Below are 115343 nucleotides of genomic sequence, written 5' to 3' on the forward strand. Positions count from 1 at the left end.
TGGGTCAGCGCTACGGCCAGCCTGATTACTGCCTACCGTGGGCGTCCATCGCCGACCTTACTGCAATGTTGCGGGCGGCGCAGACTGTCCAGATAACGCGACCAGTTCCTCGCGGGCATAATCCTTGCTGCCAAAAGGATTGGCAAGCTTGCGGTCGAGCCGTGAGGCATGCCCGGTTGAATGGGTCAGTTCATGCAGCGCCGTGCGGTAATAATTGATCTGCTCGAAGAAAGCGGGTTGCGGCGGCACCTGCACATAATCGGCGGAAGGGACATAGAAGGCCTTGGCCCCGCCGATGCGAAAGGGAACGCCCGAGGCGGCGATGACTTCCTCGGCAACCGGCACGATTTCGCGCTCGGGCAAGGGCTCGGGATCGGCAAACAGGCCCTCGCGCAGCCCTTCGCATTGCGCGACATTGAAGACCGTGAAGCGCTTGAGAAACGGAACCGAACGCGCATCCTCCCCGCTTTCCTGCGCCCGCGCCTTCTCGGCCTGCGGGGTGAAGCGGTCGGCATAAACCACTGTGACACCCTTCTCGCCCTTGCGGACATTGCCGCCCGCTTCCAGAGCCTGCCGAAAGGTCAACCAGCCCTGCGAAGGATAGGCACATTCGATCACGCTGCCCCAGAGCAACAGCACGTTGACGCCTGAATAATTTCTGCCGGTGAGCGCATTATGCGGGAGGGCGGGACCAAGACCCGCGCCATCGGCAACACCCCAAGGCTGGACCCAGGGAAAGCGCCCTGCCTCAAGCTGGGCCATGATCTTGCCTGTCACTTCATCATAAAGTTGGGCGCGATTCTCGCTCCCACGGGCAATGCCCTCACGGCAACCGGCCGGAGCATCCTGCCCCTTTTCCCGCCCCTCTCCCCGCCTCTGGTCCTGCCTCTGGCCAAGCTGGCCCGATCCACGAGATTTCGACATCTTGCGCATGACTGACCTCCAAGCCCTGCCCAAAAAGCCACATTGGCTTCCCCGCGGAGCGGGGGTGGGCGGCACGAGCGACCTGACAGGCGGGCCCGCAAAGGCGGGCTGCACCGGCACGGCCGGAACGCAGTGGAGGAGCCGGACGGAACGGCCGGCTTGCAGCCTGACTGGGCCCGCCTATAAGGGAGCGCCGCTCACTCGCGCTCCGAGGGGAAGGCCCACAAAAACGCCGCCGCGCGCCAGCGCGGCGTCAACAGCAACCCTTTAGACTTAATGTCCTTCGGCCAAATGATCGTCACCCGCAGGGCCGGAACGCATCTATGCGGTCCGGGGGTGCTGAAAGCCCCCTAGAGCGTGGTCATAGCCGGCGGCTTTGCGCCGGATAGGATGGCCCGCATGTCCTGCAAGGCAGTGCCTGAACTGCGAACAGCCGATCATGATCAAAGTAGAGGAAAGAACGGATATTGATCGCCCTGCATGTTTCGGCGATAGCTTGAGGCAGGGGGTTGAGCGCGATGACACAAGACACTCTTCAGGCTTCCGAAGCTCCGGCACAGGGGTCCTTTCTGTTTTCGACAGCCCCCGCGACGCGCAAAGATCCGGCGGATATTCCAAAATCCGAAAAGGCACCCGCAAGCCCTGAGGCGAAACAGGCACCGGGCGGCTTGAGCACCCAGCTTATCATCGTCATCACGACCGGCATCGTCGGCCTTGTAACCGGACTCGGCACGTTGTGGTTCAATCATTATCATGAGGCCGAGAATGCCCGGGCACAGGCAGGGCAGAGGCTGCGCAAGGAGATTCTCGACAAAAGCACGGATGTGACACTGGCTCTGCGCGCAACGCGCAAGATACTTGTCAATGACGGCTTCGAAGCGGCGGTGTCATCGCGGGTCCCCTATGACAAGGCGGTCAGGCTATGGTACAAATCGCGCGCCGATCTGCTCGACCGCGCTCAGACCGGTTTCGGCCCGTCCTTCGCCTTGCTCATTGATGCCCCGAGCGGCAGGAACATCGTCACTGATCGATGCGGTGTGGTCGTCCGACGTGACGATCCGGCGCGGGGCAAGGATTGCACGGCCCGGCTTGAACGCGAAGTCGCGCTGCTGACCGCCCGGCAGGACGCCGTCAATGCGGAAAGACCCGCGCTCGTCGCTGAAGGCAAGGTGCTCATCCCCGGCGATTTCACCAGCAGCCTGCGCATCGCCAACACGCTGGTCGACCGCGTGTCGGACTGCAAGAAGAGCTACAAGGGTCCCGCGGCAAAGCTGCATGCCCCGGTCGCCACGCGCTGCCCCAACCTGCGGACGCTGCAATTCGCGCTCAATCTGCGGGTCAATCTGTTGGGCATCAGACAGGACGAGATCGCCAAAGCCCTGCATGCCCAATAGATCGGACCTTCCCTAGCGCGGCAGAAAATATCGAATAGTAAGTGATGCTCCCCTGCCCTTGGGGGGCTGAGAAATGATCTGGTCCGAGGCTCTCTGCTCGGCGTACATGGCGTTGCAACAGCTAGGCATAGCGGCCTTCGGGCCGGGGTAACCGCCCAGTGATCGATGCAATTCCCCCGAGTTAATGTCGAGGTGCCCGGCATTGCCTAGTTCAGCTTGCCTCAGCCTTGCGCGAATCGCATCAACAAAATCCTGTGTGCCAGGCATGTCATTGGCTCCTCCTGCATCTGCTGGCGGACGCGCCATTTCATCTGACCTCGGCGCTACGCTGTCAGACAGGAGCAGCCCTTCCATTGACTCGGGATTGAGTTCCCAGACCTCTACATCCGGCGGAATGAGGTGCCCCTGAGTGCGGACGTAGTAGGCACCGAGACTTTCCTGCCGGTTGGAATGTTTGCTTGTCTGCATGACAAGCAACTTGCGGTAGTGGGTAGGGGCCAGCATAAAATACAGCATGGCTTCGTTTAAGGACCGGAGCTTAGCACTGGGTGAGTTCCCGGTCTCCGTCCAGTTGTAGGATTTGCATTCGACCAAGATCGGTGGGGAGGCTCCCCCCAAATCAAACCGATGCCCCTTCTTGTGCACGTGACCAACTGGGACGGAAAAGTTGTGTTCCAGATGCACCCCCTGCCCACTGAGGAACGCCTGGACGGAACACTCAAAATCTCGACCGGCATGGGCATTGCTAATCACGCCGATACGCTGGTGTGGCTTATAGGGCGGATCATCAACGGTATTCATGCGGCAAACCTTCCATAACGCTATCATTTTGCGACGGTGATGATCCTTTTTCGGCGTGTAAAGAGGCTGAAACTCTCCGATGCCCCAGACGCCGCCATTCCGGTCATTTAGGCTCCCTGATAAGAGCGTCGGAACCGGACGTTGGTTCAGCGGCGGGTGTATCTCTTTGAGCACGCGCCTGACGAAGCAGGTCAAGCCACAGATTCGGAGGCAGCGGTAATCTAGCTTGTCTACATGCCATGGCGAGTATCGGCCAGTGGCCGAACCGGATCACTGAAAGATTGTCGAACGCCGTCGACCGCGCGCATTCCGACTCTAGAACGCGCATGGCATCGTCGCCGTCCGCTGTAATCGGCACACTGCCGAGGGAGGCGCCATGCGAATGATCGCCCAAGTATAAAAGGTCCTCACTATCGCTGCCCACCAGCCAGAACTGCATGTTGCAGTGGCCAAGATTTTTCTCGGCGAAATCTGCAAGAAAACGAGCACTTTCGCCTTCTCCGAAAGTCGACGCCCACAGCGAGAGCAAAGGATAGAGTGAGCTTCCCTTTGTCTGCCCCTCCCGGTATTCAGGAGTTCGCTCACGCGGATGCACCAATAGCGCCCGGTAGTCGGCATAGATCGTTGGATATCTGCCTTGGGACCGGAAGGCGTAAGCCGTGCGCTTGATGATGGCGTCTGCATAATTGCCAGCTGCCTCGCACCAAGGCCCCATCATAGTAAGAAACATGAGGGTTACGCCAATATCGACGCATTGCTCGTCGGTGATCGGCGTAAGAAGAATGGGATTATTCTGACCAAGTTGGGCGATTTGCTGCGCGAGCTCCAGCGCCTCAGTGCAGTCCCAGTCTGCGCGTGCCTGCGGCAGCTTGGCGCCCCCATTTGCGAACCACAGGTGCCACAGCCCCCGCATTGCCATGCGCCCCATGAGCGTGAAGAGCTTGAGATTGATGTCAACCGGAGACGATGAGGCGACGGCGGTCGAGATCGCGTGTTCATGGTCAACGAAAGGCAAAATCTTCCTGCCAATCAGTTCATCCCAGATCAAGAAGTGGAGGTTCACGAGCTCTGAGAAGGCAAAGCTGACCTCTTCTGACGCCTTTGTGCTCTTTGGTATGTCAGCTCGGATCAGATTCCACGCGAGCAGAATAGCCAGCTCACTCGCACGATAGGGGCCCTCCACATTTCCGGCATCACGTGCCCAGACAAACTGGACCCAGAGACAGATGTAGATCTGCCGCAGGATGGTGGCCCGCTGCCGGGGATTCGTTCCCTTTACTTTACAGAGGCCACGCAGGAGCCTCTCGAAGTGCTCAAACGCGACCTGCGGCTCATCGACCATCGCGACCGCCTTCTGGAAGCTGGCGCAAAGGGATTTGTCGACTAACTGCTCACGCAGGACACCATCAACGAGGAGCCCCGCCATGTAATCGCCGTTCCACTCGGCGAACGAGATGCCGTTCTTCGTCTGCTGCCTCGTAAACTGCGTGACGTTGTCCCTGACTGCCTCTTGGATCTCCCCGCCGAAGCAGAGACATATGACTATCTCAAGCTTCGAATTAGCCTCAGACACTCGCGTCGGGATGTAGACGTCTAGGATGTCATTAATCGAGCTTCGTAAGGCCTGTGGACTGCCGTCCCAATCGGCGCGGGTCAGATCACCTTGCTTGATCGAGAACAAGAATAGCTTGCGTCGGCCGTCTGCATCTCGGCCCACGGCCGCAACGTCCACCCCATATTGGCGAGTGCCGATTGTCGGCCGAGATATGACCGTGTAACCGAGCTCGCTCAGCAGGTCAGGGAGCACTGCGTCTAGTTCCTTGCGTTCCTTAAGAGACGCAAGATATTGTCTGAAGACGAGTTTCATTCCGGGCGGGCCTCCGCCCTGAAGGAGAAGAGCATGAGTTGTAGCCCGACAGGGTCCACGATGTCGATCCGGGGCACCTCAACCGAGGTACTGATGCTCCCCATCTCCGTCTCTATGCGACGAGGCTCATCACCGGGACTTTTAATCCAGCTGACCACGCGCTTGCCGTAAAGGATAACCGATTCCGTCGCGATCTGGGCAAAGATCGATTTCTTCCTCGCCTTGCGCATGGCATCCGACATGCTGTCAGCGTGACGCTCCCACTCCAACTGACGCTCCCTTTCCGACGGGTGGAGTTCTGGGACAATACCCGGCGCATTCAACCTCTCGAGATACCTATCCTGCGCAGCGATCGCGCGAGCGACGGCAGGTGCCGCCGGATCTGACACGTCCTCGGAAATTGGAACCAGATAGTCGCGCGTCGACCCCGCATAGTTTTGCAATACGGGGGCGACGAGCACTTCCTCGACTTCTGACGATACGGCGTTAGGTGCCGACCGCAGAAGGGATGCTAACAGTGAGGACATAAGTAGCGGCTTTAAAAAGAAATTGCCGACAATTTTTCTAGCGAGATAGGGGTACTCGGCGGCGCTCAGCCCATATCGGGAGAAGTCGATGCGTAGCGGGTGGTTTTCCCGGCCTACGTCGAACATCGTTTGATCCATAGCGGTGCAGAGCTTGTAGTCGCCGTCACGCAACCACGCGACGACCCAGTCCGACAGCGCTTCGTTCGGATCGCCGATCACTGCGCGCACTGTCGAGTCCATCCGGTCGAGCTTGATTGCTCCCTCATCCCGCATGATTAGACTCTCCACGATTTGCCGGACTTCCTGAACCTGCCCCACCTTCACCATATTAGAAAGCGCGATGTCGAGAAGGTCGACGGTCCCATTGTTGCGGACATCAACCGCTCGCAACACCTCCAGCATCGTTGCCTTGAGCTCAAGACTAAGTGACTCAGGATAATAAGCCAACATCCTGGATGCGGAATGAAGCGTATGCTCTCCGCCTTCCAACAAAGCTGTTCTGGCCAACGTCTCAAGCGAGTTTCTCCACTCCTGAGGCGCATCTTTTAGACGTGTCCCGATCGCGGATACGAGATTGGCCCGGAACGCGTCGTCGGGGTTTACGGCCAACGCCGCACCGAATGCTTCGAAAAGACGACGCCAGTCAGACCCGTCCGGCATCCCGATCTGGCCGAGGGCGCTGAGCGAGTTCCAGCGCTGCCCCTCGGTCCCGTTCTCAAGGAAGCCGTATGCCCGATCAACGAACAGCGACCGATCGACAATGACGCCGGTTTTGATGGCAATAATAAGATAGCCGTCCGCCTGCGCGAAACCTTCATCAATCAATGCGAGCAGATCGCTAGGACGCCTGGGATCATCGCTGCACCACTTAGCGAACTTGTCGATATGGAGGCCAGCAGCCATATCGTTGCCGCCGCCGAGCCTTATCGTCTCAACAACGCGCACCATGTCCCGGACAGTGCCAGAAATTTTAGGAATGAGGTGTTCATAGAGGCGTTGCCCGTCAAAGAACTTGTAGCCCTTGTGTCGTTCAACTGACTCCGTGGTGAGAATGGCGAGGAGATCGATTTCGCCAGCATTGTGAAGCCCAGCCAGCAACTCAATCGTAGGGCTATCCTCTTCCAGCCACATGCGTCCGTAATTGTCGAACAGCGCGTCGATCAAGGTGCCATCGGTCCATCTCGCGAGTATTTCTTCCCGATCGGGTGCAGGTGTATCATCCATATTGTAATGATATCATACGGATCAGCACGAATGCCAGCCCGTTCGGTTCCGCCCCAAGGTCTGAAGTTTCGCGCCCATGGCTAGGGCAGCGAAGTCAGTCGCTCATTCACAACTGTCGCGAGTGGAAGGACGGGGTAGCGAACCTCCACATTGTATGGAGCGCCGAGTGCGAGGAGCACATACCTGCAACGGGGCCAGTTCGGCGATCGGTTCGTCTCAAGAGTTGGTCATGCGTGGTTGCCTTTTGATGCGTTCCGGTTCGCAGCGAAAAGATCAAAGTGGAGCATCCCCGGGATTTGGAGGATGCATACGCGACGGTTAGGGTATGTATCGGAGAATAGGTCAATTTGTCGACACACACGGGCAGATTAAAACAGGACAGTTAGAGCTGACTGAAGATGCTGCGGCGGCCGGGGGCGATGACGATTTCAAACTTGTACGGCAACGTGGCAAGTCATTCTTCCACTAGACAAAATGATGTGGATGAATAGTGTCATGGCACGGGGGCATTGTGCCACTTCGACAAGGAAAAGTTGACGCGTGGCACTACCTCCAACGGCAAGTCAGATCACCGTGGCCGAGGTACTCGCCAAGCTCGAAGCCGAGTTTGAAACGGTTGCGAACGCGGTCGCGAATGGCGAATTCGCGCTTTGGGTAGGCTCGGGCATCTCACGCCAGGCCCCCAGTCTCGGTGGGCTGCTTGAACGTGCTTTCGACCACATTCGCGAAGGCGCGACTGATCCTGCGTCATCCGCTCGGTTTCTACCGGCACTTGAAAGGATCCTTGCCTTGGCGGGGGTCGATCCGGCCGCCGTTGACGACCAATATGGCGAGCCTCTCGCTGCATGGCCCGAGCGCGATAAGATCATCGATCGGCTTTGGAACCAATATTCGCGGGTGCTCGATGTACGCATCACGGGCGAGGCCGCTGATTATGTTCTCTGGGACGCAGTCGACATCCGGGGAGCTTTCGAGCACCCGGGCGCTCCCGCGGCGGAGCATCTTTGCATTGCGATCCTCATTCTGGAGGGCGCGGTGCAGACAGTCGCCTCGGCCAATTGGGACGGATTCATAGAGGCGGCGGTGGAACGGTTGGCCAATGGCGTGCCAGGAGTGCTGCAGGTGATCGTCGACCCTGCCCACTTGCGCAGTGCGCCAGGGCGGGCCAGCCTGTTAAAGTTCCATGGTTGCATCGTGCATGCTACGCGGGAGCCGGCGGTGTTCCGGAGGCACCTAGTTGGAAGTCATCCCCAGATCATGCGGTGGCCGGTGGCTGCTGAGTTTGCGGCGATGCGCAATCAGATTGTCGGCCTTGCCACGACTAGCAAGACGCTCGTCATGGGACTTTCAATTCAGGACATGAACCTCCAGACCGTGTTCGCGTCCGCGGCAGAGGTTCATGCATGGCCCTGGCCCTGTGCCCCCAATGCCATGGCCCAGATATTTTGTGAGGACCAGATCCAGCAGGGCCAGAGGGACGTCCTGACGTTGGTCTATGGAGACGCTTACAACAACGACGTGGCGGCCGTCGACAATGCCTCATTGCTGCGTGCGTGGGGCGAAAAGGTTCTGATTGCGCTTGTGCTGAAATTGCTCGCGGACAAGCTGATGCGTTTGATGGATCTGGCTCTCGTCCCACAAGGAAAAGGTGCAATCGCCGCCGCACTTGCGCCCCGTCTGGTTACTTTGCGGAATGATGTTGCTGCATTCGCCGTGCCGGCCCCAGGTAGTTCCAGCACGACACCCTTCGTCAATCAGGCAATTGCTCTGTGGTCGCGCTCGATGTCGATCTTCCGTAGGGGCGCTCTTCCCGGCAACGCCGAGGCCTATGAAGTATTATGCAGTGCGCGACCCAATCTCATGCCTGCCGACCCTAACATTGTAGAGTCAGGGCTGGGCAAATTCGGTATCGCGATGGCCCTGCTGCAGAATGGGCGGGCAGTGGGACTGTGGGAGTTGCGCGGACCGCTGACGAATGAATTGTCGGCCGGTGCCATGACCGCAAGAGCATTACGGCCTGATGGAAAGCATCGCCCGATTTTTCTCGTCAGGTCGGCGACGGAAGCCATTGCGCTCGAAAGTCAGGGAGCATTCGCCAATGACAATGCGATCATCGTCCATGGAGACGATGTCTGGCATCAGTTAGGCGGTGGAACCAGCGCAAGACGAGTGCGAGTAGCTCCTGGGAGAACTGGGCACGTCAGGGCGACACATGTCAGCCTTGGAGCTCTGCTGGATCGTTGTCCCGATGCGGCAACACTGCAGCAGGAGTTCGTGGCGGAGGTGATGCTATGAGCGCGCGCCTCGTCCAGGCAATCAGGGCGCGATTGCAAGCTGCGGACTATGTCGATCTAGCCACGCCATTCAAACTCGCTGGCGTAGACTTCGCGTTCACCGGCGCCATGCGTGGGCGTGACGGTCGGGCGCTGGATCTTGTCCTGCTCGTCGATACGACTACCGGTGAATTCGGCGATCGGGACGGGGAACGAGTACGGCAGCGAGTCGAAGCCCTGAGCCGGGCGCTCGACGTTACCGGGTCACGCTATGTCGTGACGGTGATTTTGGCAGGCGCAATCCTCGCTGAGGGCATCGAAGCGCTTTCGGAGACCTGCCGGGTCTTGCAGGTCGAAGGGATTACGCTCGACCCGGGAGGAACGCCCTTGGACGAAGCGGCGCGCGAACAGCTTAATGACCGCATCAGGGTGCTGCTGCCACTGACCCTGCCGATCGCGGACATTGAAAACTCGGGGAGCGGTCCGGCCATCGACCAGTTGGTGCGATCACTGCCGAAGTATTTGAACAAGGAATTGCTCGACGCCGTCATCGCTGCGTCGATTGATGGAGAACAGGCCGTGACGGAGGCTGTTGCCGGAGTGATCGATCAGGCCCTTCAGTCGGGAACGGCGGAGGAACAATCGTGAACGGTCTGCTGCTCAAAAGCCTGGACATCAGCAATTTTCGGAGCATTCGTGGGCAGATCCATGCACCGCTCGATGCGAAGGTGGTGCTTGTACATGGCGAGAACGGGGCAGGAAAGACCAGCCTGTTGTCCGCGATCGAACTGGCCCTTACCGGACGGGTTCAGTCCCTCGAGCGGGCCGATCATGGCTATGAGAAGCAATTGCTGCACCGCTCGGCGCTTGAGGGGAGCGTCTCGGTGCAGACCCTGCTCGGACCAGCGGAGCTGGGATTTAAGGCATTGGTCAGCAGCAGCGGTGTGCAGTCTGTCTCGGCTCTCGATGCGCCGATGGCGAGCTTCTTCAGGGAGCGTGCTTTCCTGCCGCAATCTCTTTTGGGTCAATTGCTGCAAATCTACCAAGAAGCAGGAAGTGACGCCAATTCGCCTTTGGCGCAGTTCGTCGGCAAATTGCTGGGACTGGACCAGCTCGATGCGTTGGAAGCGGGGCTCAAGCCCTTGGCTGATGTGCGCAATGTTAGAAAGAATGTCGATGGCTGGCAGGCCGCCGAAAATGAAAAATCTCGATTCGACCGGCTGCTATCGGACCAGCACAAGATAAAGGACGGTATACAGGCACAAATCAGGACGGCACTGGCAGAGCTGACGACAACGTGTGCCAGTCTGGGTTTGGCGGTCGAAGTCAGCGAGGAGGAACTAGGCGCGATCGAGGCTGGGCTTCAGGGCAACACAGACAGGCAGGCCTTGGAGGAATTGTCCGACCGGCAGCGCAAGCTCGCCTCTCTAAGGCGCGAGATCGAGTTCGCGCAGAGTACAGCCGAGACAGAAGCGAACGCGGCACCAGTTGCTACTGAGGATACCGGTGATGCCTATGCGGCCTGGCAGGCTGAATATGCTAATCGCATCGCGAGCTTTCGGGCTCGCGTAGAGGGTCTCTTTCCCGAAGCTTCGTTGGAAAGCGCTCCGGAGCAGGCCGCCCAAACAGCGTTGCGCTGGCTTTTGGCTGAGCAGAAACAACTGTCGGAACGCGCAAGGCAGGCACGCGCAGACATCCAACGTCATAAGGTGGCACGGGATGAACGTGATGTCGCCCATCGTCAGAGAGACACGATCGATGAGGAAGTTGACCGATTGCCGAGCACCGCTGGTAGTCTCGGCGCCATTCTGGCCGAGATTAGCTCGTTCGTCACGGATGAGACATGTCCGGTCTGCGATCGGGATTTCACCGAGGTAAGCAAGGTGCCACTCAGCGAGCATCTCCGCCATCAGGTGCGCAATCTTTCAGCATCCGCCGAGCGGCTATTGATGCTTGGTCGAACGCGCAGCGAACTGCAGGTCATGATTGAACGGCTTGACCGGGAGATTGAGACGATCGACGCGCGCAAGCCTGGCGAGCAGGCACTTGCGGACATCGATCGGCGTCGGGCGATTGTCGAAACGTTGATCGCTGAACTGGACGAGCTTGCCGAAGCGCTTGCCCAGGGCAGTCAGCTGCGCGCGGCGGATGTGGCGAAGCGGCGGGCGGTCAGCGAGGCGCAATCGCGGCATGTAGCTCTGACTGCCGCCCGGGAGACTTTGAGTGAATACGCTGTGTCGATTGGCGGGAGTCCTGTTGCGGAAGGCGAGACCTTTGGCGCTGCTGTCACCCGCCTCGATGCCCAACTCGTAGAGCAGGCGAACAGACTGGATGCCCGGCTCGCGATGCGTCGAAGGGGCAGCGATTTCATCGCGACGGTACGTTCGGCAGTTGCACGCCGGAATGAGACCGACGCTCAAATTGCCACCGATTTTGCCTCCTGGCAGCGTGCGGACGCGTCGCTTGAGCGCGCGAAGGCGCTAAGAGATCAGGGCAATGTAATTCGGAACGCGGTCGACACTGTCCGGTCGGCGATCATTCGGCGGGAATTCAATGAGCGGCTCAACCGCGTCTGGCGCGATCTGTTCGTCAGGCTCGCTCCGGCCGAACCTTTTGTGCCGGCCTTCCGCATTCCCGTCGAATCGACGCAAAGGATCCAGCCAAAGCTGATCACCGAGCATCGTGACGGAGGGGAGGCTGGCGGAACCCCCGGGGCGATGCTCAGCGCCGGCAATCTCAATACGGCGGCGCTGACCCTGTTCATCGCGCTTCATTTGTCGGTGCCGAAAGAACTGCCTTGGCTGATCCTTGATGATCCGGTCCAGTCGATGGATGAGGTCCATATCGCGCATTTTGCGGCGCTGCTCAGGACATTGTCAAAGGAGCATGGCAGGCAGATCATGATCGCCGTCCACGACCGCCAGTTGTTCGAATATCTGAAGCTCGAACTCAGTCCGGCTTTTGCCGGAGACAGTCTGCTGACACTGGAACTGTCCCGTGGTCCGCGGAGAGACAGTGTCTGCATCCCGCGCCGATATTCGTTCAAGGAAGAGACCGCGCTATCGGTGGCGGCCTGACTCGATGGCAAAAGCTTGCCGAAAGCGCCATCCAGCTCAGAAACAATGAATGCATTTCAACTAGGGACTGCTTGAGACTTGCCGGAGTGTCGAGCCTCCCCGTCTACATCCGCTGATATGAACGATCGGCGGCTTACCGCGATCCTGTGCCGGATTCCGGACCGTCGCAAGTGTCCGCCAACCAAGACGTTCTTTTGCGCCCCCTCCCTCGCCTCCCACAAGCTTTTCCAATCCCATATCTCGGAAACGCCAGCGAATATGCGCCGCTCATAACCGATATCGAGCAAGCCAAAACGAATTCCATCGAAATAGTGTCCAGTGTCGAACTACAGACTTCATCGCAACACCCCCCATTTTTCACGATGGAATATGCCGCCATCAAATAATACTCAAAATAATCCACCAATACGCCAAAATTCAGCAGAAAATATGGTAAATTTCAAGAAATTCTATCAAATAATAAAAGATTAATTTTCAAATTTCTGCAAGATAATCTGTTACAACATATCACGCCGAATGAAGGAATCATCCATAGTTGAAAGTTTTTGGTGACAATCTTCATGATCTAGGATACTGGCTCGTTCATGCTTAGGCGAGGATTCCTTTTGCTGCACCTGCTGCTCGCGTCGCTGATTGCGACGGCGACCGTGCATGCGCAGGAGTTTTTGCCCTCACCCGCGCTTGAATGCGCGGGCTATATTCACACTGAGGGTGATGCGGATCAGTCGCCAGGCGACTCCGACAAGGCGGTTCCGCACCATCATACCAGTTGCCAGAGCGCACCTGTCAGTTCACCCACCCGTATTATTCACGAACGTCGGCTTCGTCCGCTGGCTGTTGCTACGCCCAATTACGTTTCGGCCTTGACCCATCGCTGGTCGAACGGCCCGGGCCTGCGCCCCCCCATCGCCTGACTGACTCGTAGAAGGTTCGCCCTCGCATGCATGCGAGCGGGCCATCCATGACTCATGTTCAGGATTCTTATTCATGCATCGTATCCTTGCGGCGCTATTGGCCGCAACGTCCTGTGCCGCCGTGGCGCAGGCGCAGGAACGGGCGCCGGCTGTCACCGGCGCACCGGTCCTCACCCTTGATGACGCCGTCGCTGCGGCGGGCGGCTCCGCCCCCGCGGCTGATGCGGCGCAGGCTGGTGTCGAAGCCGCCCGAGCGGCCCGTACCGTAGCCGGCCTTCGCCCCAATCCCACCGTCCAGACCCAGATCGAGAATATCGCCGGCTCCGGGCAATATAATGGTATTCGCAGCGCCGAGAGCACGGTGAACTTTGCCGTGCCGATCGAACTGGGCGGCAAGCGTTCAGCCCGAATCGCGGTGGCTGACGCCCAGACTGATCGGGCCCTATTGACCTCTGCAATTACCCAGGCCGATATTCGGTTGCAGGTAACCCGGCTTTATATCGAAGCGGTTGCGGCGCGTCGACGCATGCTTACCGCGACGGATCAGGCCCGCATCGCGGCCGACGCGCTCAACGCAGCTCGCGTCAGGGTGCAGGCGGGCCGGGCCTCACCGATCGAGGAACAGCGCGCCGATGTCGCAAAAATCAACGCCGATGCCGGGGTCGAGCGGGCGACACGCCTTGCCGAAGCTGCACAGACGAACCTCGCTCGCCGGATCAACCGGAACGCGCCCTCCCCACTCGACACCGTCTGGCTCGAGCGCATGCCCGACAGTTACGGCCCCGCGCTGCCGATCAGCGCCGAAGGCACGTTGACGCTGGCGGCGGCGGATGCTGATCTCGCAATCGCCGATGCCGGTGTGCGTCTGGCTCGCTCGCAGCGGATCCCGACCGTCGACATCGGCCCCGGCATCCGGCGGCTTTCGGCGACCGGCGATACGGCCATGCTCTTCACGATCACGCTGCCGATCCCGGTGTTCAACAGCGGTGCGGCCGCTGTCCGTCAGGCAAGCGCTCAGCGCGATCAGGCAGAAGCCGTCAAGCGGATGACCGCGCTGGACGTGGAGCAGGCCATCACCGACGCGCGGACCGAAGCATCGAATGCTGCGGTGACAGCGCGTACAGCAAACGGGCCGGCACTGGCCGCCGCGCAGGAAGCAGCCCGGATTGCCCGTATCGGCTATCGGGAAGGCAAGTTCAGCCAGCTCGACCTGCTCGATGCCGAGCGCACGCTCGCTGACACGCGCATCGCCGCCATCGACGCCCTTGCCTCCTATCAAAATGCCCGAGCGCAGCTTGAGCGCCTTACCGCCCGCGCGCCCGAACAGGGGAACTGATTCATGACATCGAAAACAATCGCATACTCCGCATTATCCCTTTCCCTGGCCCTGATCCTCGGAGCCTGCGGTGGCGGAGGCGACAAGGCCGGTGGCGATGGCACCGCCAAGACCGAGGCCAAGCCAGTTGCAGCCGGCAAGCACGCCGATACGGGCAAGGTCACACTGAACGCGGACCAGATTGCTTCGGCCGGGGTCCAGACTGCCCGTCCCACGATCGGCGGCTCCGCCACGATCGAACTGCCCGCCATCATCGAAGGCGACCCGCAAGGAACCCAGGTCGTATCAGCCGCCATTGGTGGCCGCGTCGTCTCGCTGACCCGCAATCTGGGTCAATCGGTCGGTCGCGGAGAGACTCTCGCCATCATCGAGAGTCGCGAGGCCGCCTCGCTCAATGCCCAGATCGAGGCCTCGCAGGCACGGCTGGCGCTTGCCAGTTCCAACCTCGTTCGCGAACAAAAGCTGTTCGCGCAACGCGTCTCGGCCGAACAGGACCTGATCGCCGCACGCACAACCGCGACCGAGGCGCAGATCGCCCTCCGCCTTGCCCGACAACAAGTTGCAGCAGCAGGTGTTGGCGGCGGCGGATTGAACCGCATCGACATCGTCGCGCCGGTTTCCGGACAGGTCATCGCGCGCAGCGTTGTGCTGGGACAAACGGTCGCGGCGGATGCGGAGCTTTTCCGCGTCGCCAACCTGTCAAGCGTCTCGATCTCACTCAGCCTCCAGCCCGCCGATGCCGGGCGTGTCCGCCCCGGTGCAAAGGTGACCGTCAAAGCCGCGGGCCGCGAGGCAACCGGCACGATTGATTTCATCTCTCCGGCCTTGAACGCCGGCACCCGGCTGGTGCCCGTCATCGCCCATCTCGACAATCGCGGCGGCCTGTGGCGCGTGGGCGAGCCTGTGACGGTTTCGGTCGCGCTGGGCGGCAACGGCGGCGACAAGGCCATTCACGTGCCCTCGACAGCAGTGCAGACCTATGAAGGCAAGTCCGTCGTATTCGTAAGAACCACAACAGGCTTTCAGGCCGTGCCCGTCATACTTGGCGACAATGCCGGAGACAGCGTGATCATCCGTTCGGGCCTGAAGGGCACCGAAGAAATCGCCACCACCAACAGTTTCACGCTCAAGGCCGAACTCGGCAAGGGCGAAGCAAGCGACGAGGATTGAGCCGATGATCGCCCCTATCGTCAACTGGGCGGTCAGGAAGCGCTGGCTCGTCCTGCTTCTGGTCGCTCTGGCTGCGCTTATCGGCGCCGCCGCCCTCTATCGGCTGCCGATCGACGCCGTGCCGGACATCACCAACAAACAAGTCCAGATCAATGTGCGTGCGCCCGCGCTTTCTCCCGAACTGGTTGAAAAGCAGGTATCCTTTCCCATCGAAACCGCACTGGCCGGGATTCAGGGGCTGGAATACAGCCGCTCGCTCAGCCGCAACGGCTTTGCGCAGATTACGGCGGTCTTCGACGAGTCCACCGATATCTATTTCGCCCGCCAGCAGGTTGGCGAACGCCTGACCGGCATGGCCGAGAACCTGCCCGCCGGCGTGACCCCGGAAATGGGGCCCATCGCCACGGGGCTGGGCGAGGTCTATATGTGGACCGTGCGTCTGGAGCATCGCAAGGATGACCAGCACCTGCCCGGCGAACCGGGTATCCAGCCCGACGGCAGCTATATCACGCCCGAAGGCGACCGCCTGACCAATGACATCGACAAGGCGACCTATCTGCGCACTGCGCAGGACTGGATTGTGGCGCCGCTGCTGAAGAACACCAAAGGACTGGCGGGCGTCGATTCCATCGGGGGCTATGCCAAGCAATATCTCGTCGTGCCGGACGTGCAGCGCCTCGCCTCGATGAAGATCACGCTGACCGAACTGGGCAAGGCGCTGGAAAACAACAATGTCAGCATCGGCGGAGGCTTCGTCAACCGCAACGGCGAAGGTCTTGCCGTCCGGGCGGACGCGCTGGTCCGCAATGCCACCGAATTGTCCCGCGTGGTGGTCGCCACGCGCGCGGGCGTGCCTGTCACCCTTGGCCAGGTCGCATCGGTCCGCCTCGGTCAGGCGATCCGCATGGGGTCCGCCTCGGAAAACGGCACCGAAGTTGTCGTCGGCACCGCGATCATGCGGATCGGCGAGAACAGCCGCAACGTTGCCACGGCGGTCGCGGACCGGCTCAAGGCGATCAACGCCTCGCTGCCGCCCGATGTGATCGTCCAGCCGGTGCTTGACCGCACCGCTCTGGTCAACTCCACCATCAGGACAGTGGCCAAAAACCTCACCGAGGGCGCGCTGCTCGTCATCGTCGTGCTGTTCGCCCTGCTGGGCAATTTTCGCGCGGCCCTGATCGCGGCAATGGTCATCCCGGTCGCCATGCTGCTGACCGGCTTCGGCATGCTGCGGGCTGGCGTCTCGGCCAACCTGATGAGCCTTGGTGCGCTTGACTTCGGCCTGATCGTCGACGGAGCCGTCATCATCGTGGAGAATGCGCTCAGGCGCATGGCGGACCGGCAGCATGAGGCCGGCCGACTGCTGACGCTGCGGGAACGCATGGACACGGTGGCCCATGCCGCCCGCGAAATGATCAAGCCTTCGGTCTATGGCCAGGCCATCATCATCCTTGTCTATGTCCCGCTGCTCACCCTGACCGGTGTCGAGGGCAAGACCTTCGTGCCGATGGCGCTCACGGTCATCATCGCGCTGGTTTTCGCCTTCATCCTCTCGCTGACCTTTGTCCCGGCCGCGATCGCCATCTGGCTGTCCGGGCGGATCGAGGAGAAGGAAGGACGGATCATGACCTGGCTGAAGGCCCGATATGAACCCGGCCTCGACAAGGCGATGAAACGCCCGACCATCACCATTGGCGCCGGTATCGGCGGCTTCCTCGTCGCAATTGCCGCCTTCCTGTCGCTGGGACAGGTGTTCCTGCCGCAACTCGACGAAGGCAATCTTCTCATCCAGTCGCTGCGCATCCCGGCAACCTCGGTGCAACAAAGCCAGGCCATGCAGGTGCCGCTCGAGAAGATGATGTCGAAACAGCCCGAGGTGAAGTTCGTCTTCTCCAAAACGGGTACGGCCGAACTGGCCTCCGACCCGATGCCACCCAATGCCACCGACATGTTCGTTATCCTCAAGGACCGCAAGGACTGGCCCGATCCGAGCCTGTCCAAGGAGGAACTGATCAGTCGGATCGAGGGGCAACTCGCGAAATTCCCCGGCAATGCCTATGAGATCACCCAGCCCATCCAGATGCGCTTCAACGAGCTTATCGCAGGCGTGCGCGGAGATATTGCGGTAAAGGTCTTCGGCGACGATTTCGACGCCATGAACCGCACCGCCGAGCAGATCGCCGGCATCCTGCGCCGGACACGGGGCGCGGCGGATGTGAAGGTCGAGCAGACTACCGGCCTGCCCATGCTCGACATCCGCGTGAACCGCGACGCCATGGCCCGTCTCGGCGTCAGCGCGCAGGACGTGCAGGACATCGTCACCGCGACCATCGGCGGTCGTCAGTCCGGCATGATCTTCGAGGGCGACCGGCGGTTTCCCGTGGTGATCCGCATGTCGGAGGCCCAGCGCGCGGATATCACCATGCTCTCTCAACTCCAGGTACCGACTCCCGACGGGCAGTTCGTCCCGCTCGCCAGCGTGGCCGATATCCGCGTCGTCGATGGTCCGAACCAGATCAGCCGTGAGAACGGCAAGCGACGCGTTGTCGTTCAGGCCAATGTGCGCGGCCGTGACGTGGCGGGCGTCGTCGAGGATGCCCAGGCAGCCATCGCGAAGGAAATCCGCCTTCCGACCGGCAGCTATCTGGTCTGGGGCGGACAATTCGAGAATCTGGCTTCGGCAAGCGCGCGGCTCCAGCTCGTGATCCCGGCATGCTTCGTGCTGATCCTGTTCCTCCTTTACGGCGCTCTGGGTTCAGTACGCGAGGCGGCGATCGTGTTCACGGGTGTGCCGCTTGCCCTTGTCGGCGGCGTGCTCGCACTGTTCCTGCGCGGCATCGATTTCTCGGTGTCAGCGGCCGTCGGCTTCATCGCCCTGTCCGGCATCGCGGTCCTCAACGGTCTGGTCATGGTTTCCTCGATTCAGGATCTGATGCGTTCCGGCATGGAGCGCGTGGAGGCCGCCCGTGTCGGCGCGTTCCAGCGCCTTCGGCCGGTGGTGATGACGGCATTGGTGGCAAGCCTCGGCTTCGTCCCGATGGCCCTGGGTTCCGGCGCCGGCGCCGAGGTCCAGAAGCCTCTGGCCACGGTCGTCATCGGCGGCCTCATCTCGGCGACGCTGCTGACCCTGTTCGTCCTGCCCACGCTCTACGCGCGATACGGCCGGACCGTCATCATCGACGATCCGCAGGACGAACCGCAGGATTCCTCCTCCGAGGCTTCTCGGCCGATGCAGCAGCACTGATGCGCGAAAGGGGGAGATCGTGCCCGCGACCTCCCCTCGCCATCAGCCCAATTTGGGAAGGAAAGAAGGCATGAAGGTAGAGACCGACTTTCACCTGAACATGACCGCGCTGCGTGCCTGGAGCCTGCTTGCCGATCTGACGGGATATGCTGTCTGGCACCCGATCTATCAGTTCATCGACCCTGTACAGGAGGGTGGCAAGACGACCCTGTCATGGCGCATTTTCGACGATCGCCGTATTCGTATCGATGCCGAGGTCGTGCGGTTCGACAAGCCCTCGATCATCACCTGGCGCTGCGGCCTTGGACGATTGATGTCGCTGCAGGAAACCTATGAGTTGCGGGAGATCGACCGGCAGGTCGATATCAGGCATCGGGTCGAATGCAGCGGCGCCGTCGGACATTGGGCCGGCACACTGCTGCGGCTGGATCTGTATCACAGGATGAAGGAGCAAGACGCCGCCTTCATAGCCCATGCCAAGCGCCACAGGCTGGATCCGTCAGGTCACCGGCAACGGCGCCATGCCCCCTTGATATCGAGGTCCGGAGCCATGGTCGATGAGTGATCGAACATGGCTCGCATCGCCAGGCTAGCCCCTACCGCCCCCTTCACAATCGAAATCTTGAAATCCTGATGCAGATGATGGGAGTTCATATGAAATATATAATGACCATGATGGCACTATGCCTCGCTTCGCCCTCTTATGCGCACATGATGTGGTTCGATAAAGAAGCGAAATCAGAGCTGAAAATCTTCTACGGTGAATTCGATCATCACGAGAAGACCGGTGCAGTCCTCGACAAACTCGTTCCCAAAGTAATCGCTGAAAATCGGCGGGAACCCGACATTTCCAGACGACCGGATTTCATCGCCGTGCAGGGCAGCGGCGATATGCGCGCGAGCGACGAACGTTATCCTCTTTTCAAGGAAGGCGGAAAGGTCATGCGCCCGAAGTTCTTCGCGCGCTGGGGCCGCCATACCCCTCATTCCGCGATGGCATTCGAGTTCGTTCCCGTTGGTCAGGACAGTGACACTCTCGTGCTGACCAGGGACGGTAAGCCCGTTCCCGATGCCGATGTGACCTGGGTGCTCCCGGCGAATCTGGCGGGCAAGACGAAAACCGACAGCGCGGGACGCATTTCGATTCCGGCCGGCCTGCGCGGGCGGGTTCTGCTCGAAGCGGCTCGGGTCGATTTCACGCCGGGGTCGTTCGATGGCGCCTCCTACGACTTCGAGGCCATGGTCACCACGATTGCCTTCGACCGGTGAGATGATGGCACAGGCGAGCACCCCGATGAAACATTCCGCGCCCTTGCCGGGTGCGGCATTCGTCGCCCTTCGTGGCCACGTGCTCGCCATGGAGCGGTCCTTCCCTGCTGTCGGGCATGGAAGGACCGCTCCACCACCCTCGGTCAGATTCGGTGTTCGTGGCGGCTTGCCGCTTGCGAGCAGGATAGACAATGGCCGTCGCAGGCTCTCACCGGCATGCTTTCTCGCGGTTCTGCTGCTGCCTCACCTGGCCGGTTGTCGGCAACAGGAGAAGGAAGCAAGCGCGCGCCATGACCGTGAGACCGTGCCAACCCTTGTTGGCGAACAGTTCTACGCATGCGACAACGGAACCCTGCTCGACGCCGACTTCCTCGTCGACGGGCTGACGCTCGAACTGGCCGAGCTTCCGGATGGCAAGCCCTTGCGCCTGACGGCACCGGCGACCGGCCTAGCCTTTGTCGGTGCCAATCTGAAGGTCAGCATTTCAAGCGGTGCCGGTATCAGGCTGATGCGCACCGGAACCAAGCCGATATCCTGCATAAAGCAGGATCCCGCCAAACTGGGCTCGCGCCTCAGAGTCGGAAAGAACCAGGCCGAGCGGCGGAACGCCCCAAGCCCATTCAGACAGGAATTCGAAAGATGATCGAAAAGCTCCGTCTTGATATACCCGTGCTGCTTCCCGAGGTGACGGATGCGGCCGATGCCTGTGTTGCGCGTCTGATCGGATCCTTGCGCGAGCGCGCCGGTGTGATCGATGTCCATGTCACCGCGCCTTTGCAGGACGCACCCGCGAAACTGTGCATTCACTACGATCAGGATATCATTGCGCTCGGCCGCATTCGGGAACTGGCCCATGCGGCAGGTGTCAGGGTCGCCGAGAAATTCGGCCATGCAAACTGGCAGGTCGAAGGCATCGGCCATCAGCGTCGCGCCCGCACGCTGGGCGAATTCCTTCGCGGCCTTCCCGGTGTGCTGGAGGCCGAAGCCGAACTGCCCGGCACGGTCCGGGTCGAGTTCGATCGCAGCGCAACCTCCGAAGCGGTAATCCTTGAAGCCTTGCTCCAGAGCGGTGTGCGCCAAACAGAGACATCGAAGCACGATCACGCCAAAGGCCACGATCATCCACCGGGCGAAAAGCATGATCACGACCACAATCATGGCGGCATATTCGGCGGCAACAGCGAATTGATCTTCGCACTTGCCTGCGGCGCGGCGCTCGCCATCGGCTATGGTATCGAAAGCCTGCTGGCCGTGCCTGCCTCGGTTCCCTTCGGCTTTTTCCTCGCAGCCTATGCCTTTGGCGGTTTCTTCACGGTACGCGAGGCTATCGGGAATCTGCGACAGAAGCGGTTCGAGATCGACACGCTGATGCTCGTCGCTGCCGCCGGAGCCGCGGCTTTGGGTGCCTGGGCCGAGGGCGCCCTGCTCCTCTTCCTGTTCAGCCTGGGTCATGCCCTCGAACATTACGCCATGGGCCGGGCAAAACGGGCGATCGAAGCGCTTGCCGAACTGGCACCTCGGGTGGCCAGCGTTCGCGGTCCCGATGGCGGCGTGACCGAGGTTCCTGTCGAGACTTTGAATCTGGGCGATACCGTCATCGTGAAACCCGACGAGCGGATCGCCGCAGACGGCTTCGTCATCAAAGGCGAAAGTTCGGTCAACCAGGCACCCGTTACAGGCGAGAGCATACCTGTCGACAAGCGCCCGGTTCCCGACCTCGCGGAAGCACGGCGCAATCCCGACCGGGTCGATGGTACAAGCCGCGTGTTCGCAGGCACCATCAACGGGAGCGGCCTGATCGAGGTGGAGGTGACCCGCCTTGCGTCCGAAAGCACTCTTGCCAAGGTCGTGAAGATGGTGAGCGAGGCGGAAACCCAGAAATCGCCGACCCAGCGCTTCACCGACCGTTTCGAGCGTTTCTTTGTGCCGGCGGTCCTCGCGCTGGCCTTTCTGCTTCTTTTCGCCTGGGTCGTCGTCGACGAACCGTTCCGCGCCAGCTTTTACCGTGCGATGGCGGTACTGGTCGCGGCCAGCCCCTGCGCTCTGGCAATCGCGACTCCGAGCGCGGTCCTGTCGGGCGTCGCCCGCGCGGCGCGCGGCGGCGTCCTGGTAAAAGGCGGCGCACCGCTCGAGCTTCTCGGCTCGCTGGATGCGATCGCCTTCGACAAGACAGGCACGTTGACCAAAGGCGAGCCCCGCATTCAACAAATCATCCCGGCTAATGGCATCAGCATAGAAGAGCTCATGGCAGTCGCCGTGGCAGTCGAAAGCCTGAGCGATCATCCCCTCGCCCAGGCCATCGCCCGCGACGGGCGCGACTATGTCGGTCAATTTCCAGTTCCGGAGGCGGACAACCTGAAAAGCCTCACGGGTCGCGGCATCTCGGCCTTGGTTGGTGGGGACGAAGTCCTCATCGGCAAGGCCGAGATGTTCGGCGCCGACGGCATCGCTCCGCTGTCGGAAGAAATGGGTGTGGCTATCGAAGCCTTGCGGCAGGGTGGCCAGACAAGCATGGTGGTTCGCCGGGCTTCCCGTGACATCGGCGCCATCGGGCTGCTCGACACGCCCCGTCCCACGGCACGCGATGCTCTCGATCGTCTGCGCGAAATCGGCATCAAGCGCATGATCATGATCTCGGGCGACCATCAAAGAGTCGCCGAAGCCATCGGCCGCGAGGTCGGGATCGACGAGGCATGGGGCGACCTGATGCCGGAGGACAAGGTCGAGGCGATCAGAAAGCTCCGCACCGAAGCCAAGGTCGCCATGGTTGGCGACGGCGTCAATGATGCGCCCGCCATGGCGACCGCCACTGTCGGGATCGCCATGGGTGCCGCCGGATCGGACGTCGCGCTGGAAACCGCCGATGTTGCCCTGATGGCGGACAATCTGTCGCATCTCCCGTTCGCCGTGGGCCTGAGCCGCAGCACCCGCTGGGTCATTCGGCAGAATGTCTTTGTCAGCCTCGGCGTGGTGGCGTTTCTCGTACCCGCGACCATCCTGGGGCTCGGGATCGGTCCCGCAGTCGCCCTGCACGAGGGATCCACCCTGCTGGTGGTGATCAACGCTCTCCGACTGCTCGCCTATCGCGACCGGTCAGGCGGCGCGGGCTGACGGCCGGTGCTTGCCGTTCTTTACACGCTGATCCCGCTGCTCGCCGTGGTGGTCGGAGCGATCCTCGCTGTTCTCAAACGGCCGGGCGAGAGTTTCGTCAGCGCGATGCAGCATCTCGCGGCGGGTGTCGTCTTCGCTGCAGCCGCGACGGAGATCCTGCCGCAGATCAAGCATGACGCCTCTCCGGTCGCCACGCTCGTCGGCGGCGCGGTCGGTGTCGGCGTGATGCTGTTCCTCAAGGAACTGGAAGGGCGCGCGAAAGGACCGCTCGCCATGCTTGGTGCCGTGGGCATCGACATATTGGTCGATGGCCTTGTGCTGGGGCTGGCCTTCGTTGCCGGTGAACAGGCGGGCATCCTGCTCACCGTGGCCCTGACACTTGAAGTGCTGTTCCTTGGCCTGACCGTAACTGCCGAGTTGAGCGAAACGACCATGTCCCGGCTGCGCATCGTCATGACCGTTGGGGCTCTGAGTCTGCTGCTGCCTTTGGGCGCGGCGATCGCGATACCTGTCGCGCTTCTGCCTGCGCCCGTGATTGTGGGCTTTTTGAGCTTCGGCCTGATGGCCCTTCTCTACCTCGTGACCGAAGAACTGCTGGTCGAAGCGCACGAACGGCCGGACAGCCCGCTCATCAGCGCCATGTTCTTCGTCGGCTTCCTTGGGCTGCTGATCATCGAGGAGGTGATATGAACCCGAACGAAAAGCGGATCACCGGGGGCCGGGACATATCCGCATCCTTGTATCAGGCACGGCAAAAATCGGGAAAGCGGCCGTTCTTGCCAACGGCAGAAGGGTGTCCTGACCACAGGACCGGCGCCCGTATCCAACTCTGCATGGGAATAAAACTATGATCGTCGGAACACGACCACGCATGAAGCAGATCGCGCTCGAGATCTGGAAGCCGCTCTGTCTCCTGTTTGCCTGGGACGTTGCGGTCACGGCTTTCCATTTCAACACGCCTATAAAGGAGCCACCGCTGCCGGTCGCGCTATTTGGTACCGCACTCGGCCTGTTCCTGGGTTTTCGCACCAACGCGGCCTATGCGCGCTGGTGGGAAGCCAGAACCTTGTGGGGCGCCCTGATCAACGCCTCGCGCAATCTGGCCCGCGTAGCCAAGAGTTTCCTTCCCGACCGATACAGCTTCGAGGGAATCGTGTTGCGGCAGATCGCTTTCGTCCATGCCATGCGTTGCAGGCTGCGGGGGCAGGACGCGACGGGCGAGATCAGCCGTATGGTCGATAACGACACGCTGGAGTTTGTCATCGGGCGGACCAACTGGCCCAATGCTCTCTCGGAAGACATTTCGCGCATCGTGGCCGTGGCAAGGGAGAATGGCAATATCGACATGATCCAGCAGTCCATTCTGGAAGGCATCCTCATCGACATCACGAATGCACAGGGCGGAATGGAGCGGATCAAGAATACCCCGCTGCCGATGGGATTTCGCTTCCTGCCGGATCTTTTCACCCGGCTCTTCTGCCTTATCCTGCCCGTCGCCGTGGTGGAATCGCTGGGTCTTTTCACTCCCGTCGGTTCGACCATCATTGGCATGATCTTTCTGGCTGCGCTGAAAATCGGCGATGATCTCACCGATCCTTTCGCCAATGGCGTCCATGACGTTCCCTTGTCTGCCATGTGCGGAACAATCGAGATCGATCTGAAGGAAATGATCGACAGGCCAGCGCCGCCACCCGTCCAACCGGACCACGGTGTATTGTGGTAATGGCTATCCGTGCCGCGCCATCGGCAGGCCCTGCATCTCTGCTGGCCTTAAAGCCGTTCTGCGCCCGTGATTACGACCAAAGGCGCCATCTTCGCAACATGTCGATTGCCCTATCACACCATGGCCAACGGCCATCTTCATGGACGGCGGCCTGCCAACCAGACCCAATCACGGGTCTGCTCCGGAACAACTCGTCAACGATATCGTGGCTTGAGACTCGAGTGGCGCGTAAATCTTTCGGGCGCATAGGCGCCCCCGAACCGGAACCGCGTACGATCTGGTTGCGAATGAACAGGCAATCAGCGCTGCCGCGATCACCGCAGCAAGGACCTGTATCCACCTTGAGCCATCGCCCGTGCATCGCTGACCAATCGCCGAACCCTCGAGCGCAGCGAATCGGAAACGCCTCCCCATTCATCGGTCACGCGCCGCGTGCCGAACAAGGCCGTGGCAATTTCACGCTGACTTGCACCCTGCACAAGAGCGTCATGCACACGCAGCATGTCGATACCGCGCGCGATACGCGGGTCATGTGGAAACAGGGCCGAAGGGAAATGGCGATGGCGACAAAGCGCGAGAAATCGCCGCAACGGCAGGATCAGTTTCTCCGCCGAAGTCAGGCCATCAAACCGGTATTGGAACCGGGCAGTATCGCGCCCTGCAAGATGGCCCTCGGCAATATCGAGACGGATGTGATGCCAGCCGTCGGAAAAAAGCACATGCTCCCTGCCCGTCGGCCCGATCGCGATCGTCAGCCAAGGCGCGAGATCACCCAGCACGACCCTGTCCTGCTGTGGTCCGCGATCGCTGATGATCGCGACTGGAAGAATGGCGGGATCGAGCGCAGCACTCCAGATCACCCTGGCCTCTGGGGCCGGGCGATCGGGATCTTCAGCGAAAGTGCAGCCCCCACCGGACCGGCTCGCCTGTCGCCCGGGTCGCTGCGCTCGCGCGAGTGTACCACTCGACATAATCGTGATCGCGCCGGAGCCATTCCCACATCAATCCGGCGCGATCAATGTCACGCAGCCTATGGTAGGCGCGCGGATCCTGCCAGCGATCGCGAGCCATATACCGGTCAACTCTATCCATCAGACTGGTAGGCCATCCATGCCCCCACATGACGGAGACATGCAGAGACACACGGCAAAGTTAAATAAAGAAATTCAATTATAATTTTGAAATTAAATAAAATAATATCAATGGAAAATACTCTTTTTCCTAAACCTAAATCATGCAAAGCACGGACTGGAGATGACATGAGACCCCATTTCCAGACCTTCAAGCGAGGAAAGGACGACCTCGGGAACCCGGCGGCTTGAAACATCGCCCGGGGTCGAAAACAGGCCACATGGGCATCGAAAGGATCATCACGCAGTTCAGGCGGGTCGTTGAAAACACACAAAGCACTGAGGCGCTTCGGACCGCCGTCGAGGACGTCAGCGCCTGGCTCGGCTTCCGGCATTTTGCCATTACCCACCATGTCAGGACCAGCCACGGAACCAGGGCCATCCGGCTTCACAATTATCCGGAACGGTGGGCCGACTATTATGAACGCGAGGGGCTGGGCCTGATCGATCCCGTCCACCGCGCCAGCCATCTGACCGCCGAAGGCTTCTGGTGGTCGAACATGCAAAACCTGATCCGCTTGAGTGCCCGCGATCAGGAGATCATGGCGCTGGGCCGTCAACAGGGCATCGGCGAAGGTTTCACCATACCGGTTCACATTCCCGGCGAAGCCTGCGGAACCTGCACGTTCGTGGGAGAAGGTGATCGCCCTGACCACCCGATGACCGAAATACTGGCTCAGGCGACCGGTATCGCCGCCTTTGGCGCGGCACGGCGACTTTGGCCCATACGTGGCAGGCCCGTACATTTGCGCCCGGCGTTGACCGCGCGACAGATCGAATGCATCGATCTCGTCGCTCGCGGCAAGACAGACTGGGAGATCGGCCAGATCCTGGGCATCAGCGAGGAGACCGTGGCCAGCCATGTCAGGCAGGCCTGCGAACGCTACGGGGTGAACAAGCGGACATCGCTGGTCTTTCTCGCGCTAGTGGACGGGGTGATCATGCTCTCCCATCCCTGAGTCCGGCACTATCCCCCTTTTCCGGGATAGTACGGCCCAACCGATTGCCGCGATGCTGGCTCCTTCACAGCAAGGGAGCCAGACCATGGCACATCATTATCCATTTCTTTCGCCGCCCATCCCCGAAGCAACGATGCGTTCGATGTTCGCCGCGCGCAAAGCGGTGTTTGTCGATCTTCTCAAATGGAACTTGCCCGTGCTCGCCGGGCACTACGAGATCGACCAGTTCGACACGCACCATGCCGACTATATCGTGCTGACAAAATCGGATGGCGAGCATCTGGGATCAGCACGGCTGTTGCCCACGAGCCGCCCGCATATTCTGGGCAGCTTCTATGCCCATCTCTGCGAGGAGATGCCCCCAAACGGCCCCCAAGTCGCGGAAATCACGCGTTTCTGCCTCGACCGGCGGCTGAATGCGACGAAGCGCCGACAGGTGCGCGACAATCTGGTGATGGCGCTTGCCGACCATGCCATCGTCCATGGCATCACCACCTATGTCGCGATCGCGGGGCAAGCCTGGTTTGCCCAGATCGAGCGCTTCGGCTGGCAATGCCGCGCGCTGGGCGCTCCCGGCTTTGCCGAGGGCAGCCCGATCATTGCACTGCGCATCGACATCACGCCTGAGACACCGCAACGGCTCAGGCAAGGTGGCATCGGATCAACACCGGGCATGAATGTTCACCGTACCGCACGGCACCCTTCCAGCCGCCATCGCGCAGCAGCCTGAGGGAAAAGATCATGACACTGCAAACCGAATGGGCTGCGAGGATCGCGCATTATACTGCCACCCTGCTCGATCGTGGCTATTGTCTCATCCCCGATGCCCTGCCGCCAGCGTTGATCGACGACCTCGATCACGATCTGGAAGAAGACTTTGCCGAAACGCCATTCGGTCAGGGCGGCTTTTACGGCAACACGACCAAACGCTTCGGACGCCTGCTGATCCGCTCGCCGCAGGCCAGAGCGCTGATCCAGCACAAGCTTATCCTCGGCATCGTCGAGAATGTGCTTCTGCCCTGGTGCGACCGTATCCAGCTCAACACGACGCAGGCGATCGGCGTGCATCCCGGCGCTCCGGCGCAATTGCCGCATCGCGATCAGGACATGTGGCGCGGCCCGGTCGGCGAGATCGAATATCTGGTCAATGTGATGTGGCCGCTGACACGTTTTACTGCAAGCAATGGCGCCACGCGGATCTGGCCGGCCAGCCACGGCATGAAGGCGCGCAATCCCGAACCCGAGGGCGTGCCCTTTGCCGCCGAGATGCAACCCGGCACGGCCCTGCTGTTTCTGGGATCAACGCTGCATGGCGCCGGCGCCAATGACTCGCTTGAGGTCCGGCGCGGCGTGGTGATCGGCTATAGTCTGGGCTGGCTCAAACCCTATGAAAACCAGTGGCTCGCCTATCCGCCCGAGGTGGCCCGAACTTTCCCGCCCGATCTCGCGACGCTGGTCGGCTATTGCCAGCATCGCCCCAATCTCGGCAATTTCGAGGGGCAGTGCCCCTCGGTGCTGCTCGGCGACAGGCTCGAGCCGCGTCTGGGAGCGATCGACGCGCTGCGCCCCGATCAGGAGAGGCTGATCGAGGCCTATCTGGACAGGCATGCCGGCACAGGCACGCATCGCCCTTCATGAACGCGGGAGCCACCGCCGAACGCGTGCTCAAGGCACTGAGGCTGCGCCTGATGGATCGCGATATTAGGCCGGGCGACCGGCTGGACCCTGCCCTGCTGACATCCCAGCTTGGCGCCAGCGCCACCCCGGTCCGCGAGGCGCTCCACGTCCTGTCGGGCGAAGGGCTGGTCGAAGCGAGAGCGGGAGGTGGCTTTTGCCTGCCCCTGCTCGATGAAGCAGCCCTTCAGGATCGTTACGACTGGTCGGGTCAATTGCTTCAAATAGCGCTCCGTCACTGGCCGCGCGAAAGCCGCGATCTTCGGGCCAATCCGCTCGCCGGAGCCGGGCAGGATCCGGCAGCGCGCTGCGCAGAGCTTTTCGCATGGATCGGCAGGCATTCGCGCAACAGCGAGCATGCGCGCGCCATCGCCCATCTCAACACCCGCCTGCACCGTGCACGCATGGCAGAAGAGGAAGTCATCGAAGGACTGACCGAGGAACTCGAGGAGCTGGCTGCGGCATCACGCCTAGATGATCACATGGCGATGCAGCGCCTTCTTGTGCGCTATCATCGCCGACGCCACCGCTTGGCCGGTGCGATCCTGCGCGCCCTTTATCACCGGACCTGACCCTGTGGCCTTCATCGACGCAATTATAAATTCAATGTGTAATCCTTATAAATTTCATATATTTGATTCAAAAACCTACACTTCTCCCGTCGCGAATTTCCGCGACATTTCAAGAGGAGTGTATCATGGCTCACTGTGAACAGCATGACGATCTGATCGACCTCGGTTTGATCGACCTGGGCACCGCCAGCGTCGAGACGCTGGGCGGTATCGGCGGCGGCGACGAACAGTTCGGCGTCCAGTTGCCCGGCCTGTCCGACGACTGATCCATCCCGATGATCGGATGGCGCGCGGCCACATGCCGCGCGCCATTTACTGCCGGAGAACCGGAATGGGCTATGCATTGCGCGCGGGCATTTCCTTTTGCGAAGTGAGCGAAAGACTGCTGTTTCTCGATACCGTGGATGACCGCTATTTCTGTCTCCAGCCGGGTGTGGAACAGAGTTTTCGCACGATGATGAACGACAGGGGGCAGAGTTTCACCCTCTCCCATCCACATGATCTTGGAGGAATGCTGCGATCAGGCGTGCTCCTCGAAACAGCAGGCCCAGCCGTGCCCGTTCCGTTTCGTTCTGGTCACATCGCAAGGGCCAGCCTGCTCGACACGCCGGACCAGCAAGTCGCGACGGGCCGCTTTCTAAGCGCGATGATCCATATTGCCGGCGCGCGCCTCAGCCTCCACTGCGGCCATCTCGATGATATCCTCACAAGGCTCGATCACATCAAATGCCCGTGGCCGCGCTCGGGCAAGGTGGAACTCGATCCGATCCAGAGCATGGCCTCGGCCTTCGAGGCGACCTCGCGTTTCCTGCGCTCGCACGATAAATGCCTGTCCCGTTCGCTGGCACTTGCCCGCTGCCTTGCAGCGCATAATCTCCCCGGCGATCTCGTGATCGGAGTGAAGCTCCGCCCCTTTGCCGCCCATAGCTGGGTTCAGTCCGGCCCATGGCTGGTCAATGATCGGATCGATATGATCCGTGCCTATACGCCGATCATGGCCGTCTGATGGCGACCCGCTTCCTCGCCCGGATCGACCGGAAGGCCTGCCATGATGATGCCAGTACCAATTATGGCACCGCGCGTTTCAGAGAAGCCATTCTGCGCCATGGCGATCTCGACATCCTGATCGATCACGGCTCGCTCATTCTCGCCGCCAAGGCCAAGTCTGTCCTGCGCTGCGGAGCCCATGGCGTCATCCTGGGTTCGCTTTTCCTGAACGGCGGACGCGAAGCCATCGAGATCCTGTCGCAGGCGGATCAGCAAAAAATTGCCGTCAGCCGGGGGCACTGGCTCACCCATTCGTGCTGGGGGCCTTACCTGGCTGTCCTTCATACTCCCGAGGAAGTGCGGATCGAGATCATCCGCGCACCGATGGGCGAACTCCCGTGTCTGATCCTGGAAACTGACGAAGCGATATTTCTCGCCTCCGATGTCGAACTGCTCATGGCTTTGGCGGACTATCGGCCCGTCGTCGACTGGAGCGAGACCCTGCGCCATCTGGTCCATCGCGACATTCATCATTCCGCGACCTGTCTTGCCGGTGTGCGGGAGCTGCCCGGCGGGGACAGGCTGTCGATCGGCTCTGAGGGCAGCATCCATGACACATTGTGGACGCCCTGGGCCTTTGCCGAGCGGAAAGCACAAATCGGCAACCGCAACGAGGCAGCCCGCCTGCTCCGCGATACCGCCCTCGACTGCATTGCTGCGCGCGCCTCGTCCTATGAGCGCGTGCTGCTCACGCTTTCGGGCGGCCTCGATTCCTCGCTTGTCGCGGCCTGCCTGTCGCGGCAGCCGACCAAGTTTCATGCACTCAATCTGGTGACCGACGATCCCAACGGCGATGAAAGGCTGCATGCCAGACGAGTAAGCGAGATCCTCGGCAACGGGCTGACCGAGACGTTCCGCGAGGTAACGCGGTTCGATATCAGGCAATCGGGTGCCCGTAATCTGCCGCGCCCCTGCGTGCGCGGCTTTGCCGTGGAATCCCTGCGCCTTGCTCACGAGACTGCACGCGCAGTTGGCGCTGACGCCATTTTCAACGGCGGCGGCGGCGACAATGTCTTTTGTTCGCTGCAATCAGGATCGCCCGCCGCTGATCGCCTGCTGGTCGAAGGGCCTGGAACCGGTTTTCTGCGCACGGCAAAGGACATGAGCCTGTTTGCGCAGGCGAGCCTGCCCGCCGTGCTCGGCGATGCCCTGCAGCGAGCCTGGCTGGGCAAACCCGCCTTCCGCCTGAGGCCCGAACTCGATCTGCTTTCGCCTGACGCACAGAAACAGACGGCGGTGCCGCGCAGACACCCCTGGCTGGTTCCCCCACCCGGCAGCCTGCCCGGCAAGGCGATGCATATGCGCTTTGTCGCGATCGCGAGAAGCTATGTCGAGAGCCTCGACCCGCAGGCAGTTCTACCCATCATCGCCCCGCTGCTGAGCCAGCCACTGGTCGAATTATGCCTGAGAATTCCGAGTTGGTTCTGGTTTGAGGCAGGCCATAATCGCATGGTCGCCCGCCAGGCCTTCGCCGATATCCTGCCGCCCGATATCCTGCTGCGGCGATCCAAAGGCACACCCGACAGTTTCATTGCCCAGATCTACGAGACTCATCGCCTTGCGATACGCGAACTCCTGACTTCAGGGGAACTGGCCCGGCGAGGTCTGATTGACCTGCCGGGCGTACTGCGCATTCTCGATGCTCCCGGCCCGATCAAGGGCAAGGGGTTCGAGCGATTGCTGCAATTTGTCGATGTCGAGGTCTGGGCCCATGGATGGGCGCCTGGATCAACGCGGTGACGACAGGATGAACAGGCGCGGTCATAGACACATCATGGGGTTACCCCCTTGGCCAAAAGCGCTGCTTTCATCGCTTGCCATCGCTCATATTGCGAAGTCTTGGTCGGATCGGGATCGACCTTGCCCTGCAACCAGAAGCCGAACCAGTCGAGATTGCGCTGATAGATCGCCTTGCGATGGGCCGGTTGCCATTTGTTATGGGTTTCATCGGGGAATACATACATTTCAACCGGCTGACCGGCCTCGCGCAAAGCGGTGAAAGTCTCCAGCCCTAACCCCATCTCGCTATCAGCCAGTTGCATCAGCAAAGGGCGATCCATCCTACGCGCCGAGAGCGCCATCGAGTAGGGCGCCCAGAAAGCACGATTGTCCTCTATCGTTTTGGGATAGCCCGCTGCATGCATGGCATCGGCAAAACCGCTTCCCCCTGCATTCATCATCGCGTTGGTATCGGTGCAGCAACTGCTGATGGCCGCCGCAGCAAACAGCCGCGTGTTGACGAGAGCAAAGCGGGCCTCCGAAGCCCCGTCACTCAGGCCCGTGATCCCGATCCTTGCCGGATCGACAAAACCCCGGGCAATCACCTGATCGATGCCCGTCACCATCGAGGAAAGCAGGCTTCGTCGGTCAGCCCAGTCCTTGATGCTGGCGGCAAAGACTTCTTCCCAGTTGCGCAGGTCTGAACGGTCGCTGCCGAACAGAGGTGGTCGCTCGAGGCTGAGCACGGCAAAACCGCGCGCGGCAAAGGCATGGATCGGATATTCGTCTCCCGTCGCGCCGCGCAGGAAGCCATCGCTGTGATATTGCGTGATGATCATCGGCAGTCTGGTGCCCGGTCGGTAATCGGGCGGCAGAACCAGATCGCCCCAGGCGGGCAGGCTCTTGTCATTGCGCCAGGTAAGGCGGGTAACCGTGCCGAGGCGCAAATGGCCAAATTCGGGATTGGGATCGAAGATCAGGCGTTGCGCGCCATCGCGCAGGCTGATGGAAACGATCCGGCGCGGCATAACCGCATTTTCCGAAGTGCAGATCAGCGCCGCAACGGCCAGCACGCAGCCATGCAGAAGATCACCGGTGAGCAGGATCCGGCGCGGTTTGCTCTGCCCCGGAACCCAACGGAACAGGCCCATCTGCCCCCGGTTCCATCCTTCGCGCCGCAGGAAGATCAATGAACGCCCGCCTGCTTCCCACCAGATATTGCTCAGCGAACCACTGCAATCCTCCGACCGGCAGATCACAGTCTTTCCCGCCCGATCCTCGGCGAGCAGGCGCAACCCGCTATAGGGATTTGGCGTGAGATGCTCGGCCCAGGCCCGGCGCCCTTCCGCAAAACGTGCTGATGGCAGGGCCGTGTCACGGGCTTTCAGCAGCGCCCGCTCCGCTTCACTTGCTGCTTCGATCTTCCAGTTTTCCGGCCCACTTTCTGGCCTGCTTTCGAGATTAAGCGCAAAGACCTCGCGCTTGAGCGTGGCCGGGAGCAAAGGTCTGGCCCCGACATTGGGGACCATGCGCACATCATTGAGCCAGCCGCTGTTTCCCTCCCTATCGATTTGCCGTGCCGCCTCCCGCAGACCGGGCGTTGCCGCAAATATCCAGCGGCGCTGCTCCGGGCTCCAGGTGAAATCCTCGATATCGACCGCAGAATGGGTCATGACCTGCGCGCCACTGCCGTCGCTGCGCGCGCGCCAGAGCTGAGTGGTTCCATGATCGCGACGAAGATAGGCAATCCAGCGCCCATCAGGCGACCAGACCGGCGTCACCGTCACGGGCAGACCCAGCCGATAGAGCACGCCCCGCTGCGGCGCCTTCATGATCGGAAATTCACCGCCGCGATCGAGGGCTTGCGGCTCCCTACCGCCCGCAAGATCGATCACCACGAGCGCCCGGCACTGGCTGTTGGCTTCGGGATCGGCGCGCGTCATTACAAAAGCGAGCCTTTTCCCATCGGGCGAGATCGCCAGTGGACTTTGCGCCTCGAAAAGCGCGGAATCGGGCTGGCCGATATCGCGCAGTTCAAGCAGGTCGTCAGGCGTCACCAGACGCGATGGCAACGAAGTTTCGTCCCCCAAGGCTCCCGATGCGGGGAGCAGTTTGTCGCAGCTGGCCAGCGCCGGCGATGACCATAACGCCAGTCCGAGGATGCACACAGGCAGACACATGGGGCTTGCCCGCCATGCCGGAGAAGCCAACCTTACCATGCCCGGGTAACCCCCATGCCGATATAGCGCCCGACCGGCGAATAATTGGTGCTGTCATAGGCCGTGTCGTAATACGCCGTCGTCGCAATGGTCGCCGGATGGCTGTCAAACAGGTTCTGGACGCTCAGACTGAGTGTTGTGCCCCGCAGGATCCCGCTCTTCGGCCCAAAAGCATAACGCGCTGTCATATCCTGCGTCACCATGCCGGAAATCTTGACCCGGGGATTGAAACGCGTGTCTTCAACCCCGCCGATATAGCTGGTTGTTGCATTGAGCGTGATGGCGCCGCTGCTCCAGCTGATGCTGCCCCTGCCGCGCCAGTGCGGCGGATTAAAGAGAGTGCCCGCCAAAGCGGCACCCACAGCGCCGGGGAGCAATTGCTGGCTGCTGGAAAGATAGGCGATATTACCCAGCATGGTCAGCTGACCGCCATCCTTTCCAAGCCGGGTTCGATAATCGGCGAGCATGTCGATGCCGTGGATCGTCTGACGCCCGGCATTGAGACTGGTGCCATTGACGATGGCGACAACCCGGGCGGGATCGAAAGCCGCACCGGTCAGATTGGTGAAGAGCAGCGGATTGCCCGAGGCCGCGCTCGCCGCCGCCGAACCCGGCGACAGCGACACAAGCGAGGCATAGAGCGGATTGGTCAGGGATTGCGCGGTATAGGTGATCGGAGTGACGATACGATCCTTGTAGATCGTCGAGAAATAGCCCAGCTGAAGATGCAGACCCGGCAGTTGATGCGGCCGATATTCGAGCGAGGCGGTCCAGGTTTCGGCGCGCTCTGGCCTGAGCGACGGATTGCCGCCGGTCAGCAGCATCGCGGTCGAACCGCTGGGATAGCCGGTTCCTCCAAGGCTGGTCACCGGATAGAGGATCACCGATTGCGCGCTATATTGCTGAAACAGGGTCGGCGCGCGAAACGAGCGACCCCAGCTTCCCTTGATCGTCATATCCTCGAAGGGCGCATAGATGATGCCCAGTTTGGGCGTCGCGACTGAAGCCACGCCGGGATAGCGCTCGTAGCGAACAGCCCCGCTCAGGTTCAGCCGGTCGATGCCGCGAACCCCCTGCTGCGGTGCGATCAGAGGCAGGCTGACTTCGCCATACGCATAGAAACTGTCCTGCGAAGCGTCGATGTTGCTGGCGCTGCCCGCAGCGCGGAACAGTTGGAGACTGTTATAGCGATAGCCCCCGCCCATCGCGAGTTTTGCAGGCCCCGCCGGCAGCGTGAACAGCCGACCATCCCCTGCCAATTCGACCGAACTGCCGGTGTTGCAATAGCAGCCCGAGGCCGAAGATGTGAGATTGGCGCCGGTGAAGATGCCATTGTAAAGCGTCACCGTCTCGGTGCCATAGACCCCGGCCAGCGACAGGCGCCAGCCATGGGGCAGATCCCATTTCAGCGATGGTGCGATGGCGCCCGAACGACTGGTCGAGCGTGTGTCGGCATGGCTGAGCGACCAGTCGCCTGCATTGTTGGTGGCATAACCGCCCAGGCTCCAGCGCTTGTTGAAGAGCGCGTCCACCTCCAGCGTCAGCGTGTCGGTCAGCGACTGATGGCCCGACAGGGCGGCAGCGTGATGCCGCATCGCCGGGAAGATGATGACGCCGGGCCGCGAAACGGCATAGGCTCGGCTGTTCGACATGATATTGGTGTTGCTCGCATATTCGTAAGCCGCGACAAAGCCGCCCGAAGCCCATTTGCGCCCCGCCACCGCGCCATATTGCTGCCGAAAATTGCCGCCGTCGGTCGAAGCTCCGATATTGGCCGAGGTTTCCAGCCCCTGATAATCGCGCTTGAGGAGGATATTGGCGACACCGGCCACCGCATCGGATCCGTAAAGCGCCGAGGCGCCATCGGCCACCACCTCGACACGGTCGATGATACCGAAAGGCAGCGCCGACAGATCGATCCCCTGACGCGTACCATTATAGGCCAGCCGATGTCCGTTGAGCAGCGTGAGGGTCGCATCGCTGCCCAGCCCCCGCAGATTGATTGTCGAAGCGCCGCCGACATTGGTGCCGCTGGCGGTCGGAACATTGATGCCGATCCCCGGATTCTGACCTCCACCAAAACTCTGCGGCAGATCGCGCATCACATCGCCCAGACTTGTCGCACCGGCTTCGCGCATGGCGCTCTGGTCAAGGGTGATGACCGGCGAGGCGACCGGCGCGCCGCGAATGCGGCTTCCTGTGACGAGAATGGCGGGATCGCCCTCCCCCGGCCGCGCGCTGCTCCCTCCCCGAACTTCGTCGGCTTCAATGACCAGCCCGTTTCCGAGTTGACGGGCATGAAGGCCCGAACCCGCCAGAAGGGCAACAAGCGCGGCCTGCGGTGTAAAATCTCCCTCGAGCGCAGGCGCCCGGTGATCGGCTACGAGGCCCGAAGCCACGCCCACCGAGACACCCGAGGCCAGCGCTACCTCTTGCAGAGACGCAGCCAGCGATTGTACCGGCAGATGATAGTGGTGAACCGCCGGTCCCTGCACAACTGCCCCCTGGGCATGGGTGCCGGGCGCGGTGAGGATGAATATGGTCAGACTGGTGGTGATCGAGGCGACCAGCGCCGCTTTACGCAACAAACCCATGAATATGCTCCCCGGACGACGCGCGGGAACGGCGCCGCCGAGGTGACTGACAAGACAGGCCCGGACTTACCCTGGGACTTTTTTTGTGTCCAAAGACGAAAGGATGAAATTCCCTTCGGCATCGCGCGTGAGGGCCAGATGAAAAGAGGCCGCGAGCAACCCGGCAAGCCCTTCAGTGTCCTTTGCCGCGACCGTACCGGTAAAGTGCAGCGCTCCGCTCGCACGATCGGCCAAAACAATAGGATGCTCACTGTAGCGATTGGCCTGAGCGATGACATCGGCCAGACGTCGGTCATCAAAGACAAGCATGCCCGAAGGCCAGCCAGTAATCTCCCCGGTTGCCGCGACGGGAACTGCATCCGAAGCGGCAGCGGAAGATAAGATCGGTGAGGAAGCCGTCTCCAGCCCCCAGGTCAGGCGCTGCCCCGGCACCAACATCATGCCGGATCGGTTCGCACCATCTGCCGGATCGGCTGAGCGTTTGACCTCGACCGAACCGCGCAGCAGGGTAACCGCGATATGCTGCTCATTCAGATCGACGTCAAAAATCGTGCCATGGGCGATGACGAGGCGATTTCCCGCCTGCACCACGAAGAGTCGGCTGGGATCATGCGCAACCTCGAAACGCGCCCGCCCCCGCTCGAGCACGATGCGGCGTTCGTCACCGGCAAAGGCCAGCCGAATCGCGCTGGCCGTGTCGAGCGTGACATGCGAACCATCGGGAAGCGTCAGGGTCCGGATCTCGCCAACACGGCTTGCGACCTCCACCAGTTCGCTTGCCCGACGCTCCGATGCATCCCGGTGGTGGATGGCATAGCCGACAAGCACCGCCACCGTCAGGCCGATGCTCGCTGCCGCCGCCAGCAGCACTTTTGGCCAGCCGGATCGCCCCTTATCTTCCCGCCGCCGTAGGGCTTGCCGCGATGTGGCCAGCGGCGTGAAGGCCGCCAGACGGCTTTGCTCCCAGGTTTCGAGAATGGCCTCGAAAGCTTCGGCATGGCGCGGATCGGCATTGTACCAGTCCTCGAAGTCCTCGCGGCAGGCATCCCCGGCAGGACCGTTGATCTTCGCCAGCCAGGCCGCTGCCGCCTCACGCATCGCGTCGGGCCCCGCATCGCCGGGAATGGGCCCCAGCCCCGCTCCTGCCATTATCGCGTCCTCAGGCTGCGATCGAGATGCGCGATTGCCTTGGTCATATGCCACTCGATCCCCTTGACGCTCAGTCCCATGCCGTCGGCTATCTCGCCATAGCTCAGTCCATCGACGCGGTGGGAAAGAAATATGTCACGGGTCTTGGGACTTAACCGCATCAGGGCGTTCTGGATACGGTGGATCATGTCGCGTGCCTCAAGCTGGGCCGTCGGATCAGGTCCGGACAGCACGACGTCCTCGACGGGTGTGCTCAGCGCACGGGCGCGTTCAAAGGCCGATTTCGCGCGATTGCATTGCAGATTGGAGGCGATCCGGTTGAGATAGGCCTCCGGCTGCTCGATCGTCCGGTCTGACCCGGCACGGGCCAGTTGGACAAAACTATCATGCACGATGTCTTCGGCATCCTGAGAGGAGGACAATCTGGCCATGGCGCGGATCATCCGGGGCGCCTCGCGACGATAAATATCCTCGAGCGCGAGTGCGGAAGCTTTCACCACCCGGTCGTCCGGCGGCAGCGGAACTCCCTCCGTCAGGCGCGGCGAAAGACCCGCCAGAATGCTGCGGATCGCCCTCATCGCAGGCCCCGCAGCATGGGCCGCGGCAACCGACCGCTACCCTCGCTCAGCCTTTGTCCATTTTCCATGCCCGGCTCACCTCACATTGCGAGGCGGTAGCCGGCGAAAGCCGGGTGTTGAGAACACGCTTGAACATGCGCCGACGCCTTTAGCCGCAAGCGGCCTGGACATACGCGTCGGCCACCCGGACTCCAGACAGGACGGACCAGAATTTCATCAATCTCAAGCGAGGTTCTCACGCCTCGACATCGCCCGAAAGGCAATGCCCGCAAAGGATACGACAGTTTTATGAAACGGCAATAATCAATCGCGAATCGGTTCTGAAATATCAGGTCAACGTCGCCATTTGGCGCAGATCGAAATGTATCGCACAGTTCGCTTCACCGGCATCTTCCGGTCAAAGTTCATCAAGCGCGCTCGCGAGATGCGGCAATCTTTTCCCCATCGCCGCCGCGACACTCTCATGAATGGCATGAGCGAAATCATCCGGCATCTGACCCAGTGCCTGAACAGGTGCCTGTTCCGCACGGTCGAGCAATTGCATGATCGCATGGCGCATGGCGTCCCCGCCAAGTCCCACGGACTTGCCGCTCTGGACAAAATGCCGTCCCATCACTTCGGCGATGCGATAGTGGCGGTTCTTGCCCACAGACATCGCCAGCCGGAATTTGTTCTGTGCGATCTGCCCTTTATCGAAGGCGGGCTGCGCTGACAGGACATCGTAGAACGGGGTCAGGCTGTAGCGGCCGCCCGGCTTCAGAAAGATGCTGAAATTTTTGGCGTGGCCATCCGTCGCCCCAATCAGCCAGAACAGAATCTGACTTTTGAAGAACGTGAGCTGATCTCCCTGCGCATCGTCAGCGCCTTTGAGCAATCCCAGAATGTCACGCATATTGGGGCCGCCATCGCTCTGGTATTTGAGCGTCGGCGGAATGCCAAGCGCCTGACAGGTATCTTCTTGCGGCAGGCGGATGATGTGCTGCCCATTACGCCAGTTGCGATCAAACCGCTCGACCACCAGCACGCGCCGCGCGCCAAACTTAGCAATCTGCGTCCTTGCGCCGTTGAGGCCGAATGCCTCAAGAAGCTTCATACAATAATGTTCATTGTCCACGCTGTCGGACATATCGATCATCCCGTCCGAAGTCGGGATCTGACCGAGTTGAGGTTTGAGGATATGCGTCGTCGGCGTGGTCCCCACCGGACGATACCATTGCTCATCCAGACGCAGCAGCGCGGTCTTCTCCTGCGCCCCGGCTACCGAAATCCGAAACTCCTGATCTCTATCGACCCCGAGCGGCGCCTGCGACAGGTCGGCCAGCATCGCTTCGACATCCAGGTCGCTGACCTTTTCGCCTTTTATGCCAGGCTCGTTCGCTCCTTGCCCTTCCGGCAGAAATTGCATCGCACCAACACAATCACGCCCGATGGCTTCCAGCAGGCTATAGAAGTCGATGCCCTGCGCCCCCATGCGTTCAGCCACGCGGCGGCGCACCGCATCGCGATCCGGCAGCAGATTGTCGAATACCGCAGCAACTTCAGCACCACGATAGGCAGTGGGTACCAGGGGAAGTGACAATGATACAGCGAAGCGATGCTCCCATGCCAGCCAGCTTGCCGCATATTGAAAACTGGTCGCGCCGCTGGCCGCCTTTTCCAGACGGCCCACGAGGCGGCCATTCATCAGCACATTGAGCGGCGTATGCGTCTTTTTGCGCGCCATTCTAGAAGACATCCGTGATGTCTTTGCCATCCTTGCGGCGTGATACGACTTGAAGGTCGAGGTCGAGTATGGCGATCACGCTGAGCAGCGTGTCGAGCTTGGTCCCCTCACTGCCGTTTTCAATGGCAGATATGGTCTTCTGCTGCTTGCCGATGAGGTTCGCCAGTTGCTGCTGGGTCAAATTGCGCTCAAGTCGTGCGCTCCGAACAAGCGCACCGAGTTGGCTTGGCAATCGTATAATCTGATCCATGGGCATCTCCATTGATCGCCATATACCTCAAGGGGTATATATTTACAATATACCCCACAGGGTATTAACATCTGCAATGCCCTGTGGGGTATAAAACAGGACGATACGCCTACACATTGTCCATGCGCGGGCACTGCCTGATCACGCTGAAGCAAGCACCCCCAGCGCGTGATCGACACCCGCCTTGACCGCCAGCCCGCAAAGGAATTGCTCCCATGCCGCAAAGCCGGAGCGCCTCAGTTCCAACTCCAAATTCTTGTCATAGACCCCTTCGATACCCTTGCGCTTATGATTGAGCATGAGTTCGGCGATGTCCCGATCAATGCCGATCCGCCGGGCATTTGATCGGAAGGTCCGACGAAAATCATGAAAGTGCCATGATGGGATAGTCACTCCAGCAAGCTCTTCCATCCGCTTATGCACTCGGGAACGGGCCTGAAACCAGCCAAACAGTTGAGGACCATCAAGTCGCGGAGACGGAAACAGCCACTCATGATTCGTTTGGGCCAGCGCCCTTCCCCATGGGCTGAGAGCTACATAATTTTCCTCGCCATTCTTCGACCTGGCGGCAGGCAGTGTCCAAAGACCATCCACAAATTCAGAGGCAGGCGCGCCAAAGAGTTCGTTGCGCCGTGCCGCCGTCAGCAACAGCAGCATGAAGCCACGTCTATAGATCAATGGCTCATCGACCAGAGCGCACATGAGCCATCCGATTTCATCATCGCCGAGAAAGCGTTTGTTGGCTTGGGGGCCGGTCGAGAACCAGTTCGAATTGAGAGTTGGGGCGGGATGCACCATGGCCTCGATGCCCGCCATCCGCCCCTCGCGTCCCGCGCACCACTTCAGAAAGCAACTCAATTCTCCAGCCATCTTGTTGGCACGAACCTTCGAGGCCTTGGCCTTGTCATAGACGGCCTCCCAACACCCGTCCTCGGTGAGTTGCTGCAATCCCACCTTACCTAGTCGGGGCTCAATATCGCGGATGAAGATCACCTCCTTGTCATAGAGCGTTCTGGGCTTGAGTGTCTTGCGATCCCCTCGCCGCATGGCTTCCATGTAGAGAGCATGCGCTCTGGCCACCGTAAGCCCTTGTCGGGCCTCCTCAGCGCGTTTTAGAGCGCGAGGATCCTCGCCCCTCTCGATCGCCGCGTTAAGCTCTGCAGCCCATGCCCGAGCGACGGGAATCGTATAGGCCGGAAAGGTCCCGAGTGTCAGCGTTACAATCGCGCCCGAGCGGGCAACCCGACGCCGAAATAACCAGGTTTTGCGGCCCGAAGCGGAAACACTGACACAAAGTCCGGGGACAAGGGGATCGGAAACCCTGCCGGATGTAAGCCCATCAAGGCTCGAAGGACTGAAATTCTGGGCTTTTCCCATGATAACCTCGACCAATGCGAGGCGATAAAACGATGACACAAATCATGACACAATAGGTGTCCAAACCGGTCTGAATCTGTCTAAATCTGACTGGATCGGAAATTGGGGATTTGGTCTGATCTGGGCCTGCTCACCACCTCGAAACGGCGGAAAACCGCCAGAAATACAATGCCTGAGGGGTGTTACACCTTGGTAGCGGAGGAGGGACTCGAACCCCCGACACGCGGATTATGATTCCGCTGCTCTAACCTGCTGAGCTACTCCGCCCCATGACTGGCAGCGACCGTGTCGGTCACCATTGCCCGGTGCAGGCGGCGCGAATAGCCACGCATCGCCCATGCGTCAACAGCCCATTGCATGTTTGGCGAAATTTTTTTCAAAACGGTGCGCGCGACCGTCCGCCACCCCTGCCCGGCCTGATGCGGATGCTTGCGCATAGCGGGGGCCTCTGTCACATTCCGGGCAAATAAGGGGGGAGGCAGCCCATGCCGAAAACGGCCAGACAGCAACGCATGATCGCCATCGCTCTGGTGCTGTGGAACGCGGTGGGCGTGGCCATGTGGGCGCTTCAATCCAGCACCAGCCCGGAAACGCTGGCGCAGGGCGACGAGGTGCAGATCGAGGTATGGCGCGCCATGCCGCTCTGGGCATGGATCGCCTATGCGGTGGCCTCTTGGAGCGGCCTGCTGGGCGCGGTGGCACTGCTGCTGCAACGGCGGGTCGCGGTGTGGCTGTTTGCCGCCTCGATCGTCGGGATCGTCGCGCAATTCAGCTATGCGCTGGTGCTGTCCCCGCTGGTGCAGGCCAAGGGGCCGGGCGTGATCGCCTTCCCGGTGGTGATCCTGGTCATCGCGCTGGGCTCGATGGCCTATGCCCATGCCGCCGCCGGGCGCGATCTGCTGAGCTAGATCTCGCCCCGCTGCCGGCGGATGGCGAACCAGCGCTCGACATTCCTGTTATGCTCTTCCAACGTATTGGCAAAGGCATGGCCCTTGGTGCCGTCGGCCACCATATAGAGCGCCTGCGTCTTGGCCGGGTGCAGCACGGCATGGATCGAATCGCGCCCCGGATTGGTGATCGGCCCCTTGGGCAGACCGATCATCGAATAGGTGTTGTAATCATTCTTCGCCGCAATCTCGCTCTGCTTGATGCGGCGACCCAGCGGCTTGCCCTGTGTGATGGGATAGATGATCGTCGGGTCGGCCTGCAGCATGATATGCTGACGCAGGCGGTTCGAATAGAGGCCCGCCACCATCGCGCGCTCCTCGGGCTTGCCGGTTTCCTTTTCGACGATGGAGGCCAGCGTCAGCGCCTCCTCCGGCGTCTTGGCCACTGTGTCGGGGCTGCGCGCGGCCCATTCCTCGGCCAGCACCTTGGTCATCGCCGCCTGCATCGTGGCCACCACCGAGGCGCGGGTGGCGCCCTTCTTGATGTCATAGGTGTCGGGCAGGATGCTGCCCTCACGCGGAGCATCGACCGTGCCGATCAGGTCGGGATTGGCCAGCAGCTTCTCCTTGACCATGATCGAGGGCAGCCCCTCGGCAATGGTGACAAAACGGCGAAGCACCTGATCGCCGGTGATGATGGCCAGGATCTGCTGCTCGCTGGCACCCTTGGGCAACAGGAATTCGCCCGCCTTGATGCCGCCTCCGGCCCGCATCAGCTTGGCATGAAACCGCAGCGCCCGCGCCGAATAGATCGCCCCCTCGCGTTGCAGCTTCGCCGCCACCACCGTCAGACCCGCACCGTCAGGCACGGTAAAGGCACGGTCCTGCGGCAAAGGCCCCGCCCCATACCAGCCATGCAGCAGGCTGGCCACCGGAGCGCCAATGGCCAGCGCGGCCGCGCCAAGAACGATCAGGACGGGTTTCTTCATGGGCGCTTCGGGCTCTCTTCTGCCTGATGCCAGATACAGATAAGGCGAGCCCCCAAAGGCGCCCGCCACCGCTTGTTCCACAGGTGGGGACGGAGGCGCCCGATGGCAAGCCCCCCCCCTTCACACCCTGCTTAGTCTTCCAGAGCCTTCACAACAACGCTGGCATTGGTGCCGCCAAAGCCGAAGCTGTTGTTGAGGGCCGCGCGCACGCGGCGCTTCTTGGCCACGTGAGGCACCAGATCGACGCCCTCGGTGCCTTCATCGGGATTGTCCAGATTAAGCGTGGGAGGCACGATCTGGTCACGGATGGCCAGAATGCAGAAAATGGTTTCCACCGCGCCCGCGCCGCCCAGCAGATGGCCGATGGCGCTCTTGGTCGAGGACATCGAGACATTGCCGATAGCATCGCCGAACAGGCGCTTGACCGAGGCCAGTTCGATCGTGTCGGCCATGGTCGAGGTGCCATGGGCGTTGACATAATCGATGTCGGCAGGCGTCATGCCCGCCTTCTTCAGCGCCATTTCCATCGAGCGGAACGCCCCGAAACCTTCCGGATGCGGCGCCGTCACATGATAGGCATCCCCCGACAGGCCATAGCCGACCACTTCGGCATAGATCTTCGCGCCGCGCGCCTTGGCGTGCTCATATTCCTCCAGCACGACCACGCCCGCGCCCTCGCCCATGACGAAACCGTCGCGGTCCTTGTCATAGGGGCGGCTGGCCTGTTCGGGCCGGTCGTTAAAGCTGCAATTGAGCGCCTTGGCCTGAGCGAAACCGGCAATGCCGATCGGGCACACGGTCGATTCCGCGCCGCCCGCCAGCATGATGTCGGCATCATCGTCGCGGATCATGCGCGCGGCATCGCCAATCGAATGGGCGCCGGTCGAGCAGGCCGTGACCACTGCATGATTCGGCCCCATCAGGCCATATTTGATCGAAACCTGACCCGAGATCAGGTTGATCAGGCGGCCATGGACGAAATGCGGCGAAACGCGGCCCGGCCCCTTGTTGGCCAGCACCAGCGATTCGCTTTCGATACCCGGCAGACCGCCGATGCCGCTGCCGATCGAGCAGCCCATGCGCAGGCGCATTTCTTCGGGCGCGTCCACCAGACCGGCGTCTTCCAGCGCCTGACCCGCTGCATCAATGCCGAAAACAATAAAGGGATCGACCTGACGCTGGATCTTGTGATCGACGCGCTTGCTCGCATCGAAACCATATTCGTGGTCGGCCGGCTTCACTTCGCAAGCGATATGGCACTTTTGCGCCGACGCATCGAACTTGGTGATCTTGCCCGCGCCGGACTTGCCGGCAAGGATATTTGCCCAGGCGGTTTCCACGTCAGCGCCCAGCGGGGTGACCAGACCAAGCCCGGTGACGACAACACGACGCATTCTCGATTCTCCCTCTGCCCCATCGGCAGACCATACCGACCAGCCGTTGCGGCAGCAAACAGCGACCCAACAAGCGCTTATTCTGGCCAAATGTCCGATAACAAGCAAGCCCGGCCCGATTAAGCGGACCGGGCCTGATTATGACCCCAAAGGTCGACGCCGATCAAAGGTTCAGGCCCGGGCCATCCCCCATTTCGGCGCAGGACCTGCGGGGCGACATCATCCCGCCCCTTAACGGACGGGTGCATCAGCCCCACCGGCCCTTTGGCAAAATCAGCCCTTGTTCGCCTCGATGAAGGCGATGGCGTCATTGACCGTGGCAATCTTTTCGGCGGCATCGTCGGGAATTTCCACGCCGAATTCTTCTTCGAAAGCCATCACCAGTTCAACGATGTCGAGCGAGTCAGCGCCCAGATCGTCGATGAAGCTGGCGTCGGCGACGACCTTGTCTTCTTCAACGCCGAGGTGTTCGACAACGATCTTCTTAACCTGCGCCTCGATGGTGCTCATGATATTCCCCTTACGAAAAGCGGCGAAATTGTGAAACTCAATGCGCGCCCCTAATGGGTGGCGCGCAGACTGGCAAGCGGGATTGCACATCACAACCGTGCCAACCCTCATCGCACCTCAATTGTCGCCCCGCTTGGCCGGTGTCAGCCCTGTTTTTCATCCACCGCAGGAGAGGGCCCGTCATGGGAATGCAAGTCCGGCTGGTCTCAACAGTTCGCCCTGCCAGGGATGAAATGAGCCGATTCGTGCGTTTTCATCGCTCAATGGGCTTTTCGCGCCCGATCCTGCTTTTCGACGATTCCGACGAGCTTTAGTCCGACGAACTCTGGCGCGGCGCGTGTCGGGCGACGCCATCGCCGAGGAGGAGGCCTATGACCGCTTCCACCGCCTCTCGCCTCAGGTTTTGGCATGGGCAAAAAAGAAGGACTGGCCGAGCGTATCGTGCTCGACCAGTCCTTGCTTGAACCGTAATGTCCCGGAAGATCAGCCCTTGGGCTGTTCCACCACGCGGATATGAAGCTCGCGAAGCTGCTTCAGACTGGCGGGAGCAGGCGCGTTCATCAGCAGATCCTCGGCGCGCTGGTTCATCGGGAACAGCGTGATTTCGCGCAGGTTCTGCGCGCCGCAAATCAGCATGACGATGCGGTCCACACCAGCGGCCATACCGCCATGCGGCGGGGCGCCATACTGGAACGCGCGATACATGCCACCAAAGCGCTCTTCCACGTCCTGCTTGGACAGACCGACCGTTTCGAACGCCTTGACCATCAGGTCCGGGTGCTGGTTACGGATCGAACCCGAAGCGATTTCAAAGCCGTTGCAGACGAGGTCATACTGGAACGCCTTGATGGACAGCGGATCGCGCCCATCGGTCAGCGCTTCCAGACCGCCCTGCGGCATCGAGAAGGGGTTATGGGCGAAATCGATGCTGCCCGGCTCCTCGCCTTCCTCAAAGAAGGGGAAGTCGACAATCCAGCACAGCTCAAACTTGTTTTCGTCGATCAGGCCCAACAGCGTGCCGACGCGGGTGCGCGCCGCGCCTGCGAGCTTGGCGGCCTGATCGGGCTTGCCTGCGGCAAAGAACAGGCCGTCATCGGCGCCAAGGCCCAGTTCGGCATAGAGCTTTTCCATGCCCTCGGTGCCGTGGTTCTTGGCAATCGGGCCGCCGAATTCGCCGCCCTTGCGCGTGACATAGCCAAGCCCGGCATGGCCTTCGCTGCGCGCCCATTCGTTCATTTCGTCAAAGAACTTGCGGCTCTTGTCCGCCGTGTTCGGAGCCGGAATGGCGCGCACAACGCCGCCCGTGCCGACGATCTTTTCAAACAGGCCAAAGCCGCTGGTCGTGAAATGATGCGACACGTCCGAGATCAGGATCGGGTTGCGCAGGTCGGGCTTGTCGCTGCCATAGCGCAGGATCGCATCGTCATAGGCAATGCGCGGGAAGCTGCCGATGGGGGTCACGCTGCGGCCGTCGGCAAACTTTTCAAAGATGCCGCCGATCACCGGCTCCATCGTTTCCCAGACTTCTTCCTGCGTGACAAAGCTCATTTCGAGGTCAAGCTGGTAGAATTCGCCCGGCAGACGGTCCGCACGCGGATCTTCGTCGCGGAAGCAGGGGGCGATCTGGAAATAGCGGTCGAAACCGGCCACCATCAGAAGCTGCTTATACTGCTGCGGCGCCTGAGGCAGCGCGAAGAAGGTGCCGGGATGAATGCGGCTGGGCACGAGGAAGTCGCGCGCGCCTTCGGGCGAGGAAGCCGTCAGGATCGGCGTCGAATATTCGGTAAAACCGATGTCTTCCATCGCGCGGCGCATCGAGGAGATGACCTTGGTGCGCTTGACGATATTGGCATGCAGCGTTTCGCGGCGCAGGTCGAGGAAGCGGTACTTGAGGCGGATTTCCTCGGGATATTCCTGCTCGCCCGCCACCGGCATCGGCAGTTCCTCGGCGCGGCTCAGCACATTGGCCTCGCGGGCAAAGACCTCGATGCTGCCGGTGGGCAGGTTGGGGTTCACGGTGCCTTCGCTGCGCGCCTTGACCGTGCCGTTGATCGTCACCACGCTTTCCACGCGCAAAGATTCGAGCACGGGCAGCGCCGCGCTGTCGCTGTCGGCCACGATCTGGGTGATGCCGTAATGGTCGCGCAGGTCGACGAACAGCACCCCGCCATGGTCACGCTTGCGGTGGACCCAGCCGGAGAGGCGGACATTCTGACCCACGGCATCCGCATTGAGCGCGCCGCAGGTGTGCGAGCGATAGGGATGCGCCTGTGTGTTGGGCGAGGACATGACAACTCTTTCCATTCTTGCGCCAATCGGGCAGGGATAGGGGATTCCTGCCCATTGCTGGACAGGCTGATGCGCGGCTAACAGGCGATGGCCGCGCTTTTGTCAAGCCGACAGGGTCGAAGACCGGCCCAAAACCGCCCGCTGATATGCGTTTTTCACGCTGTCGGCAGGCTCCGGCCCGCATCCGGGCCAACCATCAAGCCGACCTCTAGGGGTTGGCGCATAGAAAAGAAACCGATGAAGATTCACAAGCTCATCACCACTTCCGACGCGCTGGCCGATCTTTGCAGCCGTCTGGCGAAATCGGAATTCGTCTGCGTCGATACCGAATTCATGCGCGAGAGCACCTATTGGCCCGAACTGTGTCTGATCCAGATCGCCGACGCCAATGAGGCCGCCGCCATCGATCCCAAGGCGCCCGACCTCGATCTGTCCCCGCTGCTCGACCTGCTGGTGGACAACGAGGATGTGCTCAAGATCTTCCACGCGGGCGGGCAGGATGTGGAAATCATCTACAACCTGACCGGCAAGACCCCTCACCCGATCTTCGACACACAGATCGCGATGATGGCCATCAGCCAGAGCGAGCAGATCGGCTATTCCAATCTGGTCGAAAGCTGGCTGGGGCTGGTGATCGACAAGGGCGCGCGTTTCACCGACTGGAGCCGCCGCCCGTTGACCGAGCGCCAGATCGAATATGCGATCGGCGACGTCACCCATCTTTCCAAGATCTTTCCCAAGATCCTGAAACGCCTGATCAAAACCGGGCGCGGGCAATGGCTGGACGCGGAAATGGAGCGTTTGGCCGACCCCGACAATTACCGCAACGATGCCCAGAGCGCGTGGCTCAAAATCAAGGCCGCGGGGCGCAATCCGGCGATGCTGGGCCGTTTGCGCGCGATTGCGGCATGGCGCGAATATGAGGCGCAGGACAAGAATATCCCACGCGGCCGCATCGCCCGCGACGAAACATTGGCCGATATTGCCAGCCACCCGCCCAAGACCCAGGCCGATCTGGCCAAGGTGCGCGGGCTGTCCACCGGCTGGAAGGACAATGACATCGGCAAGCGGCTGATGCAGACTCTGGCCGATGCCCAGCCATTGAGCGAGGCCGAAATGCCGCCCAAAACCCCGCGCGGGGCGCCGCTGGGCAAGGAAGGCGCGCTGGTTGCCGATCTGCTCAAGCTGCTCTTGAAAATCCGCGCGCGCGAAATTGACGTGGCCGCCCGCCTGCTGGCGCGCAGCGACGATCTGGAACTGCTGGCCGCCGGCGTGCGCAAGGGGGTCAGCGTGCTGGAAGGCTGGCGCTATGGCGTGTTTGGCCGCGATGCGCTCGATCTGGTCGAGGGCAAGCTGGCCTTTGCCGTGGTCAACGGGCGGCTGAAAATGACCCATGTTGACGAATTGCACGGCGACATGCGGGAAGCCAATCCCGAAGCACCCGCCGTTGAACAGGAAGCGGGCGAGGAAGAATGAGCGTTTACCAGCCCACGCTCAAACAGTTGCAATATCTGGTCGCGCTGCATGAACACGGCCATTTCGGCCGGGCGGCGGAGGCGTGCTTTGTCTCGCAGTCGACGCTTTCTGCAGGTTTGCGCGATCTGGAAACGCTGCTGGGCGTGGTGCTGGTCGAACGGACGAAGCGCAATGTGCGTTTTACGCCGCTGGGCAATGCGGTGGTGGAAAAATCGCACCGGATTTTGCGCGAGGCCGAGGAATTGTCCGACCTCATCCACTCCTCGTCCCAGCCTTTGTCGGGCGAGGTGCGGATGAGCGTGATCCCCACGATCGCGCCCTTCCTCTTGCCGCGCATGTTGCCCCGGCTGCGACGAGAGCGCCCCAATCTCAAGCTCTTCCTGCGCGAGGAACCCAGCGCGCAGGCCATCGAATCGCTCCATCACGGGCGGGCCGATTGCGTGCTGCTCGCCCTGCCCTTTGCCACGGGCGAGGTGGAGAAGGAAACCATCGAGCTGGACGCGCTCTTCGTCGCCTTCCCCAAGGACGACCCGCGCGACCCGCCCGCCGAAATCAGCCCCGACCTGATCGACGAGCACCGGCTGCTGCTGCTCGAGGATGGCCATTGCCTGAAGGAGCATGCGCTGGCGGCCTGTAACCGGCCCGAATTGCGCGCCTCGGCCACGATGATCGGCACCTCGCTGCACACGCTGGTGCAGATGGTGGACAATGGGCTGGGCCTGACCATGCTGCCCGAAATGGCGCTGGATGCGGGGATCCTGAACGGGACGAATGTGGTGGCCCGCCCCCTGCGTTCGGACAGCGCAAACCGCGAAATCGCGCTGGTCTGGCGGCGGCAATCGCCTCGGTCGGAGGAGTTCCGCATGTTGGCCGAGGAGCTGCGCGCGGGATAAGGCATATTGCATAATGCGTAATATTCTGTCATGATTGAGACATATCATGACAGAGCCTCTTTCCGAATCCGCCGCTTCGCCCACGGTGCCCCATTCGCTTGTCGAAGACATTTTCGGCATTGCGAACGGCTGCCTGCTGATCGGCCTCGGGCTCGACCTGCTGCATGAGGCGCGGCTGATCACCGGGGGCGTGGCAGGGATCGCGCTGCTGCTTTCCTACGTCCTGCCCTATCCGCCGGGCAGCCTGTTCACATGGATCAACCTGCCGATCTTCGCGCTGTTCTGGCGGCGGCTTGGCACGCCCTATATCCTGCGCACCACGATCGCCACGCTGTCCATCATGGCGCTGGTCGATGTAGTGGCGGCCAATCTGGTCATCGCGCGCATCACCATGCCCATGGCCGCCATCGTGGGCGGCACAGCGCTGGGCATCGGCATTCTGGCCGTCACGCGCCATGCCACGGGCGTAGGAGGGCTTGCGGTCATTGCTCGCTGGCTATCCCAATGGAAAGGCTGGCATTTCGGCGCGATCTGCATGGCCATCGACGCGGTGATCGTCTCTTCCGCCTTTGCCGTGCTGGGCCTTGAGCGCGGCTTCTGGTCGTTGGTGGCGGCGCTGGTGATGAACGGGGTCGTGCTGGTCTGGCATAGGCCGGATCGGTATCGCAGCGAGGTTTGAACCGGTAAATTTGCCTCCGGCGGGCAAAGGGACTCGTCCCTTTGCAATCCCGTTATGGGGTGGTGCTGGACTGGCAAACGAAGCCCTACCCGCGAAGCGGTTTATAAGCCTGCGGCGCGGCCATGTGGCCCAAAGGTGAAATTATAGCACAACATGGGATTGTTAAGGGCCCAAGGCCCTTAACCCGCCGGAGGCAAAAAAACCTCAATCCATATGCTTCAGCCCTACCCGCAAATAATCCCACCCGGTCACCAGCGTCAGCACCGCCGCCGCCCACAGCGTGGTCAGCCCGACCGTATGGGGCAGATTGACCACATAGCCGCCCACATCGACCAGCCACCACGGCATCGCCCGGCCCAGGATCAGCGCGCCCAGGCACAGGATCTGGAAGGTTGTTTTCCATTTGGCCAGTTTTGATACCGGCACCGACACCTGAATCCCGCCCAGAAATTCGCGCAGGCCCGACACCGCGATCTCGCGCAACAGGATGATGAGGCCCGCGATCACATGCAGTTCGCCCACATAGGGACCGGTCAGCACGCCCTTGGCGGTTAGCACGAGGATAACGGCGGCCACCATGATCTTGTCGGCGATGGGGTCGAGGAAGATGCCCAGTTTGCTGACCGCCCCTTGCGCACGCGCCAGATAGCCGTCGAAATAGTCGGTGATGCCCATCAGCGAGTAAACGGCGAAAGCAAGCGCATAGCCTGCGGTCCATTCGGGCCACCACAGCAACCAGACCAGCACGGGCACGGTAACGATTCGGGAAAGGGTGAGCAGGTTGGGCAAAGTCAGCATGGCCGAATCGCCATAGCCGCTAACCGCAACGCAAAAAAGACACGGTAATCGAAGAGTCGCTGTTTCCTTCGGCCTTGCCCCCATCCGCCCCCTACAGCGTAGCATTTATGCGGGCCGCCAACCGCAAAAGCGCGGGCCGGAGCGTCTGTTCGCCCCTCGGGTGAATTTTGCGCGCGCCCATCACCCCTCTTGCCCCATCCGTGTGTTTCGCTAGGACAGCGCGCACAACAAGGATCGACAAGACAGCATGACGACATCCACCCACCTGTTGCATCGGCGGCGCTTCCTGCCCCTGTTCGCAACGCAATTGCTGGGCGCGTTCAACGACAATCTCTACAAGAACGCTGCGGTGTTCTTCGTGGTCTATGGCGTGTTCAACTCGGAGAAATCCGAAGCGATTTTCTCGGCGGTGGCCTCGGCGCTGTTCATCGTGCCTTTCTTCATCCTCTCGGCGCTGGCCGGACAACTGGCCGATATGCGCGACAAGGCGCAGATCATCCGCTGGGTCAAACTGGCCGAAATCGGCATCATGATCGCGGGCGGCGCGGGGCTGGTCATCGCCTGGCAGGCCAAGCACGGCATGCTGGAGCCGTGGCAGGACATGCTGCTGATGCCTGTCGCCATGCCGCTGATCCTGCTGGCTTTGCTGGGCATGGGCATCCACTCGACCTTTTTCGGCCCGATCAAATATGCGATCCTGCCGCAACATCTCAAATCCGAGGAAGTGCTGGCGGGCACGGGTCTGGTCGAGGCAGGCACCTATATCGCCATTCTGGCGGGCACGATTCTGGCCGGGTTCATTCCGGTCGAATGGGCCGCCGCGGGCGTGTTCATCACCGCGCTGGTGGGTTATGCCACCTGCCTTTCGGTCCCCCCTGCCCCGCCGCAGGAAGAAGCCCAGCCGCTCGATTTCCACATCCTGCGCGCCTCGGTGCAACTGGTGAAGAACACGATGCATGATCGCCGCGTGTTCCTCGCCATCGCGTCGATCAGCTTTTTCTGGACCGTGGGCGCGGTGCTGTTCATCGAATTCCCGCTGCTGGCCAAGCGCGTGCTGTGCGCCAGCAAGGAAGTGGCCAGCCTGTTCCTCGTGATCTTTTCCATCGGCGTGGCGCTGGGTTCGGTGTCGATCAACGCGCTGCTCAAGGGCAAGGTTTCGGCGCGCTATTCGCCGCCTTCCGTGCTGGTGATGGCGCTCTTCGTCGTAGCGTTTCAGCAGGTCTGCACCCGGTTTCCCGCTACGGTCGATGGCCATCTGATGAGCATCGGAGAATTCCTGCACCACCCGCTCACGCCGCTGCTGCTGGCCACGCTGGGCGGGATTGCGGTGGCGGGCGGCATGTTCGTGGTGCCGCTCTATGCTTTCCTGACCACCATCGTCGACAAATCGCAGACCGCGCGCACGATTGCGGCCAACAATGTGGTCAATTCGGGCGCGATGGTGGTGGGCGCGGCGATTGCCGTGGGCCTTGGCGCGGCAGGGGTAGAGATCGTCGATCTGGTGCTGATTTCGGCGGCCATGTGCCTGATTTCGGCATGGCTGGCCATTTTGCTGGTCCGGGCCGAGCGCGAGGCCGAGATCAACGGCGGCCCGCGTCCTTTTGCCTGACCTCTTTTGCGTGACGGCCCTTTCGCTCAGGCGATAAAGGCCATCACCGCGACAAAACAGGCGCAATAGGCCAGCAGGAATTCGCGCAGATTCTGCATGGTCAGACCCCGGCGCCAATGGCGCGCGCGGGAGATCACCATATACGGCGCAGCATGGGCATGGCGTCGAAACCAATCGGCGGCCGCAGCCTTGGGCGCCGGTGCGGGCGCCTCATGCCGGGGCGATGCAACCGGCCGATCCACCCGCACATGGGGCGGCAGCGTTTGCAGAAAAGGATGATGGGCGCTTTCGTCACCCAGAACCAGTGAACGTCTCATGCCCGCAGGTTTAAGAATTTGTTCACCATTGCGAAAGCGAGCCACAATGGTTAACCCGTCCCCATTTGGGACGGGGGAGGCCTGCCCCAGATCGGGACAGGCGCCATGGCCGGTTAACCCCCTGAAAGCGCGATAATATAGTCCCATTCCTCCGGCGTGATCGCACTGACCGAGAGACGCGAGAGGCGCAGCATTTCGATATCGGCCAGCGCCGGATCGGCCTTGATCTGCTTCAGCGTCACCGGGCGCTTCAACTTGCGCACGGGCTTTACCTTCACACAGGCCCAGCGCCCCGTTTCATCCGAAGGATCGGTCAGGCCCGACTGGCTTATCTCCATGATGCCCACGATTTCCAGCCCGATGTTCGAATGATAAAAGAAGGCCAGATCGCCCGGCTGCATCGCGCGCATATTGTTGGACGCGCGGTGGTTGCGCACCCCGTCCCACGTGCCCTCGCCCTCCTTGACCAGATCGTCATAGGAATAGGCATCGGGCTCGGACTTCATCAGCCAATAGGATTTGATTTTGGTCATGCGTCCCCGTCTCGGATCGCCTAAAGAGGCTTCATGGATGGCGCGAGCTTAGCGCCTGTTGCAACACGGAACCACCCATGGATCTTGCCAAACTTCCCGTTCTCTCGCTTTCCGATGCGCCGCAGGATTTTGCCCGCGCGATCGGCGCTTCCTTCCGCGAATATGGCTTTGCGCTGGTCAAGGACCACGGCATCGACCCGGCATTGATCGAACAGGCATGGGACCTGACCGCGCAATTCTTCGCGCTGCCCGAGGAGGAAAAGCGCAAGTATTTTATCCCCGGCATCGCCGGCGCGCGCGGCTATACCCCGTTCAAGACCGAGATTGCCAAGGGCGCCAAGGCGCATGACCTGAAGGAATTCTGGCATGTCGGGCGAGATCTGCCCGAGGGTTCGCCGCTGGCCGCGACCATGGCGCCCAATGTCTGGCCCGATTCGCCCGAAGGCTTCCGCGAGGTCTTTACCCGCCTCTATGCCGAATTCGACAAGGCGGGCGCGACCATCCTTTCGCGCATCGCGCTGCATCTGGGGCTGGACGAAAACTGGTTCGATCCGGCCATTGAGGACGGCAATTCGGTGATGCGCCTGCTGCATTATCCGCCGGTGGCCGATGCCGAAGGCGGAGCGATTCGCGCAGGCGCCCATGAGGATATCAACCTCATCACCCTGCTGCTCGGCGCGCAGGAGGCCGGGCTTGAACTGCTGACCAAGGATGGCCGTTGGGTCGGCGTGGCCCCGCCCGAAGGCGCCATCGTCATCAACATCGGCGATATGCTGCAGCGTCTGACCAACCATGTCCTGCCCAGCACCACCCATCGCGTGCGCAACCCGGACGCCGAGCGCGCCGCCCACAGCCGCTATTCGATGCCCTTCTTCCTGCATCTGCGCAGCGATTTTCCCTTCAAGACGCTGGAACAGTGCATCACGCCGGAAAACCCGGACCGCTATCCGGTCTCGATCACGGCCGATGATTACCTGCAGGAGCGCCTGCGAGAAATCGGCCTCAAGAAATAAGAAAAGCGCGGGAGAGGCCATCCCTCTCCCGCGCTTTTCACGTTTCGTGCTGTCCTGCGGACGCCATCCCTCACGATAGCGCCCGCAGTTCAGGGCATCAGAACGATACGGTCGCCGAGAACAGCGCCGTGCTGCCGGCAATGCTCTGACCGGCAAGGCGGCCATTCTGGACCGAGAAATTGGGCTGGAGATAGGCAGCCTTGGCCTTGCTGATGTCGGTATCGACCCAGGACACGCCGAAGGTGAACGGGCCAATCGGATATTCGCCGCCCAACTGCCAGTCGAAATACGAGCCCGTGGGCGCCACCGAGGTGCCGTTCGGGCCAAGGCCGGGGTTACCCTTCGAGTAACCAAGGTGACCCTTCAGCTTCAGCTTGGTCGAGGGCACCACGTAGGACGTGTCGCCCCACAGGTAGAGGTTGTCGTAAGCCTGACCATGGCTGTAGGGCGTGTTCGAATAGTTGCCCAGCGCCTTCTGCTTGGGGGCATAGGCCACGCCCGCCAGATAGCTGACCGGGCCAACCGCGCCCGAAACCTTGACATAGGGTTCGGCAAAGTCGGTCTTGGCCGCGCCATCGGGATACATGTACCAGGTCAGACCGGCATCGATCGTGACCGGGCCAACGGCCTTGGCATAGCCGCCGATGAGGTCGAATTCGAGGTTCGGACCGCCGAACGTGCCCCAACCGGCCAGGTTCGAGCTGAAGATGCTGCCGTAAAAACCGCTCTTGTGGGTAACGGTCACACCGGCCTGCAGCGTTTTGCCGCGGTCGGTCTGCGACACGCCGCGCAGACGATAGTCGCTGAGAACAGAAACGCTGCCCGTGACGGTGAATTCCTTGGGAGCGGCGGGCGCAGCGGCGTCTTCAGCCTTGGCAGCCTGAGCGCTGAGCGCCAGAGCCATACCGGCAAGACCAGCCAAAGCGCGGAAATTCTTGTGTGCCTTCATTTTTGTGGACTCCACCCTGAACAAGAGATGTCGTCCCGCCTGCAATCGCAACCGAAGCCATCCTGACGTTTAAATCGTCTTTGGGTTTCGTGTCCGATGGGCGGTGATTAGCGTATCAATATTCCATTTTCAACGATAAAACGAAATTTCATGCTGCATTCGCGAAACAGGCGTGGCAAAAATAGCACCATTTACATTGGAAACCCCATGATTCCGCCTGAAATTCTGATTACCGCTCCGATGCTGCCAACCGTCATTGCCCAGTTGGGTGAACGCTTCCAAACGCACCATCTCTGGGAGGTTTCGGACAAACCGGCCTTTCTGCGCGAAATCGGACCGCGCATTCGCGGCGTGGCAACATCGACCCTCTATGGCCGGGTGGGCGAGGATCTGCTGGCGCATCTGCCGTCCGCGGAAATCATCGCCAGCTTTGGTGTGGGCTATGACAATATCGATGTCGATGCGGCGCTGGCCCGCCGGGTTATCGTCACCAACACGCCCGGCGTGCTGACCGAGGAAACCGCCGATCTGGCGCTGGGCCTGCTGCTGGCCACGATTCGCCAGATCCCCGCCGCCGAACGCCATCTGCGCGCGGGCAAATGGCGCGAACGCTCCTTCCCGCTCTCGACATCCCTGCGCGGGCGGCGCGTGGGCATCCTGGGCCTTGGCGACATCGGCAAGGCGGTGGCGCGGCGACTCGAGGGATTCGCGGTCGATATCGCCTATTGCGGACGCCGCCCGCAGGACGTGCCCTATGCCTATTATCCCACGCCGCTGGCGCTGGCCGAAGCGGTCGACGTGCTGATCGTACTGATCCCCGGCGGGGCGGCTACGCGCCATACGGTGAATGCGGCCGTGCTCGAGGCGCTGGGTCCAGACGGAGTGCTGATCAATGTGGCGCGGGGCAGCGTGGTCGATACGCAGGCGCTGATCGCCGCCCTGCGCGAGGGGAAAATCCTGACCGCCGGGCTTGACGTGTTCGAGAACGAACCGCGCGTGCCTGCCGAATTGCTCGACATGCCCGGACTGGTGCTGCTGCCCCATATCGGATCGGCATCGGTCAGCACGCGGGCCGCCATGGGGCAACTGGTGGTGGATAATCTGGTCAGTTGGTTTTCGGGCAAGGGGGCGTTGACGCCGGTGACCGAGGTTTTGGGGATTTTATAAGAGGGTTTTGCCTCCGGCGGGCAAAGGGACTCTGTCCCTTTGCAATCCCATTACTGGGGTGGCGTATGGGGTCGCCGAAGAGCGGAATACGCAACGTTGATATTTGAAAGCCTGCGGCGCCAAACAGCGCGAGTTCGCCGCGCCGCAGGCTTTATCAACCAACGCAACTTCGCAAACCTGCCCCCATTATCGGGATTGTTAAGGGCCCCCGCCCTTAACCCGCCGGAGGCAAACCCTTCCTACCCACCCCGCAACAACTGCACCCCCCAATCCCGCTCGAACAAGTACAACAACACCCGCGCCGCCGCCCCTCGCTCTCCGGTCAGCCCCCCATCGCGCTCGATCAGCAGCCGCGCATCATCATGCGCCATCGGCAGCAGGCGGGTGATCTGGTCCAGCGAGGCCACGCGAAACGGCGTATCCCCCGACTGCCGCGTCCCCAGCAATTCGCCGCCGCCGCGCAGACGCAGATCCTCCTCGGCCAGCCGGAAGCCATCCTGCGTCTCGCGCATCAGCGCCAGCCGCTCGCGCGACACCTCGCTCAACGTCTCGCCGCGCAGGAGCAGGCAGGTCGATTTCTCGCTGCCCCGCCCCACGCGCCCGCGCAGCTGATGCAATTGGGCAAGACCGAAACGCTCGGCCTGCTCGATCACCATCAACGTGGCATTGGGCACGTCCACGCCCACCTCAATCACGGTGGTCGCCACCAGCAGCTTGGCCTGCCCGCTGGCGAAACGCTCCATCGCGGCGTCTTTCTGCTCGGGCTTCATCTGGCCATGGACCAGCACGGCATCCTCGCCAAAGCGCAGGGAGAGCATCTCGTGGCGCTCCTCGGCGGCGGCAAGGTCGGCCACTTCGCTCTCGCGCACCATGGGGCATACCCAATAGGCCTGCTGCCCGGTGCTGAAATGGCGGGCCAGCGCCTCGACCACATCGCCCAGCCGTTCCTGTGCCACCACGCGCGTGTCGATGGCCTGCCGCCCGGGCGGGAGTTCATCGAGGCGGCTCACATCCATCTCGCCATATTGCGCCAGCGTCAGCGTGCGCGGAATGGGCGTGGCGGTCATGGCCAGGCAATGCGTGCCCTTGCCCTTTTGCGTCAGCATCAGCCGCTGGCCCACGCCAAAGCGGTGCTGCTCGTCGATCACCACAAGGCCCAGATTGCGATAGACCACCGCGTCCTGAAAGATCGCATGGGTGCCGATCACGATGTCGATGCTGCCATCCATCAGGCCCATCAGGATCGATTCGCGCGCGCGGCCCTTGTCGCGCCCGGTATAGAGCGCGATGTTGACGCCCGTGGGCGCGGCCATCCGGCGCAAGGTTTCAAAATGCTGGCGCGCAAGGATTTCGGTCGGGGCCAGTAGCGCCCCCTGCGCCCCGGCCTCCACCGCAATCAGCAGGCTTTCAAGCGCCACCACCGTCTTACCCGAACCAACATCGCCTTGCAGCAAACGCAGCATCGGCGCCGCCTGCGCCAGATCGCCCTCGATCTCAGCAATCGCGCGGCGCTGCGCACCTGTCAGGGCAAAGGGCAGTTTCAAGGCCCCGCGCAACCGCCCGTCGCCGCGCAGAGGCTGCCCCTGCGCCCGCCGGTTGCTGGCCCGCACCAGCATCAGCGCCAGAGAATTGGCCAGCAATTCGTCATAGGCCAGCCGGTCGCGCGCCTCTTTATGCTCATCGCGATGCGCCTGTGTCAGAGCCTCGCGCCAGACCGGCCAGCCCATCCGGTCCACCACGCCCGGCTCGCACCATTCGGGCAGGTCCGGCGCATGTTTGAGCGCCTGCTGCACCAGCGCGGCCATCCGGCCCTGTGTCAGACCCTCGGACAAGGGATAGATCGCCTCGGCCAGTTGCCCCAGCATGGCCGCACCTTCGGGGTTCACATGGTCGGGGTGGACGATCTGCAAATTCTGGCCGAACTGATCCAGCCGCCCGGCCACCCAGCGCTTCTCGCCCAGCGGCAACTGCTTTTTGGCCCAGCCCGCATTGCGCCCGAAATAGGCCAGCGTGCAAAGGTTGCCTTTCGCATCCTCGGCCAGCACGCGAAACGGCGCCTTGGGCGATGGCCCGCCGCGATATTCCACCGGAGTCAGCGCGATGACCACCTGTTCGCCGATGCTGCCCTCGTCCAGATCGGCAATCGCGCGGCGATGCACGAAACGGTCGGGCAAATGATAGATGAAATCCCGGATCCGTTTCAGCCCCAGCTTTTCAAGCGGGCGGGCCAGACCCGGCCCCACACCTTTGAGGCCCCCGGCCTCGGCAAACAGCGGATTGAGCAAATCGGGACGCATGGACAGGCTATTAGCGCATGGAACAAAAGGTGCCACTCCCGAATCTTTGCCCTGGCCAATTTGACCTTGGGCGCAATTTGACCTTGCGCATGGACGGCGGCGCGAAATCGGCGTCCTGTTCCCTTCCCGGCCGACAACACCGGGAGGATATGGAGACAAAGATGCTTCTGCCCCATGGCACCGTGATCGCCGTGATCGACGCGCACAATTTCCGCCTGTTCCGCAACATTGGCGACGAGGCCAATCCGGAGCTGGCCGAGGCCCCTGCGCCGCGTCTGGACACGCATAACCATTCGGGCGCCAGCCATCATGGTTCTACCGTCACCATGGCCCATGACGCCCATGCCGCCGCCGCCGTCGAATGGCTGGCGCAGGAGGTGCAGGGACACCGGATCGCCCATCTTGTGGTCATCGCCGGCCCGCGCAGCCTTGGCGAATTGCGCAAGGCCTATACCAAGGGCATCGAGCAGGCGCTACTGGGCGAACTGGCCAAGGATCTGGGCGAGGCCAGAGGGCCCGAAATCCTCGCGCAGCTGCGCGGGCGCTGACAGGTTTGCGGGCCGCATCAATCATTGATCTGCGGCCCGCGCTGGCCTAACCGAGGCCCTATGACCGACTCCCTTGACCAAGCCCATCAGGACCGTCTGAAACGCCTGCACTATCGCGCATGGCATCGCGGCACGCGTGAGGCCGATTACATGATCGGCGGCTTCTTCGACACGTTCCATGCCCAGTGGGGCGAGGAACAGCTCGTATGGTTCGAAAAACTGATCGACGAGGAAGATGTGGACATCATGGGCTGGGCGCTGGGCACGCTGAATACCCCGCCCGAATATGAAGGGCCGATGATGGCGGCTTTGAAAAAGCTGGATTACGTCGATATTCCGCGTTGAACGGGTTTAGAGGATAGGCGCGAGGGCTATGACTCTCGCACCATCCCTTCTCTTTGGGGCATCCCCCATCGCTTCCCTTTCCTCCCCCTTCAATCTCCCCTAAAGCGCAGACAACCCACGCCCCCGCCCACCGAATCGGTGCGGCGGGCGATTGCTGTTGCCCATGGGGCTGTTTGGACACGGATTGAACATGGCTGATATCTCCCGCATTCTTGGCGCCAAATCGCCCCTGACGCTGGCGGGCCTGTCGCGCGGCAGCCAGCCTCTGGTGCTGGCCGATCTGGCGCGGGCAGCCTCGCACAAGGGGGGCCGCGCGGTGTTCGTGGCCGCCGACGAAGCCGCGATGCGCTCGATTGCCGATGTCGCCCCGGTGTTTGCGCCCGAGCTGGAGGTCATCGAATTTCCCGCGTGGGACTGCCTGCCCTATGACCGCTCCAGCCCGGCGCTGTCGGTCTCCTCGCGCCGCCTTGCCGCGCTGCATCGGTTGCAACAGCCCGCCAAGACTCCGCAACTACTGGTCACGACGATTGCCGCCGTGCTGCAAAGGGTGCTCACGCCCTTCCGCATCCGCGAATCGGTGCGCTTGCTCAAATCCGGGGCCGAGGTGGGGCGCGAAACGCTGACCTCGCTGCTGTCGCGCGCGGGCTATGCGCGGACCGATACGGTGGCGGATGCTGGCGAATATGCGGTGCGCGGCTCGATCTTCGACATTTTCCCCTCGGGGCTGGAACACGGCCTGCGCCTCGATTTCTTTGGCGACGAGATCGAGACCCTGCGCCTGTTCGATCCCAACACCCAGCGCACCGTGGGCACGGTGGAGCAGCACCTGCTGCTGCCCGCCAGCGAGGCGATGCTGGAGGATGCCACCGTCAAGCGCTTCCGCACCCGCTATCGCGAGATGTTCGGGGCGACGGCCACCTCCGATCCGCTCTATCAGGCGATCACCGATGGGCGGCGTCTGGCGGGGATGGAACATTGGCTGCCGCTGCTGGAGGACCGGCTGGTCACGATTTTCGACCATCTGGCGGCCGATGATCTGCTGGTGGTCGATGCCTCGGCGGCTCATTCCGCCGAAGAGCGCCTGACCGACATTGCCGACTATTACGCGGCCCGCAAGGACACATCCGGCAAGGCGCCGGGCGCCTATCGCCCGCTTGAACCCGCCTCGCTCTATCTGACGCAGGATGAGCTGACGCAGCGTCTGGCCGCATGGCCCGCCCACCGGGCGGAACCCTTCCCCCAGCCCGATGGCGCGGCCACGGTCGATTTCGCCTTTGGCAATGCCCGCGATTTCGCCCCCGAACGCGCACGGGGCGACAATGCCTATGAGGCCGCCGCCAAACACCTGCTGACCGCCGCGCGCTCCGGCCGCCGCGCGATCCTTGCCGCCTATTCCACCGGCAGCCGGGCGCGCATCACCTCGATCCTTGCCGAGGCGCAATCTCCCGGCCCGACCATGGCCGACAATTGGCAGGAGGCGCTGGGCATTGCCGGGACCGGGCGCGTGGCGGCCATCGTGCTGCCACTCGACACCGGTTTTGCCAATGCCGACATCGAACTGGTCACCGAGCAGGACCTGCTGGGCGACCGTCTGGTGCGCCGCAAAAAGAAGAAGAAATCGGCCGACGCCTTTTTGGCCGAACTGGCCGCGCTGACGCCGGGCGATCTGGTCGTGCATATGGAGCATGGCATCGGGCGCTATGAGGGCCTGCAGTCGATCCCGGTCGGCGGGTCGGCGCATGACTGTGTAATGCTCACCTATGCAGGGGGCGACAAGCTCTATGTGCCGGTGGAAAATCTCGATGTGCTCTCGCGCTTTGGGTCCGAATCCGAGGGCGTTGCGCTGGATCGGCTGGGCGGCGAGGGATGGCAGAAGCGGCGCGCGAAACTGCGCGAACGCATCCGCGAGATCGCGCATGAATTGTTGAAAACCGCTGCCCTTCGCGCGCTGAAAACCGCGCCCGCGCTGCTGTCCGATCCGGCCAGCTATGATCCCTTCTGCGACCGCTTCCCTTGGCAGGAGACTGAGGATCAGGAAGCGGCGATCTCCGATGTGATCGAGGATCTGGCCTCCGGCCGCCCGATGGACCGCCTCGTCTGCGGCGATGTGGGCTTTGGCAAGACCGAGGTGGCGCTGCGCGCGGCTTTCGTTGCCGCCATGGCGGGGCAACAGGTAGCTGTTGTCGCGCCCACCACTTTGCTCGCGCGCCAGCACCACAAGGGCTTTACCGAGCGCTTTGCCGGTTTCCCGCTCAATGTGGGCCGCCTCTCGCGCCTTGTACCCGACAAGGAGGCCAGCCTGACCCGCGCGGGGCTGGAGGACGGCACGGTGGACATTGTGGTCGGCACCCATGCGCTTTTGGCCAAGAATGTGAAGTTCAAGCGGCTGGGCCTTGTTATCGTTGACGAAGAACAGCGCTTTGGCGTCAACCACAAGGAGCGGTTGAAGCAATTGCGCGCCGACGTTCACATGCTGACGCTGACGGCAACGCCCATCCCGCGCACCTTGCAGATGGCCATGTCGGGCCTGCGCGAGCTTTCCACCATCCAGACGCCGCCGGTCGATCGCCTGGCCGTGCGCACCTATGTGATGGAGTGGGACGAGGTGGTGATGCGCGAGGCTTTGCTGCGCGAACATCATCGCGGCGGGCAGAGCTTTATCGTCGTGCCGCGCATTTCCGATATGGCCGAGATCGAGGACTGGCTGCACGCCGCCGTGCCCGAGGTCAAATATATCGCCGCCCATGGCCAGATGTCGCCCAGCGAGGTCGAGGAGCGCATGAGCGCGTTCTACGAGCGGCGCTATGACGTGCTGGTTTCGACCACGATTGTGGAAAGCGGGATCGACATCCCCTCGGCCAACACGATCATCATCCACCGCGCGGACCGTTTCGGGCTGGCCCAGCTCTATCAGTTGCGCGGGCGCGTAGGGCGCTCGAAACTGCGGGCCTATGCATACCTCACCACGCCTGCGGGCCGGGCGCTGAACGAGACGGCGGAGAAGCGGCTGAAAGTGCTGGGCGATCTCGATTCGCTGGGCGCGGGCTTCCAACTGGCCAGCCACGATCTCGACATTCGCGGCGCGGGCAATCTGCTGGGCGATGAGCAGTCGGGCCATATCCGCGAGGTCGGCTTCGAGCTCTATCAGTCGATGCTGGAGGATGCGATTCTGGCCGCCAAGGCGGGCGAATACGGGCTGGAGCGCGAGAGCACCAAGGGCCTCTCGCCCCAGATCACGGTCGATGCGCCGATCATGATCCCGGAGGATTACGTCCCGGATCTGGCCGTCCGCATGGCGCTCTATCGCCGGTTGAACGATGCCGAGGATACGCGCGAGATCGAGGCGCTCTCGGCCGAAATGATCGACCGGTTTGGCCCCCTGCCCTCGGCCACCGAAAACCTCATCCAGCTTATCCAGATCAAGCGCCAGGCCATCGAGGCCCATATCGCCAAGATCGACGTGGGGCCGCGCGGTACGCTCGTCGCGTTCCACAACGACAATTTCCCCGATCCGGCCGGACTGTTCGCCTATGTCGAGCGCGTCGGCGGGGCGGTGAAGCTGAGGCCCGATTCCAAACTGGTGGTCCAGCGCGCATGGGGCGATCCCAAGGCGCGGTTGAACGGGCTGTTCCAACTGACCAAGGGGTTGAGTGCGGTGGCTCGGAAGGGGAAGAAGAAGTAAGGGTTGGCCTCCGGCGGGTTAAGGGTCTTGGCCCTTAACAATCCCGATACTGTCCATGTTGCGCCAAGGATTTGGCGTTACGCGACATTGCCGCGCCGCAGGCTGTTAAACCGCGTCGCGGATAGGCGCTTCTTGGCCAAGGAAGCGCCACCCCAAAAAGGGATTGTTAAGGGCCCCCGCCCTTAACCCGCCGGAGGCATAACACCTTCAAACCTTACCCCTTATAATACCCCACCCCCACAATATGATCCCCTACCCGGCGCACGAGCGAGACCTTGTGTTCGACGCGATTGTCGGCGCGGTTGAGCCAGACGTAATCGACGCGGCCTTCGGGCTGATCCTTGACCGAGGCGATGATGGCCTGCACCAGCAGCTTGCCCTCGGCATCGGTCATGTCGATGGCGCTGGTGCCGATCAGTTTTGGGTTGGCGCCGGTGGCTTCATAGACGCCCTTGGTGTTAAAGACGAAGACGTAGAGGTCTTTGTGGGCAAAGCCTGCCTTGGGGTCGCTGAATTCGGCAAAGGCCTTGGCGGGGCCTTCCTTGGTCAATTCGACCACGGCGCGGTCGAGCAGGCCCTGCGCCTCGGTCGAGCTGGCATGGGGCGCGGCGATGGCGGCGGGAATGGCCAGCGCAAACAGCGCGGGGGCGAGCAGCAAACGAGAGAACACGGTCATCACTTCTGATCTCCATCCTCGGCGGGCCCGGCCTGCGTTCTGACCGCAGGTCGCTCGCCCGCCGCTTGGCAGCGATTCAGCGCCAGCCTCCATGCGGCGTTGATGACAGTCTATGTGGCACCGACGCGCGCGTAGGTCGTGGAGCCAGATCAAGCCGATGGGGCAGTTTGTCTTTGGCCGAAGGGATAAGGCCGCGCGCGCTCAGGGTATGAGGATCAGCCGCGCACCAGCGCCAGAAAGGCCGCCTCGGGCATCGGCTGGGCACGGACAAAGCCCTGATAACAGGCGCAGCCTTCACGCGCGACGGTCAGGCGCTGGGCCTCGGTCTCAATGCCCTCGGCCACGACATCAAGGTCAAGCGCCTTGGCCATGGCCACAATTGCGCGCAGCACCGCCAGATCGCGCGGATCATCGGTAATGCCATCGACCATCGAGCGGTCGAGCTTGAGATAATGCAGCGGCAGGGTTTTGAGATAATGGAAATTGCAGAAACCCGCCCCGAAATCATCCAGCGCGATCCTGATCCCCAGCCGCGCCAGATCAGAGAGCGACCTTTCGGCCAGCGTCATATCCGCCACCAGCACCTGTTCGGTCACCTCCAGCGTCAGCCGGTCGGTGGGAAAGCCGCTCTTGCCCAGCGCCTTGCCAAGGTCGAAGGTAAAGCTGACCGCCGCCAGATCGGCCGCCGTTACGTTAAGCGAGAGCCGCAGATGCCCCGGCCATGCCGATGCGGCATTGAGCGCAGTTTCGGCAATATGGCGCGACAGGGGCGCCAGATGATCGGCCCGGTCGGCAATCGCAAACAGTGCCGCCGCCCCGATCCGCCCCAGCTTGGGATGGTTCCACCGCGCCAGCGCCTCGGCGCCCGAGAGATGCTCGTTGCCTTCCTCGTCCAGCGCGAATTGCGGCTGGTAGTGGACCTCGATCTCGCCCTTGTCGATGGCGTGGAGCAGGTCGGCCTCCAATTGCGCCGCCGTGCGCCCCGCCCGGTTCGTCTCGCCATCGACCCAGACCACCCGGCGCGCCACATCGCGCTGCGCCACGGCCAGCGTCTGGGCCAGCCGGTCCATCGCGCTCTCCGCGCTTTCGCCCACCAGCACGCGCAGCAGGGCGATGCGCGGCGAGAGACGCAGCGTGCCCACCCGGCGCTGGATCGGCTGGGCGATGCGGTCAGCCAGTTGATCGGCAAAGGCGTGCCAGCGCTCGCGGCTGCATGCCTCGTCCACAATCAGCAGAAACGTGCCCCCAGGCCCGCGCGCGGCAAACCATGGGCCGTTCAGGCTCTCCGTCGCCAGCCGGGCGATGCGCGTGGCCACCTCGATCAGCGCGGCATCGCCTGTCGCCTCGCCATAGGCCAGATTGATCGTTTCGAACCGCCGGATGCCCATCAGCATCGCATGGACGCGCGGAATGCCCCCGCCCGTTTCGGCCGCCGATTTGCCCTGCTCCACCCATTCGGCCAATCGGTCGCGCGATGCATCCAGCGTCAAAAGACCGGTCAGCGGATCACGGCCCGCATCGTCATGGTCCTGCATCACCGCAGGTATAATCCCGGCGGGCAAATTGTGACGAAAGGGCATCGGTGCTTTCACGCTGTTTGTTCGAACAAGCTTTTAACATAGGCGATAAGCTCTTGCCAAAACCTTCTCTTGATTGGACCTTGTCACAAAGGCCGCGCTGGCAATTGGGCAAAAGCCCGCCTATGAGGCCCAGAAGGGCCAGCCATCAGCCCGGCGATCCAATTTACAGCCATTTTGCAAAGCGGAAATTTCGGCAATGACAGAAGAATTGCGCCTGGCGCTGGTGGTATCGGACACGCCCAAGGCGATGGCGGCGGCCGAATTGATGGCCAATGATCACCCTTGGGTGCCGTTGGAAGAAGCCGATGTGGTGGTGGTTCTGGGCGGCGACGGGTTCATGTTGACGGTGCTGCACCGGATGCTGGATGCGGGGCGCGTAATCCCGGCCTATGGGCTCAATCACGGCACGGTGGGCTTTATGATGAACAAGCCCAAATCGACCAAGCCCATCGCCACCCGCGTGGCCAAGGCCAGCAAGCTGGCCGTGGCGCCGCTGGAGATGACCTGCACCACATGGGCGGGCGAGACACAGCATTTCTATGCAATCAATGAGGTCTCGCTGCTGCGCGAAACGCGCCAGACGGCCAAGATCGAGATTTCGGTCAATGGCAAGGTGCGGCTGGCCGAACTGGCCTGTGACGGCATTCTGGTGGCCACGCCTGCCGGGTCGACCGCCTATAACCTGTCGGCCAATGGCCCGATCCTGCCGATGGGCAGCGGCATTCTGGCGCTGACCCCGATCAGCCCGTTCCGCCCGCGCCGGTGGAAGGGGGCGATCATCAAGGACAATGCCACGGTCGAATTCCGCGTGCTCGAGCCCGACAAGCGCCCGGTGGCGGCAGTGGCCGACCAGAAGGAAGTGCGCGATATTGCCCATGTCCGCGTATCCGCCAATCGCGAACATTCGCTCACGCTGTTGTTCGACCGCCATTCGAGTCTGGATGAGCGAATCTTTGCCGAACAGTTTCAGGTGTAATCGCCCGAATAAATCCACCGACTTTTCCACATGATAGGCAAAAAATTTCCATTCCGCACCAATGCGGGCTTGTCAAAGCCGGACAAGATGGTATTGGCGCGCACCTGCCCGGTTCGCCGGACTGTTCCCTGATAGCTCAGCGGTAGAGCTCTCGACTGTTAATCGAGCGGCCGTAGGTTCGAATCCTACTCAGGGAGCCATTTCATCACCTTGGGCCAAGGCCCGATGCGATGAAAACATATCACCGCCCGGCATCGCCGGCCTGTTCCCTGATAGCTCAGCGGTAGAGCTCTCGACTGTTAATCGAGCGGCCGTAGGTTCGAATCCTACTCAGGGAGCCACCCTTTTCCAAAAAATCAGCGCAACGCCATCGCGAAGCCATGCTGCGCCGCCGCGCAAAAACACGCTTAATTTGCATTCACCCCATTTTGCAGCGCCTGTTTAACAAGGCGCGAAGCATAGGATGTTTCCAGACCCCGTCAGGAAACCCGATGCCGACGCAATCGCTCAATTCGCATGATCCGCGCAATCTGCTGCAATGGCGGCCGGTCCATCTGCTGCTGGCGCTTTTCGTGCTGGCCGGAGGCACAGCGGCGTGGCGGATCATGGAGGCGAGCAAACATTTCATCGACGGCAGCGTACAGGTGGAAACCGAAGGCACCAAGGGGACGATCAGCGGCGGCGAACTGGTGCTGGACCTGCCGGTGACAGTCTATAATGGGACCGACTCGGCCATCGTCGCGGTTAACATGTGGACCGAAGCCTTTGCCTGCCCGCAGGAGGATTCGCCCCAGCGCGAATGCACCCGTTTGCATTCGAGCGAGCAATCCTTCGACATGCATGTGCAGGCGGGCTCATCCGGCAGCGAAAGCCAGCAGATCCGCACCGGATTGCCCCAGACCATGGCGGGCGACCATGTGCGCGTCAAACGCCGCCTGACGGGCATTACCAGCGATGTCGAAAGGGCCGAGCAGCGCCAGGAAGGGCCGTAAGTGTCAATGACGCAGGGGTTTGCCCCGGGCGGATTGCTTAATCCAAAATAACCACAATATCAGCGATTGAGCCTAAACTGGCAGCGTCTCCCCCTTGCTCAGGGTCTCGCCATGTCCACCTTCGCGCTCACCCAATGCTGGTTTACCCGCCGACATTCGCCCGATCACAAGGCCAGGGATCGCATTGACGGGGCTTTCTATGCCCATTGCAACCATTGCCGCCGCCCGATCTTCAGCGTGGATGGCACGACATGGCATATCAATGGCGGGTTCAACATCGATGCGCTGGGGGATGCGGCCAGTTTCTTTCTCTCGGTCGATGATCCGGCCGAGGGCATGACCATCGCGCGCATTCCCATCCACCCTGAGGCCAGCGAGGAGGATGTCGATGCGCTGATTGAGCAGGCCTGCAAGGACTATGCGATCGGCGAGGAAGGCACGACGCTGATCCTGCGCGACCATCGCCACCACAAGGGCGCCAAAAGGCCCAAAAAGGTGTTGTAAGGAAAAACCTTCAGCAGGCGGCGCGGAAACGGCCCGGAGGCGTCGATCCATGCGCCTCATGCATCTTGGCGATATTCTGCGCCAGCTCTTCCATCAGAAAGCCCCGGTCAAACACCAGCCCATGGCGCGGCTGCTGGCGCCAGACCACCTTGGCGTGGATCGGGGGAAAGCCGACAGTCTCGATCCGCACCGGTTGGCGCAGCATCAGCCTTTCGGGACATTCGATGCAGGCGCCCTGCTGGGAAATGTCGCGCATCATTGCGCGGATCTGCTGGCCATTGGCAAAGACGATGGCTTCGGCATCGGTCTTGAGCCGAATCTGCCGCTTGGCATAAAGGCCGCATTTGTCATCCAGCAGGCGCTGGACATTGATCATGTCGAAGAAACGGAAACCGGCGTGATCGTCGCGGTTCCACATCAATTCCATGGCAAAGCGTTCGCCGCTCGATGTTTCCAGCGCCAGCGAACTGTAGGAAGGCAACGGGTGAAACAGGCGCACCTTGCAACCGGTGGCCGAAGCATCGCGCAGCACGCAAAGATATTCGCGCCCGTCGATAATCAGCTTGGCCGAGCGCACCAGCAGCGTGAAACGCGGCGCGCCGCGCAACTCCGCGCCAGACGCCTGCCCGATCTCAGGCGCGGAATGCGCTGTCATTTCGGGACGGAAGACGTCTTGACTCACCGATTGATCCACCTGCGATAGTTTGCCCGCAGGAAAGGAGGCAAAACCCCTTCCCCCTGATTGCATCCTATACATTGCAGGAAATGGTAAAGCGGTTATGAACATGCCGTCAGTAATCGCCAATAAGTACGAAAATTGGCGGTTTAGCCTGAGCCAATACCTGCGAATTGGTTAATTCGCAAAGCATACACTCCTTTGCACGGCGGCCATCAAACCGGGCGGGCGCTTCACGCCCGCCCCGCTGTTTCAGACCACAGCCCCATGACAATGCTTGTATTTCTGGCCCGACCCGCAGGGGCAAGGCGCATTGCGCGAATAGGCCGGATCGATCTGCGACGGATCGAAATCGGGCAGAGCGGCCGGAACCGCATCATTCTGGCCGGTGAACGGATCGATATGCGTGGTCAGGAAATCAGGCAGTTCGGGCAGCGCGGCCGGTTCAGGTTGCGAGAATTGCAACTCAGCGGTGGAAAGGATGCGCGTCACATCCTCGCGAATCTGTTCGATCATCCGCTCGAACAGACCGAAAGCCTCCTGCTTATATTCATTGATCGGCGTCTTTTGCGCATAGGCGCGCAGGAACACCACCTGACGCAGCGCGTCGAGCGTGGCCAGATGCTCCTTCCAGTGATGGTCAAGCCGTTCGAGCAGCACGCTCTTTTCCACCTGACGCCAGATTTCCGGATCGTTGCGGGCGATCTTGTCGGCCATATGCGCGTCGGCCATTTCGGCCAGACGTTCCTCGATGGTCTCCGGCTCGATCCCGTCCTGCGCGGCCACCCAGTCGGCAATCGGCGCCTCGATGCCCAGCGTAAAGCGCGCGGCATTGGTCAGGCCCTCGATATCCCACACTTCCGGGTAAGACCCCGGAGGGCAGGCCGTGCCGACCAGCGCGTTGACCGTGTCATGGCGCATGTCATGGACCACTTCATCCATGGCCTGCGCATCCATGATGTCGGCGCGCTGTTCATAGATGACCTTGCGCTGGTCGTTCATCACGTCATCATATTCGACGACCTGTTTGCGCACGTCATAATTGCGCGCTTCCACCTTCTTCTGCGCCGTCTCGATGGCCTTGGACAGCCAGCGCGAACCGATCGCCTCGCCATCGGCCAGATTGCTGTTCATCAGCTTGGAGAACATCGTGTCCGGGCCAAAGATGCGCAGCAGATCATCCTCAAGGCAGAGGTAGAATTTCGACAGGCCGGGGTCGCCCTGACGGCCCGAACGGCCGCGCAGCTGGTTGTCGATGCGGCGGCTTTCGTGGCGCTCGGTGCCGATCACGCAAAGCCCGCCGGCCGCCAGCACCTTTTCCTTCTCGGCGTCGATCTCGGCCTTGAAACCGGCGATGATGGCGTCGCGCTCCGGCCCCTCGGGCGTGTCGCGCAATTCATCCTCGATGCGGAATTCCAGATTGCCGCCCAGCTTGATGTCGGTGCCGCGCCCGGCCATGTTGGTGGCGATGGTCACGGCGCCAAGGCGGCCCGCCTGCGCGACGATATGGGCTTCCATCTCGTGGAAACGGGCATTGAGCACATTGTGCTTCACCCCTTCCTTGGTCAGGAATTCGCTGAGCAGTTCTGACTTTTCAATCGAGACCGTGCCGACCAGCACCGGCTGCCCGATCTCGTTCTTCTCACGGATCAGCTTGGCAATCGCGGCGAATTTATCGAGCGTGTTCTTGTAGAACTCATCTTCCTCGTCGATGCGCTGCACCGGAACGTTGGTGGGGATGGTCACCACGTTCATCTTGTAGATGTCGAAGAATTCGGCTGCTTCCGTCGCCGCCGTGCCGGTCATGCCGCAAAGCTTGGGATACATGCGGAAATAGTTCTGGAAGGTGATCGAGGCCATCGTCTGGTTTTCCGGCTCGATCTTGACGCCTTCCTTGGCCTCAACCGCCTGATGCAGCCCGTTGGACCAGCGGCGGCCATCCATCATGCGCCCGGTAAACTCGTCGATGATGACGACCTTGCCGTCCTTGACGATGTAATCAATGTCACGCTTGAACATGACATTGGCCTTGAGCGCCTGATCGAGGTGATGAACAACCTGCGTGTTTTCAATGGCATACAGGTTGCTGCCTTCGAGCAGCCCGGCCCCTTCGAGTAGGCGCTCGGCCTTTTCCACGCCATCCTCGGTCAGCGTGACATTCTTGGACTTTTCATCGGCCTCATAGGTCGTGTCGTCGGCAATCAACTGGCGCACCACCGCATCGACCGAGACGTAGAGGTCGCTCTTGTCGTCAGTAGGGCCGGAAATGATCAAGGGCGTGCGCGCCTCGTCGATCAGGATCGAGTCGACTTCGTCAACGATTGCGTAATTGAACGGGCGGTGGACCATCTGATCGCGATCATGCTTCATATTGTCGCGCAGATAGTCAAAACCCAGCTCATTGTTGGTGGCATAGGTAATGTCGCAATTATACGCCTCGCGCCGCTCATATTCGTTGAGGTTGGGCACGATCACGCCCACCGTCAGGCCGAGGAAATTATACAGCACGCCCATGGTTTCCGCGTCGCGCCGGGCCAGATAGTCATTGACCGTAACGACATGCACGCCCTTGCCTTCCAGCGCGTTCAGATAAACCGCCAGTGTCGCCACCAGCGTCTTACCCTCACCCGTGCGCATTTCGGCAATTTCGCCCCGGTGCAGCACGATGCCGCCGATCATCTGCACATCGAAATGGCGCATCCCCATGCAGCGCTTGGACGCTTCGCGCACCACCGCAAAGGCTTCGGGCAGGATGTCGTCCAGCGTGCGCCCGTTCGCGATTTCCTCGCGGAACTTGGCGGTCATGCCGCGCAATTCCTCATCGCTCATTTCGGCCAGTTGGGCCTCATAAGCACCGATCTGGCGCACCATTTTGTCGAGCGATTTGACGTAACGATCGTTCGACGAGCCGAAGATCGACTTGGCAAGCTTGGAAAACATGGGAAAATTCCTGAAGACAGATAGGGGCATGGGGGCACCGGCACATGCGGCGCGCGCCCATGGAAAAGGACATGAGGAAAAGCGCAGAGGCGCCTTATTCGCGGGCGCGATCCACCCGCATCCGCACCGCAGGCGCAGAATAGGCCATGCGCAAGGGCGCGCGCGCCGCCTCGATCAGCCGGGGCTGCGCAGGCCGCGTAACCTCGCGCGCATGGGCCACGACATGGGCCGAAACCCGCGCCGCGCCAGCGCCCTGCATCGTGGCCGCAATGGCCGGACGCGCGGCAAAAGCGCGCGCATCCGTTTCCGGAGCCATCGCGGCAAGACCGGACACCAAGGCCAGAAAAGATAGCAGCAGCCGAAGCATGGCGCAGGATATAGGCAGGACTATCGCCGGCGTCTAGGGCGTATGCTTTATGGTTCGACCACCAGCGATTGCCGCAAGGTCACATGGCGGCGCACCGGATTGCCCTGCGCATCCTTGAAGGGTTCGCGAAAGCGGACCGCCGGACAGCCCTCTCCGATCTGCTTGAACCGGGCCTCCATCGCGCCTGTCGCCTTTTCGACGCGGCATTCGGTCTGGCGCCCGTCGGTTTCGACCACATAGTGAAAGATCAGTTCTCCCGGCTGGGGCAGGGTCGCGGGCGGAGGCAGAATCCAGCGCGTCCGGTTGCTGTAGCGGCTCGCCACCGGCTTGCCCGCGCCGTCCAGCGCCGGATCGAAGGCGGCGCGCGCGCTTAACAGATCGCAGGTCGCCCGGTCCAGCGCCGCCGACCCGCTGGTCGCCATGATCACGCAACTGGTCACCTTGCCCTTGGCATCGATGGTCAGCGTGAAACCCGCCGTGCCCGATTCGCCGTTCTTGACCGCAAGGGCCGGATAATCGCCCGGCTGGATCCATCCCGCCGGACCGTTCCGGGGCCTTGGCCCGCGCGGCAGGGTTTCAACGGCGCTCTGCGGCGGGGGCAAGAGCGGCGCGGGCGGAGCCGTCACCACCGGCGGCGTGGCCACGGCTTGTTGCAAGAGAATCAAACCCAAAGCCAGCATAACCCTATCTCCCTAAGCGCGATCAAGACTAGATCCTGCGCCCACCACGTACAAGGCCGAGCTTGTCTGACCGCCCATTCTGGGCCAAGTCCGCGCGCCATGTCCCAAATCGCCTGTTCCGCCGCGCCATCCGGCCGCCTGCCCCTGCTCGATACCCTTCGCGGAGTGGCGGCGCTGGGGGTGGTGCTGCATCATGAAGCCCCGCTTTACGGCGGGCCAGGTCTGTTTTCCCGCGCCTACCTGGCGGTGGATTTCTTTTTCATGCTTTCGGGCTTCGTGCTGACGCTGGCCTTTGAGCCCAAATTGCGGAGCGGATTGAATGCCGCCGACTTCATGATCCGGCGCGTGGCCCGGCTGTGGCCGGTGCTGGCGGTGGGCGTGCTGATCGGGGCCGGGTGGCGGCTCTGGTTCGGGGCCACCGGGCAATTGTGGCTGCTGACACTCTCGGGGCTGATGCTGGTGCCGCTTGTACGGGGGCCGGGCGGGATCTTTCAGATCAACGGCCCGCAATGGTCGCTGGCCTATGAATTGCTGGCAAATGCGGTGCATGCGCTGGTGCTGGCGCGGTTGAACAATCGGCTGCTGCTGGTTTTCGTGCTGGCCTGCGCGGGGGTGCTGGCGTGGTGCGCCTATGTGTGGGGATCGGTGGGGCTGGGCGATACGGGGCGCAACTGGTGGGGCGGCTTTGCGCGGGTCGGTTTCGGCTATGGGCTGGGTGTCTGGCTGGGGCGGCAATTTGCCGCAGGCCGGGCGCCGGTCGCACGGATCGCGGCATGGGCGGGCGCCCTGCTGCTGCCGCTGGCCTTGTTCAGCCTGCCCTGGTGGCCGCTGGGCGTGGTTTGGGGCGATCTGCTCGCGGTGTTTGTGGTCTTTCCTCCGGCGCTGTGGTGCGCGGCGCATGTGGTGCTGGGCGGCGGCGCGCTGAAAATCGCCGACGGGCTGGGGCGATTGTCCTATCCGGCCTATGCGATCCATGGACCGGTGCTGATCTGGGGCGCATCGCTGGCGCATAGCCATGGGGCGCAGGCAGGGTGGATACGCCCGCTGACGGTGGCTGTTGTGCTGGGGCTGGCCGCGCTGCTGGCGATCAGCCCGTTGGCCCATGGGATTCCCGTGCGCCGGAAAGGTTGAAGTGGCGGGCATCAGGCGCTAACCCGCTGGCATGTCACACGCCATCTCTCCGCTCGCCACGCCCTTCCCCGCCCTGCCCGCGATTGCCGGCGCAACGCCCCGCGTTGCCCGCGCGCGATACAAGGAATGGGACCGCTGCGATCTGACCTATGTCGAGCTGGACGAAAACACCGCCGTTGCGGGCGTCTTCACGCGCAACATCTGCTGCTCGTCCGAGGTCGAACTGGGCCGCGCCAATGTGAAGCAGGGCCGCGCGCGGGCGTTGATCGTCAATGCGGGCAATTCCAATGCCTTCACCGGCTATCGCGGGCGCGAGGCGGTCGAACAGATCATGGATCAGGTCGCGACCCATCTGGGCTGTGCGCGCGAACAGGTGTTCGTCTCCTCGACCGGCGTGATCGGCGTGCCCCTGCCCAAGGACAAGGCCAAGGAAGGCGTCAACAATGCCCTGACCGCCGCGCCCTGCACATGGGAGGATGCCGCCAACACGATCGGCACCACCGACACTTTTGCCAAGGGCGCCACCGCCACCGCCATCATCGGCGGCAAGACCGTGACGTTTTCCGCCATCATCAAGGGGTCGGGCATGATCGCGCCCGATATGGCGACGATGCTGGGCTATATTTTCACTGATGCGGCGATCAATCCGGTCTTTCTTCAGGAACTGCTGACCAAGGCTGCGAACGAGACCTTCAACTGCATCACCGTCGACAGCGACACGTCCACCAGCGACACGGTGCTGGCCTTTGCCACGGGCCGGGCGGGCAACACGATCATCAATTGCGAGGGCTGTGAGGGCGCCGATGCCTTTGCCGCCGCGCTGAGCGATGTGTGCCGCCAATTGGCGCATCTGGTGGTCAAGGATGGCGAGGGCGCGCAGAAGTTCATCGCCGTCTCGGTCACCGGCGCGGTGTCGGATGAGAGCGCCCGCAAGATCGGCATGGCGATCGCCAATTCGCCGCTGGTCAAAACCGCCATCGCGGGCGAGGACGCCAATTGGGGCCGCATCGTCATGGCCGTGGGCAAGGCCGGGGAACCGGCCGACCGCGACAAGCTCTCCATCGGCTTTGGCGGCGTGTGGCAGGCCAAGGACGGCCAGCCCTTGCCCGATTACGACGAAGCCCCGGTGGCCGCGCATCTCAAGGGTCAGGAGATCAGCATCGAGGTCGATATCGGCCTTGGCGATGGCCGCGCGACGGTGTGGACCTGTGACCTGACGCATGGCTATATCTCGATCAACGCCGATTACCGGAGCTGACGCCCATGCTCACGATCTGGGGGCGCCTCAATTCGCATAATGTCAAAAAGGTCGTCTGGGCCGCCTGCGAGACCGGGCAGGAATGGGTGCGCCATGATATCGGCGGCTCGTTTGGCTATAGCCCTGAATATCTGGCCATGAACCCCAACCGGCTGGTGCCTACGCTGGTCGAGGATGATTTCTCGCTGTGGGAATCGAACGCCATCCTGCGCTATCTGGCCGATGCCTATGCGCCGCATCTGTGGCCGCAGGGGCTGCGCGCGCGGGCTTTGGCGGACAAGTGGATGGACTGGCAATTCACCTTTGCCGATGCGCAGCGCGACGGCTTCCTGCAGATGGTGCGCGTGGCCGAGGCGGATCGCGATGCGGCCAAGATCGAGCGCACCATTGCCGAGACTAACAAGCTGATGCGGATCATGGAAGAGACGCTGGCCAAGCAGCCCTTCCTGACCGGCGATGCGTTTGGCATCGCCGATATTCCGATGGGCGCCTATACTTACACCTGGTTCAAGCTGGGCTTTGCGCGCGAAGATGTGCCCCACATTCGCCGCTGGTTTGACGCGGTCAGCGCCCGCCCCGGCTTCCAATATGTCGCCATCCCCCTCACCTGAAAGGCGCGAGCATGACCGATACTTTGAGCGAAGCCGTCCATGATGTGATGGCCGATGCGGCGGCTCGCGCCATCCGTCCGCGTTATCAGCATCTGGCCGCCGCCGACATCATCGAGAAAGCCGCCGACGATCTGGTGACGATTGCCGACAAGAAGAGCGAGGCGATTCTGGCCGAAGGCCTCGCGCGCATCCTGCCCGAGGCGGCAATTGTGGGCGAGGAGGCGGCCTTTGCCGATCCCTCGATCATGGGGCGGCTGGGCTCGGACCTGTGCTGGATCATCGACCCGCTGGATGGCACCAACAATTTTGCCCATGGCCGCGCGCCTTTCGGCATCCTTGTCGCGCTGGCGCAGGGGGGCGAGACGATTGGCGGCTGGATCTATGATGTGCTTTCGGGCCGGTTCTGCCATGCGCGGATCGGCGAAGGGGCCTATCTCAACGGCGAGCGCCTGACGGCCCGGCCGACGGGCCAGAACCCGGCGATTGCGGCGATCTCGGTCGTCTTTGCCGACCCTGTGCGCCGCGCCGCGCTGATGGACCATATCGCGCCGCATTACCATCTGGTCGACATCCCCCGCTGCGCCGCCGAGCAATATCCGCGTCTGGCCACGGGCGTGAATGATGTGTCGCTGTTTGAACGCACGCTGGCATGGGACCATGCGGCGGGCGTCTTGTTCCTGAACGAAGCGGGCGGCAAGGCGGCGCGGTTTGACGGCACGCCTTATCGCGTGGACGAGGATCGCCGGGGCCTGATCGGCGCGTCTTCCCCGGCGCTGTGGGACGAACTGGCCGCGCGGATGGCGGAAATTTGATCTCCGGCTACGTCCCCCTCGCGCTGGTGCTGGTCAATGCGCGCACGGTCCACCTGTTTTGGCAGGACAAGCGCTATGCCCGCGAGGGGCACCGCCGCATCCCGGAATCCAGCCTGCTGATGATGGCCGCGATAGGCGGCACGCCCGGCGCGCTGGTCGCCCGGCAATGGTTTCGCCACAAAACCCGCAAGCAGCCGTTTTCGGCCTATTTGTGGTTGATCGCGGCGGCTCAGATCGGCCTGATCGTGTGGCTGGCGCGATCCTGAAACGGCAAAGGGGGCGCCGTTGCCGACGCCCCCTGTTGCTTTGCCGGATGGCTCAGGCGATCAGAGCGCGCCCTGAATCCATGCCTTGAGCTGGCTCTTGGGCGCCGCCCCCAGCTTTTGCGCCACCGGCTTGCCATCCTTGAACACCAGCAGCAACGGGATCGACTGGACGCCGAACTGGCTGGCGGTTTCGGTGTTTTCCATGATGTCGACCTTGGCGATGGTCACTTCCTCGCCCAGTTCTTCGCTCAGCTCTTCCAGAGCCGGGCCGATCATCTTGCAAGGCCCGCACCAGTCGGCCCAGAAATCGACCACGACCGGCTTGTCAGAAGCCAGCACGTCGGTGGAAAAGCTTGCGTCGGTAACCTTGATCGTGGCCATGGCCTGAAATCTCCTGAAATGTTGTGTCTAAGATAGTCGATGATGGGGCGGGCGCAACCACCCTAGGGCGTCAAGCTTTCCTGCTTGGGCCGCAAGCTGGCCTTGTGCGGGGCCAACAGGTCTGACGACAAGGCGATCAGATGCGGCCCGGTGGTATAGAGCAGCGCCGCCTCGACCCGCCGCCCCGGATAGGCGACCTCCAGCGCGGCGACATAGGCAGCCATCTGCCGCAGGATCGCCACCGACACCTGCCCCGCATCGGTGGCCGGGCGCCGCGCGGTCTTGAAATCGATCAGGCGGATAAGATCCGGCGTGATCAGCAAGCGGTCGATGGTCCCGGCCACCACCTGCGGCCCGACCGTGGCCGCAATCGGCACTTCGGCCAGAGCGTCCGGCCCGAACAGGTCGGCCCATTCGGGGTTGGCCAGCACGTCGATGGCGGCCTGCGCCATCTCGCGATGCGCCGCCTCGTCCATATCGCGCGCTTGTCGGCCCAGCCATGCCAGCGCCGCGCCCATCGGATCGGCCGCGCCGGGCAGGCGTTCGAGCAAGGCATGGATCAACGTCCCTCTCCGCGCCGCCGCCGCACGCGCAGGCCCCAGCGCGGTTGGCGGATCGGCCGCCGTATCCTCGCCCAGCGCCGATGGAGCCAGCGGGCGCGGCGGGCGCGCTTCCTCTGGCGCGAGGCGGGTCAGCCAGCCCGGCTTGCCCGCCTCCATGCCCAGTTCCATCGTCTCGGCCTGCCACTGCGGCGCCTCGGCCAGCGCGCCAAACCGCGCCTCCGCGCCCCACAGCGGATCGGCGATCCAATCCTCGGGCGCAAAAGTTTCGGCAAGGCGGGCATACCAGCTCCCCTTGGCCGGTTCCTTCTCATTGGCGGCCAGAGCGCCGCCGATGAACAAGGCTTCCTCGGCCCGCGTCATGGCGACATAGAGCAAGCGCCAGTGTTCCTCGCCCTCGGCCTTGGCGGCGCGGGCGGCGGCCTCGGCAATCGGCCCCTGCCGCTCCTCCTTGCCCAGATTGGGCAGCGGCATCTCGCGCTTGTCGCCGGTGATCGCCGCGCTGGGGTCCTCGACCGAGAGCGGCGAACCCTTGCTCCTGGCCGGATCGCCGGTGGCATCGGCCAGAATGACGATCGGCGCCTGCAAACCCTTGGACCCATGCACGGTCATCACCCGCACAAGACCATCGGACTTGCCCGCCTCGCGCTTCAATTCGCCATCGCCCGCGTCAAACCATGCGAGGAAACCGACAAGGCTGGGCGTGGCCGTGGCCGAATAGGCGTGGGCGGCGTTGATCAATTCATCGAGCGGATCGTTCGCCTCGCGCCCCAGCCGCGCCACCAGCCTTTCACGCGCGCGCCACGGCCCCACCAGCAACCAGTGGATCAGCACCGGCACCGGCTCGAAATCGGCCCGTGCCAGCAACTCGTTCAATTGCGCCACCGCCTCGCAGGCCAGCGCGGCATCGCTGCGCCGCAGATGCGGCCACAGGCGCCCCTCGCGATAGCCATGTTCGAGCAATTGATCCTGCGACCAGCCGAACAGAGGCGAGACGAGCAGCGCGGCCAGATTGAGGTCATCCAAAGGCTGGGCCGCAAAACGCAGCGCCGCCACCAGATCCTTGACCGCCAAAGGCGCGCCCAGCCGCAGCCGGTCCACCCCCGCCACCGGCACACCCGCCGCATGCAGCCGCGCGACAATCAGCCCGGCCAGTTCGCGCCGCTTGCGCACCAGCACCATGATATCGCCCGCCCCCGCCCGGCGCGCCACCTTGCGCCCCTTAATGAGCGGGAAGCCATCGGGCGAAAACAGCCAATGCTTGACCTGCCGCGCGATGCGGTCGGCCATTTCGCGCTCGGGGCGTGAGAGCCAACTGTCCTCGCTCTCGTCATCCTCATCCGCGCCGCCATTGGCCCCGCCCACCGGGCGCCACAGCGTCACCAATCCGGGCCGCGCCTCGCCCTGATGCTGCTCGGGCGCGGTGTCCAAACCAAAAGCCTCGGCCCCCAGATGGGTGATCGCGCGGTCGACGAAATCGAGCACAGGTGCGGCGGTGCGGAAAGACCGTTCCAGCCCCAGTTCCATCAGGCGATGCGCCTTTGGCCCGCCGCGGATCGCCTCGGCATTGTCGGCCGCGCCGCCCATGCGGTCCTTGACCCTTTCGCGCGCGGCGGCGAAATTTTCCGGGCTGGTGCCCTGAAAACCAAAGATTGCCTGTTTGAAATCGCCTACCACGAACAGGGTGCGCGCCGCCTCGGCATGGGCGCCCTCGCCCGCGAAAAACTCCTCGGTCAGCGCTTCTATGATCCGCCATTGCTGCGCATTGGTGTCCTGCGCCTCGTCCACCAATATATGGTCAAACCGGCGATCCAGCTTGTAGCGGATCCAGTCGGCCATATCGGCGCGGCTCAAAAGGTCGGCGGCATGGGCGATCTGATCGTCGAAGTCGATCAACCCCTCGCGCGCCTTGGCCTCCTCCCAAGCCAGCGCATAGGCCCGGCCCAGTTCGAGCGCGGGGGCCAGCCATCCGGCCAGCGCGATCAGCGCCCGCCGCGCCTTGACCTCATCAATCTTCAGCCCGACGCGATAGCAATATTCGCCATAATCAGGCGCGATATTGTCGAGGTTTTTCAGATAGGAAGGCACGCCCTCCTTCGTAAAAAGCGCCGAATAAAGATCGCCCAGCCGCTCCAGCCGCTGCTCCGCTCCGGCCTCCAGCCAGTCGCAGATCGCATTGGCCTTTTTCTCAGCCGTGGCGGTCATGTTGCCCTTCTTGTCGGTCCATTGCTTGACCACCTCGAGCAACCAGCGCACCGAGCGCACGTCAAACGCGTCGTCCTCGCACATGGCCACGACCTGCGCCATGGACGCATCGGCGGGCAGGCCCAGCGCCTGTTTAACCCGCGGCGCCACCGGCACCTGCCACGCGCCCCGCCCGAACCAAAGCCCCCGCGCGCCCGCACAGCGCATCAGCCAGCCCTCAACCGCATCCCCGCCCATCCGCAGCGACAGCGAGGCCAAAGCATTCAGCAGCGCCTCATCCCCGCGCTTTTCTGCATCCAGCAACAGGTCCGCCAGCACCTGCCGCGCCAGCAGGGTCTTTTCATGCTCCTCCATCGGCCGCGCGCCCGCGCTCAATCCCGCTTCCTCCGGGAAGGCCGCCAGCAGCCATTGCGAGAACGCATGGATCGTGTCGATCCGCAGCCCCCCGCCGGGGCAATCCAGCACCGAGGCAAAGAGCGTGCGCGCCCGCGCCTGCACATCAGGCGTGTAAGGCGCGCCGATCGCATCCAGTTCGGCGGCCAACCGCGTCGGTTCGGCCCGCACCCATCCGGCCAGCTTGCTGTTGATGCGCTCGGCCATTTCTGTCGCGCCCGCCTTGGTAAAGGTCAGGCACAGGATCTGTTCGGGCCGCACATAGGGCGTGAGCAGCAAGCGCAGCACGCGCGAGGACAAAACCTGCGTCTTGCCCGTCCCCGCGCTGGCCGAGAGCCAGACCGTTTCATCGGGCAGCACCGCCAGCGCCTGATTGCCATGGAGGGGGTGCAATGTCTGAGGCTCGCTCATGCCTCTTCCTCCGGCACTTCATCCGATCCGATCCAGCCGATCCATTCATCCAGCCGCATCAATTGGTCATAGTCATTATAGCTGGGAATATCGGGCCGCAGCCGCGCGGTGAAAGGCGCCTGACCCAGCAGCCATTGGCCGATGGCGTCGGTCAGATATTCCTCGGTCCGGTGCAGGAATTCCTCACGCGGGATGCCCGATTTCTTGCGCCCTTCCAGCACCGGCTCGTCGCGCCAGCCAAAGCCGGGCCCCTTTGCATGATTGGGCTTGCGCCGGGAAAGCGACCAATATTCAAAGACATTGGGCACGCCATCGACATCCTTGAACCCGCCATCGGCCGCGATCATGCCGATCAGGCCCAATTGCAGCGCAAAGCCGGCCTCGACCATCTTGCCGCTGGGCGGGCCGCCGGTCTTGTAATCGACCACGGCCAGCTTGCCGTCGGGCATGCGGTCGATGCGGTCGGCGCGGCCATGGATGCGGATGCCGTCGATGCGCATCTCGCCCCGGATTTCTGTGGCCAGCACGCGGCGGCCCTGCGCGGCCAGATCGGCCACTTCCTCGTCGATCCATTCCAGCGCGGCCAGCAGGCGCGGACGCCACAGGCTGCGTTCCAGCGGATGCGCGCTCATGCTGTCGAGCACATTGTTGGCCGTTTCGACCAGACGCCCACGCGGCGCGCCATCCTTGTGCCAGGCGTCCAAGATCGCATGGACCGCCGTGCCGCGCCATGCCGCGCTGGGCTCGGCGTCCAGCGGGTCGAGCGCTTTCAAACGCAGAATCGCCTGCGCATAGAATTGATAGGGATCGGCGCGGAGCCGGTCGAGCGCGGTGACGGGAATGTCGACCTTGCGCTGCTCGGCGCTGGGCATGGGTTGCGGGCGCGGATGGGGCGCGGCGATCTTGCCCACGTCAATGTCGCGGGCATAGGTGACGGCCAGCGTCTCGGCATGGTCCTTGGCCAGCTTCTCACCCAGCATGGCCTGAACGCGCAGGACGAAGCGGCTGGGGATGACCGGCCCGCCCTCGTCGCGATGCGCCCAGCTCAGCACCACCTGAGGCGCGCCAAGGCATCCGGCAAGGTCATGCGCGGCCAGGCCGATGCGAAACTCCGCCCCCGGCACGCCCAGATGGCGCAGCACAGCGGGCGGCAGCAGCGGATCGGGCGAAGGGCTGCCCGGCCAAGACCCCTCGGTCAGGCCACCGCAGATGACCAGATCGCTGCGCGTCATGCGCGCCTCCAGCAGGCCGTAGATCGCCACGCGCGGATGGCCGCCCCATGGCGGGCGCACGGCCACCTTGTCCATCGCATGACGCAGCACCGAGGCCAGATCGCGGACCTGAAGCACCGTGCCCTCGGCCGAGGCGGCCAGACGCAGCCCATCGACAAAGGTGGAGAGACAGCGCCCCGGCGCTTCGGCCCATAATTCCTCGCCGCACAAAGCCTCGCCCGCCACGATCAGCGCGTCGAGCAGATCGGCCAGAGGCGCTTCCTCGGGCAGGCTCATCAAGGGGCCAAGAATACCCTCAACCTCGTCCCACCATGCCGTCAGCGGCCCCGGCCCGCGTTTGGCCTCCATCCGCTCGATAATCGCGCGCAAAGGCGCCAGCCCCGCATCCGGCCTTGGCCCGCGCAGCGCCAGATCCAGCACGCGCACATGATCGAGCCACAGCGCGCGCCCTTCTGTCCCGCCCACCATCGGATGGCCGAGCAGCGCGATCAGCGGCACCGGGGGCGCACCCTCGCCCGCCACCTCGGCCAGCAGGAGCAGGAGCCGCCCCGCCGCCGTCTGGGGCAAGGCGCGGCCCGCCGTGTCATCCGCCTTGATGCCCCAGCGTTGCAGATGGGCGACCACCCGGCTCGCCAATCCGCGATCGGGCGTGACCAACGCCACACGCTTTTCCGGCGTTTCCAGCGCCTCGCGCATCAGAATGGCGATGGCTTGCGCTTCCTCACCCGGATGCTCGCTTTCCATCAGACGAACGGCGGCCAGACGCCTTTGCCGCTCAGCCAGATCGACCCAGCGCGCCGAAGCCTTGGCGGGCAGGAACAGGTTCGAGATCGCCTTGCTGCGTTCGGGCGGGGCCGCCGACGGCCCGGCACGGTGCCACAGCTCCAATTCTCCCCGCGCCACGCCCATGCGGTTGAGCAGCAGTTTCAAATGATATTGCGGATGGGTCAGCGCATCCTCGCGCCCGAATGGCGCATCGCCCAATTCGGGCGCCACGCCCGCATGGCCCAGTTCTTCCCAAACCTCATCGTCCATCGACAGATCGAGATCGGGCAGCACCACCGCTCCGCCCGGCAATTGCGCCACCACGCGCAAAAACCGCGCCAGCGAGGGCGAGGCGCTGGTGATGCCCGCGGCCACAACGGCATGGGGCGGCGGATTGTCGCGCCACACCTGCGCCGCGCGGTCGAACAGGCGGTTGCGGCGCACGGGCGGATCCACCTCGCCGCGCGCGTCCAGTTCGGCGCGCCAATGGGCCTGCACCGTCAGAAAGGCGCGGGTCGACTGACGCCAATGCTCGGCCTGCTCGCCGATAATGGCCAGCACGTCCTCTTTGAGCAGATCTTCCGGCGCGATGCCCTCGACGGCCAGACGGTCGATGCTCTGCGCGATCTCGGCCGCGCGGCGCAGGCGCACCGCCCCGCCCTGCGCGCCTTCGGCCTCTTCGACCTGCGCCAGAATCTGGGCCAGACGCAGCCAGCGGCGAGTGGGGTCGGCGGCGGGGGGAATGTCAGACGCCCCGATAGGATCAAGCAAAGGCCCCAGCGCCTCGTCCAGATCGAGATCGCCCACGATGACCATGCGCGGCAACAGCAGGCCACCCGCCCCGCCGCGAAACCCATCGGTCCCGGCGCGCACAAAGGCCTCGGTCAGATTGCGCGCCGCCCGCTGATTGGGCAACAAAAGCGTCAACCGCGCCAGCCCCAGATCAGGATCGGCATAGCGCGGGATCAGCCCCGCCACCAAGGCATCGGCAAAACCGCGATGCGCTGGAATCGAATAAACCTTGGGAAGCCGGGCCGTGACCCGATCAGACACGGTTCAGCGCTTCCTCGGTGGGGGCGATGGATTGCGGCGTGCCCACCTCGAACCACTTGCCGGTATGGACCAGACCATAGAGGCGCCCCTCCTCCATCGCGCGATCCCACAGAATGTTGGTGGAAAACGGCCCTTCCGGCGCATCGCGCAGCAGGCGGTGCGAGACGATCTGAATGCCGGTGAAGATGAAAGGCGCGACCTTGCGCGAGGCACGGCGGGCCACTCGCCCCAGCGGATCAAGCGAGAAATCGCCCATGCCGCGATAATTGCTGGCGTCCGAATGGCGCACCATCAGCAGCAGCGCGTCCATGCGATCCGCGTCCCATGCCGAGGACAGGTCATGAAACACATCGACCGGCCCATCGAGCCAGACATTGTCGGAATTGAGCGCAAAGAAGGGATCGGGCAGCAGGCCCGTCGCCTGCGCCTTGACCATCCCGCCGCCGGTCTCCAGCAGCATGGCGCGTTCGTCCGAAATGGTGACGATGGGCTTTTGCCGCTTGCCCATATGGGCCAAAAGATAGTCGGCCATGTAATGCACATTGACCACGGCCTTGGCCACGCCCGCCTCGACCAGCTTATCGAGCGCATGGTCGATCAGCGGTTTACCCGCCACCGGCACCATCGGCTTGGGCCGCGTGGCGGTCAGCGGGCGCATCCGTTTGCCCAGCCCGGCCGAAAGCACCATCGCGGTGTCGGAAACCAAGGGCTTCATGCTGCGATCCTTCCGCCATGGGCCGCGCGGATTTCGGCCGGGATATTGTCTGCAAACCATCGCACCACCGGGGCCAAGGCCGGATGAGCCAGATCGCGCTCCATCGCCGCCCACACGCGCGGGATCATGTCGAGATAGCGCGGTTTGCCGTCGCGGCGGCACAGACGCACGAAGATGCCCACGATCTTGGCGTTGCGCTGCGCGCCCAGCAGGGCGTAATCGGCAAGGAAAGCCTCTCGGTCAAAGCCGGTGGCGGCAAGGTAATGCTCGATCATTGCGGCCTCGATTGCGGGCGAAACATCGCGGCGCGCGTCCTGCAGCAGGCTGACCAGATCATAGGCCGGATGGCCCACCAGCGCGTCCTGAAAATCGAGCAGGCCCTGATCCGCCAATCCGCCGGGCAACAGCATGATGTTTTCCGCATGATAATCGCGCAGGACCGTGACGCCGCCCGTGGCATTATATGCATTCTGGCGCGCGATCATCGGGGCGAGAGCCTCCTCCCACGCCGCATCATAGGCCGCCTCATCGACGCTAAGCCCCATCGCGGGCGTATACCATTCGGTCAGCAGCCGAACCTCGCGCCGGTAAACCGCCCAGTCATAGGGCGCCCAAGGCCCGCCCGGCAGGCGCGTCAAAGCCACCAGCGGGGCCAACGCGCCTTCATAGACCGCACGCTCGTCCTGCGGGCGCTTGTCCAGCCAGTCGCGCACCCGATCATTGCCGAAATCTTCGAGCAGCACCCAGCCCCGCTCTGCCTGCTGCGCCAGAATGGCGGGCGCGCGCAGGCCATGATCGCCCAGCCAACCGGCCACGGCGAGGAAAGGCGCGGGGTCCTCCTGCGGCGGCGGAGCGTGCATCAGCATCGCGACCTCGCCCGTTTCGCGGCGCAGGCGGAAATAGCGGCGGAACGAGGCATCGCCGGGCAAAGGCTCCACAGCGGCATCGCCCCAACCGGCAAGGGCGGCAAATTCGGTCAGGCCATCGGGCAAGTTGTTCAGCATGGCACGCGCCCTAGCCAATCGGCCCCCGGTTCGACAATGGCCCTGCGCCCTTCATCCGCAGTTTCGAGCGTGATCGACAGGCAACCCGGCTCATGGGCAAAGCCACCCGCCATCTGCGGCCATTCGGCAATCAGCACCCCGCCCTCGCGATATTCATCCAACCCCAGCTCCTCGGCCTCGGACGGATCGGCCAGGCGGTAGAAATCGGCATGGACCAGCGGAAAGCGCAAGTCCTCATAGGGCTCGATGATGGCAAAACTGGGCGAAGGCACCTCGCCCTCGTGGCCCAATCCGGCGATGATCGCGCGGGCCAGCGTGGTCTTGCCCGCCCCCAGCCCGCCGTTCAGGGCAACCACATCACCCGGGCGCAGGGCGGCGGCAAGCGCCATGCCCCACCGCTCCATCGCGGCCAGATCGGGCAGCATTATTTCCATCAGTCCAGCTCCACAATCGCCGCCGTGCCCTGCCCCGGTTCGGACAGCAGTTCGAGGCTGCCTCCATGCGCCTCGATCAATTGCCGCGCCAGAGGCAGGCCCAATCCCTGCCGCCGCGCCGCGCCCTTGGCGTCCGGGCTGGTCGGCTGGATCGGCAAACCGTCAAAGGCGCGGGCCAGCGCGGCGCGGTCCATGCCCGGCCCATTGTCCGAAATCACCACGCGGGCGCGCTGTTTTCCATCGCCGTTTTTGCCATCCTTTTGGCGCGAACGATGCCGCCCCACCTCGACCAGAATGCGCCCGCCGCGCGGCGTGGCGTCCAGCGCATTGTCGAGCAGATGCGCCAGCGCGCGGCCCAGACGGCGCGGATCGGCCTCGATCTTGCCCGCATTCAGACTGCTGCCGCGCAGGTCGAGTTCAAGGTGCTTTTCCGTGACAACCGCCTCGCGCTCCTGCACCAGATCGCGCATCAGGGCGAAGAGATCGACCGGTTCGAGCGCCAGCGGCAGCATCCCCGCCTCCGATTGCGAGAGGTCGAGGACATTCTCGATCTGATCGGTCAGGCGCGCCACCGAGGTCAGGATCGCGGCCACATATTCGCGCCCCGATTCCGACAATTCGCCGCCCAGCCCCGCCTCGAGCAATTCGGCAAACCCGCCGATCGAGGTCAAAGGTGTGCGGAATTCATAGGACATATTGGCAAGGAAGCGGGTCTTGAGCTGATCCGCCTCGACCAAGGCGGCGTTGCGTTCGCGCAGCGCTTCCTCGGCCTTTTGCGAATCGGTGATGTCCAGCACGGTCAGCAAACCATTGCCATCGGGCAGCGGCACGCCCGCATATTCCAGCACCCGCCCATCAGCCAGCGCCACACGTCCGCCGGTCTGGCGCCGCTCCAGCGTGGCCGCCCGCACGCCGTCGCCCACCGCCTGCGCCTGATCCGGGCGGGCCAGTTGCGCGGCGATCCGCTTCATCACATCGTCAACATGCGGATGGGCGTCCAGCACCTCGGCCTCCAGCCCCCATGCGCTGGCGAACAGGCGGTTCCACAATTGCAGGCGCCCATCGGGGGCAAAGACCGCGACTGCCTCGAACAGGCTGTCGAACGTGGCCGTGCGGGTGCGCAGAAGCGTATCGCGCATGGCCGAAATACGCAAAGTTTCGGTGCGATCCTCGACCACCATCAGCAGGCCACCGTCGGGCATCGGCTGGGCCACAACGCGCAGATGCGTGCCATCCGAAAGCGGCCATGCCTCCTCCTGCGCGCCGGAAGCGGCGAACCATTCGGCGCGCTCCTTGCGCCATGCGCGATAGTCGCGCATTTCCGGCACCCGGCCCGCCTCGCGCGCGGCATCGAGCAGCCGCTCAAACGGCGCATCATGCATATCGGCGGGGCCGAGCGCGAACAGGCGCTGAAACGGCTGATTGGCAAAGGTCAGGCGATGGCGGGCATCAAATTGCGCCACGCCCGAGGAAAACAGGTCGAGCATCGAGCGCTGCGCCTCGCGGAAGGCGCGGAAAGCGCGGGAGATTTCCTCCATCTCCTCAATGTCGATGGCATAGCCTGCCACGCCCTCGTCGCCCAGCGGCAGATCGGACACGCGCAGCGCGCGGCGCTGGCCGCCGATGGTGGCGGCGACAATGCGCTCGGCGGGGCGCTTTTCCAGCATCGCGCGGGCGGCCACCTGCGCCGGGGTCTGACCATCGACCCGCTCGACCAGTTCCAGTCCGCCATTGACCACCGCCTCGGCATTGTCCGCGCCCACCGCGCGGACATAAGCCGAGTTGACCAGCCGCAGCTCACCCTGCGGCGAGCGGAACCACATCGGGATCGGCGCCGCCTCGATCAGACCGACCAGCGCGAGAAAATCGCTCCTGGACCGTGCCGTTTCGGCGCGCATCCGGGCGATCTGCGTCTCGGCCTCGCTAGCGTCAAACACCCACACCTGCGCCGATCCGGCAGGCGCCACCTGCGGATCGGCCAGACCGCCGCGCAAGGACAGCGAACGGCGCGAACCGCGCGGCGAAATGGCAAGATCGAACGAACGGCTGGTGCGCTGGGCCGAAAGCACCGCCTCGGTCAGTTGCGCCAGTTGCTCGGCGCTCAATCCGCGATCGGGCTTGCCATCATCCAGCTCGCTCAAAAACTGCGGCATGGCCGAAAAGCCCAACCACGAGGCCAGCCGGGGCGAACCCTCGATCCGCCCGTCGCTGCGCACGATCAGCAATTGCGCCGGGCTCTCCTCCACCATCCGGGCCAGCCGCCGCGCCTGGCGCACCGCGCCTGCCGCCGCCCGCCCGCGCGCCAGCGAAGACAGCACAGCCCAGCCCGCCGCCACCGCCCAAGCAGCCAGCAGCAAGCCCATGACAACCATGGCAAGAGGGGTCCATTGCATCGCCTATCAGCTAGGCGGGCGGGGACGGAATGGCAATGGGGGGATGATATTTAAGGGGCGTAGGGGTGCCTCCGGCGGGCAAAGGGACTCGTCCCTTTGCAATCCCGTTAATGGAGTGGTGGGAGGTTTGCGGCGTAACGCAATGGGTTATGAAAGCCCGTGGCACGGCGAACTCATGCAAAAAGCGCCGCAGGCTTTAAAACTCAAACATCGCGTCCGCCACCCAACGCCAAACCCATAGCGCCACATCGACAGTATCGGGATTGCAAAGGGCCCCCGCCCTTTGCCCGCCGGAGGCATAAAGCCCCCAAAAACAAAAACGCCCCGCAAAGGATCTCTCCCCCGCGAGGCGCTTTTTGCATCAACCCCAAAAGGATCAATAGCGGTAGTGATCCGCCTTGAACGGCCCGGCCTGCGGCACGCCGATATAGTCGGCCTGCTTCTTCGAGAGCTGGGTCAGCTTCACGCCCAGCTTTTCGAGGTGGAGCGCGGCGACCTTTTCGTCGAGGTGCTTGGGCAGGACATAGACGTCGTTCTTGTAGTCGCCCGCCTTGGTGAACAGCTCGATCTGGGCCAGCGTCTGGTTGGTGAACGAGGCCGACATCACGAAGGACGGGTGGCCGGTGGCGCAGCCAAGGTTGACCAGACGGCCCTTGGCCAGGATGATGATCTGCTTGCCATCGGGGAAGGTCACGAGGTCGGTGCCCGGCTTCACTTCGGTCCAGGCATAGTTCGACAGGCCCGAAATCTGGATTTCGCTGTCGAAGTGGCCGATGTTGCACACGATCGACATGGGCTTCATCGCGGCCATGTGCTCGGCGGTGATGACGTCTTCGTTGCCGGTGGCGGTCACGAAGATGTCGGCGCGCTTCACGGCTTCTTCCATCGTGACGACTTCATAGCCTTCCATAGCGGCCTGCAGCGCGCAGATGGGGTCAATTTCGGTCACCATCACGCGGGCGCCGCCATTGCGCAGCGAGGCGGCCGAGCCCTTGCCCACGTCGCCGAAACCGGCAACGCAGGCGACCTTGCCAGCCAGCATCACGTCGGTGGCGCGGCGGATCGCGTCAACCAGCGATTCCTTGCAGCCATAGAGATTGTCGAACTTCGACTTGGTAACGCTGTCGTTCACGTTGATCGCGGGGAACGGCAGCTTGCCCTGCTTGGCAAGGGCATAGAGGCGGTGGACGCCGGTGGTGGTTTCTTCCGAAACGCCGCGGATCGCCTTGACGGTGGCGGTCAGATAGCCCGGCTTTGCCTTCAGGAAGTTCTTGAGCGCGCGCACGAACTCGATTTCTTCGGCATTGCTGGGTTCGAACAGCTCTTCGCCCGCCTCGACGCGCGCGCCCCACAGGGCGAACATCGTGGCGTCGCCGCCATCGTCGAGGATCATGTTGCAGGGTTCATCGCCCCAGTCGAAAATGCGGCCCACATAGTCCCAATATTCGGCCAGGCTCTCGCCCTTTACCGCGAAGACGGGGATGTTCTGCGCGGCGATGGCGGCCGCGGCGTGGTCCTGCGTCGAGAAGATGTTGCAGGTGGCCCAGCGCACATCGGCACCCAGCGCAACCAGCGTTTCGATCAGCACGGCGGTCTGGATCGTCATGTGGAGCGAGCCGGTGATGCGCGCGCCCTTGAGCGGCTGCGAGGCGCCATATTCGGCGCGCAGAGCCATCAGGCCGGGCATTTCGGTTTCGGCAATGGCGATTTCCGCGCGGCCAAAATCGGCAAGACCGATGTCGGCGATCACATAGTCCTTCTGGGCTTCCAGCGTGGTCACGAAAGGGCTCCTTAGAGAGTGGGCGCCAAAGGGGCGCCAATCATGGTCGCCCTTTAGCCCAGCCCCCGCCCCCGCGCAAGGGATATAAAGGAACCTTTATATCCCTTTTGGATCCCCTGCGGAAATCTCCGGGCCAACCGCGCATCAGGGATAAATTCTTGCCCGCAGGCCCATGCGTGGTTGCGACTGCGAAAGGGCGGCTTATATCTGTGCGCGACAGGAGGCGGACAATCGCAACGCCCGCCCCGCATAAGGAGAAAGCCATGACCATCGCCCCCGGCGACAGCCTGCCCGACGTCAAGCTCGTCAAGTCCACCGATTCCGAGCGCGAACCCGTTCAGACCGCCGAATATTTCAAGGGCAAGAAGGCCGTCGTCTTCTCGGTGCCCGGCGCGTTCACGCCCACCTGCTCGGCCAAGCACCTGCCCGGGTTTGTGGAAAAGGCCGCTGATCTGAAGGCCGCCGGCGTGGACGAGATCGTCTGCACCGCTGTCAACGATCCCTTCGTGATGGGTGTGTGGGGCGCGCAAAAGGGCAGCGCCGATGTCACCATGCTGGCCGATGGCAATGGCGAATTCGCTGCGGCTCTGGGCCTGACGCTTGACGCCTCGGGCGCGGGCCTTGGCCAGCGCGGCCAGCGTTTCGCCCTCGTCGTCAATGACGGCGTGGTGGAAAAGGTTTTCGTCGAAGGTCCGGGCGAGTTCAAGGTGTCCAGCGCCGAATACGTGCTGGAAAACCTCTGATTTTCCGCTGACCTCTCGGTCGCAACAAAAGACCCCGGCGCCGTGATGGTGCCGGGGTTTTTCGTTGCCCATCAGGCCGCTTCCTCATCCATCAGCTTCACCTCAATCGCGCGCCACAGCCGGTCGAGCGCGCGGGCCGGTTCGCAATTGGGTGCAAATGTGCCGATGGGCGCGCGGCGAAAGGCGGTCTGCTCGATCATGCTGGCCATGGGGATCACCGGGAAAGGCGCCATTTTGCCCTCGCGTGCTGCGCGATGCCCCTTGCGCCGCGCATCATACATGGACAGCACCGGCAAGAGCGGCGGATGCCGCCCATTCTCGCGCAACAGATCGCGCCGCAGCAGATCAAGCGCCCGCGCCGCCAGCGGCGAGGCAGGCAACGGCACGATCAGCACATCGGCCGCGGCAATCACCTGCTCGCTCACCTCATTCTGCATCGGCGGGCAATCGAGGATGATCCGCGAAAATTCGCGCCGCAACGGCCATGTCAATTGTGCCAGCCGCTTCTTCTGCCCCAACCTCGCCAGATGCACCGGCAGGCTGCGCAAACTGTCATCGGCGCGCAGCAGGGAAAGACCCGTATAAGGTGTCGGCTCGATCAGTTGCTCTGGCCGCCCCTCGCGCTGAAACAGGCTGGCCGCGCGCATCCTGGGCGCTTCCTCCATGCCCAGCAAAAACCCGGCCCCGCCCTGTACGTCCAGATCCCACAAAAGCGTGCGATGCCCGCCCAAGGCAGCCGAGCGCCAGGCCAGATCGACCGCCAGAGTCGTCTTTCCCACGCCGCCCTTGGAACTGTAAACCGCAATGACCGCCATGATCCTGAATGCTCGAAATGGTTAAAGGACTCTTAAATCCTATGACCGACCTCTCGCATGATGGCGGCATTGCGCAAGAGTGGAATCGGGGCTGGTTCAAAATGGGATCGAACCGGCCCCAAATGCTGCCTCAATATTGCGACATCGGGATCGGCGTATCGCCGCTGGTCATCGAATTGTTGCCGAATGACCGCGATGCTCCGCCCGATTGCAGGTCCATCGACTTGACGCTGCCCAGCAGATTGTTGTCGGCCATGATCGCATCATTGCCGGTGCCGATCACGCGCACGCCCGATTCGCTGTTGGACAGAAACAGCGTGCGATAGATCTTGGCATGGGCCATCCCGTCGGTGCTGGACACCAGCACGCCCACCCGATTGTTGAAGATCACCGAATCGTGGATCGTCACCCGGGAATTCGTGGTCGAATAAATATAGACCCCCGCCCCGACAGTGCCGGTGGCCAGACAATCCTTGATCGAGACGCGGTTCAACAGGACGTCGGCCCCTTTCAGCACCTGCACCCCATAGCCATAGGCAATGCCCCGCGCCGGGGCCGCGCATTCAAGCGCCACATTGTCGAGCATCACCTTGTCCGTGCTGGCCGCATTGACCGTGATTGAGGCGACCATCGACATCTGGCCATATTCGGATCGGATGGTCAGGCTGCGATCAATCGTGGCCGCGCCATAGAACCCGCTGTCCATCACAAAGATCGTGCCGCCCGGCGAGGTCTGGCGGATGGCATAGGCCAGCGTGGCGCAGGGCACGAGCGCCAGACAGCCCCCGCTGTCCATTCCTTCGGCGGAGATCCATGTCTGATCCACCAGCGCCTGCGCCGGGGCGGCCTGAAAGAACAGGGCGACCAGCAGGCAGACCGTCAGGCGGAACCGGCGGACGGCGGCGGCAAAGGCGATGGCAAGGAGGGCGAATGGAGCGTTGCGTATCATCATGGCCATGGGATGCGGCTCGCGATGATTTTCGTCGAAGGAAAATCGGTTCAATTCCGAATCGATTCCCCGCGCGAATCGCCCCCAGCTCAGCGATGCCCCTGCAGATAGGGCGTCAGAAAACGGATGATCCGCGCCTCCAGATCAATCCGGCGGTCGGACCAACTGTGATCGGTGGCGCCATGCCCGGTCTGCAGCTTACCGCCCCCCGCCTTGCGGATTGCGGCGACCAGCGGCGCAACATGCCCGGCCAGACCATCATCCGAAGTCAGCACCAGCAAGGGTCTGTCGGCCAGCGCCCCAGCCTTGGCGGTAAAATCGTAATCGGCCACATGCGCGCCCAGTTCATCGGACAGGGCCTGCGGCGTGCTGGCCAAAGATTCCATGTTTTCGGCCATCATCTTCACACGCGGCTCGGGCGGCATCGCGCCGATCATGCCGAAATTGCCCGCCGAAATCATGCCCAGCGCCACCAGATCGCGGTCCTGCGCTCCGGCCATCGCGGTCACCCATGCGCCCATGCTGTGGCCCACCACGGCCATATGCGCAGTGTCGATGCCCAGCCGCTTTGCATTGGCCGGATCGCGCAGATAGGCCAGCACGGCCTGCAGATCCTGCGGGTTCTGGGCAAAGCGGAAGGTGCCGGGGCTGCCCCATGATCCGCGATAGTTGAAGGTGATGGCATGCCACCCGGCGCGGCGCAGCGCCTGCGCCAGATCGAGATTCTTCTCATTGCCGGGAAAACCGTGGCAGATCACCACCGTGGGCCGGGGTGCGGCGCCCGATGCCAGATAGGCCACGCCATTGATCTCCACCCCGCCCGAGGGGATGTGCAGCACCTCCATCCGCGCAGGGTGGGCCGCATCATGGACGGGATCGGTATAAATCGCGGGCGGCAAAGGCAGCGGTTTCGCCGCCGCCGGGGCCAGAGGCGCGAGGAGACAGGCAGCCCAAAGGGCGCGGCGGGCAAGAGCGGGAGCGATCATGCCCCACCCTCTCACCCGCGCCGCGCCGGATCAATAGCCCATCAGGCTCAGCACTTCCTTGCGGCTGCGCGGATCGGACAGGAACGCGCCCATCATCCGGCTGGTCACCATGCCCACGCCCGGCGTTTTCACCCCGCGCCCGGTCATGCAGCCATGCTGGGCCTCGATCACCACGGCCACGCCGAAGGGGTCCAGATTGTCCCAGATGCACTGGGCGACCTGGGCGGTCAGGCGCTCCTGAATCTGCAGGCGGCGGGCAAAGCCGTGCAGAACGCGGGCCAGCTTGGAAATCCCCACAACCCGTTCGCGCGGCAGATAGGCGATGCTGGCCTTGCCGGTGATCGGGGCCATGTGATGTTCGCAATGGCTCTGAAACGGAATGTCTTTGAGCAGGACGATCTCGTTATAGCCGCCCACTTCCTCGAACTGGCGCGACAGATGGACCGCCGGGTCTTCATTATAGCCCTGGCAATATTCCTTCCACGCACGCGCCACGCGCGCGGGCGTGTCGACCAGCCCTTCGCGCGAGGGATCATCACCTGACCAACGCAGCAGCGTGCGAATCGCCTCCTGAACCTCGTTGGGGACCGGCAGCTTGCCGTCATCGGCATGATCGTGGTCATGCAGGTCGAAATTCTCGTTCATTCTGCGCTACTCCGGCATCCTGCTCCACACCGGCTGTCGGGGCGTCAAGGAAGAGTCCTCTCGCGGCATCGTCAGCGCGGTTTCGGGCCAGCATGGTTTGCGGGGACTTACGCCCCGATACGGCCCACGCTTTCGGCCCATATGTCGGCCAAAGCAAGAACAATTCGCGTTTTTTAAGGGATCGCCCCGAAGGGCATAGTTGGGATTATGTGTTGGTGCACCCGGAGCGATTCGAACGCCCGGCCCTCAGATTCGTAGTCTGATGCTCTATCCAGCTGAGCTACGGGTGCACACTGACACATTTTCCCAAACGGCCTTGTAAAAGACCGACCATTCCCCCCGAAAGGGAAGTGGTGCACCCGGAGCGATTCGAACGCCCGGCCCTCAGATTCGTAGTCTGATGCTCTATCCAGCTGAGCTACGGGTGCCTTGGAGCCGCGCCTCTAAGGGGACAGCACCGGCTTGGCAAGAGGAAAATGACATTTTGTAAAAACTAATTATTTCCCCTGTTCCGCCCCCGCCCCGATCCAGCGCAGCAGGTCGCGCACCAGCGGGATATCCAGCGGCGGCATATCCAGATCCGGCAGGGCATCGGGCGCAACCCACGCAAATTGCTGGCCTTCCCGTGCGATTGGATCGCCGCTCCACGCCCGCGCCACATAAAGCAGCAGCAACACCCGACGCCGCTCCTTGCCAGGGGCCTCATCGCTATGGGCAAAGCTGACCGGCATCAGCGCGTGCGCCTCCAGCCCTACGCCCAGCTCCTCCTCCATCTCGCGCAGGGCAGCCTCAACCGGCCCCTCGCCCGGGTCGATCTTGCCGCCGGGAAATTCCCAAAGGCCGCCGTGCTGTTTTCCTTCCGGGCGGCGCTGCATCAATATATGCCCGTCATCGCGCAACAGCGCCACGGCCACCACGGGCAGAATCATTCCACGACCTTTCCTTGTTGCCCCGGAAATTCCACCATTTCCGCTCAAGATCTTATTAACCGAACGCCTGCACAATAACACCGCAACGAATTTGGGCGGGCTAGGTCATGTCTATTACAGAATTCCTGACCCGACTCCATCGGGACGAAAGCGGGCTGGCCTCTGTGGAATACGGGCTGCTGTGCGGCCTCATTGTGCTGGTCATGATCGCCGCGCTCAGCGGCGTGGCCAACAGCATCGTCCAGACCTGGAACAACGTCGACACGCAGGCGCAGGTCGCCGTGCAGCAGGCAACGGCCGCCTGACACAAGCCTGACCGATTCGCCGCCCCCCTTTCGCATTTTGCGGACCGATGGCGCGCGTCACCCAAACCTTACCGCCGACCTCCGCATTTCCCACAGAGCGCGCGGGCCCGCTGACGGATTGTTAAGACATCTCCACTAGGAGGAGGGAACCGCCGGGCTGAGACGGGAAAACTGGCAGGGCGGAAAGACTGCTACAGGAGACTGACCATGAAGTTCATCAACAAGCTCATCCGCGACGAAGCTGGTGCGACCGCCATCGAATACGGCCTGATCGCCGTTGCCGCCATCACCGCGATGAATGGCCTGGGCAACCAGCTCAAGACCACCTTCAACACCACCTCTTCGCAGATGTCGACGGCCAACGCCTCGGCTGCCTAATCGCATAGCCTGACTACGGGGTCAGGCGCGATTTTGAGGTAATGAGAAGAGCGGCAGGGCAACCTGTCGCTCTTCTTGCATGTCCGCAATATTCATCGGCCACACATCGGATTTTCCCGGATTTTTTAGGTTACTATAAGTAAAACCATCTTTTTGGTATCGCTTTATCAACACCTTATAAGTATCTACGCGGATGTCGGCAGACACCAGTTGCCCGACGAGACCGGAGACCGACCATGAAATTCCTCAGCAAACTGATCCGTGACGAAGCCGGCGCCACCGCCATCGAATATGGCCTGATCGCTGCCCTGATCGCCGTTGCCGCCATCACCGCGATGAATGGCATGGGCAACCAGCTCTCGACGACCTTCAACACGACCTCCTCGCAGATGTCGACAGCCAACGCCTCTGCCGCCTGATCGGGATGATGCCGGGCGGCCGACAGCGTCGCCCGGACGACATCAGGATGCATGGGCGCCAGGACCGGGCCGCCCATGGCGCAACACAAAAGGGCGCAGCGTCCATCGACGCTGCGCCCTTTTGTGTATCCGGCGGGAATAAAGGCCTTATTCGGCACCGATCGCCAGAAAACGCTCTTCGCGCATCGCCAGCAACTGCTTGGCGTCCATCTTGAGCAGCTTGTCCAGTTCCTCGCCAATCGCCTTGCCCAGCGCCTTGGCCGCCGCATCGGGATCACGATGCGCCCCGCCCACCGGCTCGGGCACGATACGGTCGATGACCTTGAGAGCGAGCAGATCCTGCGCCGTCACTTTCATTGCCTCGGCCGCATCGGCGGCCTTTTCGGCAGTGCGCCACAGGATAGAGGCGCAGCCCTCGGGCGAAATCACCGAATAGACCGCATGTTCGAGCATCAGCACGCGCTCGGCGCTGGCCAGCGCCACCGCGCCGCCCGAGCCGCCCTCGCCCACGATCACGGCCACCATCGGCACGCGCAGCGCAAGACAGGCCTCAGTCGAACGGGCAATGGCCTCGGCCTGACCGCGCTCCTCGGCCTCAACGCCCGGGAACGCGCCCGACGTATCGACCAGCGTGACCACCGGCAGCCCGAATCGGCCCGCCAGTTCCATCAGGCGAATCGCCTTGCGATAGCCCTCCGGCTTGCCCATGCCGAAATTATGCTTGATGCGCGTGGCGGTATCATGGCCCTTTTCATGGCCGATCAGCATCACCTTGCGACCATTGAGCGTCGCAAAACCGCCGATGATCGCATGATCCTCGCCATACAGGCGATCGCCGCCCAGAGGCACGAAATCGGTGAAGATCTTTTCGACATAATCGACGAAATGCGGGCGCATCGGATGGCGCGCCACCTGCGTCTTCTGCCACGGGGTCAGCGCGCGATAGGTGCTGGCCAGCAGGTCGGCGCTCTTGCGCTCCAGCCGCCCCACCTCGGCGGAAATGTCGAGGTCGCCCTCGGCCGCCGTTGCGCGCAATTCCTTGATGCGCGCCTCAAGCGCGGCCACCGGCTTTTCAAATTCGAGATAGGAAACCATGGGGCATGGCCCTAGTGCGCCGCGCCGGTTTGGGCAAGCCTTTCAGCCGTCAGCCAACCGTTCTGGCCGCCAAAGGGTGCCGCTGGTTCACCAATTCGACCAGACGGGCCGCATCCACATGGGTATAGATCTGGGTCGTGCCGATATCGGCATGGCCCAGCAGCGTCTGCACCACGCGCAGATCCGCGCCCCCTTCGAGCAGATGGGTGGCAAAGGCATGGCGCAGCACGTGGGGCGACAGCCGCGTGGGGTCCAGCCCGGCGCGCGCGCCCAATTCGCGCAGCAATTGAAACAGGCGCACCCGCGTCAGATGCCCATCCTTGCCGGTGGAGGGGAACATAAAGCGCGAATCCCGCCCAGCGCCCCGGATCGCGATCCAGCGGCGCAGCACCTGGCCCGCGCGCGCGCTGATCGGCACCATGCGCTGAACCCCGCCCTTGCCGGTAATAGTCAGCAAGGGCGCATCGCGCGGCGCGGCGCTGATGGGCAAGGATACCAGTTCGGTTGCGCGCAGGCCCGATCCATAGAGCAATTCCAGACAGGCCAGCGTGCGCAAAGGCTCGCGCTTGTCGCCAGCAGCCTCCTCTTCGGCGCGGGCAAACAGGATGGCGATATCCTCATGGCCCAGAATGCGCGGCAAGGGCCGGCGCTGCGCCACGCGCGGCAGGGCCGGGCTGGGATCATCCTCGCGCCAGCCCTCGTCGATCAGGAAACCGTAGAATTGCCGCAAAGCCGAGGATTTGCGCGCCACGCTGGCGGGCGAGAGATGCCCCCAAGTGGCCGCCAGCCGTTCCAGCGCGGCCACATCGGCATGTTCAATATCCCCCAGCGCATCCTCGGCCCCGCGCAGATCGCGCTCATAGGCCGCCAGCGTATTGGCCGCCGCGCCGCGCTCCGCCGCCAGCATGGCGAGGAAAGCCGCCACCGCCGCGCTAGGCTCGCGGGTCAAAGCCTCACCCGCGCGCCACGGCTTCGGCCGCGATCATCCGCGCCTCGGCCGCCATCCCCACGCGGCTGAGCGCCGAGGTGATGTGATAGAGATAGCGCGGCGTCATCTTGGCCCAACTGTCGCCCTGCATCCCCAATCCGGCCAGCAAGGCCACCAGCGCGGCATTGTTCACGCCCGCCGCCGTATCAATCGCCCCGGTCCAGCGGGTCTGGCCCGCCACGCTGCCTTTGACCTTGCCCAGCAGCGAATCGCGCGTGCTGTCCTTGATCCGCCCCAGCCCCGACAGCGCAGCGATGAGCATGGCGCTACGATGCTGGCCATCGGATTTGTCATTGCCGATAAAGGTTTCAATGGCCCCGGTATCAGCCTCGCCCGACATCGGCAGGCCCAGCGCCAGTTGCGCCCAGCCCGGCGATCCCGCCTCGACCACCGGCCGCCACAGCGCCGCATTGCCGTCCAGCCCGGCGCTCAGCATCGAGGCAATCAGATCACCCGATTGCGCATTGAGATCCGCCGAAGGCGCCAGACGTGCCGCCGCATACGCCGTCAGCACCATCCGGGCATAGCGCGAATAGGGATTGGCGGCCCCATCCCACAATTGCTGCATCGCGGCCACGCGGTCGGCCGGGGCCACGCCCACATAGGCATCGCGCAGCAGGAGCGCGCGCTCCGCAGGGCCGCCGGTGATGTCGTCATTGCTGTAGATCTGGCTGTAAAGATCAACCATCGCCGCGCCCGACAGCACGCCCATCGCCCCCGCCACATCGGCGGCATCGGCGCGCAGGCCCAGCCCGGCCATCGGCGAGAGCGCGGTCATGTCGGCATAGACCGGCCCGGCCTTGGCCAGCAGCGCATCGGGCGGGGCCAGCCCCACCGCCAGCGTCAGCCCATGGCGCATCGGGGTCAGGTCATTGACATTGTCCCACTCGATCTTGACCGCCCGCGCCCGCGCGCCGCCCACGGCCCCGGCATATTTCTGCGCCAGCTCCATATCCATGCCCGAAAGCACCTTGGCCTTGCCCAGACGGTCGAGTTCGGACTGGCCGGTGGCGGTGGCCCCACCATAGGTCTGGCAAATGCTGCGCATCACCTGCCAGCCCGCATCATCGCGCGCCGAGGCGTTGAGTTGCAGCACCGGGCAAAAGCCGGTGAAATCGCCGGTGGCAATATAGGCGTCCATCGCCGCCTGGGTCAGCGAGGCGTCGTAATTGCTGGGGTCAATGTCCTGCACCAGCGCGCGGGCCGCCACGCCCTCGCCCATACGCAGCAGTAGGGCGGCGCGCAGGGCGGCAAATTCGGTGGGCGCCATCTCGGCGGGCGCATCCAGCCGCGAGGCCAGCGCCCGGCGCACCAGAATATGGCCCCAGCGCGACACCATCTGGCCATTGTTGCCCGCCAGCACCGCGCGCACGAGGCCCGCATTCTGGCCCGCCAGCGATTGCGGCGCCATGCCGCCCTCGCCCATATCGAGCAGACCGACCTCCTTCATCGCGCGCTGGGCGCCGGGGGGAATGTCATATTTGGGGATCAGACCGAGCAGCCGGTCCAGCTTGTCCGGCGGCAAAGCGATCAATTGTTCAAACGAGGTGATCCCGCTGGGCAGCACCACCGGCCCGGTGGCCGTGGCCGCGCCAAGCGCGCCGATGCCCGATGGCGCCTCGACAACCGGCTGGGCGGCGATGGTGGGTTCGGGATTGGGGCCGATATCGACGCGCGGCTGTCCGGGCCGCGCAGGCGGTGCAGCAGGCGCGGGCGCGCGCGCGGGCCGCGCGGCGGGGCGGTCAAAACCGGGAGGCAGCAGCGATTCGGGCCCGCCCTGCGCCCATGCGCCGCCCGCGCCCAGCAAGGCCACCAGCGAGCAGGCAAGGAGAGGCCTGGCAATCCGTTTCATCACTTCACCTGTCCGTTCACGCCGACCTGCCTGGTCGAAAGTTCCACCGCCACTTCGCGCATCTGCACCGGCCCGCCCTTGATCCAGGCCAGCGCCACAAGGCCGCCCGCCAGCATCAGGACCAGCGACAACCACCAGAGGCGATAGGATTTGCCCGATCCGTTCCTGCCGTTCTTCTTGCCGCTATCGCGCCGGATCGTGATACTCAACGCCAAAATCCTCGAAACAGCGGCCCGAAGCGGCCCGACATCATGCTATGCTTGCGCCGCCGGTTAGCAAAAGTATAGGCAGCCCGGCAATGGATGAAGATCACACTCTTTCCGAAAGCGCAGCAGAGGCCGCTCATCTGGCCGCAGTTCTGGCGCATATCGACCGCCCCATCGTTCTGGTGGGCATGATGGGCGTGGGCAAGACGAGCCTTGGGCGGCGTCTGGCCGCATTGCTGGGTGTGCCTTTTGTCGATGCCGATGACGAGATCGAGAAGGCGGCGCATATGCCGATTCCCGATATTTTCGCCACTTACGGCGAGGCTTTCTTTCGCGAGGGCGAGCGGCGGGTGATCGCGCGGCTGCTGGGCGAAAACACGCCGGGCGATGCGATCAAGGGGCTGAAACTGCCTCATGCGGGCAATGGCAAGGCGGGGCTGAAGGTTTTGTCGACCGGCGGCGGCGCCTTTGTGAATGATGCCACGCGCGAACTGATTCTCGCGCGCGGGATCGCGGTGTGGCTGGATGCGGAACTGGAAACGCTGGTGGACCGCACCGCGCGCAAGGGCAACCGGCCTTTGCTGAAAAACGGAAACCCTCGCGAAATTCTCTCCAATCTCAAGTCCAGCCGTGAACCTTTCTATTCGCAGGCCCCGATCAAGGTGATGAGCGGCAATGTGCCCCATTCTCGCACCTTGGCCAGTCTGATGGTCTCGCTGGACGAATGGCTTGATGCCCATGGCGCGAAAGGCTGATTGAACGATGCCGATTATTTCTGTCGATATTGCCGGCCGCCCCTATGAAGTGCGCGTGGGCGCCGGGCTGATCGCCAATCTGGCGCAGGAAGCGGGCGCGCGGCTGCGCAAGCCCGTCGTGCCGGTCATTACGGACGCAAATGTGCATAAGGCTTGGGGGGCGGCGGTCGATGCCTCCCTGGCGGCGGCAGGCAAGAGCGCGGCATGGCATATCCTGCCTGCGGGCGAATCCACGAAAAGCTGGGCCAATCTGGTGGCGGTGGTCGATGGGCTGCTGGCGCTGGAGGTGGAGCGGGGCGACCATATCATCGCGCTGGGCGGCGGGGTGATCGGGGATCTGACCGGCTTTGCCGCCAGCATGCTCAAACGCGGGTGCCATTTCATTCAGGTGCCGACGTCGCTGCTGGCGCAGGTCGATTCGAGCGTGGGCGGCAAAACCGCGATCAACACGCCCGCAGGCAAGAATCTCGTCGGCGCGTTTCATCAGCCTTCACTGGTTCTGGCCGATTTGGATGCGCTCGACACCCTGCCCCGGCGCGAGCTGGCTTCGGGCTATGCCGAGGTGGTGAAATACGGGCTGATCAATGACCCGGAATTTTTCGCATGGTGCGAGGCCCATGGCGAGGCCATGCTCTCGGGCGATCGGGCCGCGCGCGAACATGCGGTGGCCTACTCGGTCGCGGCCAAGGCCCGCATCGTGGCGGAAGACGAGTTCGAGACCACGGGCCTGCGCGCCCTGCTCAACCTTGGCCATACGTTCGGCCATGCCCTTGAAGCCGAAACCGGCTTTTCCGACCGCCTGCTCCACGGCGAGGCGGTGGCGCTGGGCTGCGTGCTGGCGGCGCGGTTTTCGGCGCGGCGTGGGCTGATGGGCACGGATGAGGCCGAGCGCGTGGCCGCCCATATTGCCGCCGTCGGCCTGCCCGCCGATATTCGCGCGCTGGGGCTGAATGTGTCGGGGGCACAATTGGCCGCCCATATGCTGCATGACAAAAAGGTCGATGCGGGGCGCTTGGCGTTTCTGCTGATGCGCGGAATCGGCGGGACTTTCCTGACCAAGGATGTGACGCTGGAGGAAGTTTCGGCGTTTTTGAGAGAAGAATTGGAAGGGTAAAAATGCGAGGGTCATAACCCTCGCGCTCCCATTACTGTCTTTGTCGCGCACTACCTTTCCGTGAGCGCCAAATGGAAGCGCCGCAGGCATTTAATAGCCTCCGGCGGTGCGACATTGCGCAAGGCCGAACCCATGGCGCAACAAACACAGTATCGGGGAGCCACGAGGGGCCAGCCCCTCGTGATAATCCCTTCAAACCTTCTTACCGCATCAACACCAATTCCTCGGCCATCGAGGGATGCAGCGCCACCGTATCGTCGAAATCCGCCTTGGTAAGGCCAGCCTTCACCGCGATGGCGACGGCCTGCAAAATCTCGGGCGCATCCGGCCCGATCATGTGGACGCCCAACACCTTGTCGGTCGCCGCATCCACGATCAGCTTGTAAAACCCCCGCTCGGCGCGCGTGTGGAACATGTTTTTCATCGGACGAAAATCGCTGGTGAAGATCTTGATCTCATGCCCCGCCGCGCGCGCCGCCGCCTCGGTCAGGCCCACGCCTGCCAGAGGGGGCTGGCTGAACACGGCGCTGGGGATATGGTCATAGGCGATGGTGCGGGGTTTGCCGCCGAATACGGTGTCGGCAAAGGCATGGCCCTCGCGGATGGCCACGGGGGTCAATTGCACCCGGTCGGTCACATCGCCCACGGCATAGATCGAGGGGCAGGAGGTGGCACTATATTCATCCACCGGGATCTGCCCATTTGCGCCCAATTCGACCCCGGCGTTTTCCAGCCCCAGCCCCGGCGTCTTGGGCTTGCGCCCGGTGGCCACCAGCACGGCGTCGGCCTCGATAGGCAGGAAACCCTTGGTATTGACGCAGAGCGAGCCATCGGATTGCTTGATGATGCTCTCAATCGGCGCGTCAAAGCGGAACTCAACCCCGCGCGCGCGCATCATCGTCAGCAGGCGGTCGGTCAGGCTCGAATCATAGCTGCGCAGGATCTTGTCCGACCGGTTCACCACCGTGACGTGCGCGCCCAGAGCATTGAAGATGCCCGCAAATTCCAGCGCGATATAACCCGCACCCTGAATCACCACACGCTTGGGGAAGCTCTCCAGATGGAACACTTCATTGCTGGTGATCGCATGTTCGTTGCCCGGAAATTCGGGCATCACCGGCCATGCGCCCACGGCCACCAGAATGTATTTCGCGCTGATCTCACGCCCCGATGCCAGCCGCACCGTGTTCGGCCCGGCGATGGTGGCGCGCTCGTGGAAATGCTCGACCTTGTTATTGTCCAGCGTGGAGGTGTAGGCCCGCTCCAGCCGGTCGACATCGCTGGCCACGAAATCGCGCAGCGCCGCCCAGTCGAAGCTCTTCTCGCGCAGCGTCCAGCCCAGCTTGGCCGTATCGTGCAGTTCCTCGGCAAACTGGCTGGCGTAAACCAGCAGTTTCTTGGGCACGCAGCCCCGGATCACGCAGGTGCCCCCGACGCGGAATTCTTCGGCCACGGCCACGCGCGCACCATGACCGGCCGCGATCCTGCTTGCCCGGACGCCCCCCGACCCGGCGCCAATCACAAACAGGTCGTAGTCAAATTCGGCCATTTTCAAACTCCACCGGGGGACATGTCATTGCGCGCCGATATGGGGCCAGAACAAGGCTTTGCCAATAGATAGTATGCAACACTGACAATATTAATCCGCGGGATTGTTCTTTTTTAGGAATCCTTCAATCGCATTCAGCAATTCCAGTCGATCGGCCTCGCGCGTGAAATAATGGTCGGCCTTGGGCAGGGACAGGAATTCCACCGGCTTGCCCGCCGCGCGCATCTTTGCCGCCATCGACACCGACTGGCTATGATCTACCGTCACATCCATCTTGCCATGGATCAGCATCAGCGGCGCCTTGATCCGGTCCACCGCATTGATGGGCGAAACAGCTGCAAAATCAGGCGTCATCCGTTTCCATGCATCCTGATTGCTATTGCCGTAGAGCGAATTGCCCATATCGTTGACCTCGCGCCGGACGCTGGCCACGCCCGAAATCGAGATGCCGCAGCGCCACACATCCGCATCGCGCGCCAGCCCCCACATCGTGGCATAGCCCCCATAGGAGGCCCCCACCAGACAGGCCCGCTTGCCATCGGCGATGCCCTCCTTCACCGCCCAGCCCAGCGCGTCATTGAGGTCATCCTGCATGGCCAGGCCCATCTGCCCTTCGCCCTTGCGCTCGAATTCCTCACCATAGCCATCCGAGCCGCGAAAATTTGGCTGGATCACACCATAGCCAAGCTGAGCCACGAATTGCGCCCAATAATCATAGTCCAGCGTATCATGCGCCCAAGGCCCGCCATGGGGCATCACCACAAAGGGCAGGTTCTTCGCCACTTTGCCTTTGGGCAGGGTCAGGACCGCCTCGATCTCCAGCCCGTCGCGCGCCTTGTAATGCACCATTTTCACCGGGTTGAGCGCCTGCCCCTTCAGCCGGTCGGACAGGAAGGCGATGCGGTGCAGCACGCCTTCGTTGGTGTCATAGAAATAGATCGCGCCCGGCGCATCGGGAGCATCGATCCGCACCAGCATGCGGGTGTGGTCGCGGTTGATATCGACAATCCCCACACGCCGGTCGGGCACCGCCTTGGCAAAGGCGGCCTGCGTTTCGGCCAGCGTCGGGTCCAGCCAGATCCGCTTCTCATCCTTGCCGCCCAGACGCACGCCCAACAGCGTCTTGCGGTCCGGATCGGTCCATGTGCCCTCGACCCAGCTTCCCTCAGGCGCGGTCCACACGGTGCGCAGATCTTTTTGCGTGGCCACATCCACCTCGAACAAGGCGGAATGCTTGTCCTTGTCCTCATGAATTATCAGCGCGCTGCCGGGCGTGGCGCCAAAACCGACCACCGAGATCAGATCCTCGCGCTTGCGCCCGTCCGCGCGATCCACCACACGAAAGGGTTCATTGGCGCCATTGCGATACATCATCCGCGACTTGCGGCTCTGATCGTCATAGCCATAACCGATGCGCACCACGCCATCACCATCGGTGAACCAGCGCATGACATCCTCGCGCCCTTGCTGGACCATCATCCGGCTACCGGTTTCGACGTTGAAACGATAGATGCTGGGCCAGAATTCAGGGCTCATGTAGATCGAATTCTGCCCCGCAATCAAGGCGGTCGGCGTGCCGTCACTGGCGGTCCACAGGACCCGGTCGGCCGACTGCCCCTTGCTGTCCCAGAACAGCTTGGTGATCTTGCGCGTCACCCGGTTGAAATTGATCAGACGGCTGACATAGAATCTTTCGCCCTCCACCGGCTGCAGCACGGTCAGATGGATCAGCAGATTGTCATTGTTGACCCACTCCAGCCCATGGGCCTCGGTCAGATCGGGAATGCCGATGCAGGCGGGCGCAGCCTGCCCGGCAAACAGACCAACGGCGCAGATCCGCTTTTGCCCGCCAATGGCAAAAAGCCCGCCCATCCATTCCCCATTGGGCGAAAGCGTCGGCTCGCCCACGAAGGGCAGCACGGCGAAATCGGCAGCCTCGAGCCGGTGTGGCGCCTCAACCGCCGGCGCTGGTGCGGCCGTTGCCCCTTGCGCCAGAGCTTGTCCGCCAAACCCCAATCCAAACGCCGCCGTCAGCGCCAGCATGCTGCTGTACGCCCGGCCAAACTGCTTCGCGATCATCAAGCCCCCGTAAACCGTATTTCGCCTATCGAATATATTGCCCGTTGGGAGAATAGGCACAGTCAATTCTGGAACTCAATGAATTTTTAAACAAAAATCGCGCTATTTCTTTGCAGAAACAGCGCGATTCCGTCCATTTTTACCTTGGTCGAGTGGCTCAGGCCAGGCCCGCCTCGGCCAGCAGCGCGGTGGTGCTGGCGTCGAACTGGGCCTCGCCCTTGTCGATGGCATTGGCGATCTGCTTGCCCAGTTCCACGCCGAACTGGTCAAACGGGTTGATGCCCATCAGCACCGCATTGGCAAAGGTGCGATGTTCATGGAACGCGATCAGCGCGCCAAGGCTGGCAGGCGAAAGATCGTCGATCAGGATCGTGGCCGAGGGGCGGTTGCCCGGATAGGAGCGCGATTTATCCGCCGAATCCTTGCCCGCCATCAGTGCGGCGCCCTGCGCAAAGCAGTTCATCAGCAGGATGCGGTGATGGGCCGGGTCAAGCTGGTCGCCCGGCGCGATGCTGGCGATGAAATCGACCGGCACCACGATGGTGCCCTGATGCAGAAGCTGGAACACGGCATGCTGCGCATCGGTGCCCACGCCGCCCCAGGTAATCGGCGCCGAAGGGCCATCAAGCGGCGCGCCGTCAAAGGTCACGCTCTTGCCGTTCGATTCCATTTCGAGCTGTTGCAGATAGTCGGGCAGCAGCGCGAGGCGCTCGTCATAGGCAAAGCAGGCGCGTGTCTGGCAACCGCGCAGGCGGGTGTAGAGCTGATCGGCAAAGGCCGCGCGCAGGGGCAGATTGTCCGCACCCGAAGTATTGGCGAAATGTTCGTCGATGGCCGCGGCGCCCCCGAGGAATTCGGCAAATTCCTCAAAACCCAGCGCCAGCGCGACCGGGAAGCCGATGGACGACCACAGCGAATAACGTCCGCCCACGCTTTCGGGGAAAGGCAGGATGCGGGTTTCATCCACGCCCCATTCCACCGCCTTTTCCGGCGCGGCGGTCAGCGCGATCACGCGGCCATAGGGATCATCAACACCATTTTCCTTCAGCCAGTTCAGAGCCGACCTGGCGTTGGTCATCGTCTCGATGGTGGTGAAGGTCTTGGACGCCACCGCGACCAGCGTCGTGGCCGGGTCGGCCTTGGCAAAGGCGGCCTCCAGCGCGCAGCCGTCAATATTGGCCACCACATGCACCTGCACCACGCAGCCGTCGCGGGTCAGCGCATCGATCGCCAGCGCCGGGCCGAGCGCGCTGCCGCCGATGCCGATATGGATCAGATGCCTGACCTCGCCCAGCGCGCCTTCGTGGATCGCGCCCACCAGCGAGGCCATGCGCTGATGCAGGGCCTGGGCCTCCTCGACGCTGGTGTCCTTGCCCACGCCGCGCTGGGCGGTGTGTTCGGCGGCGCGGCCTTCGGTGTTGTTGATCTTTTCGCCGCCGAACAATTGCGCGCGGCGGCCATCGAAATCCTGCGCCGCAGCCAAGGCTTCGAACCCGGCGATATGCGCGTCATCCAGATGCATCTTGGACCAGTCGAAGCGGATGCCCCCCAGTCCTTCGCCCAGCTCGAAACGGGTGGACAGCTTGCTCAGACGATCGGCATCGCCGGCGAACAATTCCGCCAGCGTGGGGCGAGGCAGGCCCGCCAGATGGTCCCATGCAGCCTTGACCGATTGGTTGGTGGACACGTTCGCTTCACTCCCGTCTTGCAGATGCGATCAATAATTGGCCCGAACCTATGCCCTTTGCGCAAGGATTGGCCAAGGGTGCGGCGCAGCATTTTTCCTTTTATCGCCCCGCTGAATACGTTTTGTGACGCAAGGATGGTCCAAACATGCACGGTTCATCCCCTGCTCAGCCAAACCATGGCTTGACGCAGCGCTTCTTGGCCAACATGGCAGCACGGCCAGATTCAAGGATGAGCAAAGATGAGCCAAGCCGAACCCGCCACCAAGCCCGGCACCAAACCGGAAAAACAGGAGGAGAACTTTTTCGTTTTCCTTATCAAGTTGGTGGTGATCGTTGCTGTGTTCCGCAGCTTCATCTTTTCACCCTTTAACATCCCCAGCGAATCGATGCTGCCGCGTCTGGTCAATGGCGACTATTTGCTGGCCGCCAAATGGCCCTATGGCTATTCGCGCTATTCGATGCCCTTCAGCCTGCCGCTGATCCCGGGCCGCATTCTGGCCACCCAGCCCAAGCGCGGCGATGTGGTGATCTTCAAGGCTCCGCCGACCAATCAGGATGACTGGATCAAGCGCGTGATCGGCCTGCCGGGCGATACGATCCAGATGAAGGGCGGCGTCCTCTACATCAACGGCAATGCCGTGCCCAAGCAAAAGATCGAGGATTTCGAGATCGCCGTCTCGCCCAACACCTCCTGCTATCAGCCGCGCTATGGCATGAGCGTGAATTACGAGACGGTGAAGGATGGCAAGACCATCTGCCACTATCCGCAATATCGCGAGACCCTGCCCGCCGATAACGGGAAACCGGGCAAGTCGTATAACGTGCTCGATATGGAAACCACGCCGCAGGACAATACAATGCCCTATATCGTGCCCGAAGGCGCGCTGTTCCTTATGGGCGATGACCGCGACAATTCGCAGGACAGCCGTTTCCCCGTCGAGGTGGGCGGCATCGGCTATGTGCCCCAGGGCAATTTGGTGGGCCGCGCCACCATCGTGATGTGGTCGACCGACGGATCGGTTTCGTGGTACAAGCCCTGGACTTGGCTGACCGCCGCGCGCTGGAACCGGATCGGGGGCACCTTTTGAGCAAGACGCTTACGACAAAGCCTGTCAACAATCCGGCGCTTCCTGAGGCCACGCGGGAATTTCTGACCCGCGTGATTGGCGTTGATCCCGATGGCGCGCCCGAATGGACCGCCGCACTGACCCACGGCAGTTTTTCGGCCCAGAACGGCGCGCGCGGCAAAGGGCTCGAGGACTATCAGCGGCTCGAATTTCTGGGCGACCGGGTGCTGGGCCTGACGATTGCCGAATGGCTGTATCAAAGCGAGGGCGCGGCCGAGGGTCGCCTTTCGCAGCGATTGAACGTGCTGGTCAGCCGCCAGATGTGCGCCACCATTGCGCGCGGGATCGGCCTTGGCGAACATATCCGCCTTGGCAAACAGGCGCGCGACGATGGCGGGTCGGACAGCGAGAATATCCTGGGCGACGTGATGGAAGCGCTGATCGGCGCCTCCTTTGTCACGCGCGGCTTTGAACCCACTCGCGCCATGATCCGCAGCCTTTGGGCCGAAGAGGTCGGCGGACGGGCGGGGCAGGCCAAGCATCCCAAATCCGCGCTTCAGGAATGGGCCGCCGGCAATCGCCGCAAGCCGCCCGAATATCGACTGGTCGATCGTTCAGGCCCCGATCATGCCGCCCGCTTTACCGTCGCCGTGGCGGTCAAGGGTGTGGGCGAGGTCGAGGCCGTGGCCAACAGCAAACAGGAGGCCGAAACCCAGGCGGCCGCCGCATTTTTAAGGCAATTTGGATGAGTGAAATCGCAGAATCTTGCGGCCTGGTGGCCGTGCTGGGCGCCCCCAATGCGGGCAAGTCCACGCTGGTCAACGCGCTGGTCGGGCAAAAGGTGGCGATTGTCTCGCAAAAGGCGCAGACCACCCGCGCCCGCCTGATGGGCATCGCGCTGGAACAGTCGGCCAAGCATAATGCCCAGATCATCCTTGCCGACACGCCGGGCATTTTCGCCCCGCGCCGCCGTCTGGACCGCGCGATGGTGGCCGCCGCATGGGAAGGCGCCAGCGAAGCCGACGCCATCCTGCTGGTGGTCGATGCCGCCAAGAAGAACCGGCAGGGGCTGGAGGAAATCCTCGAATCGCTGAAAGCCCGCCCCGAGCGCAAGCTGCTGGCGCTCAACAAGGTCGATCTGTGCCCCAAGGAGCCTTTGCTGGTTCTGGCGCAGGAACTGACGCAGGCGGTCGATTTCGCCGAGGTGTTCTTCATCTCCGCCTCGACCGGCGACGGCGTGGCGCAGTTGAAGGCGCGTCTGGCAGATCTGATGCCCGAAGGCCCCTGGAATTTCCCGGAAGATCAGGTGTCGGACGCCTCGGAGCGGCTGATGGCCTGCGAAATCACCCGCGAACAGCTTTATCGCCAGCTCCATGACGAGTTGCCCTATGACAGCACAGTGCGCCCCGAAAGCTATACCCACCGCAAGGATGGCAACGTCGAGATCCGCCAGCAGATCGTCATCGCCCGCGAAAGCCAGAAGCCGATCGTGCTGGGCAAGCGCGGGGCGCGGCTGAAAGCGATCGGCGAGGCCGCGCGGACCGAGCTGGCCGAGCTGCTGGGGGTCAAGGTGCATCTGTTCCTGCACGTCAAGGTTGACGAGAATTGGGCCGATGCGCGCGAGATTTACGAGGAAATCGGACTGGAATGGGTGCGCTGAGACACCCTTCCGATCTTTTGTGGGACAGACATACAAAGAATATGGCAAATCGGATGAAAACTGCGACAAGACGGTTTGGTTCGATACCATGAAGTAACAGCACAGAAGCAAATCTGGGCATCGGGGGTTGATGGCCTGGCCGCAATGCAGATGGGGGTCTGTCGCGGTTTGCAAGGGCGATCAGACGGACGGAGTGTTTGATGGTCGAATATATCGCAGAACTTCCGGCGCGGTTGCGGGGTGCAGCCAAGGCGGAAGCTCCCAAAGCCGGCCAGCCCCTGTCGGGCGTGGGCGAAAAGGCTGGGCTGGGCGCGGTGCGCGGGGTCAATCTGCTGCTGATGGGCTTCGCCTATCTGGCGGTGGGGCTTCTGCTGCGCGGCGCTACGCTGGGCTATCCGATTATCCATGCAGACGAGCAGTTCTATCTGCTGGTGGGCGACCGCATGCTGCATGGCGCGGTGCCCTTTGTGGACATTTGGGATCGCAAGCCGATCGGGCTGTTCCTGCTCTATGGTGCGATCCGGTTGCTGGGGGGCGACGGGATCCTGCAATATCAACTGGTGGCGCTGGCCTGCGTGGCGGGCACGTCGCTGGTGATCTATCGTATGGCGCGCGAGATCGCCTCGCCGATGGGGGCGTGGTGGGCGGGCGTGGCCTATCAACTGTTCCTCTCCGCCTTCTTCTGCTTTGGCGGACAGGCGCCGGTTTTCTACAATCTGCTGATGGCTCTGGCGGGCCTTGGCATGATGGTCGTATGGACGGCCAAGACCGACCGGCGGCTGTTTCTCCATGGTCTGGCGATCATGGCGGTGGTCGGCGTCTCGCTTCAGATCAAATATACGGTCGTGTTCGAAGGCATCGCCTTTGGCCTGATGCTGATGGCCCGTGCGCAGGCGCTGGGCTGGTCGCATGGGCGCATTCTGGCAGCGGCCACCGGCTGGGCGGGCGTGGCGCTGGTGCCGACGCTGGCGGCGTGGGGTGCCTATATCGCGATGGGCCATGGCATGGCTTTTGCCCAGGCCAATTTCCTCTCGATCTTTGACCGCCATGAGGAATTCGACGGTTCGCTGTTCCGGCTGTTCAAGGAAACGCTGGCGCTGCTGCCGGTCTGGGCAGCACTCTTTCTCGCCCCGCGCCAGATGCCGCCGATGCGCTATGCCGCGCGTCCGGCGCAAGGTTTCCTGCGCATCTGGGCAGCTGTGGCGGTGGCCGGGTTCCTGCTGTTTGGCACATGGTATGACCATTATGTCGCGCCGCTGCTGGTGCCGCTGATGGCGCTGGCCGCGCCCGCGTTGGGGCGTGGACGACCGTTCCGCTGGTACACGCATTTCATGCTGGGCATCGGCATGATCGCGGCGGCCGTGGTGACGATCTACAACACGCGCCATCATGGCACGACCGAAGAGATCGAACTGGCCGCCGACATGATCCGCAACGCGGCCGCAACGCCCACCGGGCAAGGTTGTGTCTATATCAACGAGGGTGACCCCATCCTCTATCACATGACCAACGCCTGCTTTGTCACGCGCTATGTCTTTCCCAATCACCTCAACAATCTGACCGAGCAGCGGGCGCTGGGGGTCGATGCCAACAGCGAGATGCGGGCGGTTCTGGCCCGGCGTCCGCAGGTGGTGGTGATGCTGGAGACGCCCTTTTCCAAGCCGGTCAACTGGCAGTCGCGCCAAATCCTGATGGATGGCCTGAAAGAGCATTACCGCAAATTCGCCGATCCCTTCATCGGCAGCCGCCATTATCAATTGTTCGTGCTGAAAAACGCTACGGCGACACCGGCACAGTAACAATTCTGCATGGCCCTCTCTGCCTTTAGCCTGCGCAGCCTGATGGGCTCGCCCCGTTTTGCGCGACTGATCATCGGCGTCTTTGTTCTGGCCCTTCTGCTGGCCATACTGACGCCGGTGTACAGCGATGAGATAGGCTGGCGGCTGCAGGAGCGGGGCTGGCTGGACGGCGTGGACAAGCTCTATTCCGAGCAATGCGGGCCATCCACGCTGGCCCGGCCGCTGTGGTTCATGTGGCCGGTGCGGTGGTATTCGGCGTTTTTCAACACGGGCTTTCCCGATCCCTTCTGGGTGCGTTTCTCGGGCGTGCTTTATGCGCTGGGCTGGACGGGGCTGTTCCTTGCCCTGATCCGGCGCATGGCGGCCGGCGCGGCGCAGCATCGCGCGGTGGTCGTCATCGCGCTGGGCCTGCTGGGGCTCGGTACGCTTCCGCTGCAACTGGTGTGGAGCCGCCCTGAACAGCCGATCCTGCTGGCCGCGCTGGCCGCGATGCTGGTGGCATGGGATGGGCGCCAGCGTATGTCATGGTGGCGTCCGGCGGCGATCATCCTGCTGTCCGGGATCGCGCTGTCCTATCATTTCAAGGCGCTGGTGCTGGTCCCGCTGTTCCTTGCCTGTATCGCGCCGCAGCGCAGCCCTGCCCTCTGGCGCCTGCTCTGCGCGGCGGCCCTGCTGGGGCTGGCTGATGCCTCGGCCCAATATTGGTTCGCCCGGCTGTCATGCCCGGCCGATGGCATGCTGGCCGCACAGCACGCCCAACAAAGCCTGCATTATGAGGGCAGCGTCGTGAAACTGGCGCTGCGCGCATTGGCCAATGACAATCTGCCCGCCTATGTCACGCTGGCCGCGCCCGATGTGACGCCCATGTCGCATTGGCTGCCCTATCACCTCGTGACGAAACCGGAGCAGATCGCGTGGTCGGCCGCGATGATCGCCTTGTGGTTCATCGCCTTTCTGCTGGCCGGCGGGGCGCTGTGGCGGACATTCCGGGCGGGCGGGATGCGGGCGATGCTTGATCTGCGGGTCGTGTTTGCGCTGCTGCTGTTCGGCATCGCATCGGCCTATGCCTCGGTGCAGATGGTGCGCAATTGCTATGAGGCCGCCTTCGTCCTGCCGCTGTTGGCGATGTCCTTTGCCTGCGCGCTTTGCGCCGGGCCAAGCAGGGGGCCGAACGGGGCGCCGGGCGTGACGCCGCGCCTGCAGACCATGGCCGCCGTCACCGGCATCGCCATGCTGCTCAGCGTGGTGATGGTGGGCGCGATCTATGGCCCTTCGCTGGTTCGGGCCACGCGGGCCAGCGGCTATCTGGTCGAGCAGCCGCTTTCCGTCCCCGTTTTCCACTATGACCGGGCCAGAGCGACGATCCGCAAGGCTGCCGCGCTCTGCGGGATCGATCCCGACAATCATCGGCAACGGCTGCTGATCGATGACGCCACCTATTTCGCCTTCATGCAGTCGCGCCTGCCCGATCATCACCTTTCGGTGCTCGACCCCCAATGGCGCGGCGCGGTCACCGATCCTCTGGCCTATCTGAAAAGTCAGGGCATGGATGGCGCGGTGGTCCATTGCCGTTTTCTCGACCCGGCCACGCGCCGACATGCGCGGGCGTCGGGCGAGGTCTGCTGCCTGTCGCGCGCCATGTTCTGACTATCCGTTCGGGCGCACCTGCCCCTCGGCCCCGACAAGGCCCGCCCGGCCCATGACGAACAGGCAACCAACCAGCAGCACCAGCGCCACGATCGGGCCATGCGTGTCATTCGTGCCCAAAGGCGACACGACCAGCCCGACAAGACCAAGCAGCGTCAGACGGCTATCCCCCGGCCGGGGCGGGCGCTGCGACAGATCCAGCATCAGGAAAACCAGCAGGGGCACGATCCGCAGCAGGTGATAATAGGCCATCACCGGCAAGGTCAGCAGCGGCAAGGCGGTCAGGAAAAACAGCCATTCATGGCGATCCATCCCTCGCCTTGCGGCCTTGCGCGCGCCCAGCACCAGCGCGGCGACGCCGCCGGCCCAAAAGATCTTGCCGGTGATCTCATCCCATCCCGGCCCCATGCCCAGCGCCTTGCCCAGCAATCGGGGCAGGAACTGCAAGGACACGTTCCAGTCATTGCCCATGCTGCCCTGCGCATAGACACGGTGGTAAATCGCCAGACCCTTGAAAAAATGCTCGACCGTATAGACCGGATAGAGCGCGTGGATGACCTGCAGGCTGAGCGCCGCGATCCCCACTGCGGCCAATCCGGGCGCAATCATCCGAACCAGCTTGCGCCCGACCGGCGCCTCGCCCTGTAGCTCCAGCAGGAC

Annotated in this window: 100 protein-coding genes and 5 tRNA genes (1 of these 105 running past the window's edge); 52 read left to right on the forward strand and 53 right to left on the reverse strand. The window is 62.8% G+C overall.

What is annotated here, in order from left to right; genetic code table 11:
- Positions 1–57: 57 nt before the first annotated feature.
- Positions 58–819: an ArdC-like ssDNA-binding domain-containing protein gene (locus BGP00_RS24445; protein ID WP_292692543.1), complete on the reverse strand. Its 762-nt coding sequence runs from the start codon at positions 817–819 to the stop codon at positions 58–60.
- 614 nt (positions 820–1433) lie between these two features.
- Between BGP00_RS24445 and BGP00_RS24450 the strand changes: the two genes are divergently transcribed.
- Positions 1434–2318 (forward strand): hypothetical protein, encoded by an 885-nt coding sequence (locus tag BGP00_RS24450; RefSeq protein ID WP_292692529.1) that lies wholly within the window; start codon positions 1434–1436, stop codon positions 2316–2318.
- A gap of 12 nt (positions 2319–2330) precedes the next feature.
- Here the strand turns inward: BGP00_RS24450 and BGP00_RS24455 are convergent, their stop codons facing one another.
- From BGP00_RS24455 to BGP00_RS24465, 3 genes are all read right to left on the reverse strand, one after another.
- Complete coding sequence (locus BGP00_RS24455) at positions 2331–3119, reverse strand: hypothetical protein (protein ID WP_292692527.1); 789 nt, start codon at positions 3117–3119, stop codon at positions 2331–2333.
- A 103-nt stretch (positions 3120–3222) separates the two neighbouring features.
- A complete protein-coding gene (locus tag BGP00_RS24460) occupies positions 3223–4986 on the reverse strand; it encodes a hypothetical protein (protein WP_292692524.1) in 1764 nt (587 codons plus the stop codon).
- Positions 4983–6737: a hypothetical protein gene (locus BGP00_RS24465; RefSeq protein WP_292692521.1), complete on the reverse strand. Its 1755-nt coding sequence runs from the start codon at positions 6735–6737 to the stop codon at positions 4983–4985. Before BGP00_RS24465 ends, BGP00_RS24460 begins: the two co-directional genes overlap by 4 nt.
- Positions 6738–7277: 540 nt before the next feature.
- Between BGP00_RS24465 and BGP00_RS24470 the strand changes: the two genes are divergently transcribed.
- From BGP00_RS24470 to BGP00_RS24530, 13 genes are all read left to right on the forward strand, one after another.
- The gene (locus tag BGP00_RS24470) at positions 7278–9032 is read left to right on the forward strand and encodes a hypothetical protein (protein ID WP_292692518.1); all 1755 of its coding nucleotides are present in this window, start codon (positions 7278–7280) and stop codon (positions 9030–9032) included.
- On the forward strand, positions 9029–9658 hold the full coding sequence (locus BGP00_RS24475) for a hypothetical protein (protein WP_292692515.1): 630 nt from the start codon (positions 9029–9031) through the stop codon (positions 9656–9658). Before BGP00_RS24470 ends, BGP00_RS24475 begins: the two co-directional genes overlap by 4 nt.
- The gene (locus tag BGP00_RS24480) at positions 9655–12087 is read left to right on the forward strand and encodes an AAA family ATPase (protein ID WP_292692512.1); all 2433 of its coding nucleotides are present in this window, start codon (positions 9655–9657) and stop codon (positions 12085–12087) included. The genes BGP00_RS24475 and BGP00_RS24480 overlap by 4 nt, the downstream gene beginning before the upstream one ends.
- A gap of 605 nt (positions 12088–12692) precedes the next feature.
- Entirely contained in the window at positions 12693–13001 is a 309-nt protein-coding gene (locus BGP00_RS24485; protein ID WP_292692509.1) for a hypothetical protein, read from the forward strand.
- A 73-nt stretch (positions 13002–13074) separates the two neighbouring features.
- On the forward strand, positions 13075–14337 hold the full coding sequence (locus BGP00_RS24490; protein WP_292692506.1) for a TolC family protein: 1263 nt from the start codon (positions 13075–13077) through the stop codon (positions 14335–14337).
- Between the two features lie 3 nt (positions 14338–14340).
- A complete protein-coding gene (locus tag BGP00_RS24495) occupies positions 14341–15507 on the forward strand; it encodes an efflux RND transporter periplasmic adaptor subunit (RefSeq protein WP_292692503.1) in 1167 nt (388 codons plus the stop codon).
- Positions 15508–15511: 4 nt separating this feature from the next.
- The gene (locus BGP00_RS24500; protein WP_292692500.1) at positions 15512–18751 is read left to right on the forward strand and encodes a CusA/CzcA family heavy metal efflux RND transporter; all 3240 of its coding nucleotides are present in this window, start codon (positions 15512–15514) and stop codon (positions 18749–18751) included.
- 70 nt (positions 18752–18821) lie between these two features.
- Complete coding sequence (locus BGP00_RS24505; RefSeq protein ID WP_292692498.1) at positions 18822–19316, forward strand: SRPBCC family protein; 495 nt, start codon at positions 18822–18824, stop codon at positions 19314–19316.
- Positions 19317–19462: 146 nt separating this feature from the next.
- A complete protein-coding gene (locus tag BGP00_RS24510) occupies positions 19463–20020 on the forward strand; it encodes an Ig-like domain-containing protein (protein WP_292692495.1) in 558 nt (185 codons plus the stop codon).
- A gap of 25 nt (positions 20021–20045) precedes the next feature.
- Positions 20046–20663 carry a hypothetical protein gene (locus tag BGP00_RS24515; RefSeq protein ID WP_292923189.1) on the forward strand — a complete coding sequence of 206 codons (618 nt, stop codon included), beginning with the start codon at positions 20046–20048 and terminating at the stop codon, positions 20661–20663.
- Complete coding sequence (locus BGP00_RS24520; protein ID WP_292692491.1) at positions 20660–23131, forward strand: heavy metal translocating P-type ATPase; 2472 nt, start codon at positions 20660–20662, stop codon at positions 23129–23131. The genes BGP00_RS24515 and BGP00_RS24520 overlap by 4 nt, the downstream gene beginning before the upstream one ends.
- 6 nt (positions 23132–23137) lie before the next feature.
- Complete coding sequence (locus BGP00_RS24525; protein WP_292692488.1) at positions 23138–23821, forward strand: transporter; 684 nt, start codon at positions 23138–23140, stop codon at positions 23819–23821.
- A 157-nt stretch (positions 23822–23978) separates the two neighbouring features.
- Positions 23979–24854 carry a bestrophin family ion channel gene (locus BGP00_RS24530; protein WP_292692485.1) on the forward strand — a complete coding sequence of 292 codons (876 nt, stop codon included), beginning with the start codon at positions 23979–23981 and terminating at the stop codon, positions 24852–24854.
- 314 nt (positions 24855–25168) lie between these two features.
- Here the strand turns inward: BGP00_RS24530 and BGP00_RS24535 are convergent, their stop codons facing one another.
- Positions 25169–25714, reverse strand: coding sequence for a DUF2285 domain-containing protein (locus tag BGP00_RS24535; RefSeq protein ID WP_292692482.1), 546 nt, complete (start codon positions 25712–25714; stop codon positions 25169–25171).
- 31 nt (positions 25715–25745) lie between these two features.
- Positions 25746–25976 (reverse strand): DUF6499 domain-containing protein, encoded by a 231-nt coding sequence (locus BGP00_RS25440; protein WP_366522382.1) that lies wholly within the window; start codon positions 25974–25976, stop codon positions 25746–25748.
- Positions 25977–26205: 229 nt separating this feature from the next.
- On the opposite strand from BGP00_RS25440, the gene BGP00_RS24540 reads away from it, so the two are divergent.
- From BGP00_RS24540 to BGP00_RS24570, 7 genes are all read left to right on the forward strand, one after another.
- The gene (locus tag BGP00_RS24540) at positions 26206–26943 is read left to right on the forward strand and encodes a LuxR family transcriptional regulator (RefSeq protein WP_292692479.1); all 738 of its coding nucleotides are present in this window, start codon (positions 26206–26208) and stop codon (positions 26941–26943) included.
- Between the two features lie 85 nt (positions 26944–27028).
- Positions 27029–27673 carry an acyl-homoserine-lactone synthase gene (locus BGP00_RS24545; protein WP_292692476.1) on the forward strand — a complete coding sequence of 215 codons (645 nt, stop codon included), beginning with the start codon at positions 27029–27031 and terminating at the stop codon, positions 27671–27673.
- A gap of 11 nt (positions 27674–27684) precedes the next feature.
- Positions 27685–28581: a phytanoyl-CoA dioxygenase family protein gene (locus BGP00_RS24550; protein WP_292692474.1), complete on the forward strand. Its 897-nt coding sequence runs from the start codon at positions 27685–27687 to the stop codon at positions 28579–28581.
- On the forward strand, positions 28578–29189 hold the full coding sequence (locus tag BGP00_RS24555) for a GntR family transcriptional regulator (protein WP_292692472.1): 612 nt from the start codon (positions 28578–28580) through the stop codon (positions 29187–29189). The genes BGP00_RS24550 and BGP00_RS24555 overlap by 4 nt, the downstream gene beginning before the upstream one ends.
- A 125-nt stretch (positions 29190–29314) precedes the next feature.
- A complete protein-coding gene (locus tag BGP00_RS24560; protein ID WP_292692469.1) occupies positions 29315–29455 on the forward strand; it encodes a hypothetical protein in 141 nt (46 codons plus the stop codon).
- 17 nt (positions 29456–29472) lie between these two features.
- Positions 29473–30195, forward strand: coding sequence for a lasso peptide biosynthesis B2 protein (locus BGP00_RS24565; RefSeq protein WP_292692466.1), 723 nt, complete (start codon positions 29473–29475; stop codon positions 30193–30195).
- Positions 30195–31976: an asparagine synthase C-terminal domain-containing protein gene (locus BGP00_RS24570; protein ID WP_292692463.1), complete on the forward strand. Its 1782-nt coding sequence runs from the start codon at positions 30195–30197 to the stop codon at positions 31974–31976. Before BGP00_RS24565 ends, BGP00_RS24570 begins: the two co-directional genes overlap by 1 nt.
- 32 nt (positions 31977–32008) lie before the next feature.
- On the opposite strand, the gene BGP00_RS24575 is transcribed toward BGP00_RS24570, so the two are convergent.
- The 8 genes from BGP00_RS24575 to BGP00_RS24610 all read right to left on the reverse strand — a co-directional run bounded on the left by BGP00_RS24575 (position 32009) and on the right by BGP00_RS24610 (position 42112).
- Positions 32009–34012, reverse strand: a complete 2004-nt coding sequence (locus tag BGP00_RS24575) for an Atxe2 family lasso peptide isopeptidase (RefSeq protein WP_292692461.1) — start codon at positions 34010–34012, stop codon at positions 32009–32011.
- Between the two features lie 155 nt (positions 34013–34167).
- Positions 34168–36768, reverse strand: coding sequence for a TonB-dependent receptor (locus tag BGP00_RS24580; protein ID WP_292692458.1), 2601 nt, complete (start codon positions 36766–36768; stop codon positions 34168–34170).
- Positions 36769–36834: 66 nt separating this feature from the next.
- Entirely contained in the window at positions 36835–37866 is a 1032-nt protein-coding gene (locus tag BGP00_RS24585; RefSeq protein ID WP_292692456.1) for a FecR domain-containing protein, read from the reverse strand.
- 50 nt (positions 37867–37916) lie between these two features.
- Complete coding sequence (locus BGP00_RS24590; RefSeq protein ID WP_292692453.1) at positions 37917–38495, reverse strand: sigma-70 family RNA polymerase sigma factor; 579 nt, start codon at positions 38493–38495, stop codon at positions 37917–37919.
- Between the two features lie 397 nt (positions 38496–38892).
- Complete coding sequence (locus BGP00_RS24595) at positions 38893–40218, reverse strand: type II toxin-antitoxin system HipA family toxin (RefSeq protein WP_292692450.1); 1326 nt, start codon at positions 40216–40218, stop codon at positions 38893–38895.
- Between the two features lies 1 nt (position 40219).
- Positions 40220–40468, reverse strand: a complete 249-nt coding sequence (locus BGP00_RS24600; RefSeq protein WP_292692447.1) for a helix-turn-helix domain-containing protein — start codon at positions 40466–40468, stop codon at positions 40220–40222.
- Positions 40469–40609: 141 nt separating this feature from the next.
- A complete protein-coding gene (locus BGP00_RS24605) occupies positions 40610–41845 on the reverse strand; it encodes an integrase family protein (protein ID WP_292692445.1) in 1236 nt (411 codons plus the stop codon).
- Positions 41846–42035: 190 nt separating this feature from the next.
- Positions 42036–42112 (reverse strand) — tRNA-Met (locus BGP00_RS24610).
- A gap of 245 nt (positions 42113–42357) precedes the next feature.
- Between BGP00_RS24610 and BGP00_RS24615 the strand changes: the two genes are divergently transcribed.
- A complete protein-coding gene (locus tag BGP00_RS24615) occupies positions 42358–42753 on the forward strand; it encodes a sugar transporter (RefSeq protein WP_292692443.1) in 396 nt (131 codons plus the stop codon).
- Here BGP00_RS24615 and mltG read toward each other — a convergent pair.
- From mltG to aspS, 4 genes are all read right to left on the reverse strand, one after another.
- Complete coding sequence (gene mltG / locus BGP00_RS24620) at positions 42750–43721, reverse strand: endolytic transglycosylase MltG (protein WP_168603872.1); 972 nt, start codon at positions 43719–43721, stop codon at positions 42750–42752. The two genes, BGP00_RS24615 and mltG, sit on opposite strands and share 4 nt — an antisense overlap.
- A 131-nt stretch (positions 43722–43852) precedes the next feature.
- On the reverse strand, positions 43853–45115 hold the full coding sequence (gene fabF / locus BGP00_RS24625; protein WP_168603873.1) for a beta-ketoacyl-ACP synthase II: 1263 nt from the start codon (positions 45113–45115) through the stop codon (positions 43853–43855).
- A 273-nt stretch (positions 45116–45388) separates the two neighbouring features.
- Positions 45389–45625, reverse strand: coding sequence for an acyl carrier protein (locus BGP00_RS24630; RefSeq protein WP_168603874.1), 237 nt, complete (start codon positions 45623–45625; stop codon positions 45389–45391).
- Positions 45626–46108: 483 nt separating this feature from the next.
- The gene (gene aspS, locus BGP00_RS24635) at positions 46109–47929 is read right to left on the reverse strand and encodes an aspartate--tRNA ligase (protein ID WP_292923200.1); all 1821 of its coding nucleotides are present in this window, start codon (positions 47927–47929) and stop codon (positions 46109–46111) included.
- Positions 47930–48151: 222 nt separating this feature from the next.
- Here aspS and rnd point away from each other — a divergent pair, with 222 nt between their 5' ends.
- The 3 genes from rnd to BGP00_RS24650 are packed head-to-tail and all read left to right on the forward strand — an operon-like array spanning position 48152 to position 50962.
- Positions 48152–49390, forward strand: coding sequence for a ribonuclease D (gene rnd / locus BGP00_RS24640; RefSeq protein ID WP_292692440.1), 1239 nt, complete (start codon positions 48152–48154; stop codon positions 49388–49390).
- Entirely contained in the window at positions 49387–50283 is an 897-nt protein-coding gene (locus BGP00_RS24645; RefSeq protein WP_168603877.1) for a hydrogen peroxide-inducible genes activator, read from the forward strand. The genes rnd and BGP00_RS24645 overlap by 4 nt, the downstream gene beginning before the upstream one ends.
- Before the next feature lie 46 nt (positions 50284–50329).
- Entirely contained in the window at positions 50330–50962 is a 633-nt protein-coding gene (locus BGP00_RS24650) for a YitT family protein (protein ID WP_292692438.1), read from the forward strand.
- A gap of 204 nt (positions 50963–51166) precedes the next feature.
- Here the strand turns inward: BGP00_RS24650 and pgsA are convergent, their stop codons facing one another.
- Entirely contained in the window at positions 51167–51760 is a 594-nt protein-coding gene (gene pgsA, locus BGP00_RS24655) for a CDP-diacylglycerol--glycerol-3-phosphate 3-phosphatidyltransferase (protein WP_168603879.1), read from the reverse strand.
- A gap of 247 nt (positions 51761–52007) precedes the next feature.
- Here pgsA and BGP00_RS24660 point away from each other — a divergent pair, with 247 nt between their 5' ends.
- Positions 52008–53369 carry an MFS transporter gene (locus BGP00_RS24660; RefSeq protein ID WP_292692436.1) on the forward strand — a complete coding sequence of 454 codons (1362 nt, stop codon included), beginning with the start codon at positions 52008–52010 and terminating at the stop codon, positions 53367–53369.
- Between the two features lie 26 nt (positions 53370–53395).
- On the opposite strand, the gene BGP00_RS24665 is transcribed toward BGP00_RS24660, so the two are convergent.
- Both BGP00_RS24665 and BGP00_RS24670 read right to left on the reverse strand, forming a co-directional pair.
- On the reverse strand, positions 53396–53686 hold the full coding sequence (locus tag BGP00_RS24665; protein ID WP_292692434.1) for a hypothetical protein: 291 nt from the start codon (positions 53684–53686) through the stop codon (positions 53396–53398).
- Between the two features lie 113 nt (positions 53687–53799).
- Positions 53800–54219 (reverse strand): EVE domain-containing protein, encoded by a 420-nt coding sequence (locus BGP00_RS24670; protein WP_168603882.1) that lies wholly within the window; start codon positions 54217–54219, stop codon positions 53800–53802.
- 77 nt (positions 54220–54296) lie between these two features.
- Here BGP00_RS24670 and BGP00_RS24675 point away from each other — a divergent pair, with 77 nt between their 5' ends.
- Positions 54297–55232: a 2-oxoglutarate and iron-dependent oxygenase domain-containing protein gene (locus BGP00_RS24675; RefSeq protein WP_292692431.1), complete on the forward strand. Its 936-nt coding sequence runs from the start codon at positions 54297–54299 to the stop codon at positions 55230–55232.
- 97 nt (positions 55233–55329) lie between these two features.
- Here BGP00_RS24675 and BGP00_RS24680 read toward each other — a convergent pair whose 3' ends face one another.
- Positions 55330–56136, reverse strand: a complete 807-nt coding sequence (locus BGP00_RS24680; RefSeq protein WP_168604102.1) for a TorF family putative porin — start codon at positions 56134–56136, stop codon at positions 55330–55332.
- Positions 56137–56388: 252 nt separating this feature from the next.
- On the opposite strand from BGP00_RS24680, the gene BGP00_RS24685 reads away from it, so the two are divergent.
- Positions 56389–57348, forward strand: a complete 960-nt coding sequence (locus tag BGP00_RS24685; RefSeq protein ID WP_292692429.1) for a 2-hydroxyacid dehydrogenase — start codon at positions 56389–56391, stop codon at positions 57346–57348.
- Positions 57349–57587: 239 nt separating this feature from the next.
- On the opposite strand, the gene recG is transcribed toward BGP00_RS24685, so the two are convergent.
- Positions 57588–59645: an ATP-dependent DNA helicase RecG gene (gene recG / locus BGP00_RS24690; protein ID WP_292692427.1), complete on the reverse strand. Its 2058-nt coding sequence runs from the start codon at positions 59643–59645 to the stop codon at positions 57588–57590.
- A 161-nt stretch (positions 59646–59806) separates the two neighbouring features.
- On the opposite strand from recG, the gene BGP00_RS24695 reads away from it, so the two are divergent.
- From BGP00_RS24695 to mfd, 3 genes are all read left to right on the forward strand, one after another.
- The gene (locus BGP00_RS24695; RefSeq protein WP_168603886.1) at positions 59807–60193 is read left to right on the forward strand and encodes a host attachment protein; all 387 of its coding nucleotides are present in this window, start codon (positions 59807–59809) and stop codon (positions 60191–60193) included.
- Between the two features lie 60 nt (positions 60194–60253).
- A complete protein-coding gene (locus BGP00_RS24700; protein WP_292692425.1) occupies positions 60254–60538 on the forward strand; it encodes a succinate dehydrogenase assembly factor 2 in 285 nt (94 codons plus the stop codon).
- Positions 60539–60728: 190 nt separating this feature from the next.
- Positions 60729–64220, forward strand: coding sequence for a transcription-repair coupling factor (gene mfd, locus BGP00_RS24705; RefSeq protein ID WP_292692423.1), 3492 nt, complete (start codon positions 60729–60731; stop codon positions 64218–64220).
- A gap of 214 nt (positions 64221–64434) precedes the next feature.
- On the opposite strand, the gene BGP00_RS24710 is transcribed toward mfd, so the two are convergent.
- On the reverse strand, positions 64435–64896 hold the full coding sequence (locus BGP00_RS24710; protein ID WP_168603889.1) for a cache domain-containing protein: 462 nt from the start codon (positions 64894–64896) through the stop codon (positions 64435–64437).
- Between the two features lie 215 nt (positions 64897–65111).
- On the reverse strand, positions 65112–66488 hold the full coding sequence (locus BGP00_RS24715; protein ID WP_292925935.1) for a GGDEF domain-containing phosphodiesterase: 1377 nt from the start codon (positions 66486–66488) through the stop codon (positions 65112–65114).
- A gap of 184 nt (positions 66489–66672) precedes the next feature.
- On the opposite strand from BGP00_RS24715, the gene BGP00_RS24720 reads away from it, so the two are divergent.
- The 5 genes from BGP00_RS24720 to BGP00_RS24740 all read left to right on the forward strand — a co-directional run bounded on the left by BGP00_RS24720 (position 66673) and on the right by BGP00_RS24740 (position 68948).
- Entirely contained in the window at positions 66673–67452 is a 780-nt protein-coding gene (locus BGP00_RS24720) for an NAD kinase (RefSeq protein ID WP_292692420.1), read from the forward strand.
- Positions 67453–67577: 125 nt separating this feature from the next.
- Positions 67578–67652 (forward strand) — tRNA-Asn (locus BGP00_RS24725).
- A gap of 66 nt (positions 67653–67718) precedes the next feature.
- A tRNA-Asn gene (locus BGP00_RS24730) sits at positions 67719–67793 on the forward strand.
- A gap of 150 nt (positions 67794–67943) precedes the next feature.
- A complete protein-coding gene (locus BGP00_RS24735; protein ID WP_292692418.1) occupies positions 67944–68444 on the forward strand; it encodes a hypothetical protein in 501 nt (166 codons plus the stop codon).
- 111 nt (positions 68445–68555) lie between these two features.
- Positions 68556–68948, forward strand: coding sequence for a hypothetical protein (locus BGP00_RS24740; protein ID WP_292692416.1), 393 nt, complete (start codon positions 68556–68558; stop codon positions 68946–68948).
- Positions 68949–68958: 10 nt separating this feature from the next.
- Here the strand turns inward: BGP00_RS24740 and BGP00_RS24745 are convergent, their stop codons facing one another.
- The 4 genes from BGP00_RS24745 to BGP00_RS24760 form a co-directional block, all read right to left on the reverse strand.
- On the reverse strand, positions 68959–69630 hold the full coding sequence (locus BGP00_RS24745; protein WP_172249268.1) for a PilZ domain-containing protein: 672 nt from the start codon (positions 69628–69630) through the stop codon (positions 68959–68961).
- A gap of 246 nt (positions 69631–69876) precedes the next feature.
- Entirely contained in the window at positions 69877–72564 is a 2688-nt protein-coding gene (gene secA / locus BGP00_RS24750; RefSeq protein ID WP_292692414.1) for a preprotein translocase subunit SecA, read from the reverse strand.
- A 94-nt stretch (positions 72565–72658) separates the two neighbouring features.
- On the reverse strand, positions 72659–72931 hold the full coding sequence (locus BGP00_RS24755) for a hypothetical protein (protein ID WP_168603895.1): 273 nt from the start codon (positions 72929–72931) through the stop codon (positions 72659–72661).
- A gap of 47 nt (positions 72932–72978) precedes the next feature.
- Complete coding sequence (locus BGP00_RS24760) at positions 72979–73575, reverse strand: energy transducer TonB (RefSeq protein ID WP_168603896.1); 597 nt, start codon at positions 73573–73575, stop codon at positions 72979–72981.
- A 135-nt stretch (positions 73576–73710) separates the two neighbouring features.
- On the opposite strand from BGP00_RS24760, the gene BGP00_RS24765 reads away from it, so the two are divergent.
- From BGP00_RS24765 to BGP00_RS24785, 5 genes are read left to right on the forward strand one after another with little or no spacing between them, the layout of a single operon-like run.
- Positions 73711–74742 (forward strand): acyltransferase, encoded by a 1032-nt coding sequence (locus BGP00_RS24765; RefSeq protein ID WP_292692411.1) that lies wholly within the window; start codon positions 73711–73713, stop codon positions 74740–74742.
- A gap of 31 nt (positions 74743–74773) precedes the next feature.
- Positions 74774–76000 (forward strand): bifunctional glutamate N-acetyltransferase/amino-acid acetyltransferase ArgJ, encoded by a 1227-nt coding sequence (gene argJ / locus BGP00_RS24770; RefSeq protein WP_292692410.1) that lies wholly within the window; start codon positions 74774–74776, stop codon positions 75998–76000.
- Positions 76001–76005: 5 nt separating this feature from the next.
- A complete protein-coding gene (locus BGP00_RS24775; protein WP_292692409.1) occupies positions 76006–76611 on the forward strand; it encodes a glutathione S-transferase family protein in 606 nt (201 codons plus the stop codon).
- An 11-nt stretch (positions 76612–76622) separates the two neighbouring features.
- On the forward strand, positions 76623–77423 hold the full coding sequence (locus tag BGP00_RS24780; RefSeq protein WP_292692407.1) for an inositol monophosphatase family protein: 801 nt from the start codon (positions 76623–76625) through the stop codon (positions 77421–77423).
- Positions 77420–77689, forward strand: coding sequence for a DUF1294 domain-containing protein (locus tag BGP00_RS24785; RefSeq protein WP_168603901.1), 270 nt, complete (start codon positions 77420–77422; stop codon positions 77687–77689). Before BGP00_RS24780 ends, BGP00_RS24785 begins: the two co-directional genes overlap by 4 nt.
- Positions 77690–77749: 60 nt before the next feature.
- On the opposite strand, the gene trxA is transcribed toward BGP00_RS24785, so the two are convergent.
- The 8 genes from trxA to ahcY form a co-directional block, all read right to left on the reverse strand.
- Positions 77750–78070: a thioredoxin gene (gene trxA / locus BGP00_RS24790; protein ID WP_168603902.1), complete on the reverse strand. Its 321-nt coding sequence runs from the start codon at positions 78068–78070 to the stop codon at positions 77750–77752.
- A gap of 62 nt (positions 78071–78132) precedes the next feature.
- Positions 78133–81639, reverse strand: coding sequence for a double-strand break repair helicase AddA (addA, locus tag BGP00_RS24795; protein WP_292692405.1), 3507 nt, complete (start codon positions 81637–81639; stop codon positions 78133–78135).
- Positions 81636–84689, reverse strand: a complete 3054-nt coding sequence (gene addB / locus BGP00_RS24800) for a double-strand break repair protein AddB (protein ID WP_292692403.1) — start codon at positions 84687–84689, stop codon at positions 81636–81638. Before addB ends, addA begins: the two co-directional genes overlap by 4 nt.
- Positions 84682–85404 carry a nucleotidyltransferase family protein gene (locus BGP00_RS24805; protein WP_292692402.1) on the reverse strand — a complete coding sequence of 241 codons (723 nt, stop codon included), beginning with the start codon at positions 85402–85404 and terminating at the stop codon, positions 84682–84684. The genes addB and BGP00_RS24805 overlap by 8 nt, the downstream gene beginning before the upstream one ends.
- Positions 85401–86408, reverse strand: coding sequence for a phosphotransferase (locus BGP00_RS24810; protein ID WP_292692401.1), 1008 nt, complete (start codon positions 86406–86408; stop codon positions 85401–85403). The genes BGP00_RS24805 and BGP00_RS24810 overlap by 4 nt, the downstream gene beginning before the upstream one ends.
- The gene (tsaE, locus tag BGP00_RS24815) at positions 86402–86842 is read right to left on the reverse strand and encodes a tRNA (adenosine(37)-N6)-threonylcarbamoyltransferase complex ATPase subunit type 1 TsaE (RefSeq protein ID WP_168603907.1); all 441 of its coding nucleotides are present in this window, start codon (positions 86840–86842) and stop codon (positions 86402–86404) included. The genes BGP00_RS24810 and tsaE overlap by 7 nt, the downstream gene beginning before the upstream one ends.
- On the reverse strand, positions 86842–89235 hold the full coding sequence (locus tag BGP00_RS24820) for a PAS domain-containing sensor histidine kinase (protein WP_292692398.1): 2394 nt from the start codon (positions 89233–89235) through the stop codon (positions 86842–86844). The genes tsaE and BGP00_RS24820 overlap by 1 nt, the downstream gene beginning before the upstream one ends.
- 376 nt (positions 89236–89611) lie before the next feature.
- Entirely contained in the window at positions 89612–91015 is a 1404-nt protein-coding gene (ahcY, locus tag BGP00_RS24825; protein ID WP_292692396.1) for an adenosylhomocysteinase, read from the reverse strand.
- A 263-nt stretch (positions 91016–91278) separates the two neighbouring features.
- Between ahcY and BGP00_RS24830 the strand changes: the two genes are divergently transcribed.
- Positions 91279–91758, forward strand: coding sequence for a peroxiredoxin (locus BGP00_RS24830; RefSeq protein WP_168603909.1), 480 nt, complete (start codon positions 91279–91281; stop codon positions 91756–91758).
- A 71-nt stretch (positions 91759–91829) separates the two neighbouring features.
- On the opposite strand, the gene BGP00_RS24835 is transcribed toward BGP00_RS24830, so the two are convergent.
- From BGP00_RS24835 to BGP00_RS24865, 7 genes are all read right to left on the reverse strand, one after another.
- Complete coding sequence (locus BGP00_RS24835; protein WP_292692394.1) at positions 91830–92573, reverse strand: ParA family protein; 744 nt, start codon at positions 92571–92573, stop codon at positions 91830–91832.
- Between the two features lie 130 nt (positions 92574–92703).
- Positions 92704–93525: a right-handed parallel beta-helix repeat-containing protein gene (locus BGP00_RS24840; RefSeq protein WP_292923216.1), complete on the reverse strand. Its 822-nt coding sequence runs from the start codon at positions 93523–93525 to the stop codon at positions 92704–92706.
- 86 nt (positions 93526–93611) lie between these two features.
- Positions 93612–94508 carry an alpha/beta fold hydrolase gene (locus BGP00_RS24845; RefSeq protein WP_292692390.1) on the reverse strand — a complete coding sequence of 299 codons (897 nt, stop codon included), beginning with the start codon at positions 94506–94508 and terminating at the stop codon, positions 93612–93614.
- Between the two features lie 30 nt (positions 94509–94538).
- A complete protein-coding gene (gene folE, locus BGP00_RS24850; RefSeq protein WP_168603913.1) occupies positions 94539–95153 on the reverse strand; it encodes a GTP cyclohydrolase I FolE in 615 nt (204 codons plus the stop codon).
- Between the two features lie 213 nt (positions 95154–95366).
- Positions 95367–95443 (reverse strand) — tRNA-Arg (locus BGP00_RS24855).
- Between the two features lie 61 nt (positions 95444–95504).
- Positions 95505–95581, reverse strand: a tRNA-Arg gene (locus BGP00_RS24860).
- A 69-nt stretch (positions 95582–95650) separates the two neighbouring features.
- Positions 95651–96082, reverse strand: a complete 432-nt coding sequence (locus tag BGP00_RS24865) for a (deoxy)nucleoside triphosphate pyrophosphohydrolase (protein WP_292692388.1) — start codon at positions 96080–96082, stop codon at positions 95651–95653.
- A gap of 107 nt (positions 96083–96189) precedes the next feature.
- On the opposite strand from BGP00_RS24865, the gene BGP00_RS24870 reads away from it, so the two are divergent.
- Together BGP00_RS24870 and BGP00_RS24875 are read left to right on the forward strand one after the other, a co-directional pair.
- Positions 96190–96387, forward strand: coding sequence for a Flp family type IVb pilin (locus BGP00_RS24870; protein ID WP_292692387.1), 198 nt, complete (start codon positions 96190–96192; stop codon positions 96385–96387).
- Positions 96388–96594: 207 nt separating this feature from the next.
- Positions 96595–96765 (forward strand): Flp family type IVb pilin, encoded by a 171-nt coding sequence (locus BGP00_RS24875; RefSeq protein WP_292692385.1) that lies wholly within the window; start codon positions 96595–96597, stop codon positions 96763–96765.
- A 21-nt stretch (positions 96766–96786) separates the two neighbouring features.
- Here BGP00_RS24875 and BGP00_RS24880 read toward each other — a convergent pair whose 3' ends face one another.
- A complete protein-coding gene (locus BGP00_RS24880; protein ID WP_292692383.1) occupies positions 96787–96972 on the reverse strand; it encodes a hypothetical protein in 186 nt (61 codons plus the stop codon).
- Between the two features lie 29 nt (positions 96973–97001).
- Between BGP00_RS24880 and BGP00_RS24885 the strand changes: the two genes are divergently transcribed.
- Complete coding sequence (locus BGP00_RS24885; protein WP_168603917.1) at positions 97002–97184, forward strand: Flp family type IVb pilin; 183 nt, start codon at positions 97002–97004, stop codon at positions 97182–97184.
- 147 nt (positions 97185–97331) lie between these two features.
- On the opposite strand, the gene BGP00_RS24890 is transcribed toward BGP00_RS24885, so the two are convergent.
- From BGP00_RS24890 to BGP00_RS24905, 4 genes are read right to left on the reverse strand one after another with little or no spacing between them, the layout of a single operon-like run.
- Positions 97332–98279 carry an acetyl-CoA carboxylase carboxyltransferase subunit alpha gene (locus BGP00_RS24890; RefSeq protein ID WP_168603918.1) on the reverse strand — a complete coding sequence of 316 codons (948 nt, stop codon included), beginning with the start codon at positions 98277–98279 and terminating at the stop codon, positions 97332–97334.
- 49 nt (positions 98280–98328) lie between these two features.
- Positions 98329–99228, reverse strand: a complete 900-nt coding sequence (locus BGP00_RS24895) for a tyrosine recombinase (RefSeq protein ID WP_292692380.1) — start codon at positions 99226–99228, stop codon at positions 98329–98331.
- 4 nt (positions 99229–99232) lie between these two features.
- A complete protein-coding gene (locus BGP00_RS24900) occupies positions 99233–101119 on the reverse strand; it encodes a hypothetical protein (RefSeq protein ID WP_292692378.1) in 1887 nt (628 codons plus the stop codon).
- The gene (locus BGP00_RS24905; protein WP_168603919.1) at positions 101119–101328 is read right to left on the reverse strand and encodes a hypothetical protein; all 210 of its coding nucleotides are present in this window, start codon (positions 101326–101328) and stop codon (positions 101119–101121) included. Before BGP00_RS24905 ends, BGP00_RS24900 begins: the two co-directional genes overlap by 1 nt.
- An 89-nt stretch (positions 101329–101417) precedes the next feature.
- Here BGP00_RS24905 and BGP00_RS24910 point away from each other — a divergent pair, with 89 nt between their 5' ends.
- Together BGP00_RS24910 and aroB are read left to right on the forward strand one after the other, a co-directional pair.
- Positions 101418–102080, forward strand: a complete 663-nt coding sequence (locus BGP00_RS24910; RefSeq protein WP_292692376.1) for a shikimate kinase — start codon at positions 101418–101420, stop codon at positions 102078–102080.
- Positions 102081–102087: 7 nt separating this feature from the next.
- The gene (aroB, locus tag BGP00_RS24915; protein WP_292692374.1) at positions 102088–103194 is read left to right on the forward strand and encodes a 3-dehydroquinate synthase; all 1107 of its coding nucleotides are present in this window, start codon (positions 102088–102090) and stop codon (positions 103192–103194) included.
- A gap of 202 nt (positions 103195–103396) precedes the next feature.
- Here aroB and gorA read toward each other — a convergent pair whose 3' ends face one another.
- From gorA to pgi, 3 genes are all read right to left on the reverse strand, one after another.
- Entirely contained in the window at positions 103397–104743 is a 1347-nt protein-coding gene (gene gorA, locus BGP00_RS24920) for a glutathione-disulfide reductase (RefSeq protein WP_292692373.1), read from the reverse strand.
- A gap of 90 nt (positions 104744–104833) precedes the next feature.
- A complete protein-coding gene (locus tag BGP00_RS24925) occupies positions 104834–106822 on the reverse strand; it encodes a prolyl oligopeptidase family serine peptidase (RefSeq protein WP_292692371.1) in 1989 nt (662 codons plus the stop codon).
- 157 nt (positions 106823–106979) lie between these two features.
- A complete protein-coding gene (gene pgi / locus BGP00_RS24930) occupies positions 106980–108509 on the reverse strand; it encodes a glucose-6-phosphate isomerase (protein ID WP_292692369.1) in 1530 nt (509 codons plus the stop codon).
- A 240-nt stretch (positions 108510–108749) separates the two neighbouring features.
- Here pgi and lepB point away from each other — a divergent pair, with 240 nt between their 5' ends.
- From lepB to BGP00_RS24955, 5 genes are all read left to right on the forward strand, one after another.
- A complete protein-coding gene (lepB, locus tag BGP00_RS24935; RefSeq protein ID WP_292692367.1) occupies positions 108750–109598 on the forward strand; it encodes a signal peptidase I in 849 nt (282 codons plus the stop codon).
- On the forward strand, positions 109595–110326 hold the full coding sequence (rnc, locus tag BGP00_RS24940; RefSeq protein WP_292692365.1) for a ribonuclease III: 732 nt from the start codon (positions 109595–109597) through the stop codon (positions 110324–110326). Before lepB ends, rnc begins: the two co-directional genes overlap by 4 nt.
- Positions 110323–111237, forward strand: a complete 915-nt coding sequence (era, locus tag BGP00_RS24945) for a GTPase Era (protein WP_292692363.1) — start codon at positions 110323–110325, stop codon at positions 111235–111237. Before rnc ends, era begins: the two co-directional genes overlap by 4 nt.
- A 200-nt stretch (positions 111238–111437) precedes the next feature.
- Positions 111438–113036, forward strand: a complete 1599-nt coding sequence (locus BGP00_RS24950; protein ID WP_292692361.1) for a glycosyltransferase family 39 protein — start codon at positions 111438–111440, stop codon at positions 113034–113036.
- A gap of 9 nt (positions 113037–113045) precedes the next feature.
- Entirely contained in the window at positions 113046–114683 is a 1638-nt protein-coding gene (locus tag BGP00_RS24955) for a hypothetical protein (RefSeq protein ID WP_292692359.1), read from the forward strand.
- Here the strand turns inward: BGP00_RS24955 and BGP00_RS24960 are convergent, their stop codons facing one another.
- Positions 114684–115343: the final stretch of a hypothetical protein gene (locus BGP00_RS24960; protein ID WP_292692357.1), read on the reverse strand. It continues 729 nt past the right edge of the window; the window shows 660 of its 1389 coding nt (coding positions 730–1389); its start codon lies beyond the right edge, outside the window; its stop codon occupies positions 114684–114686.

Source organism: Novosphingobium sp. 63-713, from assembly GCF_001898925.1.
GTDB lineage: Bacteria > Pseudomonadota > Alphaproteobacteria > Sphingomonadales > Sphingomonadaceae > Novosphingobium.

Excerpts from the sequence above, each read along its gene's own strand:
- BGP00_RS24630 (WP_168603874.1), bottom strand. The coding sequence starts at position 45,625 with ATGAGCACCATCGAGGCGCAGGTTAAGAAGATCGTTGTCGAACACCTC.
- BGP00_RS24950 (WP_292692361.1), top strand. The coding sequence starts at position 111,438 with ATGGTCGAATATATCGCAGAACTTCCGGCGCGGTTGCGGGGTGCAGCC.
- BGP00_RS24650 (WP_292692438.1), top strand. The coding sequence starts at position 50,330 with ATGACAGAGCCTCTTTCCGAATCCGCCGCTTCGCCCACGGTGCCCCAT.
- BGP00_RS24840 (WP_292923216.1), bottom strand. The coding sequence starts at position 93,525 with ATGATGATACGCAACGCTCCATTCGCCCTCCTTGCCATCGCCTTTGCC.
- rnd (WP_292692440.1), top strand. The coding sequence starts at position 48,152 with ATGAAGATTCACAAGCTCATCACCACTTCCGACGCGCTGGCCGATCTT.
- argJ (WP_292692410.1), top strand. The coding sequence starts at position 74,774 with ATGTCACACGCCATCTCTCCGCTCGCCACGCCCTTCCCCGCCCTGCCC.
- recG (WP_292692427.1), bottom strand. The coding sequence starts at position 59,645 with ATGCGTCCCGATTTGCTCAATCCGCTGTTTGCCGAGGCCGGGGGCCTC.
- BGP00_RS24545 (WP_292692476.1), top strand. The coding sequence starts at position 27,029 with ATGGCACATCATTATCCATTTCTTTCGCCGCCCATCCCCGAAGCAACG.
- BGP00_RS24520 (WP_292692491.1), top strand. The coding sequence starts at position 20,660 with ATGATCGAAAAGCTCCGTCTTGATATACCCGTGCTGCTTCCCGAGGTG.
- tsaE (WP_168603907.1), bottom strand. The coding sequence starts at position 86,842 with ATGGAAATAATGCTGCCCGATCTGGCCGCGATGGAGCGGTGGGGCATG.
- BGP00_RS24870 (WP_292692387.1), top strand. The coding sequence starts at position 96,190 with ATGTCTATTACAGAATTCCTGACCCGACTCCATCGGGACGAAAGCGGG.
- BGP00_RS24645 (WP_168603877.1), top strand. The coding sequence starts at position 49,387 with ATGAGCGTTTACCAGCCCACGCTCAAACAGTTGCAATATCTGGTCGCG.
- BGP00_RS24580 (WP_292692458.1), bottom strand. The coding sequence starts at position 36,768 with ATGGGTTTGTTGCGTAAAGCGGCGCTGGTCGCCTCGATCACCACCAGT.
- BGP00_RS24890 (WP_168603918.1), bottom strand. The coding sequence starts at position 98,279 with ATGGTTTCCTATCTCGAATTTGAAAAGCCGGTGGCCGCGCTTGAGGCG.
- BGP00_RS24590 (WP_292692453.1), bottom strand. The coding sequence starts at position 38,495 with ATGAGGGCGATCCGCAGCATTCTGGCGGGTCTTTCGCCGCGCCTGACG.
- BGP00_RS24875 (WP_292692385.1), top strand. The coding sequence starts at position 96,595 with ATGAAGTTCATCAACAAGCTCATCCGCGACGAAGCTGGTGCGACCGCC.
- BGP00_RS24955 (WP_292692359.1), top strand. The coding sequence starts at position 113,046 with ATGGCCCTCTCTGCCTTTAGCCTGCGCAGCCTGATGGGCTCGCCCCGT.
- addA (WP_292692405.1), bottom strand. The coding sequence starts at position 81,639 with ATGAGCGAGCCTCAGACATTGCACCCCCTCCATGGCAATCAGGCGCTG.
- BGP00_RS24710 (WP_168603889.1), bottom strand. The coding sequence starts at position 64,896 with ATGACCGTGTTCTCTCGTTTGCTGCTCGCCCCCGCGCTGTTTGCGCTG.
- BGP00_RS24555 (WP_292692472.1), top strand. The coding sequence starts at position 28,578 with ATGAACGCGGGAGCCACCGCCGAACGCGTGCTCAAGGCACTGAGGCTG.
- BGP00_RS24765 (WP_292692411.1), top strand. The coding sequence starts at position 73,711 with ATGTCCCAAATCGCCTGTTCCGCCGCGCCATCCGGCCGCCTGCCCCTG.
- mltG (WP_168603872.1), bottom strand. The coding sequence starts at position 43,721 with ATGAAGAAACCCGTCCTGATCGTTCTTGGCGCGGCCGCGCTGGCCATT.
- BGP00_RS24835 (WP_292692394.1), bottom strand. The coding sequence starts at position 92,573 with ATGGCGGTCATTGCGGTTTACAGTTCCAAGGGCGGCGTGGGAAAGACG.
- BGP00_RS24910 (WP_292692376.1), top strand. The coding sequence starts at position 101,418 with ATGGATGAAGATCACACTCTTTCCGAAAGCGCAGCAGAGGCCGCTCAT.
- BGP00_RS24475 (WP_292692515.1), top strand. The coding sequence starts at position 9,029 with ATGAGCGCGCGCCTCGTCCAGGCAATCAGGGCGCGATTGCAAGCTGCG.
- BGP00_RS24755 (WP_168603895.1), bottom strand. The coding sequence starts at position 72,931 with ATGCTTCGGCTGCTGCTATCTTTTCTGGCCTTGGTGTCCGGTCTTGCC.
- secA (WP_292692414.1), bottom strand. The coding sequence starts at position 72,564 with ATGTTTTCCAAGCTTGCCAAGTCGATCTTCGGCTCGTCGAACGATCGT.
- BGP00_RS24865 (WP_292692388.1), bottom strand. The coding sequence starts at position 96,082 with ATGATTCTGCCCGTGGTGGCCGTGGCGCTGTTGCGCGATGACGGGCAT.
- BGP00_RS25440 (WP_366522382.1), bottom strand. The coding sequence starts at position 25,976 with ATGTGGGGGCATGGATGGCCTACCAGTCTGATGGATAGAGTTGACCGG.
- BGP00_RS24455 (WP_292692527.1), bottom strand. The coding sequence starts at position 3,119 with ATGAATACCGTTGATGATCCGCCCTATAAGCCACACCAGCGTATCGGC.
- BGP00_RS24820 (WP_292692398.1), bottom strand. The coding sequence starts at position 89,235 with ATGCAATGGACCCCTCTTGCCATGGTTGTCATGGGCTTGCTGCTGGCT.
- BGP00_RS24510 (WP_292692495.1), top strand. The coding sequence starts at position 19,463 with ATGATGTGGTTCGATAAAGAAGCGAAATCAGAGCTGAAAATCTTCTAC.
- folE (WP_168603913.1), bottom strand. The coding sequence starts at position 95,153 with ATGAACGAGAATTTCGACCTGCATGACCACGATCATGCCGATGACGGC.
- lepB (WP_292692367.1), top strand. The coding sequence starts at position 108,750 with ATGAGCCAAGCCGAACCCGCCACCAAGCCCGGCACCAAACCGGAAAAA.
- BGP00_RS24565 (WP_292692466.1), top strand. The coding sequence starts at position 29,473 with ATGGCGCGCGGCCACATGCCGCGCGCCATTTACTGCCGGAGAACCGGA.
- BGP00_RS24885 (WP_168603917.1), top strand. The coding sequence starts at position 97,002 with ATGAAATTCCTCAGCAAACTGATCCGTGACGAAGCCGGCGCCACCGCC.
- BGP00_RS24830 (WP_168603909.1), top strand. The coding sequence starts at position 91,279 with ATGACCATCGCCCCCGGCGACAGCCTGCCCGACGTCAAGCTCGTCAAG.
- BGP00_RS24595 (WP_292692450.1), bottom strand. The coding sequence starts at position 40,218 with ATGGCGCGCAAAAAGACGCATACGCCGCTCAATGTGCTGATGAATGGC.
- BGP00_RS24490 (WP_292692506.1), top strand. The coding sequence starts at position 13,075 with ATGCATCGTATCCTTGCGGCGCTATTGGCCGCAACGTCCTGTGCCGCC.
- BGP00_RS24500 (WP_292692500.1), top strand. The coding sequence starts at position 15,512 with ATGATCGCCCCTATCGTCAACTGGGCGGTCAGGAAGCGCTGGCTCGTC.
- BGP00_RS24585 (WP_292692456.1), bottom strand. The coding sequence starts at position 37,866 with ATGCGTGAGGCGGCAGCGGCCTGGCTGGCGAAGATCAACGGTCCTGCC.
- BGP00_RS24660 (WP_292692436.1), top strand. The coding sequence starts at position 52,008 with ATGACGACATCCACCCACCTGTTGCATCGGCGGCGCTTCCTGCCCCTG.
- BGP00_RS24460 (WP_292692524.1), bottom strand. The coding sequence starts at position 4,986 with ATGAAACTCGTCTTCAGACAATATCTTGCGTCTCTTAAGGAACGCAAG.
- BGP00_RS24925 (WP_292692371.1), bottom strand. The coding sequence starts at position 106,822 with ATGATCGCGAAGCAGTTTGGCCGGGCGTACAGCAGCATGCTGGCGCTG.
- BGP00_RS24615 (WP_292692443.1), top strand. The coding sequence starts at position 42,358 with ATGATCGCCATCGCTCTGGTGCTGTGGAACGCGGTGGGCGTGGCCATG.
- mfd (WP_292692423.1), top strand. The coding sequence starts at position 60,729 with ATGGCTGATATCTCCCGCATTCTTGGCGCCAAATCGCCCCTGACGCTG.
- BGP00_RS24810 (WP_292692401.1), bottom strand. The coding sequence starts at position 86,408 with ATGCTGAACAACTTGCCCGATGGCCTGACCGAATTTGCCGCCCTTGCC.
- BGP00_RS24605 (WP_292692445.1), bottom strand. The coding sequence starts at position 41,845 with ATGGGAAAAGCCCAGAATTTCAGTCCTTCGAGCCTTGATGGGCTTACA.
- BGP00_RS24675 (WP_292692431.1), top strand. The coding sequence starts at position 54,297 with ATGGATCTTGCCAAACTTCCCGTTCTCTCGCTTTCCGATGCGCCGCAG.
- BGP00_RS24695 (WP_168603886.1), top strand. The coding sequence starts at position 59,807 with ATGCTTCTGCCCCATGGCACCGTGATCGCCGTGATCGACGCGCACAAT.
- BGP00_RS24530 (WP_292692485.1), top strand. The coding sequence starts at position 23,979 with ATGATCGTCGGAACACGACCACGCATGAAGCAGATCGCGCTCGAGATC.
- BGP00_RS24570 (WP_292692463.1), top strand. The coding sequence starts at position 30,195 with ATGGCGACCCGCTTCCTCGCCCGGATCGACCGGAAGGCCTGCCATGAT.
- aspS (WP_292923200.1), bottom strand. The coding sequence starts at position 47,929 with ATGGAAAGAGTTGTCATGTCCTCGCCCAACACACAGGCGCATCCCTAT.
- BGP00_RS24550 (WP_292692474.1), top strand. The coding sequence starts at position 27,685 with ATGACACTGCAAACCGAATGGGCTGCGAGGATCGCGCATTATACTGCC.
- BGP00_RS24515 (WP_292923189.1), top strand. The coding sequence starts at position 20,046 with ATGAAACATTCCGCGCCCTTGCCGGGTGCGGCATTCGTCGCCCTTCGT.
- BGP00_RS24540 (WP_292692479.1), top strand. The coding sequence starts at position 26,206 with ATGGGCATCGAAAGGATCATCACGCAGTTCAGGCGGGTCGTTGAAAAC.
- BGP00_RS24775 (WP_292692409.1), top strand. The coding sequence starts at position 76,006 with ATGCTCACGATCTGGGGGCGCCTCAATTCGCATAATGTCAAAAAGGTC.
- gorA (WP_292692373.1), bottom strand. The coding sequence starts at position 104,743 with ATGGCCGAATTTGACTACGACCTGTTTGTGATTGGCGCCGGGTCGGGG.
- BGP00_RS24505 (WP_292692498.1), top strand. The coding sequence starts at position 18,822 with ATGAAGGTAGAGACCGACTTTCACCTGAACATGACCGCGCTGCGTGCC.
- BGP00_RS24495 (WP_292692503.1), top strand. The coding sequence starts at position 14,341 with ATGACATCGAAAACAATCGCATACTCCGCATTATCCCTTTCCCTGGCC.
- BGP00_RS24465 (WP_292692521.1), bottom strand. The coding sequence starts at position 6,737 with ATGGATGATACACCTGCACCCGATCGGGAAGAAATACTCGCGAGATGG.
- era (WP_292692363.1), top strand. The coding sequence starts at position 110,323 with ATGAGTGAAATCGCAGAATCTTGCGGCCTGGTGGCCGTGCTGGGCGCC.
- BGP00_RS24740 (WP_292692416.1), top strand. The coding sequence starts at position 68,556 with ATGTCCACCTTCGCGCTCACCCAATGCTGGTTTACCCGCCGACATTCG.
- BGP00_RS24680 (WP_168604102.1), bottom strand. The coding sequence starts at position 56,136 with ATGGCTCTGGCGCTCAGCGCTCAGGCTGCCAAGGCTGAAGACGCCGCT.
- BGP00_RS24845 (WP_292692390.1), bottom strand. The coding sequence starts at position 94,508 with ATGATCGCTCCCGCTCTTGCCCGCCGCGCCCTTTGGGCTGCCTGTCTC.
- BGP00_RS24735 (WP_292692418.1), top strand. The coding sequence starts at position 67,944 with ATGCCGACGCAATCGCTCAATTCGCATGATCCGCGCAATCTGCTGCAA.
- BGP00_RS24900 (WP_292692378.1), bottom strand. The coding sequence starts at position 101,119 with ATGAAACGGATTGCCAGGCCTCTCCTTGCCTGCTCGCTGGTGGCCTTG.
- pgsA (WP_168603879.1), bottom strand. The coding sequence starts at position 51,760 with ATGCTGACTTTGCCCAACCTGCTCACCCTTTCCCGAATCGTTACCGTG.
- BGP00_RS24780 (WP_292692407.1), top strand. The coding sequence starts at position 76,623 with ATGACCGATACTTTGAGCGAAGCCGTCCATGATGTGATGGCCGATGCG.
- BGP00_RS24700 (WP_292692425.1), top strand. The coding sequence starts at position 60,254 with ATGACCGACTCCCTTGACCAAGCCCATCAGGACCGTCTGAAACGCCTG.
- BGP00_RS24670 (WP_168603882.1), bottom strand. The coding sequence starts at position 54,219 with ATGACCAAAATCAAATCCTATTGGCTGATGAAGTCCGAGCCCGATGCC.
- BGP00_RS24805 (WP_292692402.1), bottom strand. The coding sequence starts at position 85,404 with ATGAAGCCCTTGGTTTCCGACACCGCGATGGTGCTTTCGGCCGGGCTG.
- aroB (WP_292692374.1), top strand. The coding sequence starts at position 102,088 with ATGCCGATTATTTCTGTCGATATTGCCGGCCGCCCCTATGAAGTGCGC.
- BGP00_RS24560 (WP_292692469.1), top strand. The coding sequence starts at position 29,315 with ATGGCTCACTGTGAACAGCATGACGATCTGATCGACCTCGGTTTGATC.
- BGP00_RS24720 (WP_292692420.1), top strand. The coding sequence starts at position 66,673 with ATGACAGAAGAATTGCGCCTGGCGCTGGTGGTATCGGACACGCCCAAG.
- BGP00_RS24665 (WP_292692434.1), bottom strand. The coding sequence starts at position 53,686 with ATGAGACGTTCACTGGTTCTGGGTGACGAAAGCGCCCATCATCCTTTT.
- fabF (WP_168603873.1), bottom strand. The coding sequence starts at position 45,115 with ATGCGTCGTGTTGTCGTCACCGGGCTTGGTCTGGTCACCCCGCTGGGC.
- trxA (WP_168603902.1), bottom strand. The coding sequence starts at position 78,070 with ATGGCCACGATCAAGGTTACCGACGCAAGCTTTTCCACCGACGTGCTG.
- BGP00_RS24600 (WP_292692447.1), bottom strand. The coding sequence starts at position 40,468 with ATGGATCAGATTATACGATTGCCAAGCCAACTCGGTGCGCTTGTTCGG.
- BGP00_RS24685 (WP_292692429.1), top strand. The coding sequence starts at position 56,389 with ATGATTCCGCCTGAAATTCTGATTACCGCTCCGATGCTGCCAACCGTC.